The organism is Streptosporangium jomthongense (assembly GCF_042650425.1).
Taxonomy (GTDB): Bacteria; Actinomycetota; Actinomycetes; order Streptosporangiales; family Streptosporangiaceae; genus Streptosporangium.
Map to the genome: position 1 here is coordinate 56057 of NZ_JBHSBC010000022.1, position 113057 is coordinate 169113.

General features: G+C 70.4%; 102 protein-coding genes and 4 tRNA genes (2 of these 106 running past the window's edge). 64 read left to right on the forward strand and 42 right to left on the reverse strand.

Annotated elements, in window-relative coordinates; all coding sequences use genetic code 11:
- Positions 1 to 152 carry the start of a quinone-dependent dihydroorotate dehydrogenase gene (locus ACFOYY_RS22655; protein ID WP_386191709.1) on the reverse strand. Its footprint begins 916 nt before the window's first position, so the window shows 152 of its 1068 coding nt (coding positions 1-152); it begins with the start codon at positions 150 to 152; its stop codon lies off the left edge, out of view.
- A 171-nt stretch (positions 153 to 323) separates the two neighbouring features.
- On the opposite strand from ACFOYY_RS22655, the gene ACFOYY_RS22660 reads away from it, so the two are divergent.
- From ACFOYY_RS22660 to ACFOYY_RS22680, 5 genes are all read left to right on the forward strand, one after another.
- Complete coding sequence (locus ACFOYY_RS22660; protein ID WP_352015262.1) at positions 324 to 707, forward strand: hypothetical protein; 384 nt, start codon at positions 324 to 326, stop codon at positions 705 to 707.
- 135 nt (positions 708 to 842) lie between these two features.
- Positions 843 to 1601 (forward strand): phosphatase PAP2 family protein, encoded by a 759-nt coding sequence (locus ACFOYY_RS22665; RefSeq protein ID WP_386191712.1) that lies wholly within the window; start codon positions 843 to 845, stop codon positions 1599 to 1601.
- A 444-nt stretch (positions 1602 to 2045) separates the two neighbouring features.
- Complete coding sequence (locus ACFOYY_RS22670; RefSeq protein WP_352015264.1) at positions 2046 to 2276, forward strand: hypothetical protein; 231 nt, start codon at positions 2046 to 2048, stop codon at positions 2274 to 2276.
- 386 nt (positions 2277 to 2662) lie between these two features.
- The gene (lepB, locus tag ACFOYY_RS22675) at positions 2663 to 3475 is read left to right on the forward strand and encodes a signal peptidase I (RefSeq protein ID WP_386191715.1); all 813 of its coding nucleotides are present in this window, start codon (positions 2663 to 2665) and stop codon (positions 3473 to 3475) included.
- A 133-nt stretch (positions 3476 to 3608) separates the two neighbouring features.
- Positions 3609 to 4454 (forward strand): universal stress protein, encoded by an 846-nt coding sequence (locus ACFOYY_RS22680; protein WP_386191718.1) that lies wholly within the window; start codon positions 3609 to 3611, stop codon positions 4452 to 4454.
- Between the two features lie 55 nt (positions 4455 to 4509).
- Here the strand turns inward: ACFOYY_RS22680 and ACFOYY_RS22685 are convergent, their stop codons facing one another.
- Positions 4510 to 6429: a glycoside hydrolase family 15 protein gene (locus ACFOYY_RS22685; RefSeq protein ID WP_352015267.1), complete on the reverse strand. Its 1920-nt coding sequence runs from the start codon at positions 6427 to 6429 to the stop codon at positions 4510 to 4512.
- An 83-nt stretch (positions 6430 to 6512) separates the two neighbouring features.
- The gene (locus ACFOYY_RS22690) at positions 6513 to 7538 is read right to left on the reverse strand and encodes a hypothetical protein (protein WP_352015268.1); all 1026 of its coding nucleotides are present in this window, start codon (positions 7536 to 7538) and stop codon (positions 6513 to 6515) included.
- A 291-nt stretch (positions 7539 to 7829) separates the two neighbouring features.
- Here ACFOYY_RS22690 and ACFOYY_RS22695 point away from each other — a divergent pair, with 291 nt between their 5' ends.
- Complete coding sequence (locus ACFOYY_RS22695) at positions 7830 to 8570, forward strand: HAD family hydrolase (protein ID WP_386191722.1); 741 nt, start codon at positions 7830 to 7832, stop codon at positions 8568 to 8570.
- Between the two features lie 52 nt (positions 8571 to 8622).
- Here the strand turns inward: ACFOYY_RS22695 and ACFOYY_RS22700 are convergent, their stop codons facing one another.
- Positions 8623 to 9384 (reverse strand): ArsR/SmtB family transcription factor, encoded by a 762-nt coding sequence (locus ACFOYY_RS22700; RefSeq protein ID WP_386191726.1) that lies wholly within the window; start codon positions 9382 to 9384, stop codon positions 8623 to 8625.
- A gap of 61 nt (positions 9385 to 9445) precedes the next feature.
- Between ACFOYY_RS22700 and ACFOYY_RS22705 the strand changes: the two genes are divergently transcribed.
- Positions 9446 to 10852: an MFS transporter gene (locus tag ACFOYY_RS22705; RefSeq protein WP_386191729.1), complete on the forward strand. Its 1407-nt coding sequence runs from the start codon at positions 9446 to 9448 to the stop codon at positions 10850 to 10852.
- Here the strand turns inward: ACFOYY_RS22705 and ACFOYY_RS22710 are convergent.
- Positions 10778 to 12007 (reverse strand): MFS transporter, encoded by a 1230-nt coding sequence (locus tag ACFOYY_RS22710; protein ID WP_362913816.1) that lies wholly within the window; start codon positions 12005 to 12007, stop codon positions 10778 to 10780. The two genes, ACFOYY_RS22705 and ACFOYY_RS22710, sit on opposite strands and share 75 nt — an antisense overlap.
- 101 nt (positions 12008 to 12108) lie before the next feature.
- Between ACFOYY_RS22710 and ACFOYY_RS22715 the strand changes: the two genes are divergently transcribed.
- Positions 12109 to 12990, forward strand: coding sequence for a LysR family transcriptional regulator (locus ACFOYY_RS22715; protein WP_352015273.1), 882 nt, complete (start codon positions 12109 to 12111; stop codon positions 12988 to 12990).
- On the opposite strand, the gene ACFOYY_RS22720 is transcribed toward ACFOYY_RS22715, so the two are convergent.
- A complete protein-coding gene (locus ACFOYY_RS22720) occupies positions 12955 to 15276 on the reverse strand; it encodes a M28 family peptidase (protein WP_386191733.1) in 2322 nt (773 codons plus the stop codon). The genes ACFOYY_RS22715 and ACFOYY_RS22720 overlap by 36 nt on opposite strands.
- 150 nt (positions 15277 to 15426) lie before the next feature.
- Here ACFOYY_RS22720 and ACFOYY_RS22725 point away from each other — a divergent pair, with 150 nt between their 5' ends.
- The 3 genes from ACFOYY_RS22725 to ACFOYY_RS22735 are packed head-to-tail and all read left to right on the forward strand — an operon-like array spanning position 15427 to position 17751.
- A complete protein-coding gene (locus ACFOYY_RS22725; RefSeq protein ID WP_352015275.1) occupies positions 15427 to 16044 on the forward strand; it encodes a DedA family protein in 618 nt (205 codons plus the stop codon).
- Positions 16028 to 17110: a sensor histidine kinase gene (locus tag ACFOYY_RS22730; RefSeq protein WP_362778204.1), complete on the forward strand. Its 1083-nt coding sequence runs from the start codon at positions 16028 to 16030 to the stop codon at positions 17108 to 17110. Before ACFOYY_RS22725 ends, ACFOYY_RS22730 begins: the two co-directional genes overlap by 17 nt.
- Complete coding sequence (locus ACFOYY_RS22735) at positions 17101 to 17751, forward strand: response regulator transcription factor (RefSeq protein WP_352015277.1); 651 nt, start codon at positions 17101 to 17103, stop codon at positions 17749 to 17751. The genes ACFOYY_RS22730 and ACFOYY_RS22735 overlap by 10 nt, the downstream gene beginning before the upstream one ends.
- Here ACFOYY_RS22735 and ACFOYY_RS22740 read toward each other — a convergent pair.
- Positions 17736 to 18425, reverse strand: coding sequence for a GntR family transcriptional regulator (locus tag ACFOYY_RS22740; RefSeq protein ID WP_352015278.1), 690 nt, complete (start codon positions 18423 to 18425; stop codon positions 17736 to 17738). The two genes, ACFOYY_RS22735 and ACFOYY_RS22740, sit on opposite strands and share 16 nt — an antisense overlap.
- Positions 18426 to 18648: 223 nt before the next feature.
- On the opposite strand from ACFOYY_RS22740, the gene ACFOYY_RS22745 reads away from it, so the two are divergent.
- From ACFOYY_RS22745 to ACFOYY_RS22780, 8 genes are read left to right on the forward strand one after another with little or no spacing between them, the layout of a single operon-like run.
- Positions 18649 to 20298: an ABC transporter substrate-binding protein gene (locus tag ACFOYY_RS22745; RefSeq protein ID WP_352015279.1), complete on the forward strand. Its 1650-nt coding sequence runs from the start codon at positions 18649 to 18651 to the stop codon at positions 20296 to 20298.
- A complete protein-coding gene (locus ACFOYY_RS22750) occupies positions 20298 to 21260 on the forward strand; it encodes an ABC transporter permease (RefSeq protein WP_352015280.1) in 963 nt (320 codons plus the stop codon). Before ACFOYY_RS22745 ends, ACFOYY_RS22750 begins: the two co-directional genes overlap by 1 nt.
- Positions 21257 to 22117, forward strand: a complete 861-nt coding sequence (locus tag ACFOYY_RS22755; protein WP_352015281.1) for an ABC transporter permease — start codon at positions 21257 to 21259, stop codon at positions 22115 to 22117. Before ACFOYY_RS22750 ends, ACFOYY_RS22755 begins: the two co-directional genes overlap by 4 nt.
- A complete protein-coding gene (locus ACFOYY_RS22760) occupies positions 22114 to 23058 on the forward strand; it encodes an ABC transporter ATP-binding protein (protein ID WP_386191741.1) in 945 nt (314 codons plus the stop codon). Before ACFOYY_RS22755 ends, ACFOYY_RS22760 begins: the two co-directional genes overlap by 4 nt.
- A complete protein-coding gene (locus tag ACFOYY_RS22765; protein ID WP_386191744.1) occupies positions 23055 to 23858 on the forward strand; it encodes an ATP-binding cassette domain-containing protein in 804 nt (267 codons plus the stop codon). Before ACFOYY_RS22760 ends, ACFOYY_RS22765 begins: the two co-directional genes overlap by 4 nt.
- Positions 23859 to 23894: 36 nt before the next feature.
- Positions 23895 to 24725 (forward strand): carbon-nitrogen hydrolase family protein, encoded by an 831-nt coding sequence (locus tag ACFOYY_RS22770; protein ID WP_386191747.1) that lies wholly within the window; start codon positions 23895 to 23897, stop codon positions 24723 to 24725.
- On the forward strand, positions 24718 to 25695 hold the full coding sequence (locus ACFOYY_RS22775) for an acetamidase/formamidase family protein (RefSeq protein WP_386191750.1): 978 nt from the start codon (positions 24718 to 24720) through the stop codon (positions 25693 to 25695). The genes ACFOYY_RS22770 and ACFOYY_RS22775 overlap by 8 nt, the downstream gene beginning before the upstream one ends.
- Before the next feature lie 23 nt (positions 25696 to 25718).
- Complete coding sequence (locus tag ACFOYY_RS22780) at positions 25719 to 26564, forward strand: hypothetical protein (protein ID WP_386191753.1); 846 nt, start codon at positions 25719 to 25721, stop codon at positions 26562 to 26564.
- 3 nt (positions 26565 to 26567) lie between these two features.
- Here the strand turns inward: ACFOYY_RS22780 and ACFOYY_RS22785 are convergent, their stop codons facing one another.
- On the reverse strand, positions 26568 to 27149 hold the full coding sequence (locus ACFOYY_RS22785; RefSeq protein WP_352015287.1) for a TetR/AcrR family transcriptional regulator: 582 nt from the start codon (positions 27147 to 27149) through the stop codon (positions 26568 to 26570).
- A gap of 40 nt (positions 27150 to 27189) precedes the next feature.
- On the opposite strand from ACFOYY_RS22785, the gene ACFOYY_RS22790 reads away from it, so the two are divergent.
- Together ACFOYY_RS22790 and ACFOYY_RS22795 are read left to right on the forward strand one after the other, a co-directional pair.
- Complete coding sequence (locus ACFOYY_RS22790) at positions 27190 to 28026, forward strand: helix-turn-helix transcriptional regulator (RefSeq protein ID WP_352015288.1); 837 nt, start codon at positions 27190 to 27192, stop codon at positions 28024 to 28026.
- A gap of 69 nt (positions 28027 to 28095) precedes the next feature.
- Positions 28096 to 28848 carry an SDR family NAD(P)-dependent oxidoreductase gene (locus ACFOYY_RS22795; RefSeq protein ID WP_386191756.1) on the forward strand — a complete coding sequence of 251 codons (753 nt, stop codon included), beginning with the start codon at positions 28096 to 28098 and terminating at the stop codon, positions 28846 to 28848.
- Positions 28849 to 28863: 15 nt separating this feature from the next.
- Here ACFOYY_RS22795 and ACFOYY_RS22800 read toward each other — a convergent pair whose 3' ends face one another.
- Complete coding sequence (locus tag ACFOYY_RS22800) at positions 28864 to 29469, reverse strand: DUF1707 SHOCT-like domain-containing protein (protein ID WP_352015290.1); 606 nt, start codon at positions 29467 to 29469, stop codon at positions 28864 to 28866.
- A 410-nt stretch (positions 29470 to 29879) separates the two neighbouring features.
- Here ACFOYY_RS22800 and ACFOYY_RS22805 point away from each other — a divergent pair, with 410 nt between their 5' ends.
- From ACFOYY_RS22805 to ACFOYY_RS22840, 8 genes are all read left to right on the forward strand, one after another.
- Entirely contained in the window at positions 29880 to 36350 is a 6471-nt protein-coding gene (locus ACFOYY_RS22805) for a metallophosphoesterase (protein ID WP_386191759.1), read from the forward strand.
- A 267-nt stretch (positions 36351 to 36617) separates the two neighbouring features.
- Complete coding sequence (locus ACFOYY_RS22810) at positions 36618 to 37067, forward strand: SRPBCC domain-containing protein (RefSeq protein ID WP_386191761.1); 450 nt, start codon at positions 36618 to 36620, stop codon at positions 37065 to 37067.
- Positions 37064 to 37402 (forward strand): ArsR/SmtB family transcription factor, encoded by a 339-nt coding sequence (locus ACFOYY_RS22815; RefSeq protein WP_352015293.1) that lies wholly within the window; start codon positions 37064 to 37066, stop codon positions 37400 to 37402. The genes ACFOYY_RS22810 and ACFOYY_RS22815 overlap by 4 nt, the downstream gene beginning before the upstream one ends.
- A 198-nt stretch (positions 37403 to 37600) precedes the next feature.
- Positions 37601 to 38413, forward strand: a complete 813-nt coding sequence (locus ACFOYY_RS22820) for an SDR family NAD(P)-dependent oxidoreductase (RefSeq protein ID WP_386191766.1) — start codon at positions 37601 to 37603, stop codon at positions 38411 to 38413.
- A 409-nt stretch (positions 38414 to 38822) separates the two neighbouring features.
- Positions 38823 to 40151, forward strand: coding sequence for a sensor histidine kinase (locus tag ACFOYY_RS22825; RefSeq protein ID WP_386191769.1), 1329 nt, complete (start codon positions 38823 to 38825; stop codon positions 40149 to 40151).
- Positions 40152 to 40161: 10 nt separating this feature from the next.
- A complete protein-coding gene (locus tag ACFOYY_RS22830) occupies positions 40162 to 40371 on the forward strand; it encodes a response regulator transcription factor (RefSeq protein WP_362778245.1) in 210 nt (69 codons plus the stop codon).
- Positions 40372 to 40597: 226 nt separating this feature from the next.
- Entirely contained in the window at positions 40598 to 41338 is a 741-nt protein-coding gene (locus ACFOYY_RS22835; protein ID WP_386191772.1) for an alpha/beta hydrolase, read from the forward strand.
- The gene (locus ACFOYY_RS22840) at positions 41331 to 42512 is read left to right on the forward strand and encodes an acyltransferase family protein (protein ID WP_386191775.1); all 1182 of its coding nucleotides are present in this window, start codon (positions 41331 to 41333) and stop codon (positions 42510 to 42512) included. Before ACFOYY_RS22835 ends, ACFOYY_RS22840 begins: the two co-directional genes overlap by 8 nt.
- 837 nt (positions 42513 to 43349) lie before the next feature.
- Here ACFOYY_RS22840 and ACFOYY_RS22845 read toward each other — a convergent pair.
- From ACFOYY_RS22845 to ACFOYY_RS22860, 4 genes are all read right to left on the reverse strand, one after another.
- Positions 43350 to 43423: transfer RNA gene (locus ACFOYY_RS22845), tRNA-Phe, on the reverse strand.
- A 28-nt stretch (positions 43424 to 43451) separates the two neighbouring features.
- A tRNA-Asp gene (locus ACFOYY_RS22850) sits at positions 43452 to 43526 on the reverse strand.
- Between the two features lie 108 nt (positions 43527 to 43634).
- Positions 43635 to 43707 (reverse strand) — tRNA-Glu (locus ACFOYY_RS22855).
- A gap of 92 nt (positions 43708 to 43799) precedes the next feature.
- On the reverse strand, positions 43800 to 45320 hold the full coding sequence (locus tag ACFOYY_RS22860) for a metallophosphoesterase family protein (RefSeq protein WP_386191778.1): 1521 nt from the start codon (positions 45318 to 45320) through the stop codon (positions 43800 to 43802).
- A gap of 34 nt (positions 45321 to 45354) precedes the next feature.
- Between ACFOYY_RS22860 and ACFOYY_RS22865 the strand changes: the two genes are divergently transcribed.
- Both ACFOYY_RS22865 and ACFOYY_RS22870 read left to right on the forward strand, forming a co-directional pair.
- Positions 45355 to 45705 (forward strand): metallopeptidase family protein, encoded by a 351-nt coding sequence (locus ACFOYY_RS22865; protein ID WP_386191984.1) that lies wholly within the window; start codon positions 45355 to 45357, stop codon positions 45703 to 45705.
- 159 nt (positions 45706 to 45864) lie between these two features.
- Positions 45865 to 47160 carry an MFS transporter gene (locus ACFOYY_RS22870; protein WP_386191781.1) on the forward strand — a complete coding sequence of 432 codons (1296 nt, stop codon included), beginning with the start codon at positions 45865 to 45867 and terminating at the stop codon, positions 47158 to 47160.
- 1 nt (position 47161) lies between these two features.
- On the opposite strand, the gene ACFOYY_RS22875 is transcribed toward ACFOYY_RS22870, so the two are convergent.
- Positions 47162 to 47632, reverse strand: coding sequence for a PspC domain-containing protein (locus ACFOYY_RS22875; RefSeq protein WP_352015302.1), 471 nt, complete (start codon positions 47630 to 47632; stop codon positions 47162 to 47164).
- Positions 47633 to 47752: 120 nt separating this feature from the next.
- On the opposite strand from ACFOYY_RS22875, the gene ACFOYY_RS22880 reads away from it, so the two are divergent.
- A complete protein-coding gene (locus tag ACFOYY_RS22880; protein WP_386191784.1) occupies positions 47753 to 48910 on the forward strand; it encodes an acyl-CoA dehydrogenase family protein in 1158 nt (385 codons plus the stop codon).
- Here ACFOYY_RS22880 and ACFOYY_RS22885 read toward each other — a convergent pair.
- Positions 48901 to 49542, reverse strand: a complete 642-nt coding sequence (locus ACFOYY_RS22885; RefSeq protein ID WP_352015304.1) for a 3'-5' exonuclease — start codon at positions 49540 to 49542, stop codon at positions 48901 to 48903. The two genes, ACFOYY_RS22880 and ACFOYY_RS22885, sit on opposite strands and share 10 nt — an antisense overlap.
- Positions 49543 to 49658: 116 nt before the next feature.
- Here ACFOYY_RS22885 and ACFOYY_RS22890 point away from each other — a divergent pair.
- Positions 49659 to 49731 (forward strand) — tRNA-Lys (locus ACFOYY_RS22890).
- A gap of 859 nt (positions 49732 to 50590) precedes the next feature.
- On the opposite strand, the gene ACFOYY_RS22895 is transcribed toward ACFOYY_RS22890, so the two are convergent.
- Positions 50591 to 50752, reverse strand: a complete 162-nt coding sequence (locus ACFOYY_RS22895) for a hypothetical protein (protein ID WP_386191787.1) — start codon at positions 50750 to 50752, stop codon at positions 50591 to 50593.
- Between the two features lie 274 nt (positions 50753 to 51026).
- On the opposite strand from ACFOYY_RS22895, the gene ACFOYY_RS22900 reads away from it, so the two are divergent.
- Together ACFOYY_RS22900 and ACFOYY_RS22905 are read left to right on the forward strand one after the other, a co-directional pair.
- Positions 51027 to 51650, forward strand: a complete 624-nt coding sequence (locus ACFOYY_RS22900) for a DUF6000 family protein (RefSeq protein WP_386191790.1) — start codon at positions 51027 to 51029, stop codon at positions 51648 to 51650.
- A 121-nt stretch (positions 51651 to 51771) separates the two neighbouring features.
- The gene (locus ACFOYY_RS22905) at positions 51772 to 52221 is read left to right on the forward strand and encodes a hypothetical protein (protein ID WP_386191793.1); all 450 of its coding nucleotides are present in this window, start codon (positions 51772 to 51774) and stop codon (positions 52219 to 52221) included.
- 110 nt (positions 52222 to 52331) lie between these two features.
- Here the strand turns inward: ACFOYY_RS22905 and ACFOYY_RS22910 are convergent, their stop codons facing one another.
- The 3 genes from ACFOYY_RS22910 to ACFOYY_RS22920 form a co-directional block, all read right to left on the reverse strand.
- On the reverse strand, positions 52332 to 53114 hold the full coding sequence (locus tag ACFOYY_RS22910; protein ID WP_352016001.1) for a DUF6461 domain-containing protein: 783 nt from the start codon (positions 53112 to 53114) through the stop codon (positions 52332 to 52334).
- A 499-nt stretch (positions 53115 to 53613) separates the two neighbouring features.
- The gene (locus ACFOYY_RS22915) at positions 53614 to 53931 is read right to left on the reverse strand and encodes a hypothetical protein (RefSeq protein WP_386191797.1); all 318 of its coding nucleotides are present in this window, start codon (positions 53929 to 53931) and stop codon (positions 53614 to 53616) included.
- Between the two features lie 498 nt (positions 53932 to 54429).
- The gene (locus tag ACFOYY_RS22920) at positions 54430 to 55080 is read right to left on the reverse strand and encodes an SRPBCC family protein (RefSeq protein WP_362778278.1); all 651 of its coding nucleotides are present in this window, start codon (positions 55078 to 55080) and stop codon (positions 54430 to 54432) included.
- Between the two features lie 338 nt (positions 55081 to 55418).
- Between ACFOYY_RS22920 and ACFOYY_RS22925 the strand changes: the two genes are divergently transcribed.
- Complete coding sequence (locus ACFOYY_RS22925) at positions 55419 to 56171, forward strand: hypothetical protein (RefSeq protein ID WP_386191800.1); 753 nt, start codon at positions 55419 to 55421, stop codon at positions 56169 to 56171.
- A gap of 266 nt (positions 56172 to 56437) precedes the next feature.
- Positions 56438 to 56887 (forward strand): hypothetical protein, encoded by a 450-nt coding sequence (locus ACFOYY_RS22930; RefSeq protein WP_352015996.1) that lies wholly within the window; start codon positions 56438 to 56440, stop codon positions 56885 to 56887.
- 105 nt (positions 56888 to 56992) lie between these two features.
- Here ACFOYY_RS22930 and ACFOYY_RS22935 read toward each other — a convergent pair whose 3' ends face one another.
- Positions 56993 to 57793: a glycoside hydrolase family 16 protein gene (locus tag ACFOYY_RS22935; protein ID WP_386191803.1), complete on the reverse strand. Its 801-nt coding sequence runs from the start codon at positions 57791 to 57793 to the stop codon at positions 56993 to 56995.
- A gap of 32 nt (positions 57794 to 57825) precedes the next feature.
- Positions 57826 to 58596, reverse strand: coding sequence for an SDR family NAD(P)-dependent oxidoreductase (locus tag ACFOYY_RS22940; RefSeq protein ID WP_352015995.1), 771 nt, complete (start codon positions 58594 to 58596; stop codon positions 57826 to 57828).
- 100 nt (positions 58597 to 58696) lie between these two features.
- On the opposite strand from ACFOYY_RS22940, the gene ACFOYY_RS22945 reads away from it, so the two are divergent.
- The 5 genes from ACFOYY_RS22945 to ACFOYY_RS22965 all read left to right on the forward strand — a co-directional run bounded on the left by ACFOYY_RS22945 (position 58697) and on the right by ACFOYY_RS22965 (position 62491).
- The gene (locus tag ACFOYY_RS22945) at positions 58697 to 59293 is read left to right on the forward strand and encodes a CGNR zinc finger domain-containing protein (RefSeq protein WP_362778285.1); all 597 of its coding nucleotides are present in this window, start codon (positions 58697 to 58699) and stop codon (positions 59291 to 59293) included.
- Positions 59294 to 59688: 395 nt separating this feature from the next.
- Positions 59689 to 60477, forward strand: a complete 789-nt coding sequence (locus ACFOYY_RS22950; RefSeq protein WP_362778288.1) for a hypothetical protein — start codon at positions 59689 to 59691, stop codon at positions 60475 to 60477.
- 15 nt (positions 60478 to 60492) lie between these two features.
- Positions 60493 to 61368, forward strand: a complete 876-nt coding sequence (locus ACFOYY_RS22955) for a DUF3037 domain-containing protein (protein WP_386191809.1) — start codon at positions 60493 to 60495, stop codon at positions 61366 to 61368.
- A gap of 60 nt (positions 61369 to 61428) precedes the next feature.
- Positions 61429 to 61635, forward strand: coding sequence for a hypothetical protein (locus ACFOYY_RS22960; RefSeq protein ID WP_386191812.1), 207 nt, complete (start codon positions 61429 to 61431; stop codon positions 61633 to 61635).
- Between the two features lie 157 nt (positions 61636 to 61792).
- On the forward strand, positions 61793 to 62491 hold the full coding sequence (locus tag ACFOYY_RS22965; RefSeq protein WP_362778296.1) for a hypothetical protein: 699 nt from the start codon (positions 61793 to 61795) through the stop codon (positions 62489 to 62491).
- Here the strand turns inward: ACFOYY_RS22965 and ACFOYY_RS22970 are convergent.
- Positions 62440 to 63642: a sensor histidine kinase gene (locus ACFOYY_RS22970; protein WP_386191815.1), complete on the reverse strand. Its 1203-nt coding sequence runs from the start codon at positions 63640 to 63642 to the stop codon at positions 62440 to 62442. The genes ACFOYY_RS22965 and ACFOYY_RS22970 overlap by 52 nt on opposite strands.
- Positions 63636 to 64319 carry a response regulator gene (locus tag ACFOYY_RS22975; RefSeq protein ID WP_386191818.1) on the reverse strand — a complete coding sequence of 228 codons (684 nt, stop codon included), beginning with the start codon at positions 64317 to 64319 and terminating at the stop codon, positions 63636 to 63638. The genes ACFOYY_RS22970 and ACFOYY_RS22975 overlap by 7 nt, the downstream gene beginning before the upstream one ends.
- Positions 64320 to 64554: 235 nt before the next feature.
- Here ACFOYY_RS22975 and ACFOYY_RS22980 point away from each other — a divergent pair, with 235 nt between their 5' ends.
- Both ACFOYY_RS22980 and ACFOYY_RS22985 read left to right on the forward strand, forming a co-directional pair.
- The gene (locus ACFOYY_RS22980; protein WP_386191821.1) at positions 64555 to 65667 is read left to right on the forward strand and encodes a sensor histidine kinase; all 1113 of its coding nucleotides are present in this window, start codon (positions 64555 to 64557) and stop codon (positions 65665 to 65667) included.
- On the forward strand, positions 65664 to 66320 hold the full coding sequence (locus ACFOYY_RS22985) for a response regulator transcription factor (RefSeq protein ID WP_352015987.1): 657 nt from the start codon (positions 65664 to 65666) through the stop codon (positions 66318 to 66320). The genes ACFOYY_RS22980 and ACFOYY_RS22985 overlap by 4 nt, the downstream gene beginning before the upstream one ends.
- A gap of 10 nt (positions 66321 to 66330) precedes the next feature.
- Here ACFOYY_RS22985 and ACFOYY_RS22990 read toward each other — a convergent pair whose 3' ends face one another.
- Positions 66331 to 66984 carry a response regulator transcription factor gene (locus ACFOYY_RS22990; RefSeq protein WP_352015986.1) on the reverse strand — a complete coding sequence of 218 codons (654 nt, stop codon included), beginning with the start codon at positions 66982 to 66984 and terminating at the stop codon, positions 66331 to 66333.
- On the reverse strand, positions 66974 to 69040 hold the full coding sequence (locus ACFOYY_RS22995) for a sensor histidine kinase (protein WP_386191824.1): 2067 nt from the start codon (positions 69038 to 69040) through the stop codon (positions 66974 to 66976). Before ACFOYY_RS22995 ends, ACFOYY_RS22990 begins: the two co-directional genes overlap by 11 nt.
- A 193-nt stretch (positions 69041 to 69233) precedes the next feature.
- Here ACFOYY_RS22995 and ACFOYY_RS23000 point away from each other — a divergent pair, with 193 nt between their 5' ends.
- The gene (locus tag ACFOYY_RS23000) at positions 69234 to 69848 is read left to right on the forward strand and encodes a hypothetical protein (protein ID WP_352015984.1); all 615 of its coding nucleotides are present in this window, start codon (positions 69234 to 69236) and stop codon (positions 69846 to 69848) included.
- Here ACFOYY_RS23000 and ACFOYY_RS23005 read toward each other — a convergent pair.
- Together ACFOYY_RS23005 and ACFOYY_RS23010 are read right to left on the reverse strand one after the other, a co-directional pair.
- Positions 69845 to 70516 carry a DUF2306 domain-containing protein gene (locus tag ACFOYY_RS23005; RefSeq protein WP_352015983.1) on the reverse strand — a complete coding sequence of 224 codons (672 nt, stop codon included), beginning with the start codon at positions 70514 to 70516 and terminating at the stop codon, positions 69845 to 69847. The genes ACFOYY_RS23000 and ACFOYY_RS23005 overlap by 4 nt on opposite strands.
- A 128-nt stretch (positions 70517 to 70644) precedes the next feature.
- Positions 70645 to 71247 (reverse strand): CGNR zinc finger domain-containing protein, encoded by a 603-nt coding sequence (locus ACFOYY_RS23010; protein WP_386191827.1) that lies wholly within the window; start codon positions 71245 to 71247, stop codon positions 70645 to 70647.
- Between the two features lie 98 nt (positions 71248 to 71345).
- On the opposite strand from ACFOYY_RS23010, the gene ACFOYY_RS23015 reads away from it, so the two are divergent.
- The 4 genes from ACFOYY_RS23015 to ACFOYY_RS23030 are packed head-to-tail and all read left to right on the forward strand — an operon-like array spanning position 71346 to position 73373.
- Positions 71346 to 71798 (forward strand): VOC family protein, encoded by a 453-nt coding sequence (locus ACFOYY_RS23015; protein WP_362913740.1) that lies wholly within the window; start codon positions 71346 to 71348, stop codon positions 71796 to 71798.
- A gap of 10 nt (positions 71799 to 71808) precedes the next feature.
- The gene (locus ACFOYY_RS23020; RefSeq protein WP_386191831.1) at positions 71809 to 72705 is read left to right on the forward strand and encodes a pyridoxamine 5'-phosphate oxidase family protein; all 897 of its coding nucleotides are present in this window, start codon (positions 71809 to 71811) and stop codon (positions 72703 to 72705) included.
- Between the two features lie 25 nt (positions 72706 to 72730).
- Positions 72731 to 72913 (forward strand): ferredoxin, encoded by a 183-nt coding sequence (locus tag ACFOYY_RS23025; protein WP_352015979.1) that lies wholly within the window; start codon positions 72731 to 72733, stop codon positions 72911 to 72913.
- Positions 72914 to 72926: 13 nt separating this feature from the next.
- On the forward strand, positions 72927 to 73373 hold the full coding sequence (locus ACFOYY_RS23030) for a nuclear transport factor 2 family protein (RefSeq protein WP_362913736.1): 447 nt from the start codon (positions 72927 to 72929) through the stop codon (positions 73371 to 73373).
- On the opposite strand, the gene ACFOYY_RS23035 is transcribed toward ACFOYY_RS23030, so the two are convergent.
- Positions 73362 to 74552 (reverse strand): MFS transporter, encoded by a 1191-nt coding sequence (locus tag ACFOYY_RS23035; RefSeq protein WP_386191836.1) that lies wholly within the window; start codon positions 74550 to 74552, stop codon positions 73362 to 73364. The genes ACFOYY_RS23030 and ACFOYY_RS23035 overlap by 12 nt on opposite strands.
- A gap of 83 nt (positions 74553 to 74635) precedes the next feature.
- On the opposite strand from ACFOYY_RS23035, the gene ACFOYY_RS23040 reads away from it, so the two are divergent.
- Positions 74636 to 75088, forward strand: a complete 453-nt coding sequence (locus ACFOYY_RS23040) for a winged helix-turn-helix transcriptional regulator (RefSeq protein ID WP_362913732.1) — start codon at positions 74636 to 74638, stop codon at positions 75086 to 75088.
- Positions 75089 to 75105: 17 nt separating this feature from the next.
- Here the strand turns inward: ACFOYY_RS23040 and ACFOYY_RS23045 are convergent, their stop codons facing one another.
- Positions 75106 to 77979: an AfsR/SARP family transcriptional regulator gene (locus ACFOYY_RS23045; RefSeq protein WP_386191839.1), complete on the reverse strand. Its 2874-nt coding sequence runs from the start codon at positions 77977 to 77979 to the stop codon at positions 75106 to 75108.
- Between the two features lie 420 nt (positions 77980 to 78399).
- Here ACFOYY_RS23045 and ACFOYY_RS23050 point away from each other — a divergent pair, with 420 nt between their 5' ends.
- Both ACFOYY_RS23050 and ACFOYY_RS23055 read left to right on the forward strand, forming a co-directional pair.
- On the forward strand, positions 78400 to 78939 hold the full coding sequence (locus ACFOYY_RS23050; protein WP_386191842.1) for a GNAT family N-acetyltransferase: 540 nt from the start codon (positions 78400 to 78402) through the stop codon (positions 78937 to 78939).
- 15 nt (positions 78940 to 78954) lie between these two features.
- Positions 78955 to 79143, forward strand: coding sequence for a hypothetical protein (locus ACFOYY_RS23055; protein ID WP_386191845.1), 189 nt, complete (start codon positions 78955 to 78957; stop codon positions 79141 to 79143).
- 151 nt (positions 79144 to 79294) lie between these two features.
- Here the strand turns inward: ACFOYY_RS23055 and ACFOYY_RS23060 are convergent, their stop codons facing one another.
- Both ACFOYY_RS23060 and ACFOYY_RS23065 read right to left on the reverse strand, forming a co-directional pair.
- Positions 79295 to 79567, reverse strand: a complete 273-nt coding sequence (locus ACFOYY_RS23060; protein ID WP_352015973.1) for a hypothetical protein — start codon at positions 79565 to 79567, stop codon at positions 79295 to 79297.
- Positions 79568 to 80059: 492 nt separating this feature from the next.
- The gene (locus ACFOYY_RS23065; RefSeq protein ID WP_386191848.1) at positions 80060 to 80695 is read right to left on the reverse strand and encodes a hypothetical protein; all 636 of its coding nucleotides are present in this window, start codon (positions 80693 to 80695) and stop codon (positions 80060 to 80062) included.
- Positions 80696 to 80821: 126 nt separating this feature from the next.
- On the opposite strand from ACFOYY_RS23065, the gene ACFOYY_RS23070 reads away from it, so the two are divergent.
- Positions 80822 to 81925 carry a hypothetical protein gene (locus ACFOYY_RS23070; protein ID WP_362913724.1) on the forward strand — a complete coding sequence of 368 codons (1104 nt, stop codon included), beginning with the start codon at positions 80822 to 80824 and terminating at the stop codon, positions 81923 to 81925.
- On the opposite strand, the gene ACFOYY_RS23075 is transcribed toward ACFOYY_RS23070, so the two are convergent.
- Positions 81853 to 82527, reverse strand: a complete 675-nt coding sequence (locus tag ACFOYY_RS23075) for a response regulator (protein ID WP_386191851.1) — start codon at positions 82525 to 82527, stop codon at positions 81853 to 81855. The two genes, ACFOYY_RS23070 and ACFOYY_RS23075, sit on opposite strands and share 73 nt — an antisense overlap.
- Entirely contained in the window at positions 82524 to 83576 is a 1053-nt protein-coding gene (locus tag ACFOYY_RS23080; RefSeq protein WP_386191854.1) for a sensor histidine kinase, read from the reverse strand. Before ACFOYY_RS23080 ends, ACFOYY_RS23075 begins: the two co-directional genes overlap by 4 nt.
- A gap of 87 nt (positions 83577 to 83663) precedes the next feature.
- Here ACFOYY_RS23080 and ACFOYY_RS23085 point away from each other — a divergent pair, with 87 nt between their 5' ends.
- Positions 83664 to 84221, forward strand: coding sequence for a hypothetical protein (locus tag ACFOYY_RS23085; RefSeq protein ID WP_386191857.1), 558 nt, complete (start codon positions 83664 to 83666; stop codon positions 84219 to 84221).
- A gap of 21 nt (positions 84222 to 84242) precedes the next feature.
- Here ACFOYY_RS23085 and ACFOYY_RS23090 read toward each other — a convergent pair whose 3' ends face one another.
- Positions 84243 to 84638 carry a DUF6069 family protein gene (locus ACFOYY_RS23090; RefSeq protein ID WP_362778339.1) on the reverse strand — a complete coding sequence of 132 codons (396 nt, stop codon included), beginning with the start codon at positions 84636 to 84638 and terminating at the stop codon, positions 84243 to 84245.
- Between the two features lie 131 nt (positions 84639 to 84769).
- Here ACFOYY_RS23090 and ACFOYY_RS23095 point away from each other — a divergent pair, with 131 nt between their 5' ends.
- The gene (locus tag ACFOYY_RS23095) at positions 84770 to 85918 is read left to right on the forward strand and encodes a sensor histidine kinase (protein WP_362778342.1); all 1149 of its coding nucleotides are present in this window, start codon (positions 84770 to 84772) and stop codon (positions 85916 to 85918) included.
- On the forward strand, positions 85906 to 86559 hold the full coding sequence (locus ACFOYY_RS23100) for a response regulator (protein ID WP_386191862.1): 654 nt from the start codon (positions 85906 to 85908) through the stop codon (positions 86557 to 86559). The genes ACFOYY_RS23095 and ACFOYY_RS23100 overlap by 13 nt, the downstream gene beginning before the upstream one ends.
- Here ACFOYY_RS23100 and ACFOYY_RS23105 read toward each other — a convergent pair.
- Positions 86552 to 87709 carry an NAD(P)/FAD-dependent oxidoreductase gene (locus tag ACFOYY_RS23105; RefSeq protein WP_386191865.1) on the reverse strand — a complete coding sequence of 386 codons (1158 nt, stop codon included), beginning with the start codon at positions 87707 to 87709 and terminating at the stop codon, positions 86552 to 86554. The genes ACFOYY_RS23100 and ACFOYY_RS23105 overlap by 8 nt on opposite strands.
- Positions 87710 to 87847: 138 nt before the next feature.
- Here ACFOYY_RS23105 and sigJ point away from each other — a divergent pair, with 138 nt between their 5' ends.
- Positions 87848 to 88768, forward strand: coding sequence for an RNA polymerase sigma factor SigJ (gene sigJ / locus ACFOYY_RS23110; RefSeq protein WP_386191867.1), 921 nt, complete (start codon positions 87848 to 87850; stop codon positions 88766 to 88768).
- Here sigJ and ACFOYY_RS23115 read toward each other — a convergent pair.
- Complete coding sequence (locus ACFOYY_RS23115; RefSeq protein WP_386191870.1) at positions 88753 to 88989, reverse strand: hypothetical protein; 237 nt, start codon at positions 88987 to 88989, stop codon at positions 88753 to 88755. The two genes, sigJ and ACFOYY_RS23115, sit on opposite strands and share 16 nt — an antisense overlap.
- A 69-nt stretch (positions 88990 to 89058) precedes the next feature.
- Entirely contained in the window at positions 89059 to 89943 is an 885-nt protein-coding gene (locus tag ACFOYY_RS23120) for an NmrA family NAD(P)-binding protein (protein ID WP_386191873.1), read from the reverse strand.
- A 102-nt stretch (positions 89944 to 90045) separates the two neighbouring features.
- Here ACFOYY_RS23120 and ACFOYY_RS23125 point away from each other — a divergent pair, with 102 nt between their 5' ends.
- On the forward strand, positions 90046 to 90951 hold the full coding sequence (locus ACFOYY_RS23125) for a LysR family transcriptional regulator (RefSeq protein WP_352015960.1): 906 nt from the start codon (positions 90046 to 90048) through the stop codon (positions 90949 to 90951).
- A gap of 60 nt (positions 90952 to 91011) precedes the next feature.
- Here the strand turns inward: ACFOYY_RS23125 and ACFOYY_RS23130 are convergent, their stop codons facing one another.
- Complete coding sequence (locus tag ACFOYY_RS23130; RefSeq protein ID WP_386191875.1) at positions 91012 to 97575, reverse strand: RHS repeat domain-containing protein; 6564 nt, start codon at positions 97573 to 97575, stop codon at positions 91012 to 91014.
- A 295-nt stretch (positions 97576 to 97870) separates the two neighbouring features.
- Here ACFOYY_RS23130 and ACFOYY_RS23135 point away from each other — a divergent pair, with 295 nt between their 5' ends.
- The 4 genes from ACFOYY_RS23135 to ACFOYY_RS23150 all read left to right on the forward strand — a co-directional run bounded on the left by ACFOYY_RS23135 (position 97871) and on the right by ACFOYY_RS23150 (position 108638).
- Positions 97871 to 102238: a LamG domain-containing protein gene (locus ACFOYY_RS23135; RefSeq protein WP_386191879.1), complete on the forward strand. Its 4368-nt coding sequence runs from the start codon at positions 97871 to 97873 to the stop codon at positions 102236 to 102238.
- Between the two features lie 2 nt (positions 102239 to 102240).
- On the forward strand, positions 102241 to 103761 hold the full coding sequence (locus ACFOYY_RS23140; RefSeq protein WP_386191882.1) for a right-handed parallel beta-helix repeat-containing protein: 1521 nt from the start codon (positions 102241 to 102243) through the stop codon (positions 103759 to 103761).
- A 196-nt stretch (positions 103762 to 103957) separates the two neighbouring features.
- Positions 103958 to 108205: an nSTAND1 domain-containing NTPase gene (locus ACFOYY_RS23145; protein WP_386191885.1), complete on the forward strand. Its 4248-nt coding sequence runs from the start codon at positions 103958 to 103960 to the stop codon at positions 108203 to 108205.
- 88 nt (positions 108206 to 108293) lie between these two features.
- The gene (locus ACFOYY_RS23150; RefSeq protein WP_386191888.1) at positions 108294 to 108638 is read left to right on the forward strand and encodes an Imm8 family immunity protein; all 345 of its coding nucleotides are present in this window, start codon (positions 108294 to 108296) and stop codon (positions 108636 to 108638) included.
- Positions 108639 to 108648: 10 nt separating this feature from the next.
- On the opposite strand, the gene ACFOYY_RS23155 is transcribed toward ACFOYY_RS23150, so the two are convergent.
- Genes ACFOYY_RS23155 through ACFOYY_RS23170 form a run of 4 tightly spaced genes read right to left on the reverse strand, consistent with a single transcriptional unit; the run spans position 108649 to position 111774 of the window.
- The gene (locus ACFOYY_RS23155; RefSeq protein ID WP_386191891.1) at positions 108649 to 109557 is read right to left on the reverse strand and encodes a class I SAM-dependent methyltransferase; all 909 of its coding nucleotides are present in this window, start codon (positions 109555 to 109557) and stop codon (positions 108649 to 108651) included.
- Positions 109530 to 110153 (reverse strand): cysteine hydrolase family protein, encoded by a 624-nt coding sequence (locus tag ACFOYY_RS23160; RefSeq protein ID WP_386191894.1) that lies wholly within the window; start codon positions 110151 to 110153, stop codon positions 109530 to 109532. Before ACFOYY_RS23160 ends, ACFOYY_RS23155 begins: the two co-directional genes overlap by 28 nt.
- Positions 110150 to 111205: an isocitrate/isopropylmalate family dehydrogenase gene (locus ACFOYY_RS23165; protein WP_386191897.1), complete on the reverse strand. Its 1056-nt coding sequence runs from the start codon at positions 111203 to 111205 to the stop codon at positions 110150 to 110152. The genes ACFOYY_RS23160 and ACFOYY_RS23165 overlap by 4 nt, the downstream gene beginning before the upstream one ends.
- 47 nt (positions 111206 to 111252) lie before the next feature.
- Complete coding sequence (locus tag ACFOYY_RS23170) at positions 111253 to 111774, reverse strand: EF-hand domain-containing protein (protein WP_352015951.1); 522 nt, start codon at positions 111772 to 111774, stop codon at positions 111253 to 111255.
- A 465-nt stretch (positions 111775 to 112239) separates the two neighbouring features.
- On the opposite strand from ACFOYY_RS23170, the gene ACFOYY_RS23175 reads away from it, so the two are divergent.
- Both ACFOYY_RS23175 and ACFOYY_RS23180 read left to right on the forward strand, forming a co-directional pair.
- Positions 112240 to 112794 carry a cysteine hydrolase family protein gene (locus tag ACFOYY_RS23175; RefSeq protein WP_386191901.1) on the forward strand — a complete coding sequence of 185 codons (555 nt, stop codon included), beginning with the start codon at positions 112240 to 112242 and terminating at the stop codon, positions 112792 to 112794.
- 81 nt (positions 112795 to 112875) lie between these two features.
- Positions 112876 to 113057, forward strand: partial view of a hypothetical protein gene (locus ACFOYY_RS23180; protein ID WP_386191904.1) — the beginning only. 262 nt of this gene lie beyond the right edge of the window; only the first 182 of its 444 coding nucleotides appear in the window; its start codon is at positions 112876 to 112878; the stop codon falls past the right edge of the window.

Here is a 113057-nt window from a genome sequence, read left to right on the forward strand (position 1 = left end):
CGCAGGGCGGGGTCGCGTGGGGCGAGCCTGCGGTGGACGAGCCGCTTGACCACGGGGGCCGCCGACAGCAGGCGCAACCCGCCGACCGTCAGGTGGTGGATGTCCTCCGGGTCGATGCGGCTGAGGACCTGCGTGAACACGATTCGATACATCACCGATCAGGGTAGTCCCCCGGCGGGACGCGGCCCGCCCCGGCCATGCCGTACGGGGTCGGAGTCGTCCTCAGGCGAGGATGCTCCCGCGTCGCGGGCTCCGCGGGCACCGTATATTGCCGTCAACAGATCGTTAAGCGTTCGGCAAACTGGGGGCGGCAGGGTGTGGACATGAGCATCCTGTCACGTTCGACCATCATCCGCAGGCGCCGCGCCCTGGTGCACATCGTGCTCAGGGACATGGCGGAGACCGGTGACACCACGGTCCCTCCGTGGTGGGAGGCGGACATCGAGCAAGAGTTCGGTGGCCTGAGCGGGTTCCTGGCCGAGCTGAGCCGCCAGTGGTGGACGGCCTACGCCGCGCACCTGGACGCGCTGATCGAACTCGGCTGGGACGAGCCCGCCCAGGCGTGGGCCGACGTGGCCGAGCAGATGCCGCAGTTACGCGCGGTGCTCGACTCCTACCTCGACGAGTCGGCCCTGGCCGAGGCCGAGCGGCGGCACTGTGACGTGCTGCGCTGGACCACCCGGCGGGAGAGCAGGAACGCCGCTTGAAGAGCGTTCCGGGAGTCCCTGTCTGAGGATCTCTGATCGGGACGGCCGGGCCCCGCAGCGCCGGTGACACGCCGTTCCCGCCCCGTGCGGGTCGAATCCCTGGCATATCCGTCCCCTTTCGGGTAGCGATGGATGATGGCCAGGACACTCGGAGAGCGCAGCCGTCAGGATTCCGACCGCCGCCTGGGGATGCGGCTGACGTTCGCGGTCGGGGCCGTGGCACTGTTCTCGGTGCCGTTCGTCCTGTTGCTCGTGCTCGTACTGATCTCCTTCGAGCCGCTGAACGACCTCGACGAGGCGATCGCCACCGGATTGCACGCCTATGTACTGGCCGACCCCGGCTACGCGCGTCTTCTCGGGGCGTGGACCGACATCCTGGGCCCCAACACCTGGCGCGTGCTCGTGGTCGCCGCCGCGGCCTGGGCGTGGTACCGGGGAGCGCGCCGCCCGGCGGTCTGGGCGGTCGTCACGATCGCGGCCAGCGGTGTGCTGAACGTGTTGATCAAGGAGATCGTCAACCGGGCCAGGCCCGTCCTGCCGGACCCGGTCTCCTGGGCGCCGGGGTGGTCGTTCCCCTCCGGACACGCGATGGCGGCGGCCACGGGGGCGAGCGTGCTCGTGCTGATGCTGCTGCCCCGGCTGAGGGGGCCGGCGTCCAGAGCCGCCGCCTGGACCCTCGCGGCGGTGCCGGCGGTCTTCGTGGCGTACACGCGGGTCGCCCTCGGCGTCCACTGGTTCAGCGACGTGGTCGCGGGGCTCGCGCTGGGGGTCGTGGTGACCGCGGGGACGACGGCGGGGTTCGAGCGGTGGCGGCGGGAGGAGGGGCGCAGGCCCGCGGAGCCGTACGTCGAGGGGGTCGAGCCGGAGGCGTTCTCCCGGGGTGACCGCGAGTAACCGTCACGGTGGTGCCGGTCCCGGGTTCGAATGTCGTGATCTTCTTCTGATGGCTCTCACCTGAGGAAACGTCGCCACAGATTCTGACAAAGATCAGCAATGGGTGCCGTCAATCTAGTGATATGCCACCGTTTACTGAATTTTCCGCTCAAAGCCGGGGGGCGACATGGATGATGAAGGCAAAAAGGTTTGTTGCCAGAGTCACACCGCTCGATCCCCCACACTGGTCCTTCGAAAGCCCACAATGGCCATCGCAGGGTTCGTGACACATGGATAAGATCAAGAAAAATCACCCAATATCACGATCTGTGCGCATTGGGCTACTTTAAGCTACGAAGTAGGATAGAAATCCTTAATGGAAGATTAAGTATTTTCCAGCAAGGAACCAGCAGCCGGCCGGACATCTAGGGTTCGACGGCTAACCCTCGGAAAGGAAGCCGTCCCATGGATCGTCAGCCGATTGTCTGCAATACCTGCACGGGTGTTCTTCTCACCACGGACTCCCGTGACTACACCCCGCAGCGGGGACGCCTGATCGTCACCAACGGTTACTGCTCCTGCCCGGCCGCGCAGAAGGCCGCCCCCGTGGTCACCTCGGCCACCCTGCCCGCCGCCCCCGCTCCCGAGCCTGTCGCGCAGCGCCCGGTGCCCGAGACGGCGATGGCGAGCGCCTGAGCCGCGTGCTCGAACGCCTCGTACGGCCTGGCGGCCGTGACGTGCCGGCCCCGGTAGTGCTTCGGTAGTGCCCCCACGGTGCCCCGCGGTGTTTCAGCAGTGCCCTGGAACACCCCGGTAGCGCTTCGGTGGTGCTCCCGGCCGTACACACGGCCAGACCGCCCGTCCCGGCCAGAACACGGGGACGGCGGTGGTCCGGTTCCTCGTGGGAGAGACCCTGACCGGCGTCACACGTGGGGCGTTCCTCACTTCACGGACGGTGTCGGGAGCGCCTCTCCTGGGTACTCAGAGGCGGGATCGCCTCGACGCGAAGCGTCGGAAGTAGGCATGATCTAGGCTCATCAGCGAGAAACCATTGAAGGCCGGGCGGCCGGGACGGGGTGCACGTGGTCGCGGAGGACGTGGAACAGCCGGCCAGGGGCAGCGACAAGAAGAAGGGCTCTCTCTGGCGGGAGTTGCCCATCATGATCGTGGTCGCCCTTCTGCTGGCCCTGCTGATCAAGACCTTCATCGTCCAGGCGTTCTACATCCCGTCCGGATCGATGGAGAACACGCTCCAGATCAACGACCGGGTCCTGGTCAACAAGCTCGTCTACCGGGTGCGTGACATCGAGCGCGGTGACGTGGTGGTCTTCTCCGGCGGCGTCGACTCCTGGCCGGACGAGGTCGAGTTCGAGGAGCCCTCGAACCCGATCACCGGCGCCCTCAACTGGGTCGGCTCCCTCTTCGGCCTGGTCCCCACGGAGAAGGACTTCATCAAGCGGGTCATCGGCGTCCCCGGTGACAAGGTGAAGTGCTGTGACGGCCAGGACCGCGTCACGGTCAACGGTGTCCCCCTCGACGAGAAGGCCTACCTGTTCCCGGGCAACAAGCCCTCGGTGACGCCGTTCGAGATCACCGTCCCGCCCGGGCGGCTGTGGGTGATGGGCGACCACCGGATGGTCTCGTCCGACTCGCGCGCCCACCAGGGTGACCCCGGTGGCGGCGCCATCCCGATCGACCATGTGATCGGCCGCGCCTTCGTGATCGTCTGGCCGTTCTCGCACGCCGACGTCATCTCCATCCCCGACACCTTCTCCCAGTCCGCGCTGAAGGCGACGGCCGCCCTCGGTTCCGGGGCTCCGCTGCTGCTCGGCGCCGCGGTCGCGGTGCCCCTCGTCCGCCTGCGCACCCGCAGACGGCTGCGCCACCGCCGCTGACTCCCCTGGTAGGCCCCCTCCGGTAACCCCCGATTCCCCGCCAGGCCGTGGGGGAGGTTTTACGGCGTGGTGTTCCCCCTGGTCAGCGAAGTACGACAAGGATGGAAACAGGGGACATGGGGGAGGCAGCGCGATGCAGTACAACGCCGACCAGCGGCCTGTGGTCGCCGGATACGACGGTTCCGAGGCGAGTGAACGGGCGCTCAGGTGGGCCGCCGAGGAGGCCCGGCTGCGTTTCGCCCCGTTGGTCGTCTGCCACGCCTGGCAGTGGTCCCAGGGAACTCCGGTGCCGCTGGCCAGCATGGAGACGGTGCAACGCCTCGGCAGTCAGGTGCTCGACAAGGGCGTCGACCTGGCGCGGCGGCTGGCTCCCCGGATCGAGGTCAGGACCTCACTCGACCTGGGGTCGCCGTCCGTCGTCCTGATGAGCGAGTCCGGCGCCGCCGACCTGCTGGTGGTCGGCAGACGTGGCTCAGGCGGCTTCGCGGAGCTGCGGATCGGCTCGACGGCCGTACAGCTCGCCGCGCACGCCTACTGCCCGGTCGCCGTCGTCGGGGAACGGCCCGGCCCTCCGACGAACCTGGTGGTCGTCGGTGTCGACGCGACCGCCCCTGAACGGCTGGAACTGCGGCTGGCGTTCGAACAGGCGTGGCTGCGCAAGGCGTCGCTGCGGGCGATCTGCCTGATCCCCGAGGAGGCGCGGGACACCCGGGAGTACATGGTCGCCTTCCGGCGGGCCGTCTCGATCCTTGAGGAGAGATACGGCCAGGTGAACGTGGAGACGACCGTCGTGGACGACGCCCACGTCGCGGCCCTCCAGCGGGCGGCCCAGGACGCGGACCTGGTGGTCGTCGGGGACCGTGGCTGGGACGACCCGGCCGAACTGCCGCTCGGCGTGCTCTGCCAGGCGTTGCTGCGCGGGGCGCCCTGCCCGGTCGTCGTGGCCCCCTCCCACCGGCCGCTCAGCGCCTCGCGGTAGCGCCGGGCCCGCCCGGCGTCTCCCCGGCGTTCCGAGCGCGGCCCGGCGGCCGGGTTCACAGGGGGTCGGTTGCCGGGTTGCGCCACGTACGGCCGCCGAACCTGCCGCGTTCCGCCCTGATGATGTGGATGACCGCGTTGATGAGGGCCAGGTGGGTGAAGGCCTGGGGGAAGTTCCCCAGGTGACGTCCGCTGAGCGGGTCGATCTCCTCGGCGTAGAGGCCGAGCGGGCTGGCGAAGGAGAGCACCTTCTCGCAGAGCCTGCGCGCCCTGCGGTGCTCCCCGATCTCGGTCAGGGCCGAGACCAGCCAGAACGAGCAGATCGTGAAGGTCCCCTCCTCACCGGTGAGGCCGTCGTCGGTCTCCTTGGGCAGGTAACGCAGCACCAGGTCGTCCACGGTCAGCTCGTCGGCGATGGCGAGCACCGTGTCGCGGACCCTGGGGTCGTCCGGCGGCAGGAAGCCGACCAGCGGGATGAGCAGGAGTGAGGCGTCCAGGGTGTCGGAGTCGTAGTGCTGCCTGAAGACCCCCCGCTCGCTGACGCCGTTGGCGCACACGTCGGCGTGGATCTCGTCGGCGATCCGCCTCCAGCGGGCGACCAGGGCCGTGTCCTGGCGGAGCCTGGCCAGCCGTACCCCCCTGTCCACGGCGACCCAGCACATGACCTTCGAGCTGGTGAAGTGCCGTGGCTCGCCGCGTACCTCCCAGATGCCCCGGTCGGGCTCGCGCCAGTATCTGATCGCGGACTCGACCTGCCGCCGCAGCACCGGCCAGATCCGCTCGTCGAGGCGGTCCCTGGAGCGGGTGTGGATGTAGAAGGAGTCGAGGACGGCTCCCCAGACGTCGTTCTGCCGGTGGTCGTAGGCGGCGTTGCCGACCCGGACGGGCCGGGAGCCCTCGTAGCCCTCAAGGTCGTCCAGGACGTGCTCGGTGAGGACGCGTTCTCCGTCGACGCCGTACATGACCTGCAGTTCCTCGTCGCGTTCGGCGACGTCGGCGATGAACCAGAAGAAGTCGTCGGCCTCCCAGTCGAAGCCCAGCGTGTACAGGCCCCACAGGGCGAAGGTCGAGTCCCTGATCCAGCTGTAGCGGTAGTCCCAGTTGCGGTCGCCGCCGGGTGTCTCCGGCAGGGAGGTGGTCGCCGCCGCGACCAGGGCGCCACTCGGGGCGAAGGTCAGGCCCTTGAGGGTGAGGGCGCTGCGTTCGAGGAAGCTCCGCCACGGGTGGTCGGGGAAGTCTCCCCTGGCCAGCCAGTGCTGCCAGTGGTGCGCGGTCCACACGAGCCTGCCGTACGCCTCGTCGAAGGTGTAGGGCGGCTCGTGGGCGGTCCAGGTCAGCGCGCAGAAGCGGGTGTCGCCCTCCTTCAGGAGGGTGCGCGCCGTGGCCCGCGTCGCCTCGAAGCCCAGCCGCATGTCGGTGGTGAGCCTCAGTTCGAGGGACTCCCCCTCGGCCCTGGCGACGCCCTGGTGGTAGCCCCGGTCGGTGTAGGACCAGCGGCCGGGGGTGCGGCCGTAGCCGAACATGGGTTCGCAGTCCAGGGTGACCTGCGCCTCCCCGCTGACGCAGCGCACCGTGCGCAGCAGGACGTGGCTGGCGTCGTAGTCGGTCGGCGCCCTGCGGTGGGTGTGGGACAGTTCGTCGTCGTGGTGCCACGGGCCGACGACCAGCAGGTCGCGCACGACGATCCAGCCGGTCGGGGTGCCCCAGCTCGTCTCCAGGACCATGGTTCCCGGCAGGTAGCGGCGTGCCGCGGGGACCCTGATGTCGGCGGGGCCGAGGCGGAAGCCCCCGGCGTCCCGGTCCAGGATGGCGGCGAACACGCTGGGCGAGTCGATCCGTGGCAGGCACAGCCATTCGACGTTCCCGCTCGGCGCGACCAGGGCGGTCGTCTCGCAGTCGGACAGGAACGCGTAGTCCGCGATCGGCGGGAACGGAGAGCAGTCGCGGAGCACACCTGTCAGGGGGTTCACCGTCATCGGATCCCGCCTTCCCGACCTGCCGCGAGCCGGTCGTCTCCTTCCACTCTAGGCACGAAACCGCAGGTGAGAAAGGTCGCCCCTCAGTCGTCGCGGGGTCCGGGCAGGGAGATCCTGAGCCTGCGCAGCGCGGCGGCGAACTCCTCGGCGGGGTCTCCGAGATAGCTCCACGGGGCGCCGCGCCCGACCCGGTTGCCGACCTGCCTGAGGTGTCTGGCCGCGAGGTCGTGGGTGCTCGCCTCACGGACGAAGACGGCCCCGAACAGATGGTGGGCCTCGAAGTCGCGGGGGTGCGCGGTGGCGTAGGCCGTCCAGCGGCGTTCGGCGTCCTTCAGTTCTCCGACGACCCGCTCGGAGAAATACCGCATGCTGAACTTCATGTAGGCCATCATCTTGTTCTCGACCACGAGACGGCGTTCCTCGGCGCGTAGATACTCCAGGTGCGCCAGTGCCAGCATCGCGGTGAGCGGATTTCCCCGGGGCGCGAACGCCGCCGCTTCCCGGGCGTGGGAGAACATCTCCTCGTGGGAACCGCCCCACTTCTCGGAAAGCGCCTGAATCCGGGCCCAGTGGGCGGAGAAGAGCGTGGCGGAACGGGAGACGGTCTCCTCCCAGATCTCGTCCTCCTCGGCCCGGTCGAACTGCATGCCCAGGGCGAACCAGATCATGGACTCCCACGGCACGGGGTCGTACGGACGCAGTCTCGCCGCCTCCATGAGCGGTTCGTGGGCGCCGGACAGGGTGGCGAAGAACATCTTGAACCGGTCCTCACCTGCCTCCCCGGAGAAGCCTCCGCCCCGGATGACCCACGCCTCGTCGATGACCGTACGGCCGAGCCAGAGCAGGATGTCGGCCCGGTCACGGGACCCGGCGAGCAGTTCGGCGATGCCCTGGCTCCTGCCGACCGCGGCGCGGCTGAGCGCGTCGAGCCGCAGGGAACGTAACTCCGGGTCACCGTGGGTCTCCCCAAGGAGGACGAGTCCCGCGTTCAGATAGCCTTCCTCGACCGCCTCGACGGCGGCGTCAAGGGCGATGTCGTTCCAGAGACGCCCGACGACGAAGGCGTCTCCGGCAGATCGTCCGCCTTTCCGGCGCCGGAAGATTCTCATAGAAGGCCCTTTTTAGCACTTCACGATTGCCAACGTGATCGAAAAACACAAAAGTCGTGATCAGCGGTCCATATGACATACCAGAAATATGACTTTATGGAGAGATTCGTTGGAGAATCTGGGCCGGGTAATCGAGGGATCCGGCGTACCACGCGGGGAAAACGGTCTGAGGGAAAAGTGACGGCGCGGAAAGCGAAAGCACATGCCTTCGGGACCTGGCGCGTTCACCACGGGTGATTCGGGATGACCACCCCGTGCACGGCCGTGGATGATCGGATACGGTGCGGCCACGTGACACGGAACCGGAACGTCGAGGGACTCCTGTTCGACCTCGACGGCACGCTGCTCGACCACGACACGGCCGCGACCACGGCCTTCACCGCGGCTCTCACAGGGGTCGCGGGGGCGGACGTCGACCACGAGGCGGCGCGGCGGCGCTGGTCGGAGCTCGAACACCACGCCATGGACCGTTACCTCGCCGGTGAGCTCACCTTCACCGGACAGCGCCGCCTGCGCGTGACCACTCTCTTCGCCGAGCTCGGCCTGGGGTCCTGGGACGACACCGAGGCGGACACCTGGTTCGCGGGCTACCTGCGGCACTACGAGGCCGCCTGGCATGCCTTCCCCGACGTCGCGCCCTGCCTTGCCGTACTGGCCGGACAGGCCGTCCGGCCGCAGCTCGGGGTCCTGACCAACGGGGACGCCGCCCAGCAGCGTGACAAGCTCCGCAGGATCGGGCTGGGTACGGCGCTGCCCGTGCTGGTCGCGTCGAGCGAGGTCGGCGTCGCCAAGCCACGGGCGGAGATCTTCCACGCGGCCTGCGCGGTGCTCGGGCTGCCGCCCGGGCGGGTGGCCTACGTCGGTGACAGGCACGACGTGGACGCCGCCGCGGCGAACGCCGCCGGGCTGTACGGCGTCTGGCTGAACCGGGCGGGCGCCCCGGTGCCCGCCGGGCTGCCCGCCGTACGGTCCCTGGAGGAGCTGCCCGCCCTGCTCGGGTTCGGTCAGCCGTACGGCGGCGCGGCCGGGTGACGGGTCAGGGGCCGGCTCGGCGGAGCCGTTCCTCGCGGCGATCTCCAGCGCCTCAGGCGGGCGCCTCGAAGGAGAAGGTGTCCGCCAGCCCCCGCCTGCCCGTCTCGGTGAGGTGGACGACCCGGGGCGAGACGCCGTACCGCAGCCAGTCGAGGGTGAAGAAGCGGCCGGTGAGCGCCGCCCCCAGCCCTCCCGCGAGGTGGTGGCGCCGCTCGCTCCAGTCGACGCAGTAGCGCACGACCGGGCGCCGCCTGGTGCTCAGGCGGGCGACGTCGACGCCGAAACGGCCGAAGACCTCCCCGCCCTTCCCGGTCAGGTGGTACTCCAGGGCCCGGCCGTAGGCGGCGGGCAGGTCGGGCCCCCGGCCGTCCTCCTCGGCCTTCGGCGTCCCGGTGAGCAGCCCCTGGCTGACGAAGGTCTCCATGAGCCCGACACCGAGCGACCCGGCGAGGTGGTCGTAGCAGGTGCGCGACCTGCGCAGGGCGTTCTCCCTGCTGCTGACCCGCAGCGAGGCGACGGGGGCCGGGACGGTCGGGGCGATGACCGCCAGCGCCTCAAGCGCCGTGGAGACCTCGGCGCTCGCCAGACGGTAGTAGTGATGCCGCCCGCGCTGCTCGCCGACGACCAGACCGGCCTCGGTGAGCCGCCGCAGGTGCACGCTCGCGGTGGCCGGGGTGACCCCGGCCTCCTCGGCCAGGACGCTCGCGGCCAGCGGACGGCCGCCGGAGAGCGCCTTGAGCATGTGGGCGCGGGAGGCGCTGGCGATCAGGCGCGCCGCGCGGGCGATGTCCGGGTCACGTCGTGGGTGCTCCACGGCGCGAACGTACACCAACGGTTAGACGGATGACTAAGCGACCCGGGACGACCATGCGGTCATGCGTACAACCGACCGCCGGGCCCCTGTCGAGCGGCTGGTCTGGCCCCCGCTCATCGCGCTGAGCCTCGGCTACTTCCTGGTCATGCTCGACGTCACCGTCGTCACCGTCGCGGTCCCCACCATCAGGGAGTCCGTGCACGCCGACGCCTCGGCCACGGCCTGGGTCGTGGACGGCTACAGCACGGTCTTCGCGGGCCTGCTGCTCCTCGGCGGCGGCCTCGGTGACCGGCTCGGGCACCGCGGGGTCTTCCTGACCGGCCTCGGCGTCTTCACCGTCGCCTCCCTCGGCTGCGGGTTCGCCACGACCTCCGTGACGCTGATCGCGTCGAGGATGCTCCAGGGCGTCGGCGGGGCGCTGCTGGTGCCGACGTCGCTGGCGCTGCTGGCCGCCGCCTACCCCGGGCGGGCGACCCGGGCCAGAGCCCTGGGGGTGTGGGCCGGCGTCGCCGGGGTCGCCTTCGCCGCCGGCCCCCTGGTCGGCGGTCTCCTCGTGGCCGGGCTGAACTGGCAGGCCGCGTTCTGGGTCAACGTGCCGGTCGCGCTGCTCGCCGTGTGGCTCACCCTGAGGCACGTCCCGGCCCCGGCCGCCCGCGCCTCGGGTCGTGGACTCGACCCCGTCGGTCAGGTCCTGGGCGTCGTCGGCCTGACGGCGCTCGCGGGCATGCTCAACGAGGCCGGTACCCAGGGCTGGACGTCACCGACCGTGCTCGCGGCCTGCGGGGTGGGGATCGTGGCGCTCGTCCTGTTCGTCCTGGTCGAACGGCGTCTTGAGGCCACCCCCGGCTCCACCCCCCTGCTGCCGCCCTCGCTCTTCCGCTCCCCCGGTTTCTCCCCGGCCGCGGCGGTCGGGGTGCTGCTCAACCTCGGCTACTACGGGATGCTCTACCTGTCCACGCTGTACTTCCAGAACGAGCGCGGCTACGGCGCCCTCGGCACCGGGATCGCGCTGCTGCCGACCGTGTGCATGGCGGTGTTCGCCGCCCCGCTCTCCGGCCGCCTCACCGCGCGCCACGGCCCCCACGCCCCGATGGCCGGGGCGCTGCTGCTCGGCGCGTTCGGCTTCCTCGGCTGGCTGGTCGCCGGTCCCGACACCCCCTACTGGCAGTTGCTCTTCGCCCTGGTCGCCACGGGCCTGGCCACCCCGACCACCGTCCCGGCCGCGACCGCCGCGATCGTGCAGGCCGCGCCGGACGCCAACGCGGGTGTCGCCTCGGCGGTGTTCAACGTCGCCAGGCAGATCGGCAACTCCGTCGGCGTCGCCCTGTTCAGCACCCTCACCGCGACGTCCGCGCCGCTGGTCCCCGGCCTCCACACCGCCGCCCTGATCGCCTCAGGCGCCTTCTTCGCCGGGGCGTTCCTGGCCCTGGTGTCCTGGCGCGCCAACCGCGTCCCGGTCCCCCTGTGAACCGCGGCGCCGTACGGCGAGCACCACCACCGGCACGGCCAGGAGCGCGAGCGCTCCCCCCGCCCACATGACGCCGGAGACCGCGACGGTGTCGACGACCCGGCCGCCGAGCAACGCGCCCAGGGAGATGGCCGCGTTGAAGACGGCGACGAACAGCGCCGACCCCGCCTCCGGGGTCTTCGGCGCCGCCGTGAGCACCCACGTCTGCATGCTGACCGAGACCCCTCCGTAGGCCAGCCCCCACGCCGCAAGCGAGACCACGACCGCGGCCCGCGTCTCACCGGCGAGCGGAAGCGCGAACATGCAGACGCCGAGCAGCCCGGCCACGGCCAGGACCGTGCCGTACCGGGCCCGCACGACGACGGCCCCGGCGACGAAGTTCCCCATCACCCCGGCCAGGCCGTACACCAGGAGCAGGGTGCCGACGAGGCCGGGGCCGACGCCGGAGACCTGCTCAAGGACGGGCCTGACATAGGTGTAGGCCGCGAAGTGGCCGGTCACCATCAGCAGGACGACGACCAGGCCGAGCCGTAGCCGGGCGTTGCGGAGCAGGCCGGGCAGTTCCCGCGCCCTGACCGTCCCGAGGGCGGGCAGCGGCGGCAGCGTCAGGACCAGCGCGACCAGCAGGACCAGCGCGAGCACCCCGAGCGCGGCGAACGCCGGGCGCCAGCCCACGAGCTCACCGGCGAACGTCCCCGAGGGCACCCCGAGCACGGAGGCCAGGGAGACCCCGCTGAAGATCAGCGAGGTGGCCGTCCCCGCCCGCTCCGGCGCCAGCCGTGCCCCCAGCCCCGCCGCGACCGCCCAGAAGCCGCCGATGGACAGCCCCACCAGGACGCGGGCGGCCAGCATGACGGCGAACACCGGGGCCAGCGCCGAGAGCAGGTTGGCCACGGCCAGCAGCGCCGCCAGCGCGACCAGCACCCGCCGCCGGTCGAGCCCGCCGACGGCCACCACGAGCACCGGTGCCACGATCGCCCCGACGAGGCCGGGGACCGTCACCACCAGGCCCGCCGTACCCGCGGAGACGCCGAGTTCCGCGCTCATCGCGGTGAGCAGCCCGACCGGCAGCATCTCGGTCGTGACGACGGAGAAGGTGCCCAGGGCGACGGCGACGACGGCGGTCCAGTTCCCGGTCCTCACCGGGGTTCGCATCGTTGTGAACATGCCGCCAAGCCTGTGCCGCCGCTGGGCCGGGAACAACGACGAAGATCGCATCCTTACATTAACCGGGCTAATCGATTTGGGGACGCGCGGTGCCTGAGCTGGAGATGAGAGAGCTTGAGTGCTTCCTCACGCTGAGTGAGGAGCTGCACTTCGGGCACGCCGCGGAACGGCTGCGCGTCTCCCAGGGACGGGTCAGCCAGCTCCTGCGTTCGCTGGAGCGCAGGATCGGCGCCCGCCTCCTCGAACGCACCAGCCGCCGGGTACGGCTCACCCCGCTCGGCGAGCGTTTCCTGACGGACCTGCGTCCGGCCTACGACGCCCTGCGGCAGAGCGTCGAGCGCGCCAGGACCGGGGCGCGCGGCGTCGAGGGGGTCGTGCGGATCGGCTTCTCCGGCTTCCTGAACGAGCAGGTCATGACGGCGATCAGGGCCTTCGAGGACCGGCACCCCGCCTGCGAGGTCGAGACCGTGGAGTACCCGTTGGCCGACCCGTTCGGCGGCGTGCGCCGGGGCGAGGTCGACGGGGCCGTCGTCCCGGCCCCGGTCAGGGAGCCCGACCTGGTCGCGGGGCCGCTCTTCTCCAAGGAGCCGATGACCCTGGTGGTCTCCGGCCGCCACCCCTTCGCGGGCCGGGAGTCGGTCTCCGCCGAGGAACTCGCCGACTGCGTGCTCGTCGACATCGCGGAACCCGCCCCGCGCTACTGGCGCGACCTGCAGGTGCCCGCCGTCACCCCCGGCGGCAGGCCCGTGCCCCGGGGGCCCGGGGTCAGCACCCTGCAGGAGGCGCTGACGCTGATCGCCGCCGGCCGGGGGGCGATGCTGCTCTGCGCGCCGAGCGCCCGCTACCACGGCCGCCCCGACATCGCCTTCGTCCCCGTCACCGGCCTGCCGGACTCCGCACTGACGTTCGTCCGGCACCGCGACAACGAGACCGCCTCACTGCGCGCCCTCGGCGACGCCCTCGCCGTGTGAGCCGCGGCGCAGCGTGTACCCCCGGGTGACCGCGACGAGGTCACCGTCCTCCCTGGTCGCCGCGACCAGTCCCGGGGGCCGGGGCACGAAGCCGGGCACCGCGGACAGGCCGTCGCTCTCGGAGATCGCGATGACACGGACCCGCTCGGCGGGCGACAGCCGTACGGTGACCCTGACCCCCTGGGAGGGGATGCCGCGGAAGCGGATCTCACTCGGCCAGGTGCCGGTGCGCGTACCGGTGACCTGGACGCCCGCCTGGCCGAACCGGCCCGCGGACACACCCGCCCAGGTGATCGGCCGGTCCAGCCGCAGCGTCACCGAACGGGCTCCCCGGCCCGCTGTCACGCGCATCGTGAGTGTGCCGCCGTCGTAGGAGGACACGACGACCCTCGGGCCGTCGGCCCTGATCGCCGGGGCGGGGCCCGTCCACAGCGACCCCCGCGCGTAGCCGGGCGGCAGCCCGTCAACGGCACGCGCCGAGACGTACCGCCTGGTCCACCCGGCGGGTTCGGGGTCCGCGCTGGCCCAGTGCGCGACGCGGGTGTCGGCGTCCATGACGTAGGCCAGGTGCGTACGGCGTGGCCGCTCGGCGTCGAACCCGTCCACGGCCAGCCCCGCGCCGACCAGGGCGAGAGCCAGCCCGGCCGCCGTCAAAGGTACGGCGCGCCCGAGCCGGAACGGTTCGACGAGCGGCGCGACGCCCAGCCAGAACAGCGCCAGCACCAGGGCGCCCACCCCGCCGAGCGCCAGGCCCATCCCGTCGAAGGCGTTCCAGGCCAGGGAGGGCAGCACCGCGGCGGCCGTGACCGGCCCCAGTGTCGTCGCGACCGCCCGTACCCAGGCCGGCGCTCCGGTCACGGACGCCGCCAGCGCGCCGAGCGCGCCCAGCAGCGCGGGCAGGGTGAACAGGAAGGCCGCTCCCGGGGCGAACCAGGCGCACAGCGCGCCCAGCCCGGCCGTCCAGACCAGCACGGCCGCCGACAGCGCGGCCGGGCCGAGCCTGCGGCGCAGCGGCAGGTACCAGCAGAGCACCGCCAGCGCGGACATGACCGCGATCGCCGCCTCGAAGGCCTGCGGGCGATGTAGAAGTCCGCCCATCGTGTCGTACTCGGGCCGCAGGCCGACCAGCAGTTCCCACAGCCCCTGGGCCATGGCGACCGAGGCGAGCAGCGGCAGGACCGCCGAGACCGTCGCGACCGCCAGCCGGGGAAGGGTGAGCAGTCGCCGTACCCGGCCGAGGACCACCAGGCCCGCGACCGCCAGTACGGCCAGCGCCGCCAGGGGCGGGACGGCCGTGCCCGGGTAGGTGATCATGACGCCGAGGGCGCGGAAGTAGGTGACGTCGTGGTCGGAGGTCAGCGTCCGCAGGTCGGCGCCGCCCAGGGCGCGGGTCAGCGCCAGCATGGTGGAGCCGTGGTGCTGCAGGCTGCCGGGGTCGAGGTTCGCGACGGAGTCCGCCGCGGTGTGGTAGAGCGAGGAGCCCCTGATGTAGGCGAAGTTCATGCCGGTGAACCCGGCCCCGGTCAGCGGGGTGAAGTCGGTGTTGTTGGGCAGCAGCCGGTACATCTCGACCATGGAGGAGTCACCGCGCGGGGCGGGGACGGCGTCGGCGAACGTCTCGACCAGCCGGGCGTTGTTCCGTGAGGTCTCGAACATCAGTGAGGGGCCGCGCACTCCCCTGGCCTCCCAGTTCAGCAGCACCCCGCCCGCACGGCCGAGCGGATGCCGCCTGACGAACGCCTCGGCGCCGAGAACGCCGTCCTCCTCACCGTCCGACATCAGCAGCACGACGTCGTTGCGGAGACCGGTTCCCGTGCGCAGTGCCCTGACCGTCTCGATCATCGCGGCCACCGCCGCGCCGTCGTCGGAGGCGCCGGGGCCCATCGCCGCCGAGTCGTAGTGGGCGGCGATGAGCACCGTACCCGTCGGGTCGGTCCCGGGAAGCCTGCCCACGATGTTGTCGACCTGGCCGAACGTCGCCAGCCCGGAGGCCGGGCGGGCTCCGACGGCCCGCTGCACCTCGACCTGGAGACCCTCGGCCCGCAGCCGTCCCACCAGGTAGTCCCTGGCCCGGTCACCCGCCGGACTTCCGATGGGCCGTGGCTCGGCGGCGAACTCCCTCAGGTGGTCCAGGGCGCGCCGCGCGCTGAACTCCCCGGCGGGGGCGGAGGCGGGCAGGGGCTGCATGGTGCTGTCGGCCATCGCGGACAGCACGACCACCGCCACCAGGACGACGAGGGCCGCCGGCCCCGCGAACGCCGTCTTCTTGAACATCTTCTTGAACACGGTCGGCGACGATAGGTACGGCCGACGGCTCCGCGACATGAGGCGCCTGCCCGAACCTCGCTGTGGTTTTCCACAGGTGTGGTTTTCCACAACCGGAAACGGTCACGAACCTCATGGTGACCATATCCCGACCTTCGTAACCTTCTGGGCATGACGGATTGGCTGGTAGCACTGATGGAAAGCCTCGGCGCCCCGGGGGCCGGGTTCGCGGTGGCGATGGAGAACCTCTTTCCTCCCATCCCGAGCGAGGTGATCCTGCCGCTGGCGGGCTTCGCCTCCTCCCAGGGGGAGATGAGTCTGCCGGCCGTACTGCTGTGGACCACGACGGGCTCGGTGGTCGGCGCGCTGGCGCTGTACTGGATCGGCGCGCTGCTCGGCCGTGAACGCACCCTGGCCCTGGCCGCCCGCATCCCGCTGCTGAAGGTCTCCGACATCGACAAGACCGAGGCGTGGTTCCTCAAGCACGGCCGCAAGACCGTGTTCTTCGGCAGGATGATCCCGATCTTCCGCAGCATGATCTCGATCCCGGCCGGGGTCGAACGCATGCCGCTGGGTGTCTTCACGGCGCTGACCGCCGCGGGCAGCCTCATCTGGAACACCATCTTCGTGCTGGCCGGCTACCTCCTCGGGGAGAACTGGTCCCTGGTCGAGGCCTACGTCGGCGTGGGCACCAACGTGGTGATCGCCGTGGTCGCGCTGGCCGTGGTCGTCTTCGTGGGCCTCAGGCTGAACGAACGGTACAAGGGGCGGCATGCGAGCCGTCGTTAGGGGGCTGCGGCTGCTCGGGGCGGTGACCCTCGGCGCGTTCACCGCCCTGCTCGGCCTGGTCTTCGTCCTGGTGGCGCTGCCGTTCGCGGGGCGCCCCTGGGCGCGGGCGGCGGCCCGGCGGCTGGCCGCGCTCGAAGTCCGGCGGCTCGGTCTCGACCTCTCCCCCCAGGGCGGGGGTGAGCTGGGCTACCTCGCGGCGAGGGTGCCGGTCGGCGTGCTCGGCGGCCTGGTGGTCCTCCTGCTCGGGTACGGCACGGTCACGGCCGCCGTCCTGGCCTGGACGTGGGGAAGGGGCCTGCCGTTCGACGGCATGCCGCCGGCCCCGCCGCTGATCGCCTACATCGGCCTGGCGGGGGTCTTCCTGCTCTTCCTGCACCTGTCCGGCCTGGTGGGGGCGGACGTGCTCGAACGGCGGCTGGCCGTACGGATGCTCGCCCCCGACCCGACCGAGGCGCTGCGGCGCAGGATCACCGAGCTGACCGAGAGCAGGGCGGGGGCTCTGGCGGCGGTCGACTCCGAGCGGCGCAGGATCGAACGTGACCTGCACGACGGGGTGCAGCAGCGGCTGGTCGCGCTGTCGATGCTGGCCGGACGGGCCCGCAGGGGACGGCCCGAGCTGCTCGAACAGCTGCACGAGCAGGCCCAGCAGGCGCTGACCGAGCTTCGCGAGGTGGCCTGGCGGGTCTATCCTTCGGCACTCGACTCGCTGGGGTTCGCCGAGGCGCTGGCCGGGGTCGCCGAACGCGCCGGGGTCCCGGTCAAGGTCGTCGGAGCGCCGCCGGAACGGCTGCCCAGGACGGTCGAGACGGCGGCCTACTTCGTGGTCAGCGAGGCGGTGACCAACGCCGACAAGCACTCGGGGGCGGACCTGGTCACCGTCGAGGTCCGCGAACAGGGCACGATGGTCCTCGTGCGTGTGGAGGACAACGGCGCCGGTGGCGCCGACGCGACGGGGGACGGTCTGTCCGGGCTGGCGGGCCGGGTGGCCGCGCTCGACGGCCGTCTCACCGTGACCAGCCCGGACGGCGGGCCGACCGTGATCACGGCGGAGCTGCCATGCGGGTGATCCTGGCCGAGGACTCGACCCTGCTCAGGGAGGGCCTGGTCCGGCTGCTGGCCGAGGAGGGGCACGAGGTGCTCGCCGCCGTGGGCGACGGCGAGGCCCTGGTCGAGGCCGTCTCCGAGGCCGGAGCGGAGCTCGACGTGGTGGTGGCCGACGTCCGGATGCCGCCGACGCACACCGACGAGGGCCTGCGCGCGGCCCTGGAGATCAGGCGGCTCCGGCCGGACGTCAGGGTGCTGGTGCTGTCGCAGTACGTGGAGAAGAAGTACGCGACCGAGCTGATGAGCGGCGACATCTCCGGGGTCGGCTACCTGCTCAAGGACCGGGTGGCCCAGGTGAGCGACTTCCTTGAGGCACTCGACCGGGTCGGAGCCGGGGGGACGGCCTTCGACCCCGAGGTGGTACGGCAGTTGCTCGCCCGCACCAGCCACGCCGACCCGCTGACCCGGCTGACCGCCCGGGAGCGGCAGGTGGTCGAGCTGATGGCGCAGGGGCTGACCAACGCCTCGATCGCGCAGACGCTGCACGTGTCGCAGAGCGCGGTCGAGAAGCACGTCAACGCCCTGTTCGACAAGCTTGAGCTGTCACACACCACCGGTTACAGCCGACGGGTCCTGGCCGTGCTGCGCTATCTCGGCTCCTGAGCGGCCTCGGCCGACGCGGGTTTGAGCAACTCGTCGATGCGCTGCCAGGAGCGGTGCCAGTTGTGGCGCGCCGCGGCGGCCGCCCCCGTGGCGTCTCCCGCGCCGAGCGCCTCCAGCAGGACGCGGTGTTCCTCGTATGCCTCCTCGTGCACCCGGACGTAGCCCCAGATATGGCGCTCTATCCGGCGGAGTTGTTCGTCGATGGAGTCGAGCGTCTCGATCAGGACCGGGTTGGCCGCCCTGCGGTAGTAGACACGGTGGAACTCCTCGTCGAGCGCGCTCAACCGGTCGGGGGCGGTGGTCTGGTTCAGCGTGTCCAGCAGCCCCCGCATGAGGTGCAGGTCGGACTCCGTCATGTGCGGCGCGGCCAGTTCGGCGGCCAGCGCGTCGAGGGTCGCGCCCACCTGAAACAGATGTGAGGCCCGGTCGAGGGGCAGGGGGGCGACCCGGGTCATGCGGCTGGCACTGGCCTCGACGAGCCCTTCCTGGCCGAGCCGGATGAGGGCCTCGCGGACGGGGGTCCGGCTGACCCCGAGGAACTCCGCGATCTCGACGTCACGCACGGTCTCGTCCGGCTGCAGGACCCCGTTGAGGATCCAGGCGCGCAGCTCCTCGTAGGCGAACTGCTGGGCGCTCGTGTAGCGCCGGTCTGACTTCACATGGGGCAGGGGCACAGCAGCAATATATCGGCTACCTCTCTCTCCGGCGAGCACTTGTCCCTGAAAGCAAGGCCTTGTCAGGAAAAGGACGACCGATATACTGCATACCCATCCCCCAGAACGAGCCCCGGTGATCTCCCACGGCCGACATGGCCCACCGTCGGGGCGAGCCCGGCCCACGCCAGGAACGCGGCGTGACGAGCAGGTTTCGCGGGTGACAGGGAAGGAAGGCAAGACGGTGAAACCCCAGACTAAGCTCACCGCGTTGACGCTGGTAGGCCTGCTGGCCGCAGGATGTTCCGGCGGCTCGGACGCCGGGGCGCGGGCCGCGGGAAAGAGCGGCGCCGTGTTGCGGATCGGCACGACGTTCACCTGCAACTCGACCAATCCGTTCGCGTCCATCGGCACGACCTGCGCGATGATCTTCCGCTACAACTACCCGTTTCTTGTCCAGTACACCGGTTCCGGCTCCTTCGAGGGCGACCTGGCGAAGTCGTGGACCTCCAGCGAGGACAAGCTCACCTGGACCTTCGACCTGCGCCCCGGCGCGAAGTGGTCGGACGGCACCCCCCTCACCGCCGCCGACGTGGCCTTCACCGTCAACACCATCGTGAAGTACCGCGAGGGGCCGACCGCCTCGGAGGCCGCCTCGGTCAAGAACGTCAGGAGCGCCTCGGCTCCCACGCCCGAGCGGGTCGTGATCACCTATGAGAAGCCGACCGCCAACGTGCTCGGCCGCCTGGTGAAGGTCCCCGTGCTCCCGGCCCACGTGTGGGAGAAGTACGCGACCGGCGACGGGATGCAGCTCAAGCAGACCCCCAACCCCGCGCCGCTGGTCGCGGGCGGACCGTTCCGGCTGAGCAAGTACGCCAAGGACCAGATCGCGCTGATGGAGCCCAATCCCAACTGGTACGGCGACCGCCCCAAGCCCGGCGGTTTCGGCCTGCAGTTCTTCAGCAGCCCCGACGCCATGGTCAACGCCCTCAAGACCGGCCAGATCGACTACGCGGCACCACTGCCGATCACCGCGGTCAAGCCGGTCGAGCAGGCGGGCTTCACGGTGTCACGCAGGGCGGGCTTCCGTTTCCACGACCTCATCATCAACCAGAGCCCGAACCAGAAGGCCCACCCCGAACTGCGCGACCCGAAGGTGCGCGAGGCGTTCGAGCACGCCGTCGACCGCAAGCGGATCATCGAGGTCGCCTACCTCGGGTACGGCACACCGGGCAGCTCCATCGTGCCTCCGGCCAGCGGCGACTGGTACGACCCCTCGGTGCGGCCCCTGGGCTTCGACCTGACCAAGGCGGCGGCGCTGCTCGACGAGGCGGGCCACCGGCCCGGCCCCGACGGCGTCCGGGTCGCCGACGGCGCGCCCATGTCGTACGAGGTGATCATCCCGGACGTCGAGGGCGGCGAGGGTGAGCGGGCCCTGCAGATCGTCAGCGAGGACTTCAGGAAGATCGGCGTGCAGCTCAAACCCAGACAGGCCGACAACGCCACCGCCTTCGACCAGCTGACCGGACCCGACAAGAAGTACGAGCAGTTCACCCTGGCCCAGTGGGGCTGGATCGCGCAGCGCGACCCCGACTTCCTGCTCAACGGCATGACCTGCGGGCAGTGGGGCAGCTGGAACGACACCGCCTACTGCGACAAGGACTACGACAAGCTGTACGACCAGCAGGCGAGCACCGTGGACGACGCCGACCGCAGGGAGATCGTCTGGCGGATGCAGAAGATGGTCTACGAGGCCCGGCCGTACATCGTCACCCACTACGACGACGTCGTGGAGGGGCACAGCAAGAAGTGGAGCGGGTTCGGCGACTCGCCGCTCGGCATCCTCGACTCGCAGTCCCGTTACGGCCTGCTGTCGGCGACGGCCGCCCCCTGATGTCACGCACCGGCCACCTGATCAGGCGTCTGCTGACGACCCTGGTGACCATCTACGTGGTGGTGACGCTGAACTTCCTCCTGTTCCGCGTGCTGCCCGGGGACGCCGTGGCGAACCTGTCCCGGGTTCCGGGCGGTTCGCCGGAGCTGAGCGCGGCGCTGCGCAGGCAGTTCGGCCTCGACCAGCCGCTCTGGGACCAGTACTGGATCTATCTCGGCCGTCTGGCCCACGGAGACCTGGGCGTCTCCTTCGCCACCCAGGAACCGGTCGCCGGCCGCCTGGCGGAGGCCTTCGCCAACACGCTGCCGCTCATCACGATCGGCCTGCTTCTGGCGCTCGCGCTCGGCCTGGTCAGCGGCGCGCTCGCCGCGTGGTACCGGGGCGGCTGGGTCGACAGGCTCAGCACCAACACCGCCATCGCCTTCTACTCGGTCCCGACCCACTTCCTGGGGCTGCTGCTCATCCTGCTGCTGGGCTCCGACCTGCCCGCGCAGGGCATGCGCGACGAGTTCCTGGTCGACCCGACCTGGGGCGAACAGCTCGCCGACGTGGCCGCCCACATGGTCCTGCCCGCGCTGACCATCGCGCTCATCGTCTTCGGGCAGTACACGCTCGTGGTGCGCTCCTCCATGCTGGAGACCCTGGGTGACGATCACGTGCTGACCGCCAGGGCGCTCGGCGCCGGTCCGATGCGCACGTTGGCCAGGCACGTGCTGCCGAACGCGATGCTGCCCGTCATCACACTCGTCGCCCTCTCCCTCGGCAGCCTCATCGGCGGGTCGATCCTCGTGGAGACGGTCTTCTCCTGGCCCGGCGTCGGCCGGGCGATGTACGAGGCGGTGGTGCAACGCGACTATCCGATGCTCCAGGGGGTGTTCCTCGTGCTCACCGTCTCGGTGGTCACGCTCAACCTGCTGGCCGACCTGCTCTACGTCCGGCTCGACCCGAGGGTGGCCCGATGAGACTCCTGCGCGCCAACCCACGGGCCACCGTCGGCGTCGCCGTCCTCGTCCTGCTGACACTGGCCGCCCTGCTGGCCGGGTGGCTGGCGCCGTACGATCCGGGGCGGCAGGTCGGAGCGGTCTTCGCCCCGCCCGGCCCCGCGCACCCGCTCGGGCTCGACGACGGCGGCCACGACGTGCTCAGCCTCCTGTTGTACGGCACGCGGCCGACGTTGTTCATCGGTGCCGCCGCGGCCCTGGTCGCCGTGCTGGTCGGCGGCTGCGTCGGGGTGACCGCGGGGTACTTCGGCGGCTGGGTCGACACGCTGCTCATGCGGATCACCGACTACGCCATCGTGATTCCCGCCCTGCCGCTCGGCATCGTCATCGCGGCCGTGTGGGGCAGCAGCATCGGTCATCTCGTCGTGGTGATCGCGCTGCTGCTGTGGACCTCGACGGCCAGGGTGGTGCGGGCCGAGACCTCCTCCCTCAGGAACCGTCCTTACGTCCAGCGGATCCGCGGACTGGGCGCGAGTCACCTGAGGGTGATCGGCCGCCACCTCCTGCCGCAGCTCGCGCCGCTGCTGAGCGCGATGGCCGCGCTCACCATCGCCCTGGCGATCTTCACCGAGACCGCGCTGACCTTCCTCGGGCTCGGCGACCCGGAAACCGTCACCTGGGGAACCATGATCCGTTTCGCGTTCCAGCGGACGGCGATGACGCAGGGGGCCTGGTGGGCCTTCGCCCCGCCAGGTGTCGCCGTCTCGCTCGTCGTCATGTGCTGCTACTGGGTGTCCCAGTCGATCGAGGACACGCTCAACCCCCGGCTCAGGGTCGCGCACCTGGCCCGCGAGTACTTCAAGGTGGTGCCCCGATGAGCCTGCTCAGCGTGCGTGACCTGGTCGTCGGATTCCCCTCGGGCGCGCGTGCCGTACGGTCGGTCAGCCTCGACCTCGAACCGGGGGAACGGCTGGCGCTCGTCGGCGAGTCCGGGTGCGGCAAAACCACCACAATGCTGGCCATGATGGGGCTGCTGCCCGCCGGGACCGTCGTCTCCGGCCAGGTGCTGCTCGACGGCGAGGACATCCTGGCCGGTGGTGAGGCCTCGATGCGGCCACATCGCTGGACCGACATCGCGATGGTCTTCCAGGGCGCCATGAACGCGCTCAACCCGGTGCGCCGGGTCGGCGCCCAGATCGCCGAGGCCGTCCGCATCCACGGCGGCGGCAGGCGGGAGGGCAGGCTGCGCGCCCTTGAGGTGCTCGAACGGGTCGGCCTGCCCGAGGGCGTCGCCTCCCGCTACCCGCACGAGCTATCCGGCGGCCAACGGCAGCGGGCCGTCATCGCCCTCGCGCTGGCCTGCGAGCCGAAGGTCCTGCTGGCCGACGAGCCGACCACGGCGCTCGACGTGATCGTGCAGGACCAGATCGTCGCCCTGCTGCGGGAGCTGAGCGACTCGCTCGGGCTCGCCGTGGTGCTCGTCACCCACGACCTCGCCCTGGTCCCGCGCATCTGCGACCGGGCCGCCGTCATGTACGCCGGCTCCGTCGTGGAACACGCGGCCTGCGCCGACCTCGTGCGCAGGCCACTCCACCCGTACACCCGGCGCCTGGTCGAGGCCACCCCCGACCTGACCGCGCGGCGCCCGCTGACCTCGATTCCCGGCGTGCCGCCCCGGCTCGACCTGCCGCTGACCGGCTGTGCCTTCCAACCGCGCTGCACGAGTTCACTCGACCGGTGCGCGGAGAGCCCCCCGCCGCCACGGGACCTGGGCGGCGGCCGTTCCTGCTCCTGTCACCTGGTGGAGGTGGACGCATGAGCCTGGTCGCCGAGGACGTCCGTGTCAGGTACGGCGGCCGCAGGCCGCTGGCCGACGTGCTGCTGCGCCGCCCGTCACCGGGCTCGTTCGCGGTCGACGGAGTACGGCTCTCATTGGCCAAGGGCAGCGTCGTGGCGCTGGTCGGGGAGTCGGGGTCGGGCAAGAGCACACTCGCCCGGTGCATGGCCCGGGTGCAGGACCTCACCGGGGGCCGGGTGAGCGTGGACGGCGTGGACGTCGCCACGCTACGCGGCCGGGACCTCAAGGCCTTCCGCCGCCGCGTCCAGATGATCTTCCAGGATCCCTACGAGTCCCTCAGCCCCCGCCAGCGGGTCAGGGACATCGTCGCCGAAGGGCTGGCCGTGCACGGGGTGCCCAGGGCGGAGCGGGAGGAACGGGTCCGGGCCGCGCTGACCGCGGTCGGCCTCACCCCGGTCGAGTCCTTCCTCGACCGCCGCCCGTTCGAGCTGTCCGGCGGGCAGCGCCAGCGTGTCGCCATCGCCGGCGGTCTCGTCCTCGACCCCGACTATCTCATCGCCGACGAGCCGGTCTCCATGCTGGACGTCTCGGTACGGGCCAGCGTGCTCAAGCTGCTCGACGACCTGCGGGAGAGCCGGGAGCTCGGTGTCCTGCTCATCACCCACGACCTGGCCACCGCCGTACACGTCGCCGACCACGTCGCGGTGATGCACGGCGGCCGGATCGTGGAGCAGGGGCCTGCCTCGCAGGTGACGCGGGAGCCCGCCCACCCCTACACCCGCGCGCTGCTCGCGGCCACCCCGGCCCTCGACCGCGGCTGAGCGCCCACAAGCCCCAGAAACGAAGAACGGAGACCCATGCGAGTCGCCCTGGCCCAGATGTCCTCCGGGCCCGACAGGGACGCCAACCTCGACCGGATGGCCGCCACACTCGACCGCGCCGCGGACGCGGGAGCGGAACTGCTCCTGTTGCCCGAGGCCTGCGCCTACCGGGGCGCTCCGTCACCCGGTCTCGTCGAGGAGCGCGACGGCCCGACGCTGTCACGTCTGCGCTCCGCGGCGGCGGCGCGCGGGCTGGCCGTACTGGTCGGCGGAATGTGGCTGGCCTCCGGCGAGGAGGCCAGGCCGTACAACGCCGCGGTCTTCGTCGGGTCAACGGGCCGGATCGTGGCCGAGTACCGCAAGGTTCACCTGTTCCGGCTGGCGACGGCCGAGGTGACCGAGGACGAGGGCGAGTACACCACCCCCGGCGACCATCTGGTGACCGTGGACTACCGGGGGCTCTCCTTCGGCCTGTCGATCTGCTACGACCTGCGTTTCCCCGAGCTGTACCGTTCGCTGGCGCGTTCCGGTGCCGACGTGTTGTGTGTGCCGTCCAACTTCTCCGCCCTCACCGGTGCCGCGCACTGGGAGCCGCTGCTGCGCGCCCGGGCGATCGAGAACCTCTGCTACGTCCTGGCCCCGGCTCAGGAGGGGGTTGGGGACGACGGTTTCGCGGCCTTCGGCCAGTCCATGGCGGTCGACCCCTGGGGCCGGGTCCTGGCCCGCGCCGAGGAGGGGACGGAGTTCGTCACCGTGGATCTCGACCCCGCCACGCTCGGCCGGGCACGTGCCGCGCTGAACGCGCCGAACGAGACGGCCCCCGCCGTGTACGACCGTCCGGTGGCACGGGAGCGGGCCGATGGCTGACCTCACGACCGGTCCCACGGCGGTGCGGGTGCCGAGGAACCTGCACCATTTCGCCTACGACCAGGCCCTCACCCCGGTGGTCGAGGTCGGCGACGGCGCCACGCTGGTCTTCGAGACCCTCGACTGCTTCTCTAACCAGGTCGTCTCCACCGACCAGCGTTTCCCCGCCGAATCCGACCTTCTCGACCTGATCGGCGCCTTCAACCCCGTCGCCGGTCCGGTCGCGATCCGTGGCGCGCGGCCCGGCGACGCCCTGGCCGTCACGATCCGCGACATCCGGCTGGGCACGGTCGCGCCGTACGCGGTGACCCTGATCCACCGTGACGACGAACTGGACGCGCCGCTCGGCGACACCCGTGTCTGCCCTATCGCTATCGACGGCGACACCGTGTCGTTCCCGACCTCGCTCGGCCCGCTCGTCCTTCCGACGCGCCCGATGGTCGGCTCACTCGGTCTCGCGCCCTCTGGAGAGGCCTTCCCCTCGCTGCTGTCCCACCCCCGGTGCGGTGGCAACATGGACTGCCAGGCGCTGCGGACGGGCAGCGTGCTCGTCATACCGGTCGAGGTGGCGGGCGGGTTGCTGTCCCTCGGGGACGTGCACGCCCTCATGGGCGACGCGGAGATCACCGGCACCGCGCTGGAGACCAACGCCGACGTCACCGTGACCGTGGACCTGCTCCCCGGAGCGGGGACCGCGATGGGCACTCCCCACCTCGACGGCCTCGGGCACATCGGCACCGTCGGATGCGCCCACGGGACCGACGTCACCGCCAACCTGCGGGCGGCGATGCGCGAGCTCCACCGCAGGCTGACCGCCGAGTACGGTTACCGTCCCGCCGAGGCCCACCACCTGCTCGGAGCGGTCGCCGAGGTCACCGTGAACCAGTGCGTCCACGGGGGCTGGTCGTCCGTCCACGTGGCGGTCCCGCGATACTCCCTGCCCACCCCCCTGCCGGAACCGTCGTCCTGAGCGTCGTCCCGAGACGAGTGAACATGCACCGACCACGCGCCCTCTCCATCTACGACATCGGCCGCACACCGATGTACGCCTCGCAGTACGACCAGCGTTTCTCCTACTGCCTGCACGTCCCCGACGACTACAGCGCCGACTCCGGGAAGGTCTACTCGCTGGCGGTCCTGGTCCACGGAACCGAGCGGGACGTCCAGACCTACCGGGACTCCTTCGCCGACTTCTCCGAGGCCAACGACTGCGTCGTGCTGGTCCCCCTCTTCCCGGTCGGCATCCCGGACCCCGGCGAGTTCGACGGCTACAAGTACCTCAGGCACGGTGACATCCGCTTCGACCTGATCCTGCTCGCCATGGTCGAGGAGGTCACCGGCACCTACCGTGTCGACAGCAGGCGTTTTCTGCTGTTCGGTTTCTCCGGAGGCGGCCACTTCGCCCACCGGTTCCTCTACCTGCACCCGGAGCGGGTGCGCGCGGTGACGATCGGGGCGCCGGGGGCGGTCACGCTGCTCGACGAGAGCCTGCCCTGGCCCGCGGGGATCGATGGCACCCTGGAGACACTGGGCAGGCGGGTCGACCCCTCCGCGCTGCGCGAGACAGCCGTCCACCTGCTGATCGGCGCCGAGGACACCCAGACCAGGGCCATCCGCGTCGGCGCCGGGCATCCGGCGTGGATTCCGGGGGTGAACGACGAGGGAGTTCCCCGCACCGGGCGGATGCTCGCCCTGAAACACAGCCTCGAACGGCACGGCCTGGCCGTACGGTACGACGTGGTCCCCGGTGTCGGGCACCACGGCCCCTCCCTGTTCGGCCGGGTGAAGAACTTCTTCACCCATGTCCTGACCGCCGACGCCCGCGCCCCGAGCCGCTGAGCCTCAGGAGTCGCCGGGCAGGGAGTCGAGCCAGTCCAGGAGGCGGTTTCCCTCGCGGACCATGATCTCCGGGTCGCGCAGGGCGTTGGTCAGCAGCGACATGCCCTGGTAGGCGCCGACGAGCGTGAGCGCCAGGCCGTCCGGATCGGGGGCGCCCAGTTCGCGGAACTGCCGCTCGGCCCAGTCGAGCAGCAGCCGGATGACCCTGCCCGCCTCGACGTCCATGCCCCCGTCCTCGCGTTTGTCCAGCTCGACGGCCAGGGTCCCGGTCGGGCAGCCGTAGCGGGCCGCGACGTCGCGCTGGCCGATCCAGCCGCCGACCAGGGCCTTGAGGCGTTCGCGCGGGTCGGGGAGCCTGTCGAGTTCGTCGGTGAGGCCCGCCAGGTGCCCGGCGTGCTCGGCCAGGGCCGCCTGTACCAGCGCGTCCTTGGTCTTGAAGTAGTAGTACACGTTCCCGACGGGGACGTCGGCGGCGTTGGCGATGTCGGCGATGGTGGTGCGCTCCACGCCCTGCCGGTGCAGGACCTGGGCGGCGGCGACCATCAGCTGCCGCCGCTTGCCCGCCGATTTCTTTGAGTCAGCCACCTGACTAACAATAGTCGATCCCTGTGGCTATCGTGGGGACATGACCATCGAGGCGATCGGCGACTCCACCCGGCGGCGCGAACGGCTCCGTGACTTCCTGCGCGCCCGCCGGGCCCGGCTCACCCCCGGCGACGTCGGCATCCCCACGGCCGGACGGCGCCGGACCCCGGGGCTGCGGCGCGAGGAGGTGGCGCTGCTGGCCGGGGTCGGGGTCTCCTGGTACACCTGGCTCGAACAGGGCCGCGACATCACCGTCTCGACCGGCGTGCTCGACGCGATCGCCGGGGCACTGCGCCTGGGCGAACCCGAACGGGCCCACCTCTACTCCCTGGCCGGTCTCAACCCGCCGCCCGCCGGGCGGACGCCCGCGAGCGAGGTCACCCCCGAGCTGCGGCGCCTGCTCGACGGGTGGGAGGGACGGCCCGCGGTGCTGCGGGACAGGAACTGGGACGTGCTGGCGTTCAACGAGACGGCGCGGAGCGTGTTCGGCTTCGCCGAGGGGGCCGCCCACAACTGCCTGGTCACCTTCTTCACCAGCCCCCGCTATCTCGCCATGCGCGAGACGTGGGTCTCGGCCGCCCCCGCCGTCGTGGCCGCCTACCGCGCCGACTGGGCGCGTTTCCCCGGCGACGCCGGATTCGAGCGGGTGGTCGCCGACCTCGGCGTCGTCAGCCCCGACTTCGCCGAACTGTGGGAACGCCACGAGGTGGGCGTCCCGGCCCAGGCCGTCAACGCCCTGCGCCACCCCCGGGCCGGTGAGCTGTTCTTCGACGCGACGACCCTGACGGTCGCCGACCGTCCCGGCCTGAACCTCGTGCTGTACGACCCCCGCCCCGGCACCGGCGAGCGTCTCGCCGCCCTGACCCGCACGGCCTGAACCTGGTGGTGCCACACCCACGACAGGCGCGCACTGTATGCCCGCGCGCCGTACCGGCACGCTGGACCCATGACACGGTTCTCGGGAAAAGTCGCACTGATCACCGGCGGTACCAGCGGCATGGGCCTGGCCACCGCGCACCGGCTGCTCGCCGAAGGAGCCCGGGTCGTCGTCACAGGCCGTGACAGGGTACGGCTGGACGCCGCCGTGGCGAGCCTCGGCGACCGGGCGTTCGGGGTGGCCGGCGACGCGGCGAACCTCGCCGACCTGGACACACTGGCCTCGACCGTCCACGACCGGTACGGCGGGCTGGACGTGGTGTTCGCCAACGCGGGCGTCGGCGCCTTCCAGGCCTTCGGCGACGTCACCGAGGCCGAGTTCCACCGCGTCGTGGACATCAACCTCAAGGCGGTGTTCTTCACCGTCCAGAAGACGCTTCCCCTGCTGTCCGACGGGGGATCGATCGTGATCAACGCGTCGTTCGCCCTGCACCGTGGAACGCCCGGCACGGCCCTCTACTCGGCGGCCAAGGCCGCGGCGCACAATCTGACCCGGACCCTCGCGGCCGAGCTGGCGCCACGGCGCATCCGGGTCAACTCCGTGAGCCCGGGCACCATCGACACCCCGGCGTTCCGCACCGAGGTCTCCGCCGAGGCCCGGGCCTCCCTCGCGGCCTCCATCGCCGCCGGACGCGTCGGCACCGCCGAGGAGGTCGCCGCCGTGGTCGCCTTCCTCACCTCCGGCGAGGCGTCCTACGTCAACGGCCAGGACATCCTCGTCGACGGCGGCCTCGTCAACTCCACCCCCGCACCGGTGCTGTGAGTCCCGCTCCCGGGCTCAGCGGTCCTTCCTGCGCTTGGCCTTGCCGCTCACGCCGCCGAACAGCGCCAGGCCCTTCACCACGACCACCGGCGCAGACGGGTCGATGTCCGGGCCGCCGTGCACGTCGAAGCCGCCGAAGATGCCCACACCCTGGCAGCGCACCTCCACCCCCTCGGGCACGATGATCTCGGCCCCGCCGAAGACGGCGTTGATCGTGATCTCGATCTCCTTCGCCTCGAACTCGGCGTCGGTCATGTCGAACCGCATCCCGCCGAAAAGGGCCAGACCCCTGATGCGCCGCCGTACCCGCCAGCGGCCCTTGCGGTCGGCGCCGCCGAAGATGGCGATGACGTTCTCGGGTTCTGAGTTCGTGCCCGGGACGTAGGACACCGGGCTCGTGGCCGGACGGTGCCGCTCGACCTGCAGATCGCTGGTGAGAACCTCAAGCTCCCCAACCGTCTTGGCCTGGTAGAGCCTGTCCAGGCGTTCGGAGTACTCCTCGTAGGCCAGCTGACCGGTGCTCAGGGCCTCACCGAGCAGGGCGGAGACCTGCTCCCTGTTGCTGTCCGAGGCGCGCAGGTTCGACGTCTGGGGGTCCCTGCGCTGAGGGAAGTTTTCCATGAAAGTCACGATAGTTCTCATTTATCACGACAGAGAGCGCGTAAAAGGGGCCGGGTCTCCGTACCGGCTCGCACCCCGTCACCCCGAGCCCGGCGGCTGAAGGTTACGGCGCAGGTCACCGGACCGGTCCGGCCTGCCGTTCACGGCACTCGGGAGGCGGTGCGCGTGCGCCGTCGCGGGCCGGTCGGTCATGGCGGTCTCCGCGCGCGGCCGCCGACCGGACGTGACCGGAGCGCCGCCCGTCTGATCACCGAACAAGCCCGTTGGGCGCCTTGTCTGATAGATCCAAAATGTGATCATTGTCGGGATTTGTTGATCGTTCACCTTCACTACACGCACGCGCAGTGAGCCGTTCCACCCGCTGTGATTTCTGTGATCAGCACACTCGAATCACCTGAAACGGCAGAAACATGACGCGCAGCAGCGCACCACGACCCCCTGCCTGGCCCGGTGCGATCACCGCGATCGCACTCACGGCCGGCGCACTCGTCGTCGCGCCGGCCTCCCCGGCCTCGGCGGCCTCGGCGACCGAGAACCGGCCGACCTACCTCGGCAAGTCCCTGTACACCGGTGAGTTCCACGCGCACACCGGGATGAGCGACGGAGCCGAGAACCCGAGCGCGGCGTTCACCTACGTACGCGACAAGACTGACGCGGACTTCTTCGCCCTCACCGAGCACGACGTGATGTGGGACATCCGCAACGGCGACGACTTCATCAAGGACTGGCGGGACGCCGACTCGGACGAGTGGCGTGCCCTGCACGAGCTGGCGGACAAGTTCAACGCGTCCCAGACCGAGCTCACCGTGGCCCCCGCCATCGAGAACACCTGGTACGACGGCACCGGCCACATCAACCTCTTCAACACCAGCTGGCACGCGACGGCCAGGGCCACGGAGAAGGGCACCGTCGACGGGTTCGCCAACGGCTTCGGCGTCGGCGACATGAAGTACGACTACTTCACCTACCTCGCCCGCCTCAAGCAGGACCCGAACGCGATCGGCCAGTTCAACCACCCCTCACCCACGGGCAAGGGCGAGTTCTTCGGCTTCAGGGGCCTGGACAGGACCGCCGACGAACGCATGGAGCTGATCGAGGTCAAGTCCCCGGACCAGGCCAGGGAGTTCCAGAAGGCCCTTGACGCGGGCTGGCATCTGTCCCCGGTCTGGAACGGCGACGAGCACTCCGCCACCTGGGTCACGAGCAACCCGTCGATCACCGGCATCTGGGCCAGGGGCAGGAGCCTGGACGACCTCTACGCGGCGATGCGCGACCGCAGCACGTACTCCACCGGAGACGTCAACGCCGTCCTCGCCTTCGGCGGCAACGGCAAGCTGATGGGCTCGATCCTGCCCGCGGGCACCACCACCCTGGACGCCGAGCTCCAGCTGAGGGACCCCGACGCCAAGGACTCCTTCACCGGCGCCCAGCTGATCACCAACGGCGGGAAGGTCGCCCACGACTTCGGCAGGCTGAGCGGCAACGACCTGACGCTGAAGAAGAAGCTGGACGTCAAGGACGGCGACTTCTACTACGTCCGCGCCGACCAGGCCGACGGCAACTTCCTGGTCTCCGCCCCGATCTGGATCGGCGAGACGACGAGCGGCGCGAACTACGCCCCGCAGATCACCGTCGCCGACGTGCCCGCGACCGCCCGGTACGGCCAGGCGGTCACGCTGCCGCAGGTGAGCGCGACCGACGACTCCGGCGGGCAGCCGACCACCGCCCTTGAGGTGTGGGACTCCGCGGGCCAGGTCCCGGTCAAGGACGGCGCCTTCCAGATCCGCTCCTACGACGACACGTTCGTCGTCGTGAAGGCGACCGACGACAAGGGCAACACCAACGCCGAGCTGCGCCGGATCCAGATCGACCAGAGGACGCAGGACCCGGCGGGCGTGTTCCGCTTCACCAACAACGTGGCCGTGGGCGCCGAGCCCGGCACGGCGGGCATCGCCGTCACGACCGACCGGGACATCCAGCGCGTCTACGCGCAGGTCCTGCCGGAGGGCGGCGACGACTGGTCCAGGGCCCAGGTCCTCACCTCGACCGGCGACAGCCCGTACGAGACGTCGACCGTCGGCAACGACGAGCCCAAGTTCCAGCACTCCGTCACGGGCCAGACGCTGCGCTCCCACGAGTTCCGGCTCACCGGCCTGAAGGTCGGCACGTCCTACCGGTACCGCCTCGGCGTCACCAGGAACGGCGCCGCCCCGAAGGCCGCCGACACGGCCGCCTGGACGGACGTCAAGGGCCGGTTCCTCGCGGGCGGGACCGACAGCGAGCCCGTCTACATCCTCGGCGACATCCAGGTCCCCGACAGCAACGCCGACAGCCTCAAGCTGCCGGGCAAGGTCCTCGACCAGCTGAAGGCCAAGGCTCCCGGCGGCGGCACCGTCATGCAGCTCGGCGACCTCGTCGAGGACGGCGGCCGCACCAGGATGTGGAGCGAGATCAACGACGCGCTCCTGTCCGGCCTCGACACGCAGTACGCGGCCGTCAAGGGCAACCACGAGACCTACGAGGACCCCGACTACAACTCGGTCGCCGTCGAGCCCGCCTCGGTCTTCACCAACATGTTCGCGCTGCCCAAGAACGGCGCCGTGGGCGAGGCCAACTACTCGTTCGACCGCGGGCAGATCCACTTCTCCGTCCTCAGCTCCACCGCCCGTCTCGACGACCAGCTCGCCTGGCTGGTGAAGGACGTCCGGGCCTCGGACAAGAAGTGGAACGTCGCCCTCGGGCACTTCTCCTACTACGGCGGCCGCCACGGGGCCGACGCGGGCATGGACATCGACCGCGAGAAGGTCACGCGCGTCCTCGACCAGCTCGGCGTCGACATGTACATCGGCGCCCACGACCACGTCTACAAGCGCTCGACGATCTACGAGGGCCGGCTGGCCCGGACGCCGGAGGAGACGGCCGAGGGCACCACCTTCGTGACGATGGGCTCCTCCGGCCCCAAGTTCTACGAGAACGCGAAGCACTGGTGGGACGACAAGGTCGACGACGAGGACGTCCAGATGGGCGGTGTCCTGACGGCCACCGACGCGGGCCTGCGACTGACGGCGTACAAGATCGACGGCCGGGTGGTCGACGACTTCACCGTCACCAAGCCGCAGGGCACCTGGAAGGTCTCCTCCGCCGAGATCAGGAACCGTGAGCTGGACGGCGTCGGACTCATCTCCTCCCCGGGCAGCCTCGACAGGCTGACCGTCATGGCCGCGACGTACGACGCCTCGCAGCAGAAGATGATCGACGTGCGCTCGGCCGACGTCACGCTCAACCACACCGGCCGTGAGCAGTACATCAGTTTCGACAAGCCGCTCGCGGTCGCGCCGAGCTCGACCGTCAGGCTGTTCGTCTGGGACTCGCTGAGGTCCGGCAAACCGCTGCGGCCAGCCGTGACCCTGCGCGAGGGCCTGGCCGGTGACGGCACCGCCCAGACCCCCTACCTGATCGACTCCGCCGACGACCTGGCGAAGATCGACAACGATCCGGCCGGGCACTACAGGCTCGCCGGCGACCTGAACCTGAGCGGCCTCGGCCGTTCCCAGATCGGCCGCACGATCGCCTTCACCGGCGTGTTCGACGGCGCCGGGCACACCGTCTCCGGCCTGTCCGCGATCCCCGGCCAGGGGCCCGGCCTGTTCGCCGACAACCACGGCACGATCGTGAACCTGGTCGTCAACGGCGAGGCGACCACCGACCGCACCCCGGCCGGTCTCGTCGCCGACATCAACCACGGCACGATCGAGCGGGTCCGTGCCGACGGGTCGCTGACCGCCGCGAGCTATGTCGGCGGCATCACCGGCCACCAGTTCGGCATCGTCCGCAACAGCGTCTCGACGGTGAACGTCAAGGCCACGGCCCAGTACGTCGGCGGCGTCGTCGGCGTCGCCATGGGCGGCTCCGTCACCCAGAACGTGCTGGCCACCGGCTCGGTCACCTCGGCCGGGGCGTCGGCGGGCGGCATCGCGGCCTACGGGTACGACGCGACCGAGGTCAGCCACTCGGTCGCGCTGAACTCGAACGTCTCCGGCACCAGCTACGCGCACGCCATCCTCGGCCGCGTGCTCGCCGGGCAGACGGCCTCGCTGGAGGACAACCACGTCAGCCGGGCCGTACCGATCAGTGGGCAGACGCTGACCGACCCGCCCGCGGCGGGCAACCAGAGGGGCAACGTCGTCCCCCCCGCCGAGCTCCGCAAGCAGTCCTTCTACGAGGCGCGCGGCTGGGACTTCACCAACGTCTGGCAGTGGAACGAGACCGGCGCGCGGCCGACCCTGAAGGTGGCGCCCGAGACGCTGCAGGCCGGTGAGGCGCCCCAGCTGCCGAAGGACGACAGGGGCTTCCACATCGTCAAGAGCGCCGACGACCTCGCCCAGATCGGTACGCACCTCTCGTATGACTACGTGCTCGGCGCCGACATCGACCTGAGCGGAAAGCCGTTCACCACCCTGCCGGGCGCGTTCACCGGTGAGCTGGACGGCGCGGGCCACACGATCAAGGGCCTGACCTCGACCGGCGGCCTGTTCACTCAGGTGTCCGGAAACGTCCACGACCTCGCGATCGTCGGCGCCAAGGTGACCGGAACCACCGCGCGCGCGGGCATCCTGGCGGGCGCGAGCACCGGCACCGTCGAGCGTGTGTGGGTCTCCGGCTCGGTGACCGGGGCCTCGCGGGTCGGCGGTCTGCTCGGCGACTCCCAGGGCGTCGTCCGTGACGTCTACTCCACGGCGGACGTGCACGCGCTGTCCACCGAGGCGGGCGGGGTCATCGGCGTCGCGCTGGCGGGATCGCTCACCGAGCGGGCCTTCGCCACGGGTGCCGTCCTCGCCGACGGCCGCAACGACGGAGGCGTGGCCGGGTACGGCTACACCGGCACCACGATCCGGAACTCGATCGCGCTCAACCCGACCGTCACCGCGCCGTCCTGGGCGCACCGCTTCCTGGGCCGGGTGCTGGCGAACAACGTCGCCACGCTTGAGGGGAACTGGGCGGTCGAGACCCTCCAGGCCACCACGCAGCAGGAGACCACGATCGGTCCGGCGACGCTCAACGGCGCCACCGCGACCAGGGACGAGGCCCGCAGCCAGGACTTCTGGACCGGCAAGCTCGGCTTCGACCTCACCACGGTCTGGAAGTGGGACGAGGACGGCAGGCGGCCCGTACTGCGCGCCGTACCCGAGGACGTCCCCGCCGTCTCCGATCCCGAGCCCACGGGCCCGGCTCTGGCGCGGGACACCGACGGCTTCTACCTCGTACGGCAGGCGGCCGACCTGGGTCAGATCGCCGCTCACCCGGCGGAGAGGTTCCGGCTCGCCGCGGACCTCGACCTGACCGGCGTCGCCCCGATCACCCCCGCGTTCACCGGCGAACTGGACGGGGCGGGACACACCCTGAGCGGTTACACCTCCTCCGTCGGCGGCCTGTTCGCCTCCGTCACCGGCAAGGTGCACGACCTGACCCTCGCCGGGGCCTCGGTGAACACCACCACGGGGAACGTGGGTCCGCTGGCCGACCGCCTCGACGGCACCGTTGAGCGGGTCGCCACCAGCGGCTCGATCGTCGGCGCCACCACGGTCGGCGGCATCGTCGGCTACAGCTGCGGCGTGCTGCGCGACTCGTGGTCGGCGACGACCGTCTCGACGACCGGCGGCAAGTACGCGGGCGGACTCGTCGGCATCGCCGGCGGCGCCGCCCAGTGCTCCGCGAGCGGCGGCAGCCTCACCGAGCGGAACTACGCCACCGGCGCGGTGACCGTACCGAAGAGCGAGGCCGCGGCCGGCATCAGCGGCTACGCCTACACCGGCACCACCATCCGGAACAACGTCGCGCTCAACCCGACGGTGACCGCGACCGGATGGGCCCACCGGATCGTCGCCCGCACCCTGAACGGGGGCGCGCCGACCGTCGAGCACAACCTCGCCGTCGAGACCCTGGTCGCGTCGGTGCAGAGCATCGGCTCCACCGCGCCGGAGAGCTTCAACGGCACCACCGTCACCGTCGCGCAGGCCGCCGACCCGGCCACCTACGCGTCGATCGGGTGGGACCTGGAGAAGGTCTGGCGGTGGGACACCGGCCTCGGCCGACCGGTCCTGCGCACCGCCCTGACGGCACCCGCCACCGCGCCGGAACCTGCGAGCCCTGCCGCCGAGAACCCCGCCACGGAGGAGACCGCGACGCCTGCCGCGGCGGCTTCGGCGGAGTCCGCGGCCTCGGCGCGGACCGTCGCGTTCACCACCGTGGTCCCAGCGGCGGCGGCCAAGGCCACCGAGACCGACGGCATCCGCCACCAGGCGGTCGTGAACGACAACGGCACCGTCACGGTGACGGTGTCAGCGGGGGCCGCCACGGCGGCCAAGCAGCTGTCGTTCCTCCTGCTGAAGGCCGGCGCCCCCGCGTCGGCTCCGGCCGGAGGCGACATCGCCTACCTCGGGGAGGCCCGCCTCGACGAGCAGGGCAACGCGACGCTGACCGTGCTCCTGAACCAGCCGGACGGGACGACCCTCGCGCTCAACACCTCCGGTGACACGAAGCGTTACCTCGCCCCGCTCCTGTCCCGGGTACCCGAGCCCACGGGGATGAGGGTGCTCCACGACACCGTCACCGCCACGGTCAAGACGCAGGGGAACGCCCCCGCCCAGGTGACGATCACCCTGATCTGCACGGGCAAGGGCAAGTGCCAGGAGGATGTCACCGTCTCCCACGGCGGCCGTCCTGTCGACGACAAGAAGGTCACGCTCCAGCCCGGCAAGACCCGGGACCTGAAGCTCAACCTCCGCGACGAGGCCCGCGCCGCCCTCCGCGCCGGCAAGTCGATCGTCCTGGACGTCCGGATCGGCACGGCCCCGGCGGTCCAGGTGAAGGTCAACCCGTAAGGAGGCCCCGGCCTCTCCGACGACCCGAAAGCCCATGGCGCCCGCAGCCTTCTCGGCTGCGGGCGCCATGGCGCATCAGGGCGACGCCGCGACCAGACCTCCCCGTACGGCCTCACCCTCCGTCCGGGCATGGGCCGCGCCCCGACCGGCCGTGCCCATAACGCCCTCTCCGCCGACCCTACGGTCTACACGCAACACAAGGTTGCGCATCACTGATGCGGCCACTAGGTTAATGCGCAACCGATGGTTGCCTATTGGAGGTCCGTGGTGGAGTTCGGAAAGCTGGAGCGTGAGATCCACATCGACGCGGCGCCGGAGGTCGTGTTCGATGTGGTGAGTCGTCCCGAGCACATCAAGATGTGGTGGTCCGACGACGCGTCGTTCGAGCCCGAGCCAGGCGCCGTCGGCGAACTGGTGTGGGACGTCCCCGACGTGGTCGAGTCGATCACGGTGGTCGACGTGGACCCGCCCCGCAGGTTCGCGATGCGCTGGATCGCCCCTGACGGTCAACTGCCCGATGCGGGCAACTCTCTCCTGATCACCTTCGAGCTCGAACCCTCCGGCGACGGCACGATTCTGCACCTGACCGAGAGCGGCTGGCGGGAGAAGGGCTGGGAGGCCGCCGTGCTTGAGAAGGCCTTCCACGAACACGAGCACGGCTGGGACACCTTCCTTCCCCTCCTGCGGAGCTACGCCTCTTCCGTGGTGGCGCGATGACCGTCGCCGTCGACGACGAGCTCTGGTCGGCGATCGGCGACCCGATCAGGCGCCGTCTGCTCGACCTGCTGCTCGCGGAAGGCGTCGGTACGCCGACCAGCCTGAGCGATCGTCTCCCGATCTCGCGCCAGGCGGTCACCAAGCATCTGAACGTCCTCGATCGCGCGGGCCTCGTGCGCGCGACACCGATGGGCCGCGAGCGACGCTACGAAGTCGACGAGGCACAGCTCGCCCGTGCCGTACGGCAGCTGAACGAGGTCGGCAGAACCTGGGATGTACGGCTGAACCGCATCAAGCGCATCGCGGAACAGATCCAGCGCCAGAAAAACGACTGACCAACAGATCGACGTACCCGTGTGCCGGTGGCGGTGATCTCCGTCCCGGACGCCTGGACCCACGGCGACGGCACCGATCGACGTGCTCGCGTGCCGGTGACGCGGTGATCTCCGTCCCGGACGCCTGAACCGACGGTGCCGGTGTGCCATCGAGCCCGTGTAACCGTCCGAAGAATCAACCACCTTTGGGGGACAAACATGAGTGGATCGCTGCTCGGCGACAGGAACGCTGTCATCTATGGGGGCGGGGGCGCCATCGGTGGCGCGATCGCCCGGGTGTTCGCCCGGGAAGGCGCGAGGGTGTTCATCGCCGGACGGACACAGGAGAGGCTCGACGCCGTGGCACGTGACATCGCCGCCACGGGCGGAGCGGTCGAGACCGCGCAGGTCGACGTTCTCGACCAACAGGCGGTCGAGAAGCACGCCGACACGGTCGCGGCGACGGCCGGCGGCATCGACATCGCCGTCAACGCCGTGAGTGTCCCGCACGACCAGGGGACCTCGCTGGCGGACCTCTCGCTGGAGGAGTTCATGCGGCCGATCGACGGCTATCTGCGGGCGCTGTTCATCACGAGCAAGGCTGTGGCACGGCACATGGGTCGCGAACGGCCCGGCGTCATCCTGACGCTGTCCGAGCCGGGCTCCAAGCTGGCTGTGAGCGGCATCCTGGGGCACGCCGTGAGCGCGGCGGGCAAGGAGGCCTTCTCCCGGGTTCTGGCCGCGGAACTGGCACCCGGCAACGTCCGGGTGATCGGCATCCGTCCACACGCCGCCGTCGACGCGCCCGCGGCGGGTTCCCACACCAAGGACCTCTTCGAGCAAGCCGCGACGGCGGCCGGGCAGTCGGTCCAGGAGCTGCTCGAAAGCGGAGCGATGGCGCAGGGAACGCTTCTGAAGAGACTGCCCACGCTCTCCGAGATCGCGGAGACGGCCGCGTTCCTGGCTTCGGACCGAGCCGGAGCCATGACCGGAACGATCGCCAACCTGACCGCCGGCGCACTTGTCGACTGAGACCGCCGCATCCGATCAACCCGACGACTTCGTTCCCCGCACCTCCTGGGCGTTCCGCCCAACGCCCAGGCCGTCGCCGACGCGGGCTTCCCGGTGGTCGTGACCTGCCCCTACGGGCGGTCAGGCGTCCGGATCACCGCCGCCCAACCGTCTTGAACGCCGTCGGCGCTCGGTAGGCGCACGCACTTACCCATCTCAGAGCGCAAGCGGCGGTCGAACAGCTCAACGCCCCAGACGTCCGGCATGGGAACTCCTCGACTGGTGCCGACAAGCTTGGTCCGGGGAACCTTGCCCGCCAGGTCGCAACGCTCCTCCGGTTCCAAATGGCGTGATCCGACTCACCGGGATGAGGCGAAAGATCCCTCCATGGTGTGATCTGGGTGATTGGCGGTCTCCATAGACTGGCCGGATGGCTTCTCCCCCCGCCCAGCGGGCGCGGCTGCGGCCCGTCGCCCGGCTGGGCCGCGCGCTCACCGCAGCCGTGTGGACCGGCAGGGCCGGTCCGTCGCACCCCCGCCCCCGGTGGCTGACCCCCCGCGTGCCGGGGTTTCTGAGTCTGCTGCCGTTCCGCACGATCAACCTGGTCCTCGTCGCCGATCTCGTACTGGCCTTCATCCTGTTCCGCGCCGTGCAGGCGCTCATGAGGCACGAGTCGCTGTATATGGCGACGCCTCTGGACGGGGGAGAGATCGCGTTCATCGCCCTGACCTCCTCGCTGCCGCTGGCGCTGCGCGACCGCTGGCCGCTGATGGCCTGGCGGCTCGCGGTGGTGCTGATTCCCTGGGGGATCGTCACCCGCGGCCAGGACCTGGAGGCGGCCTTCTCCGCCGACGCCGTGATCATGTACCTGCTGGTGGTCTACGCGGTCGCGGTCCGCTGCGAGCGGCACGTCATCATCGGTGTGTGGATGATCTCGGCTGCCGCCCTGTGGATCCTCGGCATCCAATCCGACCCCAGCCTGCCCGGCGTGACGTTCATCGGCATCGCCATGGTGACCGTCACCGTCCTGTTCGGCTACAACGTCCAGGCCAGGAGGACGGCCGCCGGGCGGCTGGCCGAGGAGGAACGGCGCAGCGAGCAGGCGCTGGCCGGGCAGGCCGTCCTGGAGGAACGGGCCAGGATCGCCCGGGAGCTGCACGACGTGGTGGCGCACCACATGTCGGTGATCGCCATCCAGGCGGAGGCCATACCGCTGCAGGCGCGGGAGGACGCGCGGCTGCTGGAGGAGGGGCTCGGCGAGATCCGCGCGCTCTCGCTGGCCGCCATGACCGAGATGCGCCGCGTGCTGGGCGTGCTACGCGACGGGGACGGGCGTACGGACACCGCGCCGCAGCCGGGCCTGGGCCGCCTGGAGGAGCTCGCCGCCACCGCGCGCTCCGCAGGGCTCTCCGTGGAGCTCAAGCTGGGCGGCGACCTGCTCGACCTGCCCACCGCGGTGAATCTGTCGGCCTACCGGATCGTGCAGGAGTCGCTCAGCAACGCCATGCGGCACGCGCCCGGCTCGGCCGTCACGGTGAGGATCCACCGCTCGGGCGACGAGCTGAACATCCACGTGGCGGACGACGGCGGGGACCGCGCCGCCGCGGAGGCGGCGAAGGCGGGGCGCGAGAAGCACACGGGACACGGCCTGATCGGGATGCGGGAACGGGCCGCCATGCTCGGCGGGAGCGTGTGGGCGGGACCGACGGGAAAGGGCTTCGCGGTCACCGCGATACTTCCGATCGCTGAGGAAACATGACGATCAGGGCATGGTCAGAACCGGCTTCACCGTGTTCCTGGACGCCCGGTCCGACATCGAGGCGGTGAACGGGCGGGAGGCTGTCGAGCGCGTCACCGAACACGAGACCGAGGTGCTCGTCCCCATCGCCAGGGGCCGCTCCGACCAGGAGATCGCCGAGGAGCTCGTACTCTCGGAGCAGACGGTCAAGACCCACATCGGCCGATCCCGACCAAGCTGAACCTGCGCGACCGGGCCCAGGCGATCCTGTACGCCTGCGAGTCCGGACCGGTCCGCTCCGGCGAGTGAGATCCCCAGGGGACCGTCCCACGCCCCGCTCCCCGGGACGGCGCCGCCTTCCTCCCTCCGGGGGGTGATGTGAAGGTGAGCACCGCGGTGTGACGCGAGTTACCGATCTTGATTCGTAGCGTCCTGTCTCGTTCCCCCGAACCGGACAGGAGGCCTCCGTGCTCCGCTCCTCGCTCGCCGTCGCCACCGCCGCAGCGCTCACCTACCTGGCCGTCCCCTCGCCGCAGGGTGACCGGATCATCCAGGTCTACGGCGATCTCAGTACGGCGGAGCACGTGGCCGTCATCGTCCCCGGCGCCGACACCACGCCCGCCACCTTCGACGGCGGGCGGGCCAAGCCGTACAGCACCCCCGGAGGCGGGGCGCGGGCGGTGCTCGCCCAGGCGCGGGAACTGGATCCGGCAGCCCGGCTGGCCGTGGTCGCCTGGCTCGGGTACGACAGCCCGGCGACCGTCAGCCTGGAGTCCGCCACCGGCTGGGCCGCGGAGAAGGGCGCCCCGGCGCTGCGGCGCTACGTGAACGAGACGCTCCGCGGCAAGCGGGTCAGCCTGCTGTGCCACAGCTACGGGTCGGTGGTGTGCGCCAAGGCCGCGCCGGGGATCCGGGCGGACAACCTGGCCGTGTTCGGCAGCCCCGGGCTCGGCGTCTCCTCGGCGGCCGAGCTGGGCGGGGTCCCCCTCTGGGCGGGCAGCGGCACGGAGGACTGGACGCGCGACATCCCCAAGGTCAAGCTCGGCCCGCTGGGCTTCGGTCGCGATCCCGCCGAGCCCGGCTACGGTTCCCGGGTGTTCGCGGCCGGCGCCGCCGGGCACAGCGACTATCTCGCCCCCGGCGGCGAGTCCCTGCGCAACCTCACCCTGATCGCCCTCGGGCGGACCGCCGAGGTGTCCCATGCGTGACCCGGCCGGGCGCCGTACGGCGGCGCGGGTCGAGGCGATGACGCCGCCGGGGCGGGACCGGGGGGTGGACGCGCTGCGGGCGCTGGCGATCGCCGGGGTGGTGCTGGGGCACTGGCTCGTCACGGCGTGGGTGCCCGGGCCCCGGGGGACGGTCGCCGTCTCCAGCCCGCTCGCGTTCATGCCGGAGCTCGCGCCGCTGTCGTGGGTGTTGCAGACGCTGGCGGTGTTCTTCTTCGTGGGCGGGTACGCCGCGGCACGGAGCCTGCGGACTGCGGGTGATCGGGCGCGGGCGGAGACGGCGGGTCCGGCGCGGGCGGCGGGTCCGGCGCGGGCGGCGGGTCCGGCGTGGGTGCGGGCCAGGATGGGGCGGCTGCTGCGGCCGGTGGGCCCGCTCCTGCTGGTCTGGGCAGGGATCGCGGCGGGGCTGGCGCTGCACGGCGCGCCGTACGCGACGGTCAGGGCGCTGGCGCTCCCGGCGCTCGGACCGATCTGGTTCCTGGCGGTCTTCGCGGCGCTCACCGCCGCCACTCCCCTGCTGCTGAGACTGCGGCCGGGCGTCACCGCCGCCTCGGCGGCCGCGGTGGTGCTCGTGGTGGACGCGGTCAGGTTCGGCCTGGGCGGGCCGGCCTGGCTGGGGTGGGTGAACCTCGCGGCCGGGTGGCTGGTGCCGTACATGCTGGGGATGGGCTGGGCGGGCGGCGGGCTCGCCTCCCGGCGGACGGCGGTGGCGCTGCTGGCCGGAGGGGCGGCCGGGGCGGCGGTCCTGGTGGCCGGGTTCGGCTATCCCGCGAGCATGGTGGGCGTGCCGGGGGCGAGGGTCTCGAACCTCAGCCCGCCCACGCTCGCCGCCGTCGCCTTCGGGCTCGCCCAGGTGGGGCTGGCGCTGCTGGCGCACGGGCCGCTGGGGCGGCTGATGCGCAGGCCCCGGCTCTGGGCCGCGGTGGCGCTGCTCAACCTGTCCGCTATGACGATCTTCCTCTGGCACCTGACGGTGGCTGCCGTGACCGCCCTGGCCGCACTCCGCTTCGGCGCCGTCCCGGGACTGCTCACCCCGCCCGCCCACCTCTCCTGGCTGCCGGAGCGCCTGGGCTGGCTGCCGGTGTTCGGAGGGCTGCTCGCCCTGGCGGGGGCAGCGGCGAAGCGGTTGAATGCCAGAGTGTCGCGATCAGCTTGACGCGGTCTTCGCATGTTTGTGACGCTGTGCCACGAAAGGCCCCTGCGGCTGGAGTCGCCCCAGTTCGGTAGACACATCAGGGCTTGCACAGCCGTCTTGATGGACGTTCTTGAGGACCTGTCGGCACTCGTATACCGAGCATGCCTCCATTTGATCCGATCGCGGAGAACGCGAACGTGGTCGAATCTCTGACCTTCCAATTGCCCCGCGACCCACTGGGCACACGATCGTCGGGATCGAACTCCCGTAAGTGGAATCGGAGGCTCTTGACGGCCTTCCGCTCGCGGACCTCGCGCCTCTTGGACAGAAAATCGCCCGGCAGGTTGTGACACACGTCAGCGATCATGCGCATGTGTTCCAGGTGCCTCATCGCCGTATCGGTCTCCCCACCGGCCAACGCGCGCTCCGCCAGGTGGCTGACGGCACGAATCTCCACGAACCCCTTGGCCATCAAGCCCCTGACGGCCTCCTGCGCCGAACCACGTTCCAATCCGGCGGGCCGGTCACGCGCTGTCCGTGTGTCTTCCGAGAACGTGTGGCAGACACAGTGGCCTTCACGCTCTTCAACGCAGCGCGGGTGACCGCAACCGTGGTCATGCCGGCGATCACGGGACCACACATGGAAGTCCCGCGCAGTGTCAACGGCGCGAACCGTCCGAAGCGCCCTGGGCAACGTCGTGCCCCGGCCCGAACCTTTCGCCTCTGACCAGGGAAATAACCACACGCACGTCAGCGTGCCATGAACGAACCTGAAACGGAGGCCGCCGACTTACTGCCGCCGAGATCAAAAAAGCCCCGAACGATTTCGTTCGGGGCTTCCCTACTGCTCAGCTGCTGTGGTCAGGGGCAGGGTCGAACTGCCGACCTTCCGCTTTTCAGGCGGACGCTCGTACCAACTGAGCTACCTGACCTCGGTGGTGGATCGAACACCTACCAGAGCGGTCCTGACGGGACTTGAACCCGCGACCTCCACCTTGACAGGGTGGCGAGCACTCCAAACTGCTCTACAGGACCTTGCTTTTGTCGGAAGTTTTCGCTTCCGTCTTTCTTGCCTTGCTTAGCTTACCAGTTCTTCGGAGGTCTTCGACCTGCCGTTTCCCCGGTGAGCTTTCGCTCAGCAGGTGCCCCCAACGGGATTCGAACCCGTGTCGCCGCCTTGAAAGGGCGGTGTCCTAGGCCACTAGACGATGGGGGCTCGGAACTGGCGTCCCGCTCCGTTGCCGTCTTCCGCTGGAGACCTCTGAAGCATAGGGGACTTTTGACCCCGATGCCAAAGCGGCGTTCCGGCTAAGGCGGCGTGGCGCCGACGGTCGCCCCCGTTGGAGACGGGGAAACAGTCGGCCCAGGAGAAATTGTACGGCCAGGGGCGCTCTCGACGTGACGCTCGATCTGGACGGATTGCTCTCCCAGCCCTCCCAGGGTGATGTCGTCCCAGGCCCGCAGGCGGTGCGACTTGCGATCGAAGTACAGCACCGAGGCCGCGACGGGGGTCGGTTCGTCGTGTTCCAGGGCCCGTAGACCCGCCCCGCCCGTGGAGCCCTGGACGAGCAGCCGGGTACCGGAGGGCAGCAGTTCGGTCGATCTCTCGTGGGAGTGTCCCGCGAGAATCATGGGCGTCCGGCCGGAGAACTGCCTGGCGATCGTCGGGTCGTGCACGGCGACGAGGTCGACGGGCTTGCTCTCCAGGGCGAGCCTGGCGGCGTGCTCACGCCCGGTGGCCGCAAGCGCCTCCAGGTCCGAGTCGACGGAAACGGACTTGTCCGGGGTGAACCGGGGGTCGCCGAGCCCGTAGATGCGCAGCCCGGCCACGGTCTTGACCTTGTCGTCGAGGACGACGGCGCCCTTCTGCTTCGCGACCGCCTTCTGGGTCGAACCGGAGTCGTGGTTACCCCTGACGAACACGTACGGCAGGCCGAGCCGGCCGATCTCCTCGGCGAACTTGTCCTCGGGGCCCGTCCCGTGGTCGGTCAGGTCGCCGGTGTCCACGACCGCGTCGATCTTGAACTGCTCGGTGAGCGAGCGGATGACGTTCCAGGCGATCGGATTGAGGTGGATGTCCGAGACGTGGAGGATCCTGATCGAGGCGGGGTCGGAGTCGTACAGCGGCAGGGCCGAGACCGTGTCGTAGAGCTGGGAGACGTTGTTGACCAGCTTGGCGAGCTGGGTCCGGTACGACTCGAACCGCGTCACGATCGACTCGGCGTCACCGACCAGCGAGGGCGCCCCGGCGAGCAGGCCGGTGTACTTCGGCTCGACCACCGCCCTCGGGTGAAAGGTCAGCGCGACGGCCGCGCCCGTACCCGCGATGGCGACCGTGGCGCTCAGCAGGCCCGCCAGCGCGGGACCCGGCCTGCGGAAGACGATCAGCGAGCCGAGCAGGCCGCCCGCGAGGCCGCACACCAGAGCCCTGACAACCAGGGTTCTGACCCCCTCACGTAGCTCCTTCTCCATCATGCTGGGCAGGTGGGAGGACATCCGCGGGTTGTCCAGGATCATGGCGACCCTGCTGGTGTTGATGTTCTCCAGGGTGACGCGCAGGCCGACCGGCGCGTCGTGGGTGTCGAACAGCAGCGTGCCGAACGGATGCGCGTCGAGGACGGTCTCCCCCGTCCAGGACGGCTCCGCCGTCATACCGAGTTCCACGGGGCCGACATTGGCGCGTACGGGGCCACCGAGCATGATGCCGAGCCAGGCCGAGGCGATGGACACCGCGACGACCGCCACGCCGCGCGTGACGCGCCCCACGGCGAGGCTGCGAAGCCCTCCCTGGGTCCGCTTTGTGAGGCTTCTGAGCTTGCTGAGATCCATCCGCTCCGCCCTCTACCCGGAAACCGGGGGCACAATGGCGGGTGTGATCGAAGTCTCGCGAGAAAGGTTCGAGGAGCTCGTGGCCGAGGCTCTGGACACGATTCCTCCCGAACTGACGAGAGTGATGAACAACGTGGTCGTGGTGGTTGTGGACGATCCGCCCGAACCCGATCTTCTTGGGCTGTACACCGGGATTCCACTCACCGAACGCGGGGACTGGTACGCAGGAGTACTACCCGACCGCATTGAGATCTACCGTAACTCCATACTTTCTATATGTAAGTCCGAAAGTGACGTGGTGAACGAGGTCCGCATCACCGTGCTCCATGAGGTGGGCCATCACTTCGGTATCGACGACGACAGGCTGCACGACCTCGGCTGGTGATCGAAACGACACAACCTCCCATGCGGGGAAATATCATGATATTTCGCCACGCTATGCATGGGCTTCGTCGCTTTCGGTTGCGCAACGGCGCTTCAACGGGCACCGTAGGTTACATACTGACCACCCACAGTCAATGTGCTTGCAGCCCAGCGGAGTCATATGGCGGCCACCCGGCCCGGTCGGCTACCCGGGCGGCACCGCCGCCCCACCGAAGCCCAAGTGACATATGGCGAGATAATCGCCATCGGAGAGTTTCGCGCGCTCTGGATGGCCCAGGGGCTTTCCCTCCTGGGTGACCAGCTCTCCCGAGTCGCGTTGTCCGTGCTGGTCTTCCAGCGCACGGAGTCGCCTCTGGCGACGGCTTCGGTCTATGCCCTGACCTACCTTCCCCCGATCATCGGCGGGCCGCTGCTCTCGGCACTCGCCGACCGGCACGCCCGGCGACACATCATGATCGTATGCGACCTGCTCAGAGCACTCCTGGTCGCGCTCATGGCGATCCCCGGCACACCGTTCGCGGCGCTGTGCGCCCTGGTCTTCTGCGTGGTGCTGCTCAGCGCCCCGTTCTCCGCCGCCAGGGCCGCGCTGTTACCCGAGATCCTTGAGGGCGACCGCTACGTCGTGGGTTCCGCCCTGCAGAACATGACCAACCAGGGGGCCCAGATGCTGGGCTTCGCCCTCGGCGGCGCCCTGATCATGGGTATGGGACCGTACCGGGCGCTGGCTCTGGACGCGGCGACCTATCTGGCCTCGGCGTTGATCCTGGTCTCCGGCATACGGCGCCGCCCCGCGCCCGTCCGCGACGACACGGCCTCGCCCTCGATGTGGACCATGACCCGTGCGGGCACCCGACTCGTCTTCGGTGACGGACGACTGCGTACGCTCGTCATGTTCGCCTGGTTGTGTGGCTTCTACGTGCTTCCTGAGGGGATCGCCACCCCCTACGCCGCGACGCTGACCGACGATCCGGAACGGATCTCCTTCGTCGCGGGCCTGCTGATGGCCGCGATGCCCACCGGGACGGTCGTCGGCGCCTTCCTCTTCGGCCGATACGTCACCCCGTCGAGCCGGCTGCGCCTGATGGGCTGGCTGGCGATGCTGACCTGCGCGCCGCTGATCGCCTGTGCCGTACGGCCGCCGCTGGTCGTGGTGCTGGTCCTGTGGTTCCTGTCGGGGGTCGGCGGGGCCTACCAGCTCGCGGCGAACGCCGCGTTCGTGCAGTGTGTCCCCGCCGAACGGCGGGCCCTGGCCTTCGGGCTCGTGCACTCGGGCCTGCTCGCGTCACAGGGCGTCGGCATCCTGGTGGGCGGCGCCGCCGCCGACAGACTCGGCCCTGAGGTCGTGGTGGCACTGGCCGGCGCGGCCGGTCTCCTTCTGGCGGCCGCGCTGGCCGTGCTCTGGGTCCGATCCCGCCAGGAGATCATCGAGATGGCTCGCACGGAGACGTCCGCCTGACTCACGCCTGAGGGGCGGGGCCGCCGTTGTCTCGCTGGGCCGTACCGGGGGTGGGGTAGGGAGCGACCGGGTCCTGGTGGGTGGGGTACTGCGGGGCCTGCTGGTAGGGGGCCTGCTGGTGCGGAGCCTGGTAGGAGCCGTTGTGACCGGCGTTCCTGCTCCAGTTCTCGGCCTTCGCCCACCCCTGCTCGGCCTTGGCCTTGGCGTCCAGCCACACCGGGTTGTCCTTGTTCTTGGCGACCAGGTCCTGCAGGATCGAGGAGTCCTTGCCCTCCTCGGGCAGCAGCAGCCAGCCGACCGCGTAGATCCCGACGCCGAGACCACCGAAGAAGGAGGCGACGGCCAGGGCCGCGCGGATGATGTTGGGGTCGACTCCGACGTAGTGTCCGAGCCCGGAGGCCACACCCGCGATGACGCGCCCGTTCCTGGTCCTGCGGAGCTTCTTGACGCTTGAGAACTCGTTTTCGTTCATGTCTTCAGAATGCCCCTGAAGGGACATCGCTCACATCGGGATTCCCCCTGGGAGGACCCTGACATCCTTCCTGAGACGCCATCAATACCCTGACAGGGGCCGACGAGAGAGGAACACCTCATGGACGATCTCCTGCGCGTCGACGACGCATTCTCCGAGGAACAGCGGCTCATCCGTGACACCACCGGTGAGTTCGTCGCGGACAAGGTGCTCCCCCACGTGGGCGAGTGGTTCGAGGAGGCGGTCTTCCCCGCCCGCGAACTGGCACCGCTCCTCGGCTCGCTCGGCCTGCTCGGCATGCACCTGGACGGGTACGGCTGCGCGGGCCTGGACGCCGTCTCCTACGGCGTCGCCTGCCGGGAGCTTGAGGCGGGAGACTCGGGGCTGCGCTCGTTCGTCTCCGTGCAGGGCTCGCTGGCCATGTTCCCCATCTGGAAGTACGGCTCCGCGGAGCAGAAGGAGGAGTGGCTGTCCAGGATGGCCTCCGGCGAGGCGATCGGCTGCTTCGGCCTCACCGAGCCCGACCACGGCTCCGACCCCGCCGGGATGCGCACCCATGCCAAGCAGGACCCTTCGGGCGACTGGGTCCTCAACGGCTCCAAGATGTGGATCACCAACGGCTCCGTCGCCGACGTCGCGGTGGTCTGGGCCCAGACGGAGGACGGCGTCCGCGGCTTCGTCGTCCCCACCGGCACTCCCGGGTTCTCCGCCCCTGAGATCCACAGGAAGATGTCCCTGAGGGCCTCGGTGACCTCCTCCCTGTATCTCGACGACGTCCGTCTTCCCGCGTCAGCCGTACTGCCCGGGGTGCGGGGGTTGAAGGGGCCGCTTTCGTGCCTGTCGGAGGCGCGTTTCGGCATCCTGTGGGGCGTCGTGGGAGCGGCCCGCGCCTGCCTGGAGGCCGCCGTCGACTACTCGAAGACCCGTGTCCAGTTCGGCAAGCCCATCGGGGCCTTCCAGATGACCCAGGAGAAGCTCGCCTGGATGTACGTCGGTCTCGGCCAGGCTCAGCTCACCGCGCTCCACCTGGGCCGGCTGAAGGACGCGGGCACCCTCACCCCCCGGCAGGTCAGCTTCGGCAAGCTCGCCAATGTCCGCGCCGCGCTGGACATCGCCCGTCAGGCTCGCTCGATCCTGGGCGGCAACGGCATCACGCTGGAGTATCCCGTGATCAGGCACATGAACAACCTGGAGAGCGTGCTGACCTACGAGGGCACCCAGGAGATCCACACCCTCGTCCTGGGCGAGGCCCTGACCGGGATTCCCGCCTACCGCTGACCTTGGAGTCGTCGGCCGAGTGCGGGGCGTTGCGGCCTGCCGCTGGGGCGCCAGAGGGGAGTCCGTGCGGCCCTGGCCAGTTTCTCCTGCCAGGAGACGCCCTGGCGCATGTAGAAGCGGAGCAGCTCGGCGGTGGCCCTGGCGTCGGCCAGCGCGGCGTGGGCGCCGGAGAGCGGTATGCCCGCCCGTTCACAGCAGGCGGCCAGGGTCCACTTCCCCTCGGAGAGGAAGTCCGGGGCGAGTTTCTGCGTGCACAGGGTCTCGGTCAGCCAGTGACTTTCCGGCAGAACCCGGAGGAACCGGAGGTCGAAGGAGGTGTTGTGAGCCACCAGGACACGCCCGGCGACCCGCTGCCAGACGTCGTCGAGCACCTCCTCGATCACCGGCGCCCGCGCGACCATCGCCTCGGTGATCCCGTGCACGTGCACGGCCCCGGTCGTCCTGCGTGGGTTGACCAGCGAGTGCCACTCGTCGAGGACCTCGCCCTCGGTGCTCAGGGAGACGAGGGCGATCTCACAGATCTGGTCGCCCTTCGCCGGGGAAAACCCCGTGGTCTCCACGTCGACCACGACATACCCTTGCCGGGAGGACACGCGGACCCCTCCGGCGGACTCAAGCCCCGAGCTCGTCATGAGTGCCACTGTATGATCCATCTACCCCCGTCCACACACGGTTCGTCCAACCACCGCCCCTTCCGGGCCTGGCAACGGACGTTGGTGGACACTATCCTCGGTACGCTGTCTCAAGCGGGGCGTTAGCTCAATGGTTAGAGCTGCGGACTTTTAATCCGTAGGTTCTGGGTTCGAGTCCCAGGCGCCCTACTCTTCAACCCCTTGCCCAGCAGGGGGTTCTTCTTTTTCCCGGCCCCCGTGGAATCCGTAGGGGCGATCGCACGCCTGGGGGAGACCACGGGTGCCGGACGTCTCCCCACGATGACCTTCCGCGGCACCGGGGCGGCGGACGGTGCCGTGCGCCACGCCGTGTTCCTGCCGGCTTTCGGTCGTGGCCGTGTACCAGAAGTACAGTTCAGAGACGATCTGGCTGATTCTCGTGGTGTCCGTTCCTGCTGCGGTCGCGGCCACAGTGGGGTTCGTGCGGGAGAGACGGGAAAGGCGACGGCGCCCCGAACGGGCAGCGGAGGATCCCGGTGAGGTTTTGCGGCGTCGCGTCGAGGCCGTCAACGCGACGTTCACCGTTGTCCGCTTCTGGCCAGGGAGCGGGACCGCTCTCCCGGGTTACCTTCGAGGCGCTCCCCGAACGGTCTCGCCAGCCTCCTCCGTGGAAGGGCACCCCCATGTCCTTGATCAAGCGCCTCGCTGTCACTGCTGCCGCCGTGGTTCTCGCTTCCCCGTTGGCGGCGATCCCGGCCGCCGCCTCCGCCAGCTCCAATTTCGTTTGCGCTCAGGGGAGGTGGGAGAGCGGGGAGCCGCTTTTCCACTTCTTGTGGCTGATCGGAGAGGACTGTACTGGGACCGCGGACCCGGCGCCCGGTCCCAACGTGATCACTGTCACCTCCTGGAACGCGACCTATAGCTGCGCGAAATTGCGCACACTTGACGGGAAGCGCGTTTTCGCCGACGCAAAGAAATGCGTCCAGGTGTAGCGGCTGCGTGACTTCATGACGGCGCCCCTGCCCAGGAGGACAGGGGCGCCGTGGCGTGCCGGGTGCCGGGCTCATCGTCAGCGGGGGCGGAAGCGCAGACCCTGGCGGTGGCCGGTCACGGTTCCGGCGTGGTGGCCCAGCCGGTAGGCGATGAGCGACACCGGTTCGGTCACGACCGCACACAGCCGGGCGTCGTCGCCTTCGGTGCTGTCCCACACCTGTCGGACGGCGATCAGCATGCCTCCGCTCTGGAGGACTCGATGCGGGCCGGGCGGACGACCGTGTAGCCCTCTCCAACAGCGTGGCGAGGGGTGTGCATGCCAACCTGGTTTCCGTACTCGGTGCAGAGCCGACCCGCGCCGAAGGGGAGTCGATCGCGAGGACGCCAGCCATCGAAAAAGAAGCACCCCGTTGGCGCTCCCGGAAATGAGTTCCGTCGGCCGGCTCCCGTCACCGGCCACGAGGACTCCCGAGTGATCATCGGGCTCTTGCCTCGCACGCCAGGATGTGTCCATGACTGATCCGACAGACGACCTGACGGTCGAGGTCATTGAGCGCTACGCGGTCGCCGCGCCGGAGCATGAGACCGCCCGTTACCTTGATCTTCTGCATGGCAACTTCGTCGACCTGGCCGACCAGGAGCGAACCAGGTTCCTCCGCTCGTTGGGCCACGACGCTCGGCAGATCACCGACGCCGACCTTGAACGCATGCTTCGACGGGGAGAGTTCTCCGGTTGGCGGGAGCGGCTCGCCGCGGCGTGGCTCATCGGCCTCGACCGGCGTACCCGGTTCCGTGAAATCCTGGCCGACCTCCTCCTGGAAAGCGGCCTCGTCTACGCCGGTCAGGGGTACAGCTTCGCCATCACCCGATTCGGGCGACCGGAGGACGCCGGCGTTCTCACCGCCTACCTGGAGAGGTACCTGCCGCAGCGCGACTGCCATTACGACCAGGACTGGGTCCTCGGCGGCCTCCTCCACCTCGACGAGACGCTGGGCACGGACCACGCCCCGGGATTCCTCACTCCCGACGGCCTCTGGAGCAGCTCCTCGTTCTCACGCCAGGACCCGGCCGACTGCCACCGCCGGATCGCCGGACTTCTCCGTTTCGCCGACCAGGCGATGGAAGCCGGCGCCTGAGACCGCCACGGCCCGACTCGGTCAGATCCTGGCGCACTGTTGTGTCCATGCGCTTCGCGCCGAGCGTCAAGACCGACGGGGAATCCATGTCCCTCATCCGTGATGACAGACCCAGGCCATCATGTGGGCCGACGAAGCCCTGGACTACGGCATGGAACCGGGCGACCGGCGCGTCATCTCCTGTGTCCTCATGCGCAAAAGCGCCATCGCCGGCAAGTTCGGCGACCACGGTCCCGGCCTGACCAATGCCAAGGCCGCCCGATGGCTCTGTTCCCCACCAGGGAGGGCTCGCAACAGCCGCATGATCTCTATGCTGCGGTACAGCGCAGCGATCAGAGGAGGGCCGGGGATGTCCGAGCGAAGCACCTGGACCATGCACCACTTCTCCCAGGCCAACCCGGAGGGGCCAGAGCAAGGAGATGTGCCCGCGCTCCTTCGTAGGGTCGCAGATTCCATCGAGGAACTGGGCGATGTCGAAGTCCACGACGTGATCATGCACAACGAGATCACCGAGGACGGCGACTGGCCAAGCCTCACCGTGTACTTCGACTACCGGACCGATGGTGCCTGACCTGGAGTTCGGCTCTGATCGGATCCACCGGCCACCTCCATCCCTACCGCTGACGCCCTTGGCTCATGAAGATCGGAACATGGGCGGAACGGTCTCGACACCGCCAGGGGTCAGAGAGTGGCGCCGAGGATGGGGCGGTGAAGGTGGTGGGGGTTGATCGTGACGCCGGTGATGCGGCCGGCGAGGGCCAGGGCCGCCGGGATGGGGTTGTCGACGCTGTCCTCGGCGGTCGGATCGATGCCCAGTTCGCGGAGGTGGTGGTTGAGCCGGTCGGGGTCCGTACCCCACCTGTCGATGGGAAATCCCGGGTTGATGTCGGTGATGAGCCGGCCGTCGACGGCATAGGCGACATGGTGCCGGGCGTAGTCATGCCGATGCACCGTCACGGCCTCTCCGCCGTCGTGTGACAGGGCGCCCAGAGTCTCTCGTCGTGCGCCGCGCCAGCCGCAGTCCTCGACCGCGACGGTCCAGTCCCCGATTCGCCTCACGGTGACGATCTGAGGTCCCTCTGGACAGGAGTGGTCCCCGTCTTCGATCAGCCGGATGTCCTCGTCCGCGGCGCCGAGTCGGCGCAGCACCTCGTGTTCGTCGAGCCCACGGACGAAGACGATCGTGTAGACGTCCCCGAGCCGGCTGTTCCCCTCCCACGCGTAGTCCTCCGGCGACGGGCCGGGGGTTCTCGCGGTGGCGTGGACCATCTCGAACGTTCTCGCCTGCTCGACGACCTCGGGATGGGCGGTGAGGAAGGCGTCGATGATCTCCTGTGCGACCCGGCCACGCCAGCTGACGGTGTAACCCTTCGCCTTCGCCCATGTGCGCATGCGGAGGGAGGTCTCGCGGGAGAGCCCCACGCGGTGGGTGACGCGGAGGGGCGTGAAGTCGGCATCGGACATGATCAGAAACTACCGACGGGGTTGATGTCCTGCCTTGCCGTCCAGGCATCGTGCTTCTCGCTGCGGGCCATGGTGACGAAGCGCACTCTGGCGGAAAACGTGAGTTGACGAGGTCTTCGGCCGCGACACCCCATCCCAAGATCCGGAACATACACGGAGCTTTCATCTCGCTTCACAAAGTTGAGGCGAGATGATCCTTTGACGAGTTGACCTGCGCGAAGCGGGCGGCAGCGCGGGACGCGCCAGGCCTTCGACTGCGTGTTCACCCGCTCGCCGGGGTCACGAAGCCTGGCGTGGGTGGAGCTGGAGCCCTTCTGCGAGACGGGCCTGTTCCCGTCCTTGTACGACCGGCACCGAGGCGGCCCTTGTCGGCGAGCGTGATCAGACCGGTGGTCTTCAGGCGGTGCGGGGTGTGGACCCACGCCACACGGAAGGCACTGTGGACGGCCCCGCCCAGGGCTGAGGTCCTCCGCGTGGGAGGGCGGGCGGGGCGCTCTTACTAGTCCTTCTTCAGGATGTTCACGCCGGTGATCTGCCTGCTGAAGGGGATGTACGCGATGGACGTGCCGCCGACGGGCGCCCACTCGCCGTGCCACTCTCCGTACTCGGGCATCTGCGGGTTGGGATGCTTCCAGCCCACACCGATCATGTGGTAGCCGGTGCCGCTCGCGCAGTAGCTGGTGTACGCGGGCGGATCATAGAGGCGGCCGATAACGCAGTCGGAGGGTTCGGCCTGTGCCGGTGTCGCCCCGGTGATGACCGTGGCGGCACCCAGTGCCATCGCGAGCAGGGCTGTGGATAATCGGCGGATTCTCATGGGTGGCTCCTTACGACTGGGAAGGAGGACACCTCAAGGTGACCATCGATCGGCGTCGGCGGGGAGCTTGCATTTCTTCATATTTCGGCTGCATGGTCCCGCTTCGGCGCCCGCTGGATCGGACCCGAATCAGCTGCTCGCCTGGCCGGTTGTCACGCCGCTGCGGCTTTCACCGCCTGGTGCGTCTGCTCGACGGTCCGGGCTTTGAGGGGGATCGGAGCCGGTCTCCGATGAGTGTGAGCACCTACGGCCATAAGCTCCTGGAAACCGCCCCTGGCGACGTCCGCCGAGGTTGGCCGTGCGGGAAGCGAGCGAGTGTCCATATTGGGGCCATCCGGTCCCCCACCGGGCAAGGCGTTCAGGCTCCCCGCGCCGGGCTGCGGGGACGACCTCGGGCGGGGGCCGAAGCGTGGACGACGCCGGTCCTCACCCGTCCGTGCGTCACGAAGGAGGCATCGGTGGCCACGAGGTGAACCAGCGGGGCCGGCTGTTGTCCGGTCAGTTGTGGGAGCCGGATTCCGCGGCGGTCTTGAGATCGTTGAGCCAGGCTTCCAGGCCCATGTCCGAGGTGGGGTCGGCTTGGGGGCCGGTGTGGCTTTCCTCGGTGCGGACGAGGACGCCGCCGGGGACCTTGACGAAGTTCCAGACGTGGATGCCGTCGATGTGGAAACCGGCGCCGTCGGCGGGTCCGGTCCAGCGGATGCATCTGCCGTACTGGAGTTGCCGGACGGTGGAGGTGATGACCACCGTGGAGGGCGGGGACGGGGGGTTGGGGGGCAGGTGAACGGTCGCCTGGAACCGTGAGCGCTCGCGCAGTGGACCCGGGTCGAGACGCTTTGTGGTCATGGGCGCGACGGGCTTCTGCCAGGAGGGCCAGTCTTCCACGTCGGTCTGCAGATCCCAGATCGTGCGGAGCGGCGCCTGGATGAGGATTTCGGTCCGGTAGCGGGCCTTGGCGGCCGGGTCGACACCTCTGCCTTGGCAGGTCAGCGAGGCCGGGCCGGTGCCGTGATCGTGGGTGACGGCCTGGACGGGCACGGCGGTGGCGCCGAGGACACCGGCGACGGTCAGCGGAACCGCGAGCAGGGCGGCGCGCGTGCCGCTCCGGCGGCGAGGGGTTCGCGAGGTGGCCGAGCGAGTGCGGAACATCCTTCTCCTCTGTTCGTCGACCGGACCGACCAGTCGAGCTATCAGCACTAGCGACCGTTAGACCATATAACGAGCGACAGTGAGCAGCAATAGGAAAAGTTAGAGCCAATAACTGTCGTGAACTTGATTTCCAGACCGCGTCCATGGTGGCCGTGTCGCGAAAAGGGGGCCGGACCGGCGGGAGCCCTGTCCCAGGGGCCGGGCCGCGTACGGGGTGCCGGCCGAGGCGGCTTCGAGGGGGTTGTGAGGGGTAGGCACGGATCAGAGAGGCCGCGGAAGGCCGCTGTCACACCGATCGTGACCGGCGCGCGGTCAGGTGACGGAAGGTGGCGGGACGCGTGAAGGACCGGGTTGTCCGCGCCGTCGGCGCTGGGTTGGCGGCCGTCTCCGAGAAGGCGGCGCGACTGCGACACGGGAGGCCGCTGCACCCTGACGGGCTCGTTCTCCACGCCGCCCTGCGTCTGCGGGGCGTGTCTCCACAGATGGGCGCCGCCTTCCTGGACGAGCCCATGACCCTGACCGGGGTGGCTCGCCTGTCTCGCGCGGCCGGTCTGCCGCCGCCGCTGCCGGACATCCTCGGCCTCGCCGTCCGCTGGTCCGCGGCCGGGCTGCCGGGTGACACGGGCGAGGGTGTCTGCGACCTGCTGCTGGCCACCACGGGACACACCGTCCTCGGCCGGCGTGCGTTGCGGCCCACGAGGCGGTGGGCGCCGGGCATGTACGGCTCGCTGCTGTCGTTCGCCCTCGACGGCCGGAACCGGAAGGTGTTACTCGGCGCCGTCGCGCGGTCGTCATGGGCCTCGTGGGCCGACCTTGACGAGCTCGCACTGGCGGTTGAGCGTGAACCGCTGGTGCTGGACCTGGTGGTGGCCCATCCGTTGACGCCTTGGCGGCGCTTCGGCCTGCTGGAACTGACCGGCCCGCCGCTACCGGACTCCGCGGCGCCGATGCGGTTCGACCCGGCCCGGCATCCGATTCCCGGCCTGCCTCCTGCGGGTGTGATGCAGCGGGTACGCGGACCGGTGTACGCCGCCGCCCAGCGCGTACCGCAGGCGGGGGTGCGGGACCGTGACCGGGTCACTCCCGGCTGACCGGCCGGGCCGGGTTCGAGACCCCCGCCGCAGTCGCGACCATGCGCCTTTGCCGTGCGTCTCCGCTGTGCCGAACGTGCGCACCAGCGAACTCCAACCCGGGCGCAAGCACGGGGCGACATGGTGCTCTCATGCGGAAACCTCGTTCGCGTGGCCAGTACCGGCGTTCCGGCCGACCGACACCCGGTAGGCGGCTGTCGTCACGGCGTTCGAAGTACGGCAAGCGCGACTCTCTGGGTTCTCATCTCTGGACGGCGTGCATCGCCGTGTCCGCGACCCTCATGGTCGGGTATCTGGGGTACCAGGCGGTGACGAGTCTGATGAACGCCGTGTTGTCGGCCGGTCTGGTCGGGGAGCCCGGAACGCTGCTGGTCACCGAGTGTCGCTCGGGCAGCGGCCGCAGGAGCCTGCGGGCCTGTACGGGGGTCTTCACCTACGCCTCCACCGGTGACCGTGTGATGGTCAAGGCCTTCTCGTGGGCCGAGAGCAGCGCGGTCTATCCCGCCCAGATCAACGCCGGTGGGGACCGGGCCAGCCTTCGGGGCGTGCTGGGGGTGGCGGCGTCGTTGCCGTTCTTCTGGTTCCTGCTGGCCCTGTGTAGTGGCGGGCTCTGGATCTGGTACCTGGACGAGCTGGTGGGGCGGGTGGCGGGCCGGGTCTGCCTGGTGGCGGCGGCCGGGTTCCTGGTCGGCCTCTTCGCGGTGGCCGCCAGCTGAGCGGCCGTGCCGGTCATCGGCCGGCCGTGCCGGCCGATGACCGGTGCTCCGTCCGGTCGCCCTCACGACCGGCGGGCGAGCGGCCGAGTCGATGCGCCGGCCGTCTCACCCGGCCGCGGGCCGGTAGCCGCGGACGTAGTCGACCGTGAACTCCCGTGGATACGGCCGTGCCGGCTCCGGGCCCGTACGGGGGAACTCGTAGATGCCGAGCATGAGCTGCATCGGGTAGCGCGGCGACTGGGGCACGGTCCTGACGCGTTCCCCGTCGATGAGGAAGGTCACCCGGCCGGGTGTCCACTCGGCCGCGTACACGTGGAAGTCACGGACGTCGATGGGTACGGACTCCACGGTGAAATCGTCGGTGATGTCCGGGTCGCCGAAGGGGTGCAGCCCCATGCCGATCCGTGCGCCGTCCGGCCGGACGTCCCTGCCGAAGATCTCACAGACGCAGATCTCGGCCGAACGTTCCGGCTCGTCCTCGTAGCCGATCATCCACAGCGCGACCATGGCACGGGGGTCGTCGGTCGCCTTGGCCCGCATCTCGACGAGGCCGTACCGGGGGGTGTAGAGCCTGACGTCGGCCTGCGCCTCGCGGACGACCATGCCGGGCCCGCGGCCGTGCTGCCCGACGCCGCTGCCCACGGGTCCGGCGAAGAGACCGGTCTGCAGGGAGGAGACACGGAGTTCCCCCTCGGCCTCGGGGCACCACGGCGGCTGGTCCTCCTCGATCAGGAGCCGCAGCAGGCCGCCGCCGACTCGGTACCGGGCGAGGGACGCCGTACCGGTGGTCCACTGGGGCAGGTAACGGGGCACCCATCGGTTCTCGTCGAGGCGATCGCCGTCGAAGACGTCCTCGAACTCCAACTCGTAACCGTTCTTGGTGACCGGATCGGGCGTGCCCTCCACGTGTCTCTCCTTTCGAGGGAACAGGACGGGGTTCAGCGGACGGTCCAGCCGCCGTCCACGACGAGCGTGTGCCCGGTGACCAGCGAAGCGGCCGGCGAGGCGAGGAACAGCACCGCCCCGGCGACCTCCATGGGCTCTCCGATGCGGTGCAGGGCCGCGATGCGCTCGATCACGTCGGCTTCGAACTCCGGGTCGGCCAGTGCCGCGGCCGTCCCGGGAGTACGGACGAAGGTCGGGGCGACGTTGTTGACCGTGATCCCGTACGGGCCCCACTCCACCGCGAGACAACGGGTGAGGTGGGCGACGGCGGCCTTGGTCATGCAGTACACGGACTCTCCGGGCAGGGCCACCTCGCCGGCCTGCGACCCCAGGTTGACGATCCGCCCGTATCCCTGGCGGATCATGACCCGGCCCGCGGCCTGGCTGGTGAGGAAGACGCCCTTGAGGTTGATCGCGACCGTCCGGTCGAAGTCGGTCTCGGTGACGTCCTCGGCCGGGTTGCCCGGCGCCACACCCGCGTTGTTGACCAGGATGTCGATCCGGCCGAACCGGTCCGTCACGGCCTCCACGGCTCCGGCGATCTGGCCGGGGTCGGCCAGGTCCATCTGCAGGGGCAGCGCCGTACGGCCCAGCGCCCGGATCTCGGCGGCCAGGCCGGAGTCCGCGCCGACGTCGCGCAGTCCCAGGGCGACGTCGGCCCCGGCGTTGGCCAGTGCCAGCGCGATCGCCCGGCCGAGGCCACGCGCCGCACCGGTGACGAGGGCGACCCGCCCGGCCACGCCGAAGTCGGGAAACGATGTCATGGAGCCTCCTGTCGACGGCGGAAGCCCGCACGTTCGTCATTACCGTAATGGTTTAGCTCATGACATTACACCGCTGCCGACGAGCCCGTAGGCTGCCCCTGTGTCCACCGTTGTGCCCGCCGCACCCGCCGCGACGACGGGCGGCAGCCCACTGACGCCCTCCCCTGCCGCCGAGCTGGTGCTGGCCTTCGTCAACACCCGGGCGCTGCGCGGTGAGCGGGAGCGCCTGGCGGACACCGAGTCCTTCCGCGACTGGCTGGCCGCCGCCGGGCTGGCGGACTCCGGCGTCCGCGTCACCGCGACCGACCTGGCCGCGGCACGCGAACTGCGCGAGGCCCTGATCGGCGTCCTGCTCTCACACGCCGGCGCCCCGGTCCGCGACGAGGACGTCGACCGCCTGCGGCGCTTCGGGGAGCTGTATCCGGTCCGTCCCGTCGTCGGCGTCCTCGACGCCGCGCTGTGCCCGGTCGCCGGAGGTACGGCGGGCGCCTTCGCCCGGGTGCTCGCGTCCGCCGCCGAACTGGCCCTGCGCGGGACGTGGAGCCGGGTGAAGGCGTGCCGCAACCCGCCCTGCGAACTCGGCTACTACGACCGCTCCCGCAACCAGGCCGCGGTTTACTGCGACGCCCGCACCTGCGGCGCCCAGATGGCGACACGGGCGTACCGGGCCAGAGCCAGGGCGAACTCCGGTCCGTAGGTTCGGAGGCCGGATCCAGGCATTTCCTTGGTCAGACATCGGTCCCCTGCCGGACCCACCCGGAAACGATCACATTGGCGTTCTCACAGCAATCAGACGTGTCCCCAACCGTCCGTTTCCGCGCCGCATACAGGTCCATCAACGTCCCCGACAACCAAACGTCCCGCAGGCGGTGATCTCCGGGATCCGCGCCACCGGCATCCACTCGGCCGGCCCTGCCCCCAGTTCACCCATAACCCGACCTCACGCGTGAGGAGGCAGGTTGCGCTCGGGGACGACCAGGATGGTTCCTCTCATGTTGGCGGATCTCCCGGATATTTCCCGCTGCCCGTACGAAGACACATGTGATCCTCTATGGTTCTGCCGGTCGGGCAGGACGGCAGGCAGGAGGGCCAATGGCCGACTTGAGCGAGTGGTCGAGCCTGGTCACAGGCCGCCACGACGATTTCGACTCCCTCACCGTACGCGCCTTGACAGGTGGTGCGATGGGCCAGTCGTTCGCCAGCCCGTTTCCCGTGATCGGCAGTGACAACCGCAGGTATTTCGTGAAGGCGCTGGAAGGCTGTCCTGAACACGCTCGCGGATCTCTAGCCGTGGAATACGTCGTCGCCCAGGTGGGACGACTCATCGGGGCTCCTGTCTGTGACAGCGGCCTGATCCGCATCCCGGATGATCTCGCGGGTTGGCCGATGCCGTTCGGCAAGCTCCAGCCAGGGATCGCTCACGCCTGTCTCGCACTGGACCGTGCCATCGAGACTCGGCCACAGCTGACCAGCCGGACTCAGGATGACAACCGTAGACGTCAGGTCGGTGTCTACGCCCTTTACGACTGGTGTTTCGGGTCAGACCCTCAGTGGCTGCACGATCTGAGCAACGACCGCTCGATCTACAGCCACGACCACGGTCTCTATCTGCCTCCCAACGACGGGACTGTCCGTCGTACATACCTGGAGCTCAGCGTCGATGAGCCAAATGAGTTGCCGGACCCCCCGAGTGGACTCGACCCTGGTGCGATCGACGAAGTGTCGGCCGCGCTTGAGAGAATAGGTCGCGATGCTCTCGTCAAGGTTGTGCGTGGCGTGCCAGCATCGTGGCCGGTGAGCGACGACGATCTGGAAGCACTCGGCTGGTTCCTGGAACGCCGGGCGCCCACCACAGCCGCCAGGTTGCGAGCATTGATCTGAAGGGAGGTCGGTCCAATGAGTCGTTACGTTTACTCGATTGTCCGCTGTCTCCCGGACCCACGCACAGGTGAGTTCGTCAACGTCGGAGCGGTCGCCGGCGATCCGGTGACAGGCGACTGGACGATCAGGCAGATCAGCAACCTGGACCGTGCGCGGAAGTTCGCCGGTACTGCGGCGCTGGAAACCGCGATCAGTCAACTGATCCATCTGGACGAGGAGATCGACAGAAGTCGCACGGCTCTACTGGAGGATCACGGCGAGCCCCTGGGCGAGGAATGGCTGCTCAAGCTTCACCGCGATCACCGCAATGTGGTGCAGTTCAGCGAACCAGCGCCCCTGCTGGCTCACAGCGCCGAAGAGGCGTTGGCGTTCGTCTTCGAGCACCTCATCATCGACCCCGTGTCCGCGTCGAAACACCCCTCGGTCACTAAGCGTGATCTACATCGCGATCTCCGAGAGGCGTTCCGGGCCGCTTTGATCTCAGAGGAGTACATCCGGGCAAAGGTCCAGATCCACGTCGGAGCGCGAGTTCACACCCCGGTTGACTTCGCCATCGCGAACGGTCGAGTGGTCCAGCTCACGCAAACCTGGTCGTTCCGGCTTGCGCAGGTTGAAGATGTTCCTCTCCAGGTGAAGGCGTGGGGTTATGCCCTGGAGCGACTTCGCCGAGGCGAGGATGCCAGAGTCATCGACTCGCTGGGCCGGACCAGCACCATCTCACCGGACGTGGATCTGCAGGTTGTGATCGCGCCACCGGAGACACGTAAGCAGACAGAGGCCTTCGAGGAGTCCCAGCAGGTTTTCGACACGCTCTATGCGCATGTCCACTCCCTCGACGAAGTCCAGGCCGTCACCTCCCGGGCCGCAGAACTGGCACAGGCCCTCCACTAAGTGGTCCGCGCCGCCGCCTTCCCGGGTCGCGGTAGGAGGCGTTTGGGTACCGTGCGCGGTATGACCGCCGGTCGGCGCCCGCCTCTGGTGGAGGTGTTCCCCGATCTCTTCGTTGACATCATCACTCTGCTATGCGCCGCGGACGAGGACGGCCCTCTGGCGGACATGGTCGGAGACCTGCTGTTCCTACGGCATGTGCACCTGTCGTACCGGCACCCGCGAGGTCGAGCGCGTTTCCTGGACCCCATGTGGACGGCCGTGAGCTGAGCCGAACGCCCGTCGTGTGGAGGTGGGCGTGGGTACGGCTCCGCTTGGGCGAGGAGTGCCGGTCGGTCCTCAGAAGGACGACGCCCGGTGGTTTCCGCGCCTACCTTCCCAACCTGACCGCCCTGTTCGTCGCGGTCTTCATGGAAGGGGAAGGTCAATGTCGGTGCTCGCGGATCCCCGCGCCTTTCGCAGAACGGTGGCCGGGCTCAGCCTGGTCGTCGCGCCGCTGCTCTATGTGGTGGCCGTCGTCGCCGACCCGGCGCTCAGACAGGGCGGCGACACCGTCGGCGTCTACGGCCGATATCCGGAGCAGGTCTCGGTCAGCGCCTCGCTGCTCCACTGGAGCTGGGTTCTGCTGCTCCCGGGCATCGTCGGGATGGTCCACCTGATCCGGGGGCGTGGCGTCGTCTTCGGGCACATCGCCGGAGGGCTCGCGTTCTTCGGCGTCGTGAACTTCTCGGGGCTGATGCTCGGCGACTTCTTCTACTCGTATCTCGAAAGGGCTCTGCCCGCCGCGCAGGGCGCCGCGCTCGCGGACCAGGCGATCACCGATCCCGGGGCCCGGTACGCGTTCCAGATCCCGGGGTTCGTCGGGCTCGTCGGCCTGCTCCTGCTCGGGCTGGCCCTGGCCTACGCCCGGCGCGGGCCGTGGTGGGCTCCCTTCGCGATGCTGGCCGGCATCCTGACGGGGCCGATCTTCCCGTTCGGCACGATCGCGGGCGGGGCGCTCTACATCGCCGGTGCCGGAGTCATCGGGCTCAGGATGCTGCGCATGAGCGACGAGGAGTGGTCGGGAGAGCCGGTTCAGCCGACCCCCACCGGGTCGCCGAGCGGGAACCTCGCGAACACCCGGTAGTGCCCGCCCGGGATGGGGCCGACGGACAGTTCGCCACCGTGCATCTCGATCCGTTCCCGCATTCCGATCAGGCCGTGTCCGCCCTCTGGCGGACGGCGGGCCGTGTCGCCGACGGCGGGGTCCGCCCCGTCGTTGATCACGAGGATGCTCAGCTCGGCGGGGCCGTACGCGATGGTGATGTCGACGTTGGAAGCGCGCGCGTGTTTCAGCACGTTCGTCAGCGCCTCCTGGATCAGGCGGTACGCGGACAGGTCCAACCCCGACGACAGGGGCGTCGGGGTTCCGATGATCCGCGGCTCGATCCGCGGCCCCGCCTCCCGGACCTGGGCGATCAGCTCGTCCAGACGGTCCAGGCCGGGCTGGGGGGCGGGGACGTCGCCGTCACCCAGGGACCGCAGCATCCCCAGCATGAGCGTGAGCTCGGCGACGGCCTCCCGGCCCGCCTGTTCGACACCGAGCAGCAGGGTGCGTTCGCGTTCCCTTTCCCGGTCGTCGCCGAGCATCCTGCGTACCCCGCCCACGTGCAGGGTCATCAGGCTCACGTTGTGGGAGACGATGTCGTGCAGTTCGCGGGCGATCCGCGCGCGTTCCTCCGCCACCGCCCAGCGGGCCCGCTCCTCACGTTCCATCTCCAGGCGGGTGGTGTGCTGGGCCAGCCGTGCCGTCCGGTCCATCTGCCTGCGCAGCAGGATGCCGCTGGTGTACGCCACCCCCACGAAGATCGCGCTGATCAGGACCTCCGGGATGTCCACCAGTCTCAGGGTCTGCAGGTGGCCGTAGGCGATCAACAGGCAGAACAGCCCGGCGATCCCCCGGCGGCTGCGCAGCTCGGCGGCGCTCGCCACGCTGTGCAGCAGGATCAGGGTCGAGTAGAAGTGCCACGCGGCGTAGTACTCCGGGTTCGTCGTCCTCTGCATGGCGAAGCCGAGCACGGTCAGCATCAGGAGAGCCGTCATCGGAAACGCGCGCCGGAAGAGCAGCAGCACCCCGGAGACGATCGCCCCCGCCGCCATCGTCATCGGGTTCTCGATCTGGCCGTATCCGGCCCCCTGACGGCCGTAGGACTCCACCAGCCCGGCCACGGTCACGGCGAGGGAGAGCAGCAGGTCGGGCCAGGTGGGACGTCGGCCGTTGAGCAGTCGCGTCAGCACGACCCGTCCCTCACGTCGTCCCGCCCCCTGCCTGGCCGTACGACTCCGGCCTCGTAGGCGAACACGACCGCGTGGATGCGGTCGCGCAGGCTGAGCTTGCGCAGGATGTGCCCGACGTGGGTTCGTACGGTCACCTCGCCGATGCGCAGGTCCCGCGCTATCTCGGGGTTGGACATCCCGTCCGCGAGCAGCCGCAGCACCTCCAGCTCACGTGGGGTGAGCGTGGCCAGCTCGGGCGCCGGGATCGGCTGGGGCTGGGTCGCGAACGAGTCGATCACCCGCGGGGTGACCGCGGGGTCGATGACCGCGCCTCCGGCCGCCGCCACACGCACGGCCTCGATGAGCTGCTCGGCCGGTGAGCTCTTGAGGAGGAAGCCGTGGACCCGCGCGCGCAGTGAGGCGTGCAGGTTGTCGTCGGTGTTGAAGGTGGTCAACATGATGATCTTGGGTGGTTCCGGATCCTCAAGGAGTTGCCTGGCGGCGCTCAGCCCGTCCAGTCCCGGCATGGCGATGTCCATCAGCAGGACGTCCGGCCGCAGCTGACGGGCCACGGTGAGAACCTGACGGCCGTCGGCCGCCTCCCCCACGACCTCGATGCCCGGCGCCGTCTCGATGACGAGCCGCAGCCCGGTGCGGATCATCGCCTGGTCGTCCGCGATGACCAACCTGATCGCCACTGGATTCTCCGGTCTTTCAGCAGGACAACAGGGTAGAAGGTACGGGAGGCCGGGGCGGTGCGCCTCCTCCACGTGGTGGACCCCGCCTCCACCACGTGCACGACCCGGTCCCCGCCGGAGCTCCGCACGCTTTCGGCGCCTACCAATCCGGTGAGCGAAATGTCTCGTACTTTGGGCTGATTATGGGGGGTGCGGGCTCTCGTACCATGACTTCGTGCGCGGCCTTATTCGCTCCGTGTGGCATGAACCCCGTTCCCCCGACGCGCCACGACGGGTGTGGCGAGACTGGGTGCTCGTGGGGGTGTTGCTGCCGGTCGCGCTGCTCGAAGGAGTGGTACGGCCGGACATGCCCTCGCGGGTCGTCTCGGTCGGCCTCGCGGCCGGGCTGGTGCCCACCCTGTTGTGGCGCCGCACCCGGCCGTTGCCGATGGTCGTGCTCGCGTTCGGCCTGTCGGGTGTGGCCCAGGTGCTGACGGGCGGGGTCTCCCCCGAGTCGAACACCATGGTCTATCTGCTCCTCCTGCCCTACGCGCTGTTCCGGTGGGGGTCCGGGCGGGAGGCGATCGTCGGGTTGGCGGTCATCCTCGTCAAGACCGCGTTCTCGGTGGTCGTGGACTACCGAGGTCCCGCCGACGCGGCCGCCGCGTTCGCCGTCGTGTTCTCGGTGGTCGCCGTGGGAGCCGCGTTCCGGTACCGGACGAGGGCGCGGACGCGGGAACTCGACCAGGTCAAACTGCTCGAACGCGAACAACTGGCCCGGGATCTGCACGACACCGTCGCCCATCACGTCTCGGCGATGGCGATCCGGGCGCAGGCGGGACTGGCGATGGCGGCCTCCCGGCCGGACGCCGCAACCGAGGCGTTGCGGGTGATCGAGGCCGAGGCGGCCCAGGCGCTCACCGAGATGCGCGCCATGGTCCACGTCCTGCGCAGGAACACACCCGCCGACCTGGAGCCGGGGCGCGGTATCGCCGACCTCTCCCAGCTGGAGGGTCCGGGGCGGTCCGGGCCGTCCGTCCGGGTGGAGGTCGAGGGGGACACCGCCGGTCTTCCCCCTTCCGTCGAGGCCGCGATCTACCGTCTCTCCCAGGAGTCGGTCACCAACGCCCGGCGGCACGCGCGGCACGCCACCCGGGTCCTGGTCCGGATCAGTGCGGGCGACACGTCGGTCCGTCTGCACGTGAGCGACGACGGCGATCCCGTCCGCCCCGCGGGGACACCCGGTTACGGGATCACCGGCATGATCGAACGGGCCGACCTCCTCGGGGGGACCTGTGTGGCGGGCCCCAATCCCGACCGGGGGTGGAGCGTCACCGCCGTACTGCCGCGCACCGGGGTGACCGGGTGAGCGTCCGGGTGCTGGTCGCCGACGACCAGGAGATCGTCCGTACCGGGCTGGCGATGATCCTCAACGCGCAGCCGGGGATCGAGGTGGTCGGCGAGGCCCCGGACGGGCGGCGGGCGGTCGACCTCGCCCGGCGGATCCGGCCTGACGTGTGCCTTCTCGACATCCGGATGCCCGTGCTCAACGGCATCGAGGCCACCCGGATGCTCGCCGGGCCCGCCGTGGAGGACCCGATCCCCGTCGTGGTCATCACCACCTTCGACCTCGACGAGTACGTCTACGCGGCGCTGCGCGCGGGGGCCAGGGGGTTCCTGCTGAAGAACGCCGGCGCCGAACTGCTCTCCCAGGCCGTGCACACCGCGGCGGCCGGTGACGCCCTCATCGCTCCGAGCGTCACCGCCCGTCTGCTCACCGCCTTCGCGCACGCCGGGCCCGCCGCGCCGCCCGCCCGTCCCGTCGAGGCGCTCACCGAGCGTGAGGAGCAGATAATCGTCACGGTGGCCCGGGGACGTACCAACAACGAGATCGCCGACGAGCTTCACATCTCGCTCAGCACCGTCAAGACCCACATCGCCAGCCTGATGGCCAAGCTCGGCGCCAGGAACCGGGTGGAGATCGCCATCTGGGCGTACGAGACCCACCGGGTCAGGCTCTGAACCGGGAAGGTCAGTGGCCGAGGCCGGCGTCGCGGGCTCGGATGATCGCCTCGGCCCGGTCGGCGACGTGCAGCTTGGCGAAGATGTTCGAGACGTTGTTACGCACGGTCTTCTGCGACAGGAACAGCGTGGAGGCGATCTGCGCGTTCGACCTTCCCGCGGCGAGCAGCGACAGGACCTCCCGTTCGCGTGGCGTGAGCTGCGGGAACACGTGATCACCCGAAGCCGTCGGCCCGTTGGTGAGGAACTCCGCCACGCGGCGCGCGACCGCGGGACCGAAGATCGCCTCACCGTTGGCGACCGCGGTGATCGCGCGCCCGATCTCGGCCTGGTTGGCGCCCTTCAGCAGGTAGCCGCGCGCCCCGGCCCGCATCGCGGCGAACAGGGTGGCGTCCTCCTCCGACATCGTCAGCACGACCACCGCGATGTGCGGGCTGTGCGCGGAGATCCGCCGGGTCGCCTCGATCCCGTCCAGTCCCGGCATCCTGACGTCCATGACCACCACGTCCGGCTGTGTCTCCGTGGCCAGTTCGACCGCCTCCAGCCCGGTACCGGCCATGCCGACCACCTCGATGCCGGACATCGAGCTCAGCAGCGCCGCCAGGCCTTCGCGGTACACCGGGTGGTCGTCGGCGAGGAACACCCGGATCGGTTCATGGGACACCCTCCACCTCCACCACCTGTTCCAGAGGAAGTCTCGCACGGACCAGCGTTCCGCCGTCGGTCAGGCAGGCGATCTCGCAGTCGCCGCCGAGTTCGGCCGCCCGTTCCCGCAGTGAGGACATCCCCACACCGGCTGTGACGTCCGCCCCGATTCCCGCGCCGTCGTCGCGCACCAGGACGTCGAGGACCCCCTCGTGCACGCTCAGGGCGATGTCGCAGCGCGAGGCGCCCGCGTGCCGGACGACGTTCGTCAGCGCCTCCGACACGATCCGGTACGCCGCCACCTCCACCGCGGCGGGCAGCGCGCCGAGCGCCCCTCCGCCGGTGACGACGACCTCAAGGCCGCTCGGACGGAAACGGTCCACCTGCTGCCGGACCGCCTGGATCAGGCCCAGCTCGTCGAGTGCCGGTGGACGCAGGTCGTGCACTATGCGCCGGATGTCCGCCACGACCGTGGCGACCTCGGCGGCCGTCCGGTCGAGGATGCGCTCGGCCTCGCCGGGTGACGTGCGGGTCAGGTTCCTGGCGGTCTCGATCCGCAACGCCACCGCGCCGAGGTTCGGTCCCAGCCCGTCGTGCAGGTCGCGTCGCAGCCTGCGACGTTCCTCCTCACGGGCGACCACGAGCTGGGCGCGGATGCGCTGCAGGTCGGTGCTGAGTTCCGAGGCGCGTGCCGCCGCGGCCGCCTGCCGTACCAGGTCGCCCAGGAGCCGCTGGTCCCGTTCGGTCAGGTCGGTCCGGCACAGCACCAGCCGCCCGACCAGCTCGGAGCGGTACGCGACCGGCAGTGAGAGCGACGGCCCTCGCGGTGACCCGTACTCCACCACGGAGCGTTCTCCCCCCGGGCGTTCGATCTCCACTCGCACGTAGGACAGCCGGAACGCCTCGGCCAGGGTCCGTGCCACCGCGACCAGCTGCTCCCGCGGGTCGGTGGCCAGTTCGAGCCGCTTCGCCAGCGTCGAGACCGTCGCGTACGGGTCCTCCCGCGACCCGCGCACCAGCACGCGGACCACCCGCATCAGCCAGGTCCGCAGCGGCATGTAGACCGCCGCGACGATCACAAGGGCGGCGAGCGCGGCGTTGCGTTCGTCGATCACGGTGCCGACGACGGTGAACACGGCGATGTCGACCAGGATCACCAGCGCGGCGAGCATGCCGTACAGGGCCGTCGCCGAGAGCAACCGGTCGATGCCGTACAGCCGGTATTTGGTCACCGCGACCACCACGGCGGAGGAGGTGAGCGCGATCGCGAGACCGAGCGTGGCCCCGGAGAGCTCCGGCGGCAGCATGTACCCCAGCAGCAGCACGAACATGTCCACCAGCGCGGCCCACATCAGCCAGCGGATCTGGGCCCGCCGGTCGGGGTCGGCAGCGCGGTAGCGGCGCACCATGACCGCGAACGGCACCACCAGGCTCACCACGATCCCGGTGTAGGCGATCTTCAGGGCCGGATGCCAGAAGCCGTACGGCAGGTCGACGCCGAACGGGTCGGACGCGAGCCGTGCGATCTCGGGAGGCAGCGGCGTGGCGAGGTAGCGCGTCAGGACGGCCTGCGGCACCACCATCATCACCGTCGGCAGCAGCGCGGTCAGCGCGAGGCTGACGACGGACAGCCGGCGCCACAGCCTGTCCTTCGGCAGGCGCCCGTCGGGGAACACCAGGATCAGCAGCGGCAGCCCGAGCAGCAACGTCGCGCCGAACCGGGCGTAGAACCAGTGGGCGGCCGACGCGCCCGGCGTGCCCGGCGACACGTGGACCGCGTACGTGGTCCAGGCCGCGGCGAAGCCGTCCAGGACCCAGACGAGGCCGGAGACGGTCAGCACCCAGGCGACCGAGTGCCGGGGCAGCCGCCGGAGCAGGAGAACACCGGGGAGCACCTGCGCGAGGCCGGTCAGGGCCAACGTCCAGCCGGGGTCGATGCCGCTCGGTGCCCTCACCCCTCGGTTCAGGACGTCCAGAACCACCGCGCCGACGGCCGGCGCGACGGCGACGGCCGGTACGGCCACCAGGAGGGATCTGCGTGTCGCCGTCGGACCACGTGGGGTCACGTTCTTCACGAAATGCATTCTCACCAAGAGTGTCCCGATTGTCGCGAGACTGCCGTCCCGCCGGGATCGGGAACTTCGAGGGCCGGGATCGGGACGGTCTGCTCTGCTCAGCCGGGGCCGAGGGCGCCGATCGTGGAGGCCGGGCGGCGCACCGGCGGCCCTCGTGGAAAGGAGCCGACCGACGATGGATGCGCAGGGGCGTATGGATACGAGGGCCGCCGGCTCCCCGCCCGCCGGGCACCGTGACACGATCCGCAACCTCGGGCTCGGGCTGACGGTCTGCACGCTGCCCTGGGTGGTGAGCAACGTCCTGTTCGGCCCCCACGGTGACGGGCCGGGCTCGCGGATCAACGACCTGACCGCGCTGCTCTTCCAGATCGGCCTGTTCGCGCTGGTCACGGCGCAGCTGCGGACCCGGGCGACCGGGACCTCGCGCGCCTCCGTGATCCTGCTCAGGGTCGAGACGGTGCTGCTCGTCCCGGCCTGCCTGTGGTCGCTGCTGCACGGGATCCTGCCCGTCGAGGCGCGCGGCGCCACATGGCTGGCCGTACTCGACGTCTTCTGGCCGCTGTCGATGCTGGGCATGTTCACGATCGGGGTGAAACTCGCGTTCGCCGGACGGTGGCGGGGAGTGCTGCGGTGGTGGCCTCTGGTCGCGGAGAGCTGGGCGTTCGTGGCCATCCCGTCGCTGTGGCTGCTGGGCGAGCCCGTCGGACGATGGATCGGCGCCGGTCACCTGGTCGCCGGGTACGCCACGCTGGGACTGCTGCTCGCCCGGAGTCCGGAGCTGACCGTCACCCCGCGTGAGCGTGGCTAGGGCCTGCGGATGATCCACTCGGCCACGGCGAGGTTGATGACCCATCCGGCGCCCACGAGCAGGGCCCTGGGGATCTCGTCGAGGGGGCCGACGAGGAGCATCCAGGGGAGCTGGGTGAACGCCTGGGTGCCCGCGGCCACGCCGATCGCGTAGCCGCGGATCATCCAGGCGCGGTGGCGGCGGAGGTCCCTCCGCAGGACGGCGGCGAGGCCGAGCACCAGGGAGACCGTCATCGCCGTGCCGAACACGAGCCGGAACAGCGCCAGGAGGTCGCCGTCGCCCGGTGGGCGAGGGTAGAACACGGTCATCCACAGGCCGGAGAGCGCGGCGACGAGTCCGCACCCGACGAGGACCCGGCCTGCCGTACGGTGCCAGCCCGGCCTCCGGCGCCGGAACTCCCCCGCGAACTGGAAGGCGCCCACGATGCCGTAGACGGACGCCCCGATGATGTGCAGCACCACGGGGAGCGGCGTCGCGAGGAACCGCGCGTTGGCGGGGGTGACCGCCGCGCCTCCCGCCACCTCTCCCAGCCGGAGCGCACCGGCGACCACCGGGATCACGCTGAGCGCGATCAGGCCGGTCGGCCCCACCCATCCGGGGACCCTGGAGCCCCGCCGGGCCTTCTGGATCTTCTGGGGCCTCGCGCCCCTCACGCTGCTCTCGGTCATGAAGGGATCGTGACTTTTTCGCCTGTATCAACTCATCGCAAGAAAGGCCCGATTCGAGTCGGCCGATCGTCCGGGGATCGGGCGTACTTTCGGCTGAACCGGCGGCGTGGAGGGCCCTCACGTGCCGATCAGTCGTCGTCCCCCTTCCGGACCCTGGCGTAGTGCCGGGCCGCTCGCGCCCGGTTGCCGCAGCCGGGTGAGCACCACTCGCGCCGCGGGGTGTCGCGGACGAAGTGCAGCACACAGCCCGGACCGTGGCAGGCGCGAAGCTGACGGCGCGACGGCCCGGCGAACAGGTCGGCGGCCTCCTCGGCCAGCGCGGCGAACACGGCGGCGACGGGACGGCCCTCGAAGCGCACCACCGTGTGCGGCTCGGGAGCGGTGCGCAGCTCACGCCAGCGGGGGGTCCGGCCCGCGTGCCGGTTGAGGGTCGCGACCGCGTCCGGATCAAGGTCGCGGCCGTCCACGGTCGCGGCGGAGAGTGCCCCGATGGCGTCCCTCAGCTCCCTGGCCAGGCACAGGTCACGGTCGGTCACGCCGTGGATGTCGGCGTCGGTGAGGTCGACCGTGAGGCGCGGGCGCATGTCGCGCAGCCACGCGCCCAGGTGCTCGACGCTTCGCAGACCGTCCTTGGGACGGCCTCTCACGGCGTACGCGGTGTTGCCCAGCTCGACGGGCGGCGGTTCGCCGAGGAGCGGAGCGCCACCGCTCACGAGGTCTGCCACTTTCACCCTTCTAACGGTACATCCCGGTTGACAGCGTTAGAGACACCCGGCATATTCTAATGGCGTCAGAGGAATTGAACCGTTAGAAAAGTTGGAGGCATCCCATGAGCACACCGGCCCTGCGAACCGGGCACGTCGGCCTGAACGTGACTGACCTGACGCGCTCCGTCGCCTTCTACCGTCAGGTCTTCGGCTTCGAGGTCCTGGACGAGCGGAGTGACGGCGAGCGCAGATTCGCCTTCCTCGGCCGCGAGGGAACCCTGATGGTCACCTTGTGGCAGCAGAGCGGCGGCGTCTTCCCCGTCGACCGGCCCGGCCTGCACCACCTGTCGTTCCAGGTGCCCGACATCGAGGCCGTCCGTCGTGCCGAGGCCACCCTGCGCGAGCTCGGCGTGCGGCCGGTCCACGACGGGGTCGTCCCGCACGGCGAGGGGGCGTCCTCCGGCGGTGTGTTCTTCACCGATCCGGACGGCATCCGCCTGGAGATCTACGCGCCGAGCGGCGCCGACACCGCGCCGGCGCCTACCCAAGGTGCCCCGACCTGCGGTTTCTTCTAGGAGGATCGCCATGTTCCACCAAGGCGAACACGTGGTGCAGCGCCACGCCGGGGTGACCGCCGACGGCTGGGGATCCGCCGGTGTGGGGACGAGCATCCCGCCGGTGGCCGCGGAGTTCCTCGGTCTGCAGCGTCTGGTGGTGCTCTCGGCCCCCGACGAGACAGGCGCGGCATGGGTCACGATGCTCACCGGCCCGCCCGGATTCACCACCGCCGCCGACGACCGCACCGTCGCGGTCGACCGGTTGCCCGGGACCGGCGATCCCCTCGAAGGCCTCTTCGACGGCCTTCCCGGCACCGGGCGGCAGGTGGGGATGCTCGCGATCGAGCCCGCCACCCGGAGACGGATGCGCGTCAACGGCCGGGGCCGCCGGCACGGGGACCGGCTCCTGATACACACCGAGCAGGTGTACTCCAACTGCCCGAAATACCTACAAACCCGTACCTATGTCGAAGACTCGTTCCCGGCGCGCGGGACAGCGCTCGTCACCGAGGAGCTCACCGCCGGGCAGCGGCGGTGGATCGCCGCGGCCGACACGTTCTTCGTCGGCACGTACGCGGCGGGGCTGGGGGCCGACGCGTCGCATCGCGGCGGTAACCCCGGCTTCGTCACGGTGACCGGCGGCCGCCGGCTGACCTGGCCCGACTATGTCGGCAACTCGATGTACATGACGTTGGGCAACCTCGAACTCGAACCGCGCTGCGGGCTGCTGTTCCCCGACTGGGAGAACGGCAGGACCCTGCATCTGACGGGCCGGGCCCGGGTCGACTGGGACCCTGACCGTGCGACCGCCGTACCGGGTGCGCAACGGCTGGTCGATTTCGACGTCGAGCGAGCCGTCGAGATCACCGGTGGTCTCCCCCAGCGGTGGTCCTTCGGCGGACACTCCCGTTTCAACCCCGCCTGAGACCCCTTACCGCTGGAGGAGAACCATGCGCGTCCGTGTCGACATGACCCTGTGCCAGACCCACGCCCAGTGCGTGTTCGCCGCCCCGGAGGTGTTCACCCTCGACGACAACGACGAACTGGTGTACGACGCCGCGCCCGCCGACGCGTCGTGGCCCGCCGTTGAGCAGGCGGCCCGCGCCTGCCCCGTGCAGGCCATAATCCTCTGATCAGGGAGTACTCATGACCCGTCCACCCGTCCCGCCCTTCACCTCGGAGACCGCCCGCGCCAAGGTCCAGGCCGCGGAGGACGCCTGGAACACCCGCGACCCGCGGCGCGTGGCACTCGCCTACACACCCGGCTCGGTCTGGCGTAACCGCGACGAGTTCGTCACCGGCCGGGATGAGATCATCGCCTTCCTGACCCGCAAGTGGGCGAAGGAACTCGGCTACGCGCTCCGCAAGGAGCTCTGGGCGTTCACCGGCGACCGGATCGCCGTACGGTTCCAGTACGAATGGCACGACACCGACGGGCGGTGGTGGCGCAGCCACGGCAACGAGCTCTGGGAGTTCGACGCCGAAGGACTGATGCGACGACGCGAGGCGAGCGTCAACGACCTTCGGATCACCGCGGACCAGCGACGTATCCTCGGTCCGCGCCGGCCCGGCGAACAGGACCTATGGCGTTGACCGCGCTCGCGCCGGGGTGGTGAGACGCCGGGTCGAGAGGGCGGTGAGGAGTCCGAGCGCGGCGTAGCCGGCACCGAACAGGCTCGCGGCCGGCCATCCCGCGACGCTGTGGGCCCAGGTCGTGGTGACCGCGCCGAGCGCGGAGCCGAGGGAGTAGAAGACCATGTAGGCGCCGATGACACCGCTGCCGCGGTCGGGGTGGGCGGTGGTGAGCAGGTGCTGGCTGCTGACGTGCACGGCCTGTACGGCGAAGTCCAGGACGACGACGCCGACGACCAGCAGCCACAGCGACGTCCCCGCCTGGGCGATCAGCAGCCAGGAGGCGGTGAGCAGGGCCAGCGACCAGCCGGTGACCGAGGACGCCAGGCCCCGGTCGGCCCATCGGCCGGTCCTGGCCGCGCCCAGCGCCCCGGCGAGGCCCGCGAGCCCGAACAGGCCGATCTCGGTGGTGCCGAGACGCCACGGCGCGGCACCGAGCGGGAGCGCCAGCCCGCTCCACAGCGTGCCGAAGGAGGCGAACAGGAAGAACGCGACCAGTCCACGGCTGAGCAGGAGCCGGTCGCCGACGACCAGCCGCCCCAGTGACGCGAGCAGCGGGCCGTACCGGACCCGGGGGCGGCGGGTCTCGGCCCCGAGGGCGAGCCGGACGGCGAACGCGAGCGTCACACAGAGCCCCGCGATCACGAGGTAGGCCGTACGCCAGTCGGCCAGCTCGCCCAGCGTGCCCGAGAGCACGCGCACGCCGAGGATCCCGACGACCACGCCCGAGGTGACCGTCCCGATGTCGCGGCCACGTTCGCCGGCCGGTGAGACTGCTGCGACGTAGGCCACCGTGGTCTGGACGACCACGGCGAACAGCCCGGCCAGGGCCAGTCCCGCGATCGCGACGCCGCCGTTGGGCGCGGTCGCGGCCACCCCGGCGCCCACCGCCGTGAGCAGCAGGTGCGCGGTGATGAGGCCGCGGCGGTCGAACAGGTCACCGAGCGGGACCAGCAGCACCAGTCCCGCGAGGTAGCCGATCTGCCCGGCGGCGGCCAGCCGGCCCAACGCCCCTTCCCCGAGCCCGAGGTCCTCGCCCGCGGCCTCAAGGACGGGCTGGATGCCGTAGACGGCCGACACCGCCACCGCGCACACCAGCGCGAGCACGGTCCGCTGCCTTCCGGTCAGTCCTGACGACATGCCGACCCCCAAAGGTTTCAAAATGCAACCTATCCAGAGTGGGGCATAATGGTTTCAGATTGCAACTCATCGTGGAGGGGCCGGTGGACGTCACACCCGCTGCGGGAAACGCCTGGACAGACCCAGCCTGCCCGGTCGCACGGACCGTCGACCTGGTGGGCGACCGGTGGAGCCTGCTGATCGTCCGCGACGCGATGGACGGGGCGACGACCTTCACCGAGTTCCGCCGGCGGCTCGGGATCGCCCGCAACATCCTCACCGACCGGCTCCGCAGGCTCGTCGAGTACGGCATCCTCGACCGGAGCGCCGCAACCGACGGCAGACGGCACACCTACCGGCTCACCGAGGCCGGGCAGGACCTCTTCACGACCGTCGTCGCCCTCCGCCAGTGGGGTGAGCGCCACGCCTTCGCCCCGGACGAGCCGCGCTCCGTCCTCGTCGACGAACGTGGGCGGGAGCTCGCCCGTCTCCGTCCGCTCAGCCAGGACGGCACACCGCTCTCGGCGGGAACGTCACACGTCAGGAAGACCGGCTGAGCCCGGCGGTCACCGGCTCACCGGTGGCCGGGGAGCGTCGCCCGCGTTCCGCGGTCTCCCTGGGCGTCTCCGACCAGCTCGCGGGCCATCGCGGTCACGTCGTCCCTGCTCAGAGCCTGACCGGCGGTGAGGGCCCGGCGGAAGTCGTCCTCAGGAAGCGCCGAGCGTACGGCGGCGACGTTACGCCGGCCGTCCACCGGGTCCATGATCTCGGGGGAGTAACCGACCCGGCCGCCGATGGCCTGCACCGCGCCGAGCAGCATGGCGCCCTCCTTCGCCCTCCCCGCCATGCCGAGCGCGCCGCCCAGCACGTGCACGACGGCCAGCCAGCTGGTGACGTCGAGGCTCCGATCGAGCTGGACGACGGCGTGCGCGGCCTGCCGGATCGCCCGCTCCGCTTCGCCCAGGTCCATGGACACCTTCGCGGCGATCCACCACGCCGAGATGGACGCCCAGTCGTGCCCGCACAGATCGCTGATGTCCGCGGCCTGGATGAGCTGTGTGGCGGCGAGCGGGAAGTTCCCCGTCGCCCTGGTGATCTGACCGCGGATCATCATCATCTCCGCCTCGACCCATGGCAGACCGACGGCCGGGACAAGCCGGGCCGCCTCCTGGATCAGCTCCTGCGCCAGCGCCGAGTCGCCGGTGAGCTGCTGGAAGTAGGCTCGGTACGGCAGGCTGCGGGCGAGGATCTCGATCTCACCGGACCGCTCCGCCGCCTCCGAGGCGTGGACGGCGTCGTTGTTGCCGCCCACGGCGTCGCCCACGAGGTAGCGCAGCATCGCCCGGCCAAGCAGTGCCTGCCCACGCCCCTGGTGATCGGGACCGGCGGCGTCGAGCGTCCTGGTCAGCCAGCTGATTCCCTCGTGCGCGTACCCGGTGCGATACCAGTACCACGACAGGGCGCAGGCGAGCCGCAGGGCGCGGTCGACGTCACCCGTGACCATGGCGTGGCCCAGCGCCGCCCGCATGTTGGCCTGTTCGTGCTGGAGTCGGCGCATCCAGGTGTCGGCGTCGAGCGACCTCAGCCGCCGGCTCGCCGTCTCGGCCAGCTCCGTCGCCCAGGCGAGATGCCGGTCCGCCCAACGACCCGCCTCGTCGCCGGTCAGCAGGCGCCCCGCGTACTGCCTGATCGTCTCCAGGATCCGGTAGCGCCGGGGAGTGCCCTCGGTCTCGGACCTGACCAGCGACTTGGAGATCAGGGCACTCAGGTTCGGCAGTATCCGGGACCGGTCGGTCAGCCACTGGGCCGCCTCCAGGTCGAATCCCCCCTCGAAGAGGGCGAGGCGGCCCAGGAGCTCCCGCTCGTCCTCGGTGAGAAGGCGGACGCTCCACTCGATCACCGCTTCCAGGTCGCGGTGCCGTGCCGGGGCCGTACGGGATGTCGTGGCGAGCAGGCCGAACCGGTCTGCGAGGCCGTCGGTGATCTGTTCCAGCGACAGGACGCGCGTCTGCGCGGCGGCCAGTTCGATCGCCAGTGGCAGTCCGTCGAGGTCGCGGCAGATCTCCGCCATGAGCTCCCGCTCCGAATGGCGGGGCTGCCAGCCCGGTCGCAGGGCCGTGGCCCGTTCGACGAACAGTTCGACGCCGGGGCCTTCGGGGTCCAGCGGCGGGATCTCCCAGGTGACCTCTCCCGTGATCGCCAGCGCCTCCCGGCTCGTGGCCAGCAGCCGCAGGTGCGGGCAGCGCGACAGCACCATCTCGGCCAGGGCGGCCACGCCCTCCACCAGGTGCTCGCAGTTGTCGAGGACGAGCAGGACCTCCCGGTCACCGATGATCGTGATCAGTTCCTCGGCGCCCCTGACGAACGGCGCCCCCATCGCGGCGCCGACGAGGCTGGGCAGGAGTGCCAGGTCGGTCAGGTCGGCCAGGAGCACCGCCCACGGCCCCTCGCCCGAGCCGTACCGCCTGGCCGCCTCGAACGCGGTGCGTGTCTTGCCCGCCCCGCCGGGCCCGGTGATCGTCACCAGTCGATGAACTCCGAGCAGGTCCCCGACGGCCGCCACGTCGTCGTCTCGGCCGATCAGCCTGGTCAGCGGTGTGGGGACCCGGATGCCCGGCGTCGAGTCCGGCAGCGGCCGTGTCACGACGGAACGCGAGTCCGACGGTGAAACGTTCTCGTCCAGCGCCGAATCCTGGTTCAGGATCGCGGACTCCATGGCACGCAGCGCGGGGCCGGGATCGACTCCCAGTTCCTCCAGCAGATGGTCACGGGCGGTACGCAGCGCGCCCAGCGCGTCACTCTGCCGTCCGGTCCGGTAGAGGGCGAGCGCGAGCAGTTCCCAGGCGCGTTCGGCCAGGGAGTCCTCGCGGACCAGCGCCTCAAGCTCGACGACGGCCGAGGTCGCCGCTCCGGCGGCGATCAGAGCGAAGGCGTGGTTCTGGCGGGCCTCAAGCCGGGCGCTCTCCAGTCGGGCGATCTCGGCCGCCACCACCTCGCTGTCCCGCAGGTCGAGGTAGGCGGGGCCCCGCCAGAGGGAGAGCGCGGCCGACAGGTCCTCCACCGCGGCCGCGGGATCGCTGTCCAGCGCCCGGGCGCCGCGTTCGGCGAGTGAGACGAACCATTCGGCGTCCACCGACTCCGGACGTGCGCGGAGCACGTACCCGGGGCCCTGCCGGTCCACGATCCCGTGTACCGCCCTGGGAGGCCGGTCCGGCTCGATCGCCCGGCGGAGGTTGGTCACGTAGGAGTGCATGGTGGCGACGGCGGTTTTGGGGACGTCCTTGTTCCACAGGGCGTCGATGACGCGGTCGACGGAGACGACCTTGCCCTGGGCGACGAGCAGTGTGGCGAGCAGGGTCTTCAGCCGGGGGGCGAGATCCAGTTCGACGCCTTTCCGCGTCACGGTCAGCGGACCGAGAACGGAGAACCGGATATCGGAGCTCGTCACGTCTACACCGACCGTTCCCATGCGCCGTTCCTAAATTACGCAGAATATTGGCATTTATACCTTGCTTCCCTGCCGTACGCACGGGTGGCCCACGTCCCCGGCGAAGGTCGGCGCATGAGTCTTCCCAGTTGGACGGCGTGGTGGGGGGAAACGAGGGCGACCGCCGCGTGCCCTTCCACGTCCACGGCCCAGGACCGAAAAGAAGGCGCCCGCCGGGGCGTCCCACATCCGCGGAACCGACCTGCCCGGGGGCGACCTCCTGGACCGGCTCTCCTCCTGGGCACGCGGGACGGCGAGCCGGGACGGACGGTGCCGCCGGGTCCGGGGCGCCCGTCGACGTCCGTCGACACAGCGCCGGAAAAATCACTACAAAGTATGCTGTCCGCACGTGGAGGACCACGACCAAGGCAGGTGCCTCGCATGGGCAACACACGGCTTGTCTCAGTGGAGGACGCACCCTCGCTGGTGGAACGACTGAGAGAGAACCGCGACTTCCTGGCCCCGTGGGAACCCACCCGCGACGACGACTTCTTCACCGTCGCCACACAGCGCGACCTCCTCGAAACGGCGCTCAGGGCGTACTCCGACGGCACGATGCTCCCGCTCGCGATCCTCGACGACGCCGGAACACTCGTCGGCAGGCTCACCGTCAGCGGCATCACCCGGGGCGCCTTCCAGTCGGGCAGCGTCGGTTACTGGGTCAGCAGGACCCACAACGGCCGGGGAATCGCCACCAGGGCCGTGGCCGAGACCAAGGAGATCGCCTTCACAGAACTGGGGCTGCACCGCCTCCAGGCTGAGACGCTCATCCACAACACGGCATCCCAGCGTGTCCTGAAGCGCAACGGATTCGTCCCCTACGGAATCGCTCCGCAGTACCTCAAAATCGCCGGAGAATGGCAGGAACACGTTCTCTACCAGGTCCTGAACCAGGCGCCTGAGAAAGCCGGAGGCCGGTGAGGTCGCGTGCGACCGATGGATCCGGCCGAGTCCGGCGTGGACGACCGCACCGACCCCGAACCCGGCTGCGCCCTCGGCAAGGGTCTCTCCTTCACGGAGACGCACGAGAACGAGCAGGGCTTGGCGGCCGGGGTCGATGCGGCGCCAGAGAGAACCGGTCGCCGGGCGGTGGCGACCGGTCAGGCCGGACGACGTCTGATGTGACGACGAAAGCCCGACACGATATGAAAACGGCCGAAAGCAGCCGGCACATAGATTGATCTTGATCGACGACTGACGATCAGACGCGACTCACCACGCCGCGTCCACGCCCTGCGGCTTCAGGCCGAAAAGGCCCAGCCGGAAAGGCTCGGGGTCAATAGGGGAGATGAACGTCAAGGTAGTAGGTGCCGATCCCGCCGTAACACCCGTCCACCCAGTAGTTCACCAACTGGTATCCCCGCTTGTCCTCGTTGCACTGGTCCCAGCTGTTGTACCAGTAACGCTCCCAGTGGCCCTCTTCACTGACATTCGCCGTCGGTGCCGAACCGCTGTTCGCCTGGGCGGCCTGGGCGGCCGTTCCCCACAGGGTGACCGCAGTGGCCGCGACCACACCGATCGTGGAGATCTTTCGTGCGACGCGAATCATGTCGCCACCTTCCTCTGACAGCCGTACGGGGGGAGGAGCCGCACCGCACCGTGAAATGCGAGGTGGATCCTCCCTGGCGGATGCGATGGACCAAAGACTTTCACGGAACCCACACCGGGCCGTGAGCGGGCGAACTGCCAACATCAGCAGGTTTCCTGCCACGAAAATCGAGAGCACCACGGTGGACAGGAAACGCTTTCACGCTTACTGGAGTGCGGCCGAGAACCAGGGCGCGGACATTGTCCAGGAGCTCACGAAGGCCCACCTTCCTGGCGGCTACTCGGTTGAGGTTCCCGCATCCCGGCGGTGACTCCACCCGGCTGAGACCACGGCGGCCCTCACTTTCCCTCCTCGGGGACCAGGTCGAAGCGGCCGTCGACGAGTACCGTGATCGCGGCTTCCATGTGGGCGCGGGTGACCTGGTCGATCACGATGAGGTTGGGCTCCCTGAAGGCGGCGTGGAGCGGCGCGGAACCTGCGAAGGCCGGGGGCTCATCTGACGCGGCCTCGGCGCCGGGGCAGAGGAGGGAATTCGCCTATCGGGGCCACCGTGTGTCCTTCATCGGCCGTGCAGCGCCATACGGCGGTCTCGTTCTCCGCTTCGGTGTACAGGCCCCGGTCGTGCACCGGGCAGACGGGCCACGCCCTCCAGATCACCTCCATGATCGCCTCCTGGGCGGCGTCGGCCACGTTCAGGACTCCCCCGGCTCCGGGCGGGATGCCGTTGCCCTGGAAGGCGCCGTCGAACTCCACCCACGCCATGCCCATGGAGTCCCAGTCGGGGATGACCATGCGGAGCGTCCCGGTGACCCCCGTGGCGCGGAGGTCGCGTTCCACGACCTTCAGGTCCTCCTCCAACTCCGCGAACAGGGCCGGTTCCAGCGCGTAGGTCGGCACGAAGTTGACCTCGTCGAGAAGGGCCCCGCCCAGCCGGAGCACGTCGGCGGCCGTCAGTTCGGCGGTGCGGCGTTCGAGGAGTTCCCGGGTCGCGGGGGTGGACACGGTCCAGTCCTCGACCAGGCAGGCCAGCTCGACGAGAAGACCGGCTTCGAGGCCGCCGTCACGCAACGCCGTGTAGACGCGGGCACCCAGCTCTCTGAAGGTCTGACGCAACTCGTCGGGATCCATGCAGCAGTGTCCCCCGCCCCGGTGATCGCGGCAACGGATATACGCCCTCCCCCACATGGGGGAGGCTCCGCCGTCCGCCGACGACCAGGCTCGGGGCCGGTGGGTTCCGGATCGGGAGGATGAGCAATGCGCCGGTTGTCGGCATCGGTGGTTTCCCTGGTCACGCTGGCGGTAGCGGCCCTGTGGTGGTTCGTCCCCGGCGGTTATCCGTACGGCGCGGCCAGCAGGGTCACGGTTGGCTTCAACCACTGGATCGAACGCGACGTGGGCGTTGGCCTGCTGGTGGCCTCCGGGGTGCTGGGGGTGCTGCTGACGCTGGGCATCCGGTCCCGGCCGAAACTTGTCGGTGTGGGCGCCGCGGCGCAGAGTGTCTTCTTCCTCCTGGTCATGTCAGACGCGTCCGTACTGTCGTCCATCGGCTATCTCCTGGTCCCGGTCGTCTTCCTGGCCGTGGGAGCGCTGGTGGTCGTGGGGTGCGTACGGCGGCGACCCGTCGCGTACGTGACGGCGGTCCTGCTCCTGACCGGGCTGGTGCTGGGGCTGACCACGACCGACGTGATCTCGCGCTACCTGACCAACCTCGCCGTCGGGTTCGGCGTGTACGGCGGGCGGATCGCCTGGTCGTGGGTGATGGCGGCCATCACGGTCGGGTGGGCGTGGCTGGCGTACGGATCGTTCACCCATGAGCGCGGGACGGCGAACCCGAGGTGGGGGAAGACCGTCACGATCCTGACCGCCTGCTGCGGCGTGCCGTACGCGCTGGCACGGTTGTCCTGGGTGACGCCGTGGCCGTTGGGCGGTTACGACCCGAGGACCGGCCACATCGAGTTCCTCGTCTCGGCGAACATCGACGCGGCCACCCGGCTTCAGGGGTTCACGATCGGCATGGGTTCGGTCCTGTCCGTCGTTCTGACGCTGGGCCTGATCAGCCGCTGGGGCGAGGTCTTCCCCCGGTGGGTGCCCCGGGTCGGTGGGCGGCCCGTCCCGGTGGTGCTGGCCGTCGGTCCCGGCCTGTTCGCGACCGTCGTCCTGTGCGTCTCGGCCCCGGGGGTGCTGGCCGGGGCCGTGCAGAGCGGCTCGGCACTGGACGGTGTCCTGTTCGTCCTGTTGTTCCCGTGCCCCGTCTGGGGACCGCTGATGGGCGCCGCGCTGCTGGCCTACTCACGGCGGCGTAGCGCGCCGCCACGGGAGTCGGCGAGGGTACCCGCGAAGATCAGGCCGAGTTCGTAGGCGAGAACGGCCGCCTGGGTGCGGTCCCGGGCGCCGAGCTTGTCCAGGACGTTGCCGACGTGCGTCTTGACCGTCTCCCTCGTCACGCGCAACGCCGCCGCGATCTCCATGTTGTTCTCCCCGAGCGAGATGTGCCGCAGAACGTCCAGCTCACGGGGGGTCAACTCGACCGGAACGCGGCTCCTGGCCGTACTGACGTGGGGGGAGGCGATGCGGCGCAGCGCGTCGGGGAAGAGGACGGCGTCGCGCGAGTGCACCAGCCGTACGGCCTCGACCAGTTCGTGGACGGGGGCGCGTTTGAGCACGTAGCCCGCGGCACCGGCACGCAGCGCACCCCAGACGAGCTGGTCGTTCTCGAACGTGGTGACCACGACGACGCGGGTCGCCGGGGAGCGGTGAACGAGTTCCTGGGTCGCGGCCAGGCCGTCCATGCGGGGCATCCGGACGTCCATCAGCACGACGTCCGCGCCGACGCCCGCCTCGACGGCCTCCCGGCCGTCGGCGGCCTCGGCCACCACCTCGATGTCGTCGTGGAGGGAGAGGATGGTCGCCCATCCCGAACGGATCAGCTTCTCGTCGTCGGCCAGGACGACCCGGATCACAGCGGCAGCCTCGCCTGGACGCGCCACGTCTCGCCCTCCTCCTCCCAGGTGCACGTCCCACCGGCGAGGCGGGCCCGCATGCGCATACCGGTCAGGCCGCGTCCCTGTTCACCGGCGGTGCCCGTGGTCGTGTTCCTCACGGTCAGGACCAGGTCGGCACCGACGGTGACGTCAACGGTGACCGGGCCGTCGCCGTGGCGCAGGGCGTTGGTGAGCGCCTCCCTGAGGATGGCGTAGGCCGTACGCGAGACCGGGGCAGGCACCCTGCCGAGGTCGGCGACGTTCGTCCGCACGTCAAGACCCCGGGTGAGCGTGCCGAGTTCCTCCAGCGTGGGGCCCTCGGCGGTTGTGCCGTCGTCGAGCACGGTCAGCAACACGTCGAGGTCCTGCTGGGCGTGTCGGGCGATGTCCGTCAGATGGCCGAGCGACCGCGCGACGAGTGCGGGCTCGGTCCGCCCCAGCGCCACCTCGGCGGCCATGGCCTGCACCAGGACGACGCTGAGAGCGTGGCCGACGGAGTCGTGCAACTCCAGGGCGAGGGTCTGGCGGCGGCCGAGTTCGTCGATCACCTGTGACGGCTCGGCGCGCAGCAGACGACGCGCCGCCCAACGCTGGCCGAACCCCGCGGCGACCATCGCGGCCAGTACGGCGACGGCCAGCTCGAGCGCCTCGGGCAGGTCACCGGACGCCCGCCGTGACCCGAACGACGGCAGCAGGGCGGGAGACAGCGCCAGCGCGCCGGCGCTGAGCGTGGCGCCGCCGTACAGGTGCAGGCTGGTCAGGACGACCAGGTAGACGCGGTCGGCCCGCCTGGGCACGGTGACGTCGAGCAGTTCCGACAGGGCGGTCACCTCAAGGCGCCGCATCAGCGGTGTCATGGCGAGCAGCACCGCGGCGGGCAGGCACGCGGCCCACAGCACCACCAGACGTCCCGGTGTCGGTTCGGCCAGGATCAGCAGGCCGAGCACCACGGCGACCGGGGTGAGCAGCGCGGCGCCGAGCAGTTGGTAGATCCCGGCCCGCAGGGCCGTGACGATGGGGCGCCTCACGGGGACCGACGTTAGCCGACCGCTCTCCGGGCCACCTCCCCCACCTGGGGGAGGTCGTCCGGCCTGGCCGTTCATAGCGTGAGCGGCATGACGAGAACCGACGCGCCGCCGGCCGGTGGCCCGACGCGCGCCATGTGGAGAGCGGCCCACACCCCGGTGGCCGGGGTTCCCCGCTGGGCGCGGATCACCGCCTACGCCGTGCCGTTCACGGTGCTGCCGTCCGGCCTCTGGCGGCTGCCCATCGTGTTCGACGGCGGGGTCGGCGTCGGCGAACGAGCGTACGTCGTCCTGCTGTCGATCGTGTCGGAACTGGTGGCGTTCACGGCGGTCGGACTGGTCGCCGCCTGGGGTGAACGGTTCCCGCGCTGGGTCCCGGGGCTGCGTGGCCGGGGAATACCGAGACTGTTCGTCATCGTCCCGGCGGCCCTCGGCGCCGTGGTCCTGACGACCGTGTGGACGATCACCTTCGTCACCCACTTCGCCGGAGCCACCCTGCGCGGCGAGCCGATCCCCTCGGCCTTCCCCACCGAGGCGGGCGGCTGGGAGGCCGCGGCCTTCTACGTCTGCTACCTGCCGTTGCTGCTGTGGGGACCCCTGCTCGGCGTCACCGCGTACGCCTACCACCGGCGCCGCAGGAACCGGTGAGAGCACGACCGGGCCACCGGTTCATCCCCGTTCCTCCCCGGGAGCCCGGCCCAGGCCCACGACGATGACGGCGCCGACGACCAGGTGCATCAGGAGCAGCACGAGCATGGTCCCGCCGCCGGCGGAGCTGCCCAGCGGGCCGAGGAACGACAGCAGCCACACGGTCACCGCGACGATCGTCCAGGTACGGCGCGGCCGGGAGACCCGGCGCCGGAGGAGGGCCAGGAGCGCCCAGCCGGCGAGCCCGGCCACCAGACCGGCCACGACCACCGGCACCGGGCCCAGAGTCTGTGTTTCCTCGCCCATCCGTACGGTCACCCTCGTCCCGCTCACGGGAACCGCCAGGATCCAGACGGCCAGGGCGGCGACGGGGGCGACGAGCACGGTGCTGAGGTGTCTTCCACCGGAGATGTTCATGCCGAGGAGGATGGCCCGGCCGGGTGGTCCGCCACATCCGGCGCGTGGCCGCCTCCGGCCCTCCCCCGGCAGGGCCGGGGTCCTCCTTTGGTAGGTGACGGCGTCGCCGTACCCGTGGTTAGCCTGAGTCGATGAGCGAGATGTTGTCCCCGTGGTCGGCGGCGGTCGCCGGTGTGGTCCTCGGGATCGGAGCGCTCACCGGCGCGACGCTGTGGGGGTTGAGCGGCGGGGCCCTGATGTGGCTGGACGTCGCGGTCGCGGTGGCGAGCCTGGTCGCGGCGCTCGCCCAGCTGTGGTGGCCGGTTCCCGGGGCGCTCGCCGCCACGTTCCTGGCCGCGGTCTCCCCCACGGGGACGCCCGCGGCGACGATGGGCGCGCTGCAGGTGGCCCAGCGCGGGCGTTTTCCCCTCGCCGCCGGGGTGGCGGTCGCGGGTGCCGCGGCCCATCTGGTCCAGGGCCTGTGGCGGCCCAGTTCCGGCATCTCCCTGGGCTGGTGGCTGCTGCTGATCTGTTCCTCGTACGGCGCGCTCCTCGGCTGGGGGACGCTGGCCCGCTCCCACCGCGCCCTGCTCGCCTCGTTGCGTGAACGCGCCCACCGCGCCGAGGCCGAACAGGGCAGGAAGGTCGCCGAGGCGCGGACGGCCGAGCGCCGCAAGCTCGCCAGGGAGATGCACGACGTGCTGGCCCACCGCCTCTCGCTGGTGGCCACCCACGCCGGGGCGTTGGAGTATCGTCCCGACTCCTCCCCCGAGCGGCTCTCCCGGGCCGCCGGGGTGGTCCGCTCCGGGGTGCACCAGGCGCTTGAGGAGTTGCGCCAGGTCATCGGCCTGCTGCGTGAGGAGGACGACTCCTCGGACGACCTCCCGGGCGGGCTCTCGGACAGGCGGGAGCCCTGGCCCACGCTGGCCGACCTGCCGAGGCTGGCCGACGAGGCGCGGCAGGCGGGCCAGAGCGTGTACCTCAGCGACGAGACCGCCGGCGACGTGCCGCCCGCCGTCGGGAGGACCGGCTACCGCGTCGTCCAGGAGGGGCTGACCAACGCCCGCAAGCACGCCCCCGGCCGGCCGGTCGAGGTGTCGCTGGACGGTTCCCCGGGAACCCGCCTGACGATAACCGTCACCAACCCGCTGCCCTCCCCGGACGCGCCCCCGGCCCCGCCCGGTGGCGGCGTCGGCCTGGTCGGGCTCACCGAGCGGGTACGGCTGGCGGGAGGGCGGCTCGACCACCACGAGAGCGACGGGCGGTTCCTGCTCCGGGCGTGGTTACCATGGCCGGCGTGATTCGTGTGCTTCTGGTCGACGACGACGCCCTGGTCCGCGCCGGATTGTCCATGATGCTGGACGGCGCCGCGGGCATAACCGTCGTCGGTGAGGCGGCCGACGGCATGCAGGCGATCACCGAGACCGACGCCCACGCCCCCGACGTCGTCCTGATGGACCTGCGGATGCCCCGGGTGGACGGCATCACCGCCACCCGCCGGTTACGCGCCAGGACGCGCCCGCCGGAGGTGATCGTGCTGACGACCTTCGACACCGACGAGAACATCCTGCACGCGCTGCGCGCGGGCGCCGGCGGGTTCCTGCTCAAGGACACCCCGCCCGCGCTGATCGTCGAGGCGATCACCCGGGTCGCGGCGGGTGATCCGATCCTGTCGCCGGGCGTCACCCGGCGGCTGGTGGAGCGCACGCTCACCCATGCCGACTCCTACGAACGGGCCCGTGCCACGTTGGCCACCTTGACCCCGCGCGAGCACGAGGTGGCCCTCGCGATCGCGCGGGGCCGGTCGAACTCCGACATCGCCGCCGAACTCGCCATGGGCGTCACGACGGTGAAGAGCCACGTCTCCAGCATCCTCACCAAGCTCGGTCTGGACAACCGCACCCAGATCGCGCTTCTCGCCCACGACGCGGGTCTCATCTGAGGGCGGCGTCGCTCCGTGGGCCGCCCTTGAACCAGGTCGCGGAACCCGGCCTGCGGGCCTCGCGGCGGATCCTCGACATCGCGAACCTGCAGGTGAACTCCTTGTACATCGCCGCCACCCGGCCGTCGAAGTAGAGGTTCGTCGCGGTGTCGTCCTTGCGGGCGAACTGCCGGACACCCGCGTGGCGGCCGAGACTGACGCACGACCCGACGAAGGCCAGGTCGATCAACGCCGGGGCGGCCCCCTCGACGCGGCTCAGCACCGTGTCGGCGGCCCGCGCCCCGAGCGGCCCGGCGGCCTGGCAGCTCATCCGCAGCGGCTGTCCCGATGGGGCCGCGGCGTCCCCGGCGGCGACGACACGCTCGTCGTCGAGGCTGGTCAGAGTCTCGTCGGTGAGCAACCGGCCGAGCGCGTCGGTGCGCAGCCCGCTCGCGGCGGCCAGACCCGGCACGCCGAAACCGGCCGCCCAGATGGTCAGCGCGCTCGCGCGCACCCCGCCGTCGTCGAAGACGACCGCGTCCCGCCGTACCTCGCGCACCGTGGCCCCCTCGATCACCGCCACGCCGTGCCGCGTCAGCCATCTTGCCGTTGACCTGCGGCCCGGCTCGCTCAGTGAGGGCGCCAGCGTCCTGCCGCACACCAGCGTGACCTTCCGTCCCTGTTCGGCGAGTTCGGCGGCCGTCTCGACGCCGGTCAGGCCGCCACCGACCACGGTGACCGGGGCGTCCGGGGCCAGCTCCTCCAGACCGGCGCGCAGCCGTCGTGCGGACTCCAGTTCGGCGACGTCGAAGGCGTACTCGGCCGCGCCGGGCACCGAGGCCGGGATCGCCCCGGTGCTGCCGACCGCGTAGACGACGTGGTCGTAGTCCAGTGCCTCGCCCGAGGCCAGCCGTACCGTGCGGGTGGCCGTTTCGATGCGGGTGGCGCTGTCGACGACCAGCCGGACGCCCTCGCCGAGCAGTGTGTCGTAGCCCGCCGTGGCCTCGCCGGTACCGGCCACGAGCTGGTGCAGCCGGATCCGCTCGACGAACTCCGGGCGGGGGTTGACCAGCGTGATGTCGATGCCGGGGTGCGCACGCAGACGGTTGGCCGCGAGCGTGCCCGCGTAGCCGCCTCCGATGACGACGACCCGGTGGGAAGGTGTGGACATGGGGAGGTTTCCCTTCTCGATTCCTGACCTGCCCCGTCCGACAGCGTGGAGGCCCGATGTGTGAGGACCTCACAGTTCGCCACGCTGTCCTGTCGGACGGATGAGGGCGGAGACGAACGAAGGGGGTGCGGAGGCACCATGGCCATTCCGTCGGAACCGGCTGATCCCGGTCTGAGCGTGATCATGGGTGAACGGCGTCAGCTGATCAATCTGGCGTACCGGATGCTGGGTTCCCTGGCCGACGCGGAGGACGTCGTCCAGGAGACCTACGCCCGCTGGTACGCCATGTCCCGGCCGGAGCAGGACGCCATCGTGTCGCCGGGGGCCTGGCTGACCAGGGTCGCCAGCCGGATCTGTCTCAACGTGCTCTCCTCGGCGCGGGTCCGGCGGGAGACCTACGTGGGTGAGTGGGTTCCCGAGCCGCTGCCCGAACCCACGGAGTGGACCAGCGTCGATCCGGCGGACCGGGTCACCCTGGACGAGTCGGTCAACATGGCCTTCCTCGTCGTGCTTGAGTCGATGACCCCGGCCGAACGGGTGGCGTTCATCCTGCACGACGTCTTCCGCTACGCCTTCGCCGAAGTGGCCGAGATCGTCGGCCGTACCCCGGCGGCCTGCCGCCAGCTCGCCTCGTCGGCCCGCCGTCGCATCCGCGACGCGCACACCCCCGCGGCCCCGGCCTCCCGGCAGGCCCGGATCGTCAAGGACTTCAAGCACGCCCTGGAGGCCGGGGACGTCACCGCCCTCATCGGTCTTCTCGACCCCGGCGCCACGGTGACCAGCGACGGCGGCGGCGTGGTCAAGGCCGCGCTTCACCCGGTCGAGGGCGCCGAGCGGATCGTGCGCTCCCTGCTCCGCCTCCGGGACAGGTTCCAGGGCCAGACGCTCCTCGAACGCACGGTCAACGGCCAGCCGGGCCTGGTCGCCCAGGAGGACGGCGTCACCATGACGGTCTTCGCGTTCGAGATCACGGACCACCGGATCACCCACATCTGGGCGGTCCGCAACCCCGACAAGCTCCGGCCGTGGGGCGTGGACATCGCTCAGGGGGAAAGGTGATCCCGGCGTTCGTGTTCTCGGGGAGCAGGAAGTATCCGATGGGGGTCGAAGCGGGCGACGCTCGCCCCCTCGGGTGCGTTGTCGCCGCACCAGGCCAGGACGATGAGGGGATGCCCCTGGGGGTCGACACTGATTCCGGCCATCCCGACCACGCGGGGCGTGCAGCCCGTAACGCTCATGACCCCGATGACCAGCAGGACGATTCCACATAAGCGCCGCATGATCGCACCGTAGGTCTCCCTGGTTGGAGATCGGCGCCCTCCTCATGAACCGCCTCCCGGCCGTAGTGCTCAGGCGAGGACGGCGGGGCTGAGCACCTCCTGGCACCACTGACGGAAGCCGGTGGGGGAACCGCCCCCCGAGGCGCGGGACACTCCGTTGTCGAGACCGGCCTCCTTGGCCCGCATCATGTCGAGCATGCTCCGGGCCACGGCCTCGGTCATCCCGAAGCCGACCAGCCTGGCTCTGAAGTCCTCGTCCGGGACCCGCTGGAAGCGGACCGGGCGGCCCAGCACCTCGGACATGATCCGCGCCATGTCGTCGTGGGAGAGGTCCTCCGGGCCGAGCACCGGGACCTCCTCGACGCCGGTCCAGGTGTCGTCGCGCAGTAGTTCCGCGGCGACCGCGGCTATGTCGCCGGTCGAGCAGGTCGGAGCCCTGAGGTCCCCGGAGACCGGCGCGGTGAACACGCCCCGGTCTCTGATCGCTTCGGCCTGGCGCAACAGGTTGTCCATGAACGAGGGCAGCGCCAGGGCCCGGTAGGCGACGCCCGTGCTCGCGATCAGGTCGTCCAGGGCGAGCGTCGCGGTCACGTGACCGGCCTTGCCGGCCATCGCCGTACCCCGGCCGAGGGCGGAGACGCCGACCACCCGCGCGACCCCCTGGGCCGTGAACGCCTCGCAGGCCGGGCGGCTGAAGTCGAGGTAGGCGGCCTCGACGCTCTCGGCCCGGGGGTTGGGCGGTACCAGCCAGAAGACGGCGTCGGCTCCTGCGAAGGCCTTGGTGACCACGTCGAGGTCGCGGTGCGAGCCCTCGACGACCTCCACGCGCTCGCGTGCCCCGGCGGGCAGGCGGGCGGCGTCACGGACGATCACGCGGACGTGCTCACCTTCGGCCAGCAGGCGGCCGAGAACCTGTCGGCCGATCTGACCGGTGGGCGCGGTGACAACGATCATGGAAGCTCCATGGAAGGGTTGGTTGAGGGAACGCCGCCCAGTCAACCGGGGGCCGCACCGAAGCTGAAGGACCGATCTTGTGGCGATTGATACCTTACGGGTATGAATGACCTTGAAGTCCGTCAGCTCCGGTATTTCGTGGCCGTCGCGGAGGAACTGCACTTCGGGCGCGCGGCGGAGCGGCTCGGTATGGCGCAACCGCCGTTGTCCAGGATGATCCGGAACCTGGAGCGGCAGCTGGGTGTGTCGCTGCTGACGCGCTCCACCCGCCAGGTCGCGCTGACCTCGGCGGGCGAGGTCCTGCTCCGCGACGCCAGGACCGCGCTCGACGCGGTCACCGCCGCCGGACGACGAGCCAGGAACGCCGGTCGGCCCGAGCCCGAGCTGCGGCTGGCGTTGAAGGCCGACTACGACGGCGGGCTGCTGCCGCTGATCCTCACCCGCTACCGGGAGGAGGCCGCGGCCCTGCCGGTGCGGCTCGTGCTGGGCGGGCGGGGAGGGCAGGCGCCCGCGCTGCGCGACGGCCGCGCGGACGTCGCGCTGCTGCCCGCCCCCTTCGACGACCACGGTCTCGACGTGGAACCGCTGCTGACCGAACCCCGGCTGGTCGCCCTGGCCGCGGCCGATCCGCTGGCCGCCCGCCCCCGCCTGCGGCTGGCCGACCTGTCCGACCGGGTCCTGCCCGACGGGACCCCTGCCGACCGGGAGGGCCTCCCGCCCGTTCCCGGCGACGACGACCGGCGTCCGCGCGGGGCGGTGGCCGGGCCCAGGTCGAGGACCCTGGACCTGGCCCAGATCTTCAATCTGATCGAGGTGGGAAGCATCGTCTGGTTCCCACCCGCCTCGGTCGTCCGGCGCCATCCGCGCCCCGGCGTCGTCTACCGGCCCGTCGAGGACCTCCCGCCGCTCACCCTCGTCCTGGCCTGGCCGAGGGAGTCGCGGTCACCGGCCGTCGCCGCCTTCGTCCGTACGGCCACAGCCGTCGCGGCCGGTCCCGCAGGACCGTGACGCCCCGGCCAGGGTCCCTCCCGGCCCCGTGGGACCGGGAGGGACGTCAGAGGTGACCGGTCACCGGCCGCCGGGCATCGTGAACCAGTACCTTCCGAAGGTCACCGCCGTCACGACGCCCACCTTCGTCGGCGGGGGCATGCCCACGACGCCGAACTCAACGGCCTGCTGACTCGGGTCGGCCACGGAGGCGACCCCGGCGACGGCGACCCCGAACAGGCGGTGGGCGGGCACCGCGATCCCGGCGCTCGCGGCCTCGCCCTGGACGAAGCCGTTGACCGACGCGGGGTCGTTGCCGCCGTTCGTCCAGCCCAGCCGTGCGCTCCCGCCGAAGCCGGGAGCGCCCAGGCTGCCACGTGGTTCGTTGACGGTCACCTGGCCGTACCTGGTGATCGTGAGCCCCGCCGTTCCCCCGGCTCCGCCCATACGGCCGGTGGGCACGATCGCCGTGTAGTCGACCGAGATGTAGTCGGGAGTGAGGTCGTGCCCCATCTGCTTCAGGATGTGGTTCGAGGGGGGAAGTATGTTGGCCCAGGCGCCCTCCCATGCGCAGTTGAAGAGGCCGTCGACGCAGAAGGGCGCCGGCTCCGAATTGTCGATCTTCCGGTCCCAGCCCATCGGGGCGACCTCGTACTCCTGGCAGGGCCGGGCACCGCACGGACCACCGTTCAGAGGCGACATGTTGTCGCCGCGCGGGCGGGCGCCCTGCGGCCCCCAGTCCGCGTTGTCCGCGGTGGGACACGGCCTGGCACCGCACGGACCGCCCTTGAAGCCGGGGTTGTAGGGCGGGTTGTAGTCGTGCGCCGGGTTGTGGGCGCGGTTCTGGTGGGCGCCTCCCTTGCCGTCACTGCACTCGCCGTCGGGGCACGAGCGGTGGATCAGCCCGTCGGGGTCGGTGAAGGAGAGCGGGTTGTTGTTGGCGTAGGTGTAGCCGTTGACCTGCTGGGAGTCCTTGATGTCGATGAGCGGGTCCACCGAGATGAACCGCCCCATGGCCGGGTCGTACTCCCGGGCGCCGAGGTGGGTCAGCCCGGTCTCGTCCATGGTCCCGCCGACGAACCCCTTGTTCATGGAGGTCGGCCACGTCCCGGTGAGGCCGCGCGCCTCGCCGAACGGGGTCATGCGGCGTACGGCGACCGCCTGGGTGTCGGTGTTGGCGATGACGTTGCCCGCGGTGCCGTGCTGGTCGCCGCTGAGCCAGCTGACGGTCGTCGAGGTGTTCCCCGAACGGGTGGCGACGACCTGTCCGCCGTGGGAGTAGTAGCGGGTGCCGGTCTTGGCCCCGCCCGAGGTGGTGTAGCGCAGCTCCTGTCCCGGCAGGTACAGCGTGGCCCCGGCCGGATCACGCTGGACCAGCCGGCCGCCGTCGGCGTCGTAGACGTAGCCGGTCGTGCCGGTGCCGTCCTGCACGGAGGTCAGGCGACCCTCCCTGTCCCAGGTCATGGTCTGGGTCCCGGCGGCCGACGAACGGGTCTTCATGTTGCCCGAGGCGTCGTAGGTGTGGGCGGTCGAGCTCGTGCCCACGCCGTCGGTGGTCGAGGAGGCGCTCAGCCGGTGCGCGCCGTCCGGCACGGTGTAGGTGGTGACGGCGTCACCGGAGGTGGTGCCGTGCTTGACCATCTGTGTCCGGTTGCCGATGTCGTCGTAGGTGTAGGACTGCCAGTACGGGTTCGTCCCGCCGACCACCCCGGCGCTGACCGTCTGCGCGCACGTCGTGGACGTCTGCGTCCACGCCTGTTCGAGCCTGCGCAGGAAGTCGACGCCGAAGCACTGGGTGTCGCCGCCGGCCAGGTCCGACATCCGGGTGACGTTGCCCCCGGCGTCGTAGGCGAGACTCAGCTCGGAGACGACGGCGGGAGAGCTCTCCTTCACGGTCTTGATCGTCTCCAGGCGCCGGGTGTCGCTCTCGTAGACGCGGGAGATGTCGGCGGTCCTGCCCGCGTTGTTCCTCAGCTTGATCTTGGAGACCTCGCCGAAGCTGGTGTGGTCGGTCCCCGTCACGTAGCTGCCGCCCATGGTGGTGCCGAGCGTGGTCGGCAGGTCAAGCGCGTCGTAGCCGTGGCTCAGCTCCTCCTGGCCGAGGGTGCCGACGGCGGGCAGGCGGGTGGTCCTGGGCAGGCCGTTGGGCCAGTAGGTGTTGACGTAGGTGTAGGTGTCGTTCAGGCCCGCCTGCGCGGCCGGGATGCCGTAGACCACCTGGGTCGGCTGGTAGCCGACGGTGTACCCGGTGATCGTCTTGGTGTACTGGTCGGTGCCGTCGTACCTGGTCGACTTCGAGAGCTGTCCCTTGGCGACCGTGTCGTAGACCCATTCGGCACGCTTGTCGCCGGTGACCGAGTCGTCCCGAACGGTCGTCCTACGTCCGAGGGCGTCGTAGGTGAAGGCGGTGACCTGGCCGCTCGCGTTGGTCGCGGTGACCAGGTCACCGGCGTCGTCGTAGGTCTTGGTGACCGTCCCGATGTCGGGGTCGGTGCTGCCGACCAGGCGACCGCGCAGGTCGTAGGTGTAGAGCCACTCGTTGCCCTCGGCGTCGGTCGTCTTGGCGAGCCTGCCCTTGTTGTCGAAGGCGTACGACGTCCTGATGAATCCGGCCGCGCTGCCCGCGACGTTCCCGGTGCGGTACTGACGCGTCTCGACGACCCGTCCGGCCGCGTCCTTCACCGACGAGGTGACGACGCCGCCCGCCGGCGGGGTGACGTCCTCACGGTCGCCTCCGTAGCCGAACACCGTGCGCCAGCGCTCGTCGACCCCTCCCGGGCTGGCGGGAGCCTCGTCCACCAGGTGCACCTGGGCGCTCGTACGGCCCGCGGCGTCGAAGAGGGTGTACTCGGCCGAGGGGACGTCCTGCGCGGGCACGACGAGCGTCGGGCCGGGCGCGGCGTCGGCGAGGTAGGGGTTGTGCGTCTTGAGGACACGTCCGGCCGAGTCGTAGAAGGTGTCGGTCACGACCACGTGGTCGGCCGTACCCGCCGCGTCGGCGCTCTGCGTCTGTCGCTGACGCATCAGGCTGTCGTAGAAGGCGTAGGAGGTGATGTAGTCGCCCGCGTGGTTGAGCCTCCTGCTGGTCACCACGATCGGCCCGGTGTCGCTCACCTGGTAGGCGTGGCCGATCGACGGCTTGTCGGCGTTGGACGACCTGTCGTTGCCCGGCAGCCACACCGCGGTCAACCGGCCGAGGCCGTCGTGGGCCAGGGCGGTCACCCGGCCGTTGGCGTCGGTCGTGGTCCGGGGAAGGCCGAGGGCGGGGTCGAGGACGGTGACGGTCGTCCAGCCGAGCGGGCCGGTGACCGTCTTCCCGGTGAGCGGCGCGCCCGAGGCGGGCGTGTACGCGGTCGTGACGGTGGCGCCGCGCGCGTCGGTCTCGGTCAGCACCCGCCCGTAGGCGTCGTAGGTGACCTTCCTGTCGGTCACGTACGACCAGGTGGACCCGGTGAGGGCCTTGACCGACTCGACCAGGGTGACGTCGCCCTTGGTCGGGGCGGGCGCGCCCTCCCAGGCCGTGGCGCCGTCGTAGGCGGTGCGCACGTCGGTGATCAGGTCCGTCTCGGTCACCGTGCCCGCGGTCACCTTGGCCTTGGCCGTGGCGCAGTCCAGCGCGAAGCTGCGCACGCGCGAGACCCGGTCGACCAGCCAGATGCCGGCGTTGCGGGTGTACTCGGTGGTGGAGCACTCCTCGTCGCCGGTGACCGCGTCGTCCCCCTTGTCCTCGGCCCACACCGGCATGCCGTAGGCGTCGAACTCGGTGAAGGAGGTGGTCGTACGGGGTGCCCTGCCGCCGTCCCTGGTGGTGCGGGTGTAGGTGGCGCCGTTGTCGACGAGGCGGGCGTGGACCGTCGAACCGTCGATCGTACGGCTGGCGGTCGGGTCCGACTGCCAGGGCCGGTAGACCGTGGCCCCGATCTCCACGCCGTTGACGTCGCGGGAGACGACCTCGCGGACCATGCCGGCGAAGGCGTCCTCGTCGGCCGTCGCGGGGGCGCCGCCCGCGGCGGGCATCGTCACCGACCGGGTTCCCGAGGGCAGCCGGTCGCCGTTCATCCCCCGGAAGTAGCGGGTCTCCTCCAGGACGCGGGTGGGTCCCTCACCGGTGGTCCTGGTGACCAGGCCGTAGCCGCGCCACACCGACCAGGTCTTGTCGTCGTCCTGGAGCAGGCCGTCCTCGTCGGTGTAGTGCCAGGCGGGGGCGCCGCCGTACGTGAAGCCGGTGATCGTCCGGGGGGAGGAGCCGGTCGCCTCGGCCTGGGTCACCTGGGACACCACGTACTTGTGGAAGAAGTCGGTGATGGGTTCGGTGTGGCCGGACGGCGTCCACTTGACCGGGTAGCACCGCAGGCCGTGGTCGTGCAGGTTGTCCAGGGCGGGCGTCCTGGTGCCCGCGACGCAGTCGGCGCCGGCGTAGGTGACGTCGATCGTGCTCCCGGTCTCCGTCTTGATCGCACCGATCCGGTACCTGTTCATCGCCGGGTACTGGTCGCCCGCGGTGTCGACGCGGTTGGGCAGCAGCTTGGGGGTGAACCGCACCTTGGGCAGCGTCACCGCCGAACCGGTCTCGGTGCTCGCCCGGCCGGTGTGGGTGATGGTGTTCAGCCACAGCACGGGGGTGACCGAGGTGCCCGAGCCCCGGTCGTCGGGGTCGGGGAAGGTGTGGTCGAAGGTCCACGACTCCACGTCACGCCAGGCGGTCCCGGCGGTGTTCCACACCTGGGTGGTGACGGTCGAGAGCCGCTTGGTCGTCCAGAAGGTCGGGGAGATCTGCTGCGGCTTGCACGGGGAGGCGGTGCACTCCTGGTCGAAGGGCACATCCGGCCAGTGGGCGGCGTCCTTGGTCCCGCAGTCGGCCAGGCAGCGGTCGGCCGTGCCGAGCACCACCCGCATCTGCGGGGCGTCGTCCAGGCCGCGCGTGCCGTACTCGATCTTCTCCGGGTAGCCCGCCCTGTCGTAGTCGGCGGCGTCCGTCGTGGTGGAGTTGCGGCTGTAGCGGTTGGTCTCCTTGGCGTAGGAGACGCGCATCGTGTTGCCGTGGGTGTCGACCACGTAGTCGAGCTGCCAGCGGAAGGCCTGACGGCAGCTCGACGCGGCGAAGGTGCTCTGGTGGCACGCCTCCCCCGCGTGGTTGCCGAAGACCGGCACGCTCAGCGTGGACTGCGAGCCCGCGCGTCCGCCGAACCAGTACTGGGTGCCGTCGGTGTCGGTGGCGACCCACCACTCCCCGTTGTCGTCGCCGTTGGTCGTGCCGGTGCGCCGCTCGACCTTCAGGCCGTCGTCGTCGCGCAGGTGCCAGCGGTCGCCGTTCCTGATCAGCTCACCGGAGTGGCCGGGCAGTGACAGCGTCGCGTTGTCGGTGACCCAGCACAGGTCACCGGTCTCGGCCTGGTTGTTCGCGCCGTTCTCCATGTCCTTGGAGCAGGCGCCGTAGCGGCGTTCGATGAAGCCGGGGTTCCAGTCGAAGCCCTCCCCGACCCAGGAGGGCTGGGTGTTGGCCGCGGCCATGAGGCCGTCCACGCGTGCCGAGGAGTACGACAGCGTGAGCTGCGGCTCGGGTCCGCCGAGGCCGGGCGGCACCCGCATCGGGTAGGACCAGGTGAAGTCGCCGCTGTTGCCGCCGGTGTTCCACGTCGACGACGGGGTGAGCGAGGTGGCGGCGTAGTCCCCGGTGGGACCGGAGGAGTCGGCGGCGAGCATGACCAGCCCGGTGGCGTTCACCTGGGCGCTGACCGTGCCCTTGTCCCTGTCCACGGTTGAGGGCAGCTCGACGGGGCCGCACCCGGGAGCCGTCCCGGTCGGGGCCGCGTCGGGGGTCGGGGAGACGGCCGGGGAGTCGGGGGGCTGCAGGGGCAGGGAGCCGGGGGTGGGACCGGAGGACATGCGGGTGGGGGTGGCCACGGGGGTGGCCGTGGAGGTGACGCGTGGCAGGGGCACGGTGCTGGGGGTGGGGGTGAGGGCGGGGACGGGCCCGGTCGGGGCGGGGATGGGGGTCCTGGTCCCTGTGCCCGCGGGAACGGGAGTCTCGGGCGGTGTGGGAGTGGAGGCGGCGGTGTGCTCGGGAGCGGGGGAGGCCGTGTGCGCGGGGGTGAGAACGCACGTGGAGACGCTCCACAGCCGCAGCCGGGAGGCCCAGTCGCCGCCGACGGCCGAGGCCATGCCCCGGTAGTCCACGGTGAGCCGCACCTTGTCTTCGGCACCCTGAACCTTGTCGGTACGGGTCAGGCGCAGCGTCAGGGCGTCACGGCTCTGCCCGACCGAGAGGTTCTCCACCCGCACGGTCGCCGGGCCGTGGCCGGCCGTGGCCGCGAGCCACACCGGCAGCCCGCCCGCGCGCACCGCCGTACCGCCGTCGGCGCTCCTGCCCGCCGCACCGTCCGGTACGGCGGGCAGGACGACGTCGGCGCTCTCCCGCCCGGGCCACACGGGCCGCTCGGGTCTCCACGCCTTGACCTTGGGCACCTTGCCCGGCGTCGGTGGTTCGAACCGTTTCACCTTCACCGCGCGTTCCCGTGGGGGTCCGGTGGTGGCGGCCGAGGCGACCCCTCCGACCTCACCGGCGACAAGGGACGCGGCCAGCATGGTCGTCATCACCGTCGTCATCACCGCCGCGCCGACCAGTTTTCGGTTTCGTTTCCGCATAGGGACGTTCCTCGCCATGGGAGAAAGTGGCACTTTTCCGCCGATCGCACCTGATGGGCTTTATGCGCGAAAAGCCGCCTAACCAGGTGAAAAATAATTGCACTTCTCTTATCTCCACATCGCCGGAAATCTGCCATTTTTGGCTGGTTTACTGCCATTTTTGACAGCGCGGCGACCTTGACGAGATGCCGACGGCTACAGTCCAGCCCGGCAAGATCTACTCGGATAGGGGAAAACGGTGGCGGCACTTCGGCGGTCGGCCGTACTCGCAGCGTCGTTATTGATGATCATCGGCATGGTGTCCGCGACCGGCACCCCGGCGGCGGCGCAGTCGCCCCCGACCGCCGCCCCCGACTGCGCCGAATCGGTGCCTCGGACCGACGCGGCGATCAAGATGTCCAGGGCGTGCAAGACCAGGGTCGAGGTGGAGAGCGAACGCACCCCCACCACCCAGGTCTTCGTCAACCCCGACGGCAGCAGCACCGTCGAGCAGTACGCCCACCCCCGCCGGGTACGGCAGGCCGACGGCACCTGGACGAAGCCGGACCCCACCCTGGCGCCCGGAACCGACGGCCTCCTGCGGCCCAGGGCCTCGACGGTCGACGTCCGCCTGTCGGGCGGCGGCACCGGCCCCCTCGTGCGGGCCGTACAGGGCAAGGCCGAGCTGGCCCTCTCCTGGCCCTCCAGCCTGCCTCAGCCCACGGTGAGCGACGCCCGCGCGACCTACCCCGACGTGCTCGACGGCGTCGACCTCGTGGTGACCGCGCTCGACACCGGTTTCTCCTTCGTGCTGGTGGTCAAGACCCGCGAGGCCGCGAAGAACCCGGCCCTGCGGGAGATCACCCTGCCCACGGCCCTGACCGGCCTGAAGTGGGACGGGCCTCGCGCCGTGGACAAGCAGGGCAGGACGGTGTTCGCCGCCGACGCCCCCGCGATGTGGGACTCCTCGGGAAAACAGCCCTCGACCGCGGCCGCTCCGGCCGAGGACGCCAGGAGCGCGCCCGTCGAACTGGGCGTCGCGGCGGGCCGCGGACTCACCCTCAAGCCTGACACCGCCCTGCTGACCGACCCCAAGACGACGTTCCCGCTGTTCATCGACCCCACGGTCGGTTACACGTACTGGACGATGATCAACGAGGCGGCCCCGAACCAGTCGTACTGGGACTACGACCGGCGCAACTGCTCCGGCGGCTGGGACACCGACTGCGCGAAGGTCGGCTACTACCCCAGCGGCAACGACGGCGCCACCTACTCGCGCTACCGGTCGATGTTCCAGTTCTCCGCCGCCCCCTTCTCCGGCAAGCAGATCCTCGCCGGCTCCCGGTTCACCATCGACCTGCTCAGCTCGACCTCCTGCTCCGACAGCACCACCTGGCTGCACACGGTCGGCACGACCCTGGGGCCCGGCACGACCTGGAACGCCGAATTCTCGAAGTGGAGCGGCACCGAGGTCTCCAGCGTCGCCAACAACAGCTGCCAGTACGCCAGGAAGTTCACCGAGTTCCCGCTGGACTCGTGGGTGGTGTCCGGCCGGCAGTACGGCGGCTGGCTCACCCTCGGCCTGCGGGCCGACGACGAGGACAGCTCGTCGGGCTGGAAGAAGTTCGACGCCACCACCGCCAGGCTCATCGTCAACACCAACACCGTCCCCAGCCCGCCCGGCTCGCTGACCGTGGACGGCAAGGCGTGCGCCACCGGCGGCGAACGGCCGTACGTGAGCACGCTGACGCCGAGCTGGCGCGCCTACCTGGCCGACGGCGACGGCGAGGCGATGACCGCCTCCTTCTACTGGCAGGCCATCGACCCGGCCGGAGCCCAGCAGGGACCGTTGACGCAGTCGAGCGTGGGCTCGGGGACGACGGCCGTGGTCACCCCGACCTCCGGCATCGCCGACAACACCGCCTACCGCTTCTGGGCCAGGGCGTCCGACGCCAACGCCACCAGCGACGAGTCGGTCAAGTGCGAGTTCGTCACCGACACCGTCAGGCCGCAGACGGCGACCGTGACCTCCGACGTCTACCCCGAGAGCGACAACGTCGCGGGCGGTGTCGGCCAGACCGGTAAGTTCACCTTCCAGAGCTCCCCCGACGTGGCCTCCTACAAGTGGGGCTTCTCCGACCCGCCCTCCACGGTCGCCATCCCCACCTCGGTCGGCGCCCCCGTGACCGTCGGCTGGACCCCCACCGAGGGCGGCGCCCACACCCTGTACGTGGTCGCGGTGGACCGCGCGGGCAACCAGTCGCCGCGTAGGACCCACTCCTTCGTCGTCGGCTCACCGGAGCCCGAGCTGGCCAGGTGGCTGCTCAACGACGCCCCCGGGTCGGCCACGGCCTTCGACGACACCGACAAGGGACGCGCCCTGACGATCAACGGCGGCGCCACCCTGGGCGAGCCCGGACGGCTGGCGCCCGGCCCCGACGGCAGGTCGCGCAGCGCGCTGCGCGTCGACAGCGCCGACGACTACGCCAGCCGGGCCGACTTCCTCAACACCGCGACCAGCTTCACGGTCTCCGCCTGGGTCAAACTGGCGGGCAAGGGCGCCGACAGCACCGTGGTCTCGCAACGGGGCACCGGCAACCGCGCCTTCTTCCTCTCCTACCTCGCGGCCCAGGACCGGTGGGCGATGACCATCCCGTCGCAGGACACCGCGGGGGCCACCGCCTCGTCCGCCCTGTCGACCACCGTACCGAGGGCCGGCGTCTGGACCCACCTCACCGGCGTGTACGACGCGGGGATCAGGTCCGTGCAGCTGTACGTCAACGGCACCCTGGAGGCCACCGTCGGCGACGTCACCGCCTGGGACGCCTCCGGCGCCTTCCAGGTCGGCGGCGGCTGGGGCGGCTCCCCCCTCGACGGCGCGGTCGCCGAGGTCAGGGCGTGGAACCGGGCCATCGCCACCACCGAGGCGGCGGCCATCGCCGACCCCACGCTGAACAGCAAGGTGGCCGAGTGGCACTTCGAGGAGGTCGGGCCGGGACCGGCCCACGACTCCTCCGGCATGTTCCGCGACCTCACCTTCTACGGCGGCGTGCAGGTCCCGCCCTCCGGCGCGGGGCACGGCGGCGCGACCGGTCTCCGTCTCGACGGCGTCGACGACTACGTGGCACCGGACGACCCGGTCGTCCTCACCGACCAGTCGTTCACCGTCTCCACCTGGGTACGGCCCTCGGACCTGATCCGCGCCCAGACGTTCGTCTCCGGCGGGTTCACCCTGTACTACGAGCCGGGCGGCGACGGTAAGTGGGTCTTCTCGATGCCCGCCTCGGCGACCGACACCGCCAACTCCACCTTCGCGATCACCTCCGTGGCCAACCCCACCGAGTACCACCACCTGGTCGGCATCTTCGACGCCCAGCAGCGCCACCTGCGGCTCTACGTCGACGGGGCGCTCAAGGTCACCGTGGGGATGCGCCCGCAGTGGCAGCCGTGGCGCTCCCAGCAGCCCCTGCTGATCGGCAAGGGCGCCTCGGGCGGCTTCGTCAAGGGCGACCTCGACGAGATCCAGATCTTCCAGGGCGTCGTCCCCGACGTCGCCGGTCCCACCGGGGTCGTGCGAGGCCTCGTCGACTTCAACGGCGACGGCAAGGCCGACTTCTGCCGCCGGGTCGGCGCGGTGCCCAACAGCAAGGTGGCGTGCACGCTGTCCACCGGCAGCGGGTACGGCATCACCATCACCTCCGGCGTGCTCGACTGGGGTCAGGACGCGGGCCGGGCCTGGGTGGACGTCAACGGCGACGGCAAGACGGACTTCTGCCGGCTGCGCGGCACCCAGAACCACGTCGACGCCTACGCCAGCTGCACCCTCTCCACCGGCAGCGCCTTCGGCATGGAGGTCAACTCCCGCAACTTCGACCGGGGCTTCCCCGAGGACCGGGCCTGGGTTGACGCGACCGGCGACGGAAAGATCGACTACTGCCGCCGGGTCGGCGGTGTCCCCGAGTCCCGCCTGGCCTGCACGCCGTTCACCTCCGGCGGGTTCGGTGAGACCTTCATCTCCGACGTGCTCGACTGGGGCCAGACCACCGGCCGGGCCTGGGTCGACGTGAACTCCGACGGCAAGGCCGACTACTGCCGGATCCGCGGCACCCAGAACCACACCGACGGCTACCTCAGCTGCGCCCCCTCGACCGGCACCGGCTTCGGCAGGGACGTCAACTCCGGCAACACCGACTGGGGTTACACCGAGGACCGGTCCTGGACCGACGTCAACGGGGACGGCAACGCCGACTACTGCCGCAGCGTGGGAGCCACCTCCGCCAGGACCATCGCCTGCAACACCTCGACCGGCACCGGCTTCGGCCCGCTGTTCCTCTCCGGCGCGCTCGACTGGGGCCAGGCGACCGGCCGGGCGTGGGTGGACGCGACCGGTGACGGAAAGGCCGACTTCTGCCGGGTGTTCGGCACCCAGAACCACGTCGACACGCACGTCGGCTGCCTGACCTCGACCGGCACCGGCTTCGGCGCCGAAATCACCTCGGACACGATCGACCAGGGCTACCCGGAGGGACGCAACTGGTCCGACGCCAACGGCGACGGAAAGATCGACTACTGCCGCCGCACCGGCTTCGCCACCGACCAGAAGGTCGGCTGCACGCCGGCGACCGGCACCGGCTTCGGCACCTCCTTCTACTCGGGCGCCCTCGACTGGGGACTGGTGAACTGACCATGAGCACACGACCGACGACAAGACTCGGGACGGCCCTGTTCACGCTGCTCGTCGCGACCGCCGTACCGGGGGCCGCGCGGGCCGGGACCGGCCCGTCGTCCGCCGGCTGCATCCCGTCGGGCACCGAGACCGCGATCAACGCCGCTTTGACGGGGCCCGGCGCCCAGGCGGTGCTCTGCCAGGGCGCGGTGTTCACCCTGTCCGAGCCGGTCCGCTTCACCGCCGCCGACCAGGAGCTGCTCACCGAGGGCCTGCCCGAGGGCACGACACGCGCCACCCTGCGCCTCGCCTCCGCGACCGTCACCACCGCCGTCGACGGAGTCGGCCGGAGCCGGGTGGCCGTACGAAACGTCCAGATCGACGGCGACCGCCCCACCCTCGGGCAGAGGACCGGGTCGGCCCTGGTCCAGATGGGCGGCGCCGCCACCGGGCAGATCGTGGAGAACAGCGCCATCAGGAACCCGCGAAGCTGGTCGGCGCTGCACTACTACGAGGGCGCCGTCAGCTCGGGGACGCCGCAGTGCCAGGGCGCCCGGATCACCGGCAACCGCGTCGGCCCCGCGGGCGTCGACCGGCCGAGCGGCCAGTGGGCCGACGGGATCTCGCTGGCCTGCGGCGACTCCGTCGTGAGCGGCAACACGGTCGTGGACGCCACCGACGGCGGCATCGTCATCTTCGGCGCCCCCGGCTCGACCATCGAGAACAACACCGTGCGGGCCGAACACAGCGAACTGCTCGGCGGCATCAACCTGGTCGACATCGCCCCGGTCGACGGCAACTACACCGGCACGACGGTCCGCGGCAACGTGGTCGACGCCAAGAGCGCCTTCATCAAGGTCGGCATGGCCATGGGCTGGCAGGTGTGGACGTGCGGAACCGGCACCGTCCACGGCGCGACCGTGACCGGCAACACCCTGCGCGGCCTGCACATGGGGTACGGCTACGCGGTCAACGGCGTCCGCGACTGGACCGTCACCGGCAACGTGGACGAGTCCCGGCACGTCGGCGTCCCGACCACGGGCTGCGGCGGCACCCCGCTGTCACGGCCGGGCGGCTACCAGGTGCAGGCGGCCTCGACCTCGACCCTGCAGCCGGAGTTCGCCTCCGGGCAGGTCCACCACGTGCTGGGCGTCACCGAGCCCGCGATCCTCAAGGTCGGCACCGCCCCCACGGCCTGTATCTGGTTCCAACCCGACGAGGCCCTGTTCCCCGGGGCGTCCCAGACCTCCTGCGACGGGCGTTTCAAACTGACCTACCGCCGGGACGGCGACCTGGTCCTCACCCAGGTGAACGTCGCCGCCCCCCTGTGGTCCTCCGGTACGGCGGGCAGTCCCGGCGCGGTCGCGTTGATGCAGCAGGACGGCAACTTCGTCATCTACGACGCGGCCGGAGTCGCCCTGTGGTCGACCAGGACCGGCGGCTCCTCCGGCGCCCGCCTGGCCGTACAGGACGACGGCAACGTCGTCGTCTACACCCCCACCGGCACCCCTCTCTGGAGCACCCGCACCGGAGGCCGGTAACCCCCCGCGAGACGTCCTCCGGCCACGTCCGGCGAAAGACCGCATGGACGGTGGCCGGGGCGGCGCGGGGCGGGCGACGGTGCCGCTCTTGAAACATCCGTCGTGATCGGTAGCGCTGTCCCCTCCGTATCGATGATGCTGTGGAGAGGATCTGCTTTCCCGCAGGGGAGCCACGCCTTCAGATCAGGAGCGATAGGTGGAGCGCCAGGAGGCATCGGACGGAGTACCCCTGTCTCCGGAACAGATCTCGGCCGCCCAGCAGGGGGCCCGGGGCTGGGTGCTCCGGGCGGCCGGCCGCCAGTTGGCAAAGGCGACGCCGCGACTGCTCCTGGCGACTCTGTGCGCCAGCGCGCTGACTCCGCTGGCCCTGGCCGAACCGGGGCTGGCGGTGCAACTGGCCGGGATGAACGTCATCGGATCGGTCGGCGGCAACATGCTGGCCACCGTCATCAGCTCCGCTCTGGACACCGCCATCGCCCGTACCGGCGGCACCGAGGAGGAGCGTGCCGCGCGCCTGGAAGAAGAACTGGCCGTACGGCTGGAAGAGGCCCTGCGGTTGGGGGACGCCCGTGCCGACGCGCTGGCCGAGGCCCTGGTGGCGACGCTGGAGGCGGTGGACGCCACCCGCGCGGCTCTCGGCGAGGCGCTCGCCGGTGGGCATGCGGAGCTGCTGGAACGGATGGCGTCGGGCTTCGCCGAACTGGGCCGGCAGAACACGGCACTGGCGCCGATGCTGGAGCGGCTCGACGCGGCGGCCGGGGAGATCCAGGAGATCCTCTACCAGCAGGACGCCGAGCGCCGCCACCAGACCGCGTTGCTGGTCACGGTACGCGATCGGCTGAATGTTCTGGAGCGCCGTCTCACGACGGGGGTGTCCTCGGCGCCGGAACCGCAGTGGATCGGCGGTTGCCCCTATCAAGGGCTGGCGCCGTTCGGGCCGGCGCAGGCGACGGTCTTTCACGGGCGCGGACAGGCCGTCTCCCGGCTGGTCGCCATGGTCAACGGCGGAGGCCTCGTCGTCGTGACCGGGGCATCCGGTGTGGGAAAGTCCTCACTCCTGCATGCCGGGCTGCTGCCCACGCTCACGGCTCCGTCTCCCCACCATGATCTCGATGACGCGCATCAGATCACCTTCACCCCGGGGACGACCCCCTTACGGCGCCTGGCACGGGAGCTCGCGGTCCCGTGCGGCGCCGACAGCGGCGCGGTCCTCGGCGAACTGCGTGAAGATCCCGCGCAGGCCGCCGACTGGACACGGCAGATGCTGTCCGCCGTGATGATCCGCCGGCGGCAGCAGGGCGGGAACGGCGAGGGGCCGCGAAAAGTGGTGATGGTGGTCGATCAGTTCGAGGAGCTGTTCACCCTGTCCGCTGAGGGACCCGCGGAGAGGGCCGCCTTCGTGGACGCGCTGCACTCGATCGCGACGGGAGGGTCCGGGGTGGTCGTGGTGGCCGTACGCGGCGATTTCGTCGTGGAGCATTGCGCCGCCCACAGCGCGCTGGCACGGGCCCTGGAAGAGCGCATGTTCGTGCTTGAGCCGATGCGTGAGGCGGAGTTGCTGCGGGCCATCACCGGACCCGCGGCCGCGGCCGGGCTTGAGGTGGAGAAGGACCTGGCCGAGCAGGTGGTACGGGAGTTGGCGGGGCACCTGCGAGCCCCGGAAGACGTGGGGACGGCGCTGCCTCTGCTGTCGATGACGATGGTGCGGATCTGGGAGAACCGCGACGGCGATCGGCTGACCCGGCAGGGATACGACCGTTCCGGCGGTGTGGCCTCCGCCGTCCAGGACGCCGCCGAAAGAGTGTATGGCCGCTTGGACCCCGAACAGCAGGAGATATCCAGGCGCGTCATCATGGCGCTCGTGCTCCTGAACGACGACGGGCATGTCGTCCGCCGCCGTTTGAGTGTCGACGAGTTGACCGTCCTCTGCGCGGAGCGGCCTGAAGCCGTCAGAGAGGTGGTCACGGCCTTCACCGAAGACCGGCTCATGGTCACCACCGAGACCGTCGAACTCGCCCATGATGTGCTGACGACGGCGTGGAGTCGTCTGCGTGGCTGGCTGGACGACGACCGCGTCGACCGGATTCTGCACGGAAAGATCGAGAAGGCCGCCGCCGAGTGGGACGCGAAAGAGCGCGAATCCTCTTTTCTCTACCACGGCGCGCAACTGGAGCACGCCGGGACGGCCGGAGCGCGCTGGCGTGCCGACCCCCGGCGTGGTCTCCGGCTGACCTCCGTGGCCGAGGAGTTCCTTCGTGCCGGTACCGCCGCCGCCGCACGGAACCGGCGCCTGTGGCGAACGGTGCTCGTGGGACTTGGCGTCCTGGGCGTGGGATTGGTCGGCGTCTCGGTGTTTCTGGTCTTCTCCAACCAGGAAGTCGGCCGACAGCGCGATGCGGTACAACAGCGGAGCAACGAGATCATGTCCCGCCAGGTGGCCGCTCACAGCGAGACGCTGTCCGCCGATCCCGTGACGTCGGCCCGGCTGGCCGTGGCGGCATGGGCCATCGCGCCGACCGACGAGGCGCGGGCCGGCCTGGTGGCGGTTCTCAGCAGACCCGAACGTGCGGTCCTGGCAGGTCGCGCGGGCGCGGTCGAATCCGTGGCCTTCAGCCCGGACGGCTCCCGGCTCGCCACCGCGGAGACCGGCGGCGCCGTACGTCTTTGGGACACCGCCACCTACAGGCGACTGGGTTCCCCCATGACCGGTCATGAGGGAGCCGTACGATCCGTGGCCTTCAGCCCGGACGGGACCCGCCTGGCCACCGCCGGCAGCGACGGGACGACGCGGGTGTGGGATCTCACCACACACGAACAGCTCGGCGCCCCCATGAAGGGCCACGACGACGAGATCCAGTCCGTGGCCTTCAGCCCGGACGGCTCCCGCCTGGTCACCACCGGCGGTAAGACCCACATGTGGGACCTCACGACCCGCGAACGGGTCGGCGCCCCGATGGCCGGGACATGGTCGGCCGCCTTCAGCCCGGACGGGTCACGCCTGGTCACCGCGGACGACGACGGCGCCGTACACCTGTGGGACACCCGCACCCACGCGCGGATCGGAGCCCCGATGAAGGGCCACGACGGCGTGGTGTGGTCGGTCGCCTTCAGCCCGGACGGGTCACGCGTCGCCAGCGCCGGAATCGACGGCACCGTCCGCATCTGGGACACCGCCTCTCGTGAACAGGTGGGCAGCCCGATGACCGGCCACAAAGGGGCCGTACGGTCCGTGGCCTTCAGCCCGGACGGAGCCCAGCTCGCCACGGTCGGCGACGACGGGACAGCGCGGGTGTGGGATCCCGCCACCCACAGGCAGATCGGCGCCCCGATGAGCAGCCACCAGCACCCGTCCTCAGTGGCTTTCAGCCCTGACGGGGCGCGGCTGGCCACCTCCGGGAACGACGGCGTACGGCTGTGGGACGTCACCGTCCACAGACAGGTCGGCGTCCCGATGGGAAGACTCGGCGGCTCGGTACGCAAGGCGGTCTTCAGCCCGGACAGGACCCGGCTGTTCACCACAGGAGGCGACGGCGCGGCACAGCTTTGGGACCTGGCCACCCGCCGTCCCCTGGGAGACCCGTTGGCCGGCCATGTGGGCGAGCTCTTCTCGGTCGCCCTAAGCCCGGATGGGACTCGCCTGGCCACCGCCGGAGGCGACGGGACCGTCCGTCTGTGGGACGTGATCAATCATCGGCGGCTCGGAGAGCCGCTGGTCGGCCACACGGGTCCGGTGGAGTCCGTGGCGTTCAGCCCGGACGGCTCCCGGCTCGCCACCACCGGTGACGACGGGACCGCCCGGATCTGGGATCTGGCCACCTACCGGCAGCTCGGCAAGCCGGTCAGTGAAGGCCAGGGCCCGCTCTTCTCAGCCGTCTTCAGCCCGGACGGATCGCGCCTGGCCGTCGCGGGGAGCGACGGGGCCGTTCGTGTGTGGGATCCGGAAACCCGCCGACAGCTGGGCGACCCGTTCGTCGGACACAAGGGCCCGGTCTTCTCCATCGCCTTCGATCCGAGCGGATCCCGACTCGCCAGCGCCGGAGGCGACGGTACGGCACGGCTCTGGGAGGTGGCCACCCACCGGCAGATCAGAGCTCCGCTGACCGGGCACGAAGGTCCGGTACAGACCGTGGCCTTCAGCCCGGACGGGACCCGCCTGGCCACCGCCGGAGGCGACGGTACGGCCCGGCTCTGGGAGGTGGCCACCCATCGGCAGATCGGTGATTCGCTGACCGCTCATGAAGGGCCGGTCTACTCGGCCGCGTTCAGCTCGGACGGTTCCCGGCTCGTCACCACGGGGATGACGGTGCGGATCTGGGACGTGGAGCTGCCCGACGAGCTGGCCGGGGCGGTCTGCGCCGTCGCGGGCCGGCCATTCGACCAGCGGGAATGGCGGCGGTTCATTCCGTATGAGCCGTACCGTCAGAGCTGCTCCGCTCCCCGGTGAGCTCGGTGAACTCCCGAGACGGCATGCGTGCAATCGCTGCCGCGTATATGGGAGGACGTCTCGTCATGGTCCGCGGAATGATGTGGCGATGCGAGCACGGGTGAACTCCTTCCGCTGGGTCGATCTCGAAGACGGGCGGCGCGTCGACCGGACCCACGCCTGCGAACTCCTGGAGATGTACGTCGGCCCGCAGGACGGGCCGGGTGACGAACAGTTCTCCCTCACGGTCTGCACGCCGTCCGCCCTCGCCGAGCAGCTCCAGCACCACCCCTACCTCATCGGCAGGCACTGGCTCCTCGTCTCCGAGCTTCACCCCGACCGGGTGACCGCCTGGCTTGCCGACCGCGTCGCCGTGCTGGAGGCCCCGACCTGGGGCGAACTCGCCGCGAAGATCGGCCGCATCGGACACTGGGAGTTCGAGGACTACCCCTGACCCGGAGAGATCAGGACTTTCCGGCGAATATCCAGCGGTTGCTCGCCAGGGAGTCGTTCGGCACCGGGAGCGGGCCCCGGCCGTAGTGGTAGGTGAAGTCGAAGGGGGTGCGGACCGTGGTCGCCCAGCCGAGGTCCTTCAGGTGGCCGACGGAGTCGGGGCGGGGCTCCCCGTCGAACAGGGCGAGGAGATCGACGCCGATCCGCTGTCTGGCCACGGTGTAGACGGGACTGGCCCGGACCTGCGGCGACTCCACCCCGAGCTTGACCTCGCAGGCCAGGACGCTTCCCGGGGCGCTCAGCCGGTTCACGCTCTCGACGAGCCCCCGCTCGGCCCACGGCGGCAGGTAGAGCAGCAATCCCTCGGCCAGCCAGGCGGTCGGCACGGCCGGGTCGAACCCCGCCTCGGCCAGCGGCCGGACCCAGTCGTCCCGAAGGTCGGCCGCGATCGTGTGGCGGGTGGCCTTCGGGACGGCGGCGAGGCCGTCCAGCACCCGATGCTTGAACGCCAGGACGCCGTCCCGGTCGATCTCGTGGACGACCAGACCCGGCGGCCAGTCGAGCCGGAAGGCCCGCGTGTCGAGACCCGCCCCGAACAGGACGACCTGCCGCACGCCCGCGCGGGCCGTGTTGACGAGGAAGTCGTCGATGACCCGGGTGCGCAGGCCGAAGTAGCGTCCCAGCCTGCCCCACAGGGGGTCGGCCTCCCCGTCGGGAACCTGCTCGGGGCGCACCGGCCAACCGGCCGAGACGGTGGCGGCCCGCACGAAGTGCTCGGCGTAGGGGTCGCCCGCCAGGGCGTCAGGGCGGTGGGTCTCGATCGCCCGCGCGGCGGCAACCATGAGGGCGGTCAGGCCGACCCCCTCCTCGACGCCGACGCCTACGGCCGAGGTCAGGCCTTCGTCCCGGGCGTACGGCACGCTCTCTCCTCTTCCTCCGAAGGCGTCCACGGATGGTCGTGGGTGGCGAGGTAGGCGCCGTACAGAACGCGCATGAAGCGCAGGATGTCCACATCCTGCAGGTGCAGGCCGGTGGTGCAGTCGGTCAGCACCGTGATGTGGAACCCCTTCTGGAAGGCGGTCCTGGCGGTGGAGTCGACGCAGACGTCGGCGTACAGCCCGGCGAGGACGAGCCGTTCGACCCCGCGGCTGACGAGGTGCCGCTCGAACCCCTCGCTGAGGAAGGCGTCGAAGCACGCCCGCTTGGTGAAGACCCGCTCCCCCGGCTCCGGTGAGACCATACGGAACTCCGCGCCCCACGAGCCCTCCAGGCATTTGGGCCGTTTGCCCAGCGCGCGGTCACGGCGCCGCCAGCTGGGCCCCTGGTGCTCGACGTCACCGACGAAGCGGACGAAGACCACCTCTGTGCCGTGGGCCCGCGCCCGGCTGACGGCCAGCGCGGTGTTCGCCGCGACGGCCTCCAGCCTGGTGGGGTCGCCCGGGTAACGGGCCAGTGCCCTGGGACCGGCGCAGAAGTCGTTCTGCAGGTCCACGACGACCAGGGCCGTGGCCGTCACGACTCCACCGGCGGGGCCTCGAACGTCTCCAGCAGCGCCTCGACCACGGCCGTCGTGGAGTGACGTCCGCCGAGGTCGGGGGTGCCGACGCCCTGACGGGCGAGGGATTCGAGGCCGCGCTCGATCATCCGCACCGCTCCGGCGCAGCCCGCGTGCCGTTCGGCGATCGCCGCCGCGGCCCGTACGGTCGCCACCGGGTTGACCGTGTCCTTCCCGGCCAGGTCGTCGGCGGAGCCGTGCACGGTCTGGTACTCGACCAGCCCGGCCGCCTCGGGGTGCAGGTAGACGTTCTCCGTGCAGCGGTTCTCCTGGCGCTCCGAGCCGAAGCGGTCGAGCAGGACCACGTGCATGATGTCGGCCCACTCGTTGCCCGCGATGATCATCGTGCGGGGGCGCGGGCCGTACTCGATCAGGTTGCGGTTCACCGTGTCCGGCTGGAACAGGTCGATCTCGACGCCGTGCCGCGCGGCGCTCTCGGCCACCCACTCGTCGAGGGCGCCGTCGAGCAGGTGGAACTTGTAGGCCATGATGATCCGCTCGGCTCCGCCGTCCGGCCACTCCTGCCGCGCGCGCCGTACGGCGAAGGCGATGACCTGCTCGGTGATGTCCCGGCTGAACGCCATGGTGCGCACGAGGAAGCCGGGGGCGTGGGTGTTCTCCCCGGTGTAGAAGCCCTGGGCCTCGTCCCTGACCAGCAGCAACGACGTCTCCGGGGTGGTGATGGCGTCGACCTTGACCGCCCGCAGGCGCTGGCGGACGAGGTAGAGCGACTGGGCGTTGATCGCCGTACGGAAGACGGCCGGGACGCCGAGGGCGGCCCGCGTGCGGCAGAACTCCGCGTAGTGGTCGGCGTCCTGCCGCGTGAGTTCGCGGATCTGCTCCACCCCTGCGCCGGCCCTCAGCGACGAGTACGAGTGGTAGAGCCTTTCCGACCGGGTGAGGTCGATGCCGACGGAGTGTGTGTCGGCGATGCCGGTCAGCACCCGTTCGAAGACGGCCGCGAGTTCAGGGCCCGTCCCCTGGCCCACGGCGAGTCCGATGACTGGTTCCACCTGTTGCTCCTGGTGTCGACGAAGGCCGGACGTGGGGGTTCGGCTGGTCAGCCGACCAGGTGGTCACCTGGGATGTCGGTCTTCTCCGGGCTGTAGTAGTCCTTGATGCCGGTGGCCCAGACCGGGACGGGGATCTGGTCGGCGTCGGAGGGGCCGAATGCGTCGAAGAGCGCGTGGATGTTCGCGGGCGCGAACCCGATGGCCGTCATGAGCGCCACGAAGTCGTCCCGCCCGATGAACCCGTCACCGTCCGGGTCGCCCAGCCTGGCCAGCGCCTCGGCGAAGTCACTGATGGCCTCGTCGAAGCGCTCCGGGGAGAGCACGCACGCGACGTACTCGTCGAAGCTGATGCGACCGTCGCGGTTGGCGTCCAGCTCGGCGGCCAGGGTCGTCCAGTAGCGCCGGAAGGCGGCCAGGATGGCGGCCTTGGCGACGTCGCCCGAGTCGGGGGAGGCCGCGATGACCCGGCTCGCCATGAGCTCGAAGTCACCGGCCTCCAGGTAGCCGGTGCCGTCGGCGTCGAGCAGGGTGAAGACGAGCCTCACCCGGTCAAGGGCCGCTTTCTGCATGCTCTGCCACCTTTCTTTCAGCGCCATTCATGAAAAGGCCAAGCCGGAGGCCGGACCGCACGCGATTATGCCACAACGTGACCACACGTTTACCATCCGACCGATAACCAAGCGGGCCGAAGGAACAAATCCCCAAAATAGCAAATATCATGATCTACTATGCGGTTCCTCCTGGCGCACACTCCGACCAACGGACATAACTTGCCCAGCTCAGAGCCCTGTTGACGACGGCTGCCCACTCAACGACGAGAGCCCCGAGACCTTCTCCCGGAGAGCCTCGCAATCACCATAAGCAAAATCACCTTTTCCATGATTTATCAGGACTTGCGGCTGCGATTCAACGCTGAAATTTTTTCATGTTTCACAGAGGTTCGAGAGGCGGCGATGAAATCATCGGCCGGACGGGGGCGCCGAAACCGTCGGTGGGATGGTCTAGCGTGAGGGGAGCACGAAAAGGAGGCTCACGTGACAACCCTGCCCAATCGCCCGAACACCGCCCTGCTGGTGATCGACGTCCAGAACGGCGTGGTCGCGGACGCGCACAACCGTGACGGCGTCATCGCGAACATCAACGACCTGGTCGACAGGGCCCGCGCGCAGGATGTGCCCGTGGTCTGGGTGCAGCACTCCGACGAGCATCTCCAGCGCGACAGCGACGAGTGGCGGTACGTCCCCGAGCTCACCCGCCGCGACGCGGAGTCGCTGGTCCACAAGAACTACGGCGACTCCTTCGAGGCCACCGACCTTGAGGAACTCCTGGCCGAACACGGCGTCGGCCATCTCGTCGTCACCGGCGCGCAGACCGACGCGTGCATCCGTTCGACCATGCACGGCGCCTTCACCCGTGGCTACGACGTGACACTGGTCGGCGACGCGCACACGACGGACGACGCGGGAGAGGGCCTGCCCTCCGCCGCGCAGGTCATCGCCCACACCAACCTCTACTGGCACTGGCAGAACGCCCCCGGCCGCCACGCGTCGACCGTGGAGACCGCGAAGGTCACCTTCGACGCCACCTGACCTGCCCCCGGCTACCTGGGCCTGGCGGAGTGGAACGCGGGCTGCCCGAAGACCAGGGCATGAAGTGCTACTTTGTCCGGCATGTTCGACTGGCTCGGGGCGGCCCTGTTCATCGCCCTGCTGGTGGCGGCGATCGCCTGGCCCCTGCTGGCCGTGGTCGCCGCCGCGATGGTGGTCGGCCTGCGGGTGTCCGCCGTACGCCGCCGCCGAGCCGGGCAGCCCGCCGCCTGGCGGACGCCGGCGTGGTGGGGCCGGGCCTGCGT

Bases quoted from the DNA above. Each gene is read 5' to 3' on its own strand.
- ACFOYY_RS23125 (WP_352015960.1), top strand. From the start codon at position 90,046: ATGAATGACCTTGAAGTCCGTCAGCTCCGGTATTTCGTGGCCGTCGCG.
- ACFOYY_RS22765 (WP_386191744.1), top strand. From the start codon at position 23,055: ATGAGCCTGGTCGCCGAGGACGTCCGTGTCAGGTACGGCGGCCGCAGG.
- ACFOYY_RS22750 (WP_352015280.1), top strand. From the start codon at position 20,298: ATGTCACGCACCGGCCACCTGATCAGGCGTCTGCTGACGACCCTGGTG.
- ACFOYY_RS22690 (WP_352015268.1), bottom strand. From the start codon at position 7,538: ATGAGAATCTTCCGGCGCCGGAAAGGCGGACGATCTGCCGGAGACGCC.
- ACFOYY_RS23020 (WP_386191831.1), top strand. From the start codon at position 71,809: ATGTTCCACCAAGGCGAACACGTGGTGCAGCGCCACGCCGGGGTGACC.
- ACFOYY_RS22915 (WP_386191797.1), bottom strand. From the start codon at position 53,931: ATGAGAATCCGCCGATTATCCACAGCCCTGCTCGCGATGGCACTGGGT.
- ACFOYY_RS22870 (WP_386191781.1), top strand. From the start codon at position 45,865: ATGGCGGCCACCCGGCCCGGTCGGCTACCCGGGCGGCACCGCCGCCCC.
- ACFOYY_RS22940 (WP_352015995.1), bottom strand. From the start codon at position 58,596: ATGACATCGTTTCCCGACTTCGGCGTGGCCGGGCGGGTCGCCCTCGTC.
- ACFOYY_RS22895 (WP_386191787.1), bottom strand. From the start codon at position 50,752: ATGCTGATCGCCGTCCGACAGGTGTGGGACAGCACCGAAGGCGACGAC.
- ACFOYY_RS23120 (WP_386191873.1), bottom strand. From the start codon at position 89,943: ATGATCGTTGTCACCGCGCCCACCGGTCAGATCGGCCGACAGGTTCTC.
- ACFOYY_RS22670 (WP_352015264.1), top strand. From the start codon at position 2,046: ATGGATCGTCAGCCGATTGTCTGCAATACCTGCACGGGTGTTCTTCTC.
- ACFOYY_RS22920 (WP_362778278.1), bottom strand. From the start codon at position 55,080: ATGTTCCGCACTCGCTCGGCCACCTCGCGAACCCCTCGCCGCCGGAGC.
- ACFOYY_RS23015 (WP_362913740.1), top strand. From the start codon at position 71,346: ATGAGCACACCGGCCCTGCGAACCGGGCACGTCGGCCTGAACGTGACT.
- ACFOYY_RS22685 (WP_352015267.1), bottom strand. From the start codon at position 6,429: ATGACGGTGAACCCCCTGACAGGTGTGCTCCGCGACTGCTCTCCGTTC.
- ACFOYY_RS23150 (WP_386191888.1), top strand. From the start codon at position 108,294: ATGCGAGCACGGGTGAACTCCTTCCGCTGGGTCGATCTCGAAGACGGG.
- ACFOYY_RS23030 (WP_362913736.1), top strand. From the start codon at position 72,927: ATGACCCGTCCACCCGTCCCGCCCTTCACCTCGGAGACCGCCCGCGCC.
- ACFOYY_RS23105 (WP_386191865.1), bottom strand. From the start codon at position 87,709: ATGTCCACACCTTCCCACCGGGTCGTCGTCATCGGAGGCGGCTACGCG.
- ACFOYY_RS23170 (WP_352015951.1), bottom strand. From the start codon at position 111,774: ATGCAGAAAGCGGCCCTTGACCGGGTGAGGCTCGTCTTCACCCTGCTC.
- ACFOYY_RS22760 (WP_386191741.1), top strand. From the start codon at position 22,114: ATGAGCCTGCTCAGCGTGCGTGACCTGGTCGTCGGATTCCCCTCGGGC.
- ACFOYY_RS22900 (WP_386191790.1), top strand. From the start codon at position 51,027: ATGACTGATCCGACAGACGACCTGACGGTCGAGGTCATTGAGCGCTAC.
- ACFOYY_RS23130 (WP_386191875.1), bottom strand. From the start codon at position 97,575: ATGCGGAAACGAAACCGAAAACTGGTCGGCGCGGCGGTGATGACGACG.
- ACFOYY_RS22885 (WP_352015304.1), bottom strand. From the start codon at position 49,542: ATGACGAGCTCGGGGCTTGAGTCCGCCGGAGGGGTCCGCGTGTCCTCC.
- ACFOYY_RS23000 (WP_352015984.1), top strand. From the start codon at position 69,234: ATGGATACGAGGGCCGCCGGCTCCCCGCCCGCCGGGCACCGTGACACG.
- ACFOYY_RS22840 (WP_386191775.1), top strand. From the start codon at position 41,331: ATGCGTGACCCGGCCGGGCGCCGTACGGCGGCGCGGGTCGAGGCGATG.
- ACFOYY_RS23060 (WP_352015973.1), bottom strand. From the start codon at position 79,567: ATGATTCGCGTCGCACGAAAGATCTCCACGATCGGTGTGGTCGCGGCC.
- ACFOYY_RS22780 (WP_386191753.1), top strand. From the start codon at position 25,719: ATGCACCGACCACGCGCCCTCTCCATCTACGACATCGGCCGCACACCG.
- ACFOYY_RS23140 (WP_386191882.1), top strand. From the start codon at position 102,241: ATGAGCACACGACCGACGACAAGACTCGGGACGGCCCTGTTCACGCTG.
- ACFOYY_RS22770 (WP_386191747.1), top strand. From the start codon at position 23,895: ATGCGAGTCGCCCTGGCCCAGATGTCCTCCGGGCCCGACAGGGACGCC.
- ACFOYY_RS23005 (WP_352015983.1), bottom strand. From the start codon at position 70,516: ATGACCGAGAGCAGCGTGAGGGGCGCGAGGCCCCAGAAGATCCAGAAG.
- ACFOYY_RS23115 (WP_386191870.1), bottom strand. From the start codon at position 88,989: ATGCGGCGCTTATGTGGAATCGTCCTGCTGGTCATCGGGGTCATGAGC.
- ACFOYY_RS23070 (WP_362913724.1), top strand. From the start codon at position 80,822: ATGCGCCGGTTGTCGGCATCGGTGGTTTCCCTGGTCACGCTGGCGGTA.
- ACFOYY_RS22960 (WP_386191812.1), top strand. From the start codon at position 61,429: ATGACCGCCGGTCGGCGCCCGCCTCTGGTGGAGGTGTTCCCCGATCTC.
- ACFOYY_RS23085 (WP_386191857.1), top strand. From the start codon at position 83,664: ATGACGAGAACCGACGCGCCGCCGGCCGGTGGCCCGACGCGCGCCATG.
- ACFOYY_RS23025 (WP_352015979.1), top strand. From the start codon at position 72,731: ATGCGCGTCCGTGTCGACATGACCCTGTGCCAGACCCACGCCCAGTGC.
- ACFOYY_RS22665 (WP_386191712.1), top strand. From the start codon at position 843: ATGGCCAGGACACTCGGAGAGCGCAGCCGTCAGGATTCCGACCGCCGC.
- ACFOYY_RS22800 (WP_352015290.1), bottom strand. From the start codon at position 29,469: ATGGAAAACTTCCCTCAGCGCAGGGACCCCCAGACGTCGAACCTGCGC.
- ACFOYY_RS22865 (WP_386191984.1), top strand. From the start codon at position 45,355: ATGGCGGGTGTGATCGAAGTCTCGCGAGAAAGGTTCGAGGAGCTCGTG.
- ACFOYY_RS22955 (WP_386191809.1), top strand. From the start codon at position 60,493: ATGAGTCGTTACGTTTACTCGATTGTCCGCTGTCTCCCGGACCCACGC.
- ACFOYY_RS22825 (WP_386191769.1), top strand. From the start codon at position 38,823: ATGGCTTCTCCCCCCGCCCAGCGGGCGCGGCTGCGGCCCGTCGCCCGG.
- ACFOYY_RS23035 (WP_386191836.1), bottom strand. From the start codon at position 74,552: ATGTCGTCAGGACTGACCGGAAGGCAGCGGACCGTGCTCGCGCTGGTG.
- ACFOYY_RS23095 (WP_362778342.1), top strand. From the start codon at position 84,770: ATGAGCGAGATGTTGTCCCCGTGGTCGGCGGCGGTCGCCGGTGTGGTC.
- sigJ (WP_386191867.1), top strand. From the start codon at position 87,848: ATGGCCATTCCGTCGGAACCGGCTGATCCCGGTCTGAGCGTGATCATG.
- ACFOYY_RS22710 (WP_362913816.1), bottom strand. From the start codon at position 12,007: ATGCGAACCCCGGTGAGGACCGGGAACTGGACCGCCGTCGTCGCCGTC.
- ACFOYY_RS22790 (WP_352015288.1), top strand. From the start codon at position 27,190: ATGACCATCGAGGCGATCGGCGACTCCACCCGGCGGCGCGAACGGCTC.
- ACFOYY_RS22875 (WP_352015302.1), bottom strand. From the start codon at position 47,632: ATGAACGAAAACGAGTTCTCAAGCGTCAAGAAGCTCCGCAGGACCAGG.
- ACFOYY_RS23100 (WP_386191862.1), top strand. From the start codon at position 85,906: ATGGCCGGCGTGATTCGTGTGCTTCTGGTCGACGACGACGCCCTGGTC.
- ACFOYY_RS22660 (WP_352015262.1), top strand. From the start codon at position 324: ATGAGCATCCTGTCACGTTCGACCATCATCCGCAGGCGCCGCGCCCTG.
- ACFOYY_RS22950 (WP_362778288.1), top strand. From the start codon at position 59,689: ATGGCCGACTTGAGCGAGTGGTCGAGCCTGGTCACAGGCCGCCACGAC.
- ACFOYY_RS22735 (WP_352015277.1), top strand. From the start codon at position 17,101: ATGCGGGTGATCCTGGCCGAGGACTCGACCCTGCTCAGGGAGGGCCTG.
- ACFOYY_RS22880 (WP_386191784.1), top strand. From the start codon at position 47,753: ATGGACGATCTCCTGCGCGTCGACGACGCATTCTCCGAGGAACAGCGG.
- ACFOYY_RS23090 (WP_362778339.1), bottom strand. From the start codon at position 84,638: ATGAACATCTCCGGTGGAAGACACCTCAGCACCGTGCTCGTCGCCCCC.
- ACFOYY_RS22965 (WP_362778296.1), top strand. From the start codon at position 61,793: ATGTCGGTGCTCGCGGATCCCCGCGCCTTTCGCAGAACGGTGGCCGGG.
- ACFOYY_RS22815 (WP_352015293.1), top strand. From the start codon at position 37,064: ATGACCGTCGCCGTCGACGACGAGCTCTGGTCGGCGATCGGCGACCCG.
- ACFOYY_RS22820 (WP_386191766.1), top strand. From the start codon at position 37,601: ATGAGTGGATCGCTGCTCGGCGACAGGAACGCTGTCATCTATGGGGGC.
- ACFOYY_RS22775 (WP_386191750.1), top strand. From the start codon at position 24,718: ATGGCTGACCTCACGACCGGTCCCACGGCGGTGCGGGTGCCGAGGAAC.
- ACFOYY_RS22910 (WP_352016001.1), bottom strand. From the start codon at position 53,114: ATGTCCGATGCCGACTTCACGCCCCTCCGCGTCACCCACCGCGTGGGG.
- ACFOYY_RS22755 (WP_352015281.1), top strand. From the start codon at position 21,257: ATGAGACTCCTGCGCGCCAACCCACGGGCCACCGTCGGCGTCGCCGTC.
- ACFOYY_RS22725 (WP_352015275.1), top strand. From the start codon at position 15,427: ATGACGGATTGGCTGGTAGCACTGATGGAAAGCCTCGGCGCCCCGGGG.
- ACFOYY_RS22905 (WP_386191793.1), top strand. From the start codon at position 51,772: ATGTGGGCCGACGAAGCCCTGGACTACGGCATGGAACCGGGCGACCGG.
- ACFOYY_RS23055 (WP_386191845.1), top strand. From the start codon at position 78,955: ATGGATCCGGCCGAGTCCGGCGTGGACGACCGCACCGACCCCGAACCC.
- ACFOYY_RS22730 (WP_362778204.1), top strand. From the start codon at position 16,028: ATGCGAGCCGTCGTTAGGGGGCTGCGGCTGCTCGGGGCGGTGACCCTC.
- ACFOYY_RS22805 (WP_386191759.1), top strand. From the start codon at position 29,880: ATGACGCGCAGCAGCGCACCACGACCCCCTGCCTGGCCCGGTGCGATC.
- ACFOYY_RS22830 (WP_362778245.1), top strand. From the start codon at position 40,162: ATGGTCAGAACCGGCTTCACCGTGTTCCTGGACGCCCGGTCCGACATC.
- ACFOYY_RS22680 (WP_386191718.1), top strand. From the start codon at position 3,609: ATGCAGTACAACGCCGACCAGCGGCCTGTGGTCGCCGGATACGACGGT.
- ACFOYY_RS22705 (WP_386191729.1), top strand. From the start codon at position 9,446: ATGCGTACAACCGACCGCCGGGCCCCTGTCGAGCGGCTGGTCTGGCCC.
- ACFOYY_RS22795 (WP_386191756.1), top strand. From the start codon at position 28,096: ATGACACGGTTCTCGGGAAAAGTCGCACTGATCACCGGCGGTACCAGC.
- ACFOYY_RS23065 (WP_386191848.1), bottom strand. From the start codon at position 80,695: ATGGATCCCGACGAGTTGCGTCAGACCTTCAGAGAGCTGGGTGCCCGC.
- ACFOYY_RS22860 (WP_386191778.1), bottom strand. From the start codon at position 45,320: ATGGATCTCAGCAAGCTCAGAAGCCTCACAAAGCGGACCCAGGGAGGG.
- ACFOYY_RS23135 (WP_386191879.1), top strand. From the start codon at position 97,871: ATGGTGTCCGCGACCGGCACCCCGGCGGCGGCGCAGTCGCCCCCGACC.
- ACFOYY_RS23050 (WP_386191842.1), top strand. From the start codon at position 78,400: ATGGGCAACACACGGCTTGTCTCAGTGGAGGACGCACCCTCGCTGGTG.